The sequence below is a fragment of the Candidatus Allofournierella merdavium genome, from assembly GCF_944382735.1.
GTDB classification, from domain to species: domain Bacteria; phylum Bacillota; class Clostridia; order Oscillospirales; family Ruminococcaceae; genus Allofournierella_A; species Allofournierella_A merdavium.
This window is the reverse complement of sequence record NZ_CALWND010000008.1, coordinates 1-114154: the sequence shown is the minus strand read 5'-3', so window position 1 is coordinate 114154 and position 114154 is coordinate 1. Positions and strand designations below refer to the sequence as shown.

Annotated in this window: 106 protein-coding genes, 1 other RNA gene and 1 pseudogene (1 of these 108 cut by a window edge); 87 read left to right on the top strand and 21 right to left on the bottom strand. The window is 64.7% G+C overall.

The window, feature by feature from the left end; translation table 11 throughout:
- The 23 genes from ispF to ACH2A7_RS08240 all read left to right on the top strand — a co-directional run.
- Window positions 1-1108 carry the 3' portion of a 2-C-methyl-D-erythritol 2,4-cyclodiphosphate synthase gene (gene ispF, locus ACH2A7_RS08350; RefSeq protein ID WP_394961331.1) on the top strand. 8 nt of this gene lie to the left of the window's left edge, so only the last 1108 of its 1116 coding nucleotides appear in the window; its start codon lies off the left edge, out of view; it ends in the stop codon at window positions 1106-1108.
- Window positions 1109-1222: 114 nt separating this feature from the next.
- A complete protein-coding gene (gene cdaA / locus ACH2A7_RS08345) occupies window positions 1223-2110 on the top strand; it encodes a diadenylate cyclase CdaA (protein WP_394961329.1) in 888 nt (295 codons plus the stop codon).
- Window positions 2091-3371 carry a YbbR-like domain-containing protein gene (locus ACH2A7_RS08340; protein WP_394961328.1) on the top strand — a complete coding sequence of 427 codons (1281 nt, stop codon included), beginning with the start codon at window positions 2091-2093 and terminating at the stop codon, window positions 3369-3371. The genes cdaA and ACH2A7_RS08340 overlap by 20 nt, the downstream gene beginning before the upstream one ends.
- Complete coding sequence (locus tag ACH2A7_RS08335; protein WP_394961326.1) at window positions 3371-4963, top strand: NAD(P)/FAD-dependent oxidoreductase; 1593 nt, start codon at window positions 3371-3373, stop codon at window positions 4961-4963. Before ACH2A7_RS08340 ends, ACH2A7_RS08335 begins: the two co-directional genes overlap by 1 nt.
- Window positions 4964-5014: 51 nt before the next feature.
- Window positions 5015-6301 (top strand): hypothetical protein, encoded by a 1287-nt coding sequence (locus tag ACH2A7_RS08330; protein WP_394961325.1) that lies wholly within the window; start codon window positions 5015-5017, stop codon window positions 6299-6301.
- Window positions 6302-6314: 13 nt separating this feature from the next.
- Window positions 6315-8348, top strand: coding sequence for a single-stranded-DNA-specific exonuclease RecJ (gene recJ, locus ACH2A7_RS08325; protein ID WP_394961324.1), 2034 nt, complete (start codon window positions 6315-6317; stop codon window positions 8346-8348).
- A 3-nt stretch (window positions 8349-8351) separates the two neighbouring features.
- Window positions 8352-10517, top strand: a complete 2166-nt coding sequence (locus ACH2A7_RS08320; RefSeq protein ID WP_394961322.1) for a RelA/SpoT family protein — start codon at window positions 8352-8354, stop codon at window positions 10515-10517.
- 25 nt (window positions 10518-10542) lie between these two features.
- Window positions 10543-10992: a D-aminoacyl-tRNA deacylase gene (gene dtd, locus ACH2A7_RS08315; RefSeq protein ID WP_394961321.1), complete on the top strand. Its 450-nt coding sequence runs from the start codon at window positions 10543-10545 to the stop codon at window positions 10990-10992.
- Between the two features lie 160 nt (window positions 10993-11152).
- On the top strand, window positions 11153-11755 hold the full coding sequence (locus ACH2A7_RS08310; RefSeq protein WP_394961319.1) for an MBL fold metallo-hydrolase: 603 nt from the start codon (window positions 11153-11155) through the stop codon (window positions 11753-11755).
- A 1-nt stretch (window position 11756) separates the two neighbouring features.
- Complete coding sequence (gene hemZ / locus ACH2A7_RS08305) at window positions 11757-13202, top strand: coproporphyrinogen dehydrogenase HemZ (protein WP_394961317.1); 1446 nt, start codon at window positions 11757-11759, stop codon at window positions 13200-13202.
- Entirely contained in the window at window positions 13168-14094 is a 927-nt protein-coding gene (locus ACH2A7_RS08300) for a nucleoside kinase (RefSeq protein WP_394961315.1), read from the top strand. The genes hemZ and ACH2A7_RS08300 overlap by 35 nt, the downstream gene beginning before the upstream one ends.
- Window positions 14095-14199: 105 nt before the next feature.
- Complete coding sequence (locus tag ACH2A7_RS08295) at window positions 14200-14592, top strand: zinc ribbon domain-containing protein (RefSeq protein WP_394961314.1); 393 nt, start codon at window positions 14200-14202, stop codon at window positions 14590-14592.
- A 288-nt stretch (window positions 14593-14880) separates the two neighbouring features.
- Window positions 14881-15690, top strand: a complete 810-nt coding sequence (gene mazG, locus ACH2A7_RS08290; RefSeq protein WP_394961313.1) for a nucleoside triphosphate pyrophosphohydrolase — start codon at window positions 14881-14883, stop codon at window positions 15688-15690.
- A gap of 40 nt (window positions 15691-15730) precedes the next feature.
- Window positions 15731-16006: an HU family DNA-binding protein gene (locus tag ACH2A7_RS08285; RefSeq protein ID WP_177522596.1), complete on the top strand. Its 276-nt coding sequence runs from the start codon at window positions 15731-15733 to the stop codon at window positions 16004-16006.
- Window positions 16007-16103: 97 nt separating this feature from the next.
- Entirely contained in the window at window positions 16104-16349 is a 246-nt protein-coding gene (locus ACH2A7_RS08280; protein WP_394961311.1) for an RNA-binding S4 domain-containing protein, read from the top strand.
- Window positions 16350-16720: 371 nt separating this feature from the next.
- Window positions 16721-17029 carry a YabP/YqfC family sporulation protein gene (locus ACH2A7_RS08275; RefSeq protein ID WP_394961309.1) on the top strand — a complete coding sequence of 103 codons (309 nt, stop codon included), beginning with the start codon at window positions 16721-16723 and terminating at the stop codon, window positions 17027-17029.
- A 6-nt stretch (window positions 17030-17035) separates the two neighbouring features.
- A complete protein-coding gene (locus tag ACH2A7_RS08270) occupies window positions 17036-17533 on the top strand; it encodes a hypothetical protein (RefSeq protein ID WP_394961308.1) in 498 nt (165 codons plus the stop codon).
- 33 nt (window positions 17534-17566) lie between these two features.
- Complete coding sequence (locus tag ACH2A7_RS08265; RefSeq protein WP_394961306.1) at window positions 17567-17866, top strand: septum formation initiator family protein; 300 nt, start codon at window positions 17567-17569, stop codon at window positions 17864-17866.
- A gap of 73 nt (window positions 17867-17939) precedes the next feature.
- On the top strand, window positions 17940-18398 hold the full coding sequence (locus ACH2A7_RS08260; protein ID WP_394961305.1) for a S1 RNA-binding domain-containing protein: 459 nt from the start codon (window positions 17940-17942) through the stop codon (window positions 18396-18398).
- A gap of 113 nt (window positions 18399-18511) precedes the next feature.
- Complete coding sequence (locus tag ACH2A7_RS08255) at window positions 18512-20209, top strand: FAD-dependent oxidoreductase (RefSeq protein WP_394961304.1); 1698 nt, start codon at window positions 18512-18514, stop codon at window positions 20207-20209.
- A gap of 16 nt (window positions 20210-20225) precedes the next feature.
- A complete protein-coding gene (locus ACH2A7_RS08250) occupies window positions 20226-20585 on the top strand; it encodes a cupin domain-containing protein (protein WP_394961302.1) in 360 nt (119 codons plus the stop codon).
- Between the two features lie 224 nt (window positions 20586-20809).
- On the top strand, window positions 20810-21328 hold the full coding sequence (gene hpf, locus ACH2A7_RS08245) for a ribosome hibernation-promoting factor, HPF/YfiA family (protein WP_394961300.1): 519 nt from the start codon (window positions 20810-20812) through the stop codon (window positions 21326-21328).
- A gap of 249 nt (window positions 21329-21577) precedes the next feature.
- Entirely contained in the window at window positions 21578-22687 is a 1110-nt protein-coding gene (locus ACH2A7_RS08240; protein WP_394961298.1) for a class I SAM-dependent RNA methyltransferase, read from the top strand.
- A gap of 64 nt (window positions 22688-22751) precedes the next feature.
- On the opposite strand, the gene ACH2A7_RS08235 is transcribed toward ACH2A7_RS08240, so the two are convergent.
- Window positions 22752-23651: a pyridoxal-phosphate dependent enzyme gene (locus ACH2A7_RS08235; protein WP_394961413.1), complete on the bottom strand. Its 900-nt coding sequence runs from the start codon at window positions 23649-23651 to the stop codon at window positions 22752-22754.
- 226 nt (window positions 23652-23877) lie between these two features.
- Here ACH2A7_RS08235 and ylxM point away from each other — a divergent pair, with 226 nt between their 5' ends.
- The 20 genes from ylxM (at window position 23878) to ACH2A7_RS08135 (ending at window position 42422) form a co-directional block, all read left to right on the top strand.
- Window positions 23878-24243 carry a YlxM family DNA-binding protein gene (gene ylxM, locus ACH2A7_RS08230; protein WP_394961297.1) on the top strand — a complete coding sequence of 122 codons (366 nt, stop codon included), beginning with the start codon at window positions 23878-23880 and terminating at the stop codon, window positions 24241-24243.
- 20 nt (window positions 24244-24263) lie between these two features.
- Window positions 24264-25589: a signal recognition particle protein gene (gene ffh / locus ACH2A7_RS08225; RefSeq protein WP_394961296.1), complete on the top strand. Its 1326-nt coding sequence runs from the start codon at window positions 24264-24266 to the stop codon at window positions 25587-25589.
- A 119-nt stretch (window positions 25590-25708) separates the two neighbouring features.
- Window positions 25709-25951: a 30S ribosomal protein S16 gene (gene rpsP / locus ACH2A7_RS08220; RefSeq protein WP_394961294.1), complete on the top strand. Its 243-nt coding sequence runs from the start codon at window positions 25709-25711 to the stop codon at window positions 25949-25951.
- Between the two features lie 21 nt (window positions 25952-25972).
- Window positions 25973-26206 carry a KH domain-containing protein gene (locus ACH2A7_RS08215; RefSeq protein WP_394961293.1) on the top strand — a complete coding sequence of 78 codons (234 nt, stop codon included), beginning with the start codon at window positions 25973-25975 and terminating at the stop codon, window positions 26204-26206.
- A gap of 110 nt (window positions 26207-26316) precedes the next feature.
- Window positions 26317-26847: a ribosome maturation factor RimM gene (gene rimM, locus ACH2A7_RS08210; RefSeq protein ID WP_394961292.1), complete on the top strand. Its 531-nt coding sequence runs from the start codon at window positions 26317-26319 to the stop codon at window positions 26845-26847.
- The gene (trmD, locus tag ACH2A7_RS08205) at window positions 26844-27566 is read left to right on the top strand and encodes a tRNA (guanosine(37)-N1)-methyltransferase TrmD (RefSeq protein ID WP_394961291.1); all 723 of its coding nucleotides are present in this window, start codon (window positions 26844-26846) and stop codon (window positions 27564-27566) included. The genes rimM and trmD overlap by 4 nt, the downstream gene beginning before the upstream one ends.
- Before the next feature lie 215 nt (window positions 27567-27781).
- On the top strand, window positions 27782-28045 hold the full coding sequence (locus ACH2A7_RS08200; protein ID WP_394961290.1) for an HPr family phosphocarrier protein: 264 nt from the start codon (window positions 27782-27784) through the stop codon (window positions 28043-28045).
- A 136-nt stretch (window positions 28046-28181) separates the two neighbouring features.
- Window positions 28182-30047, top strand: coding sequence for an excinuclease ABC subunit UvrC (gene uvrC, locus ACH2A7_RS08195; protein WP_394961288.1), 1866 nt, complete (start codon window positions 28182-28184; stop codon window positions 30045-30047).
- A gap of 75 nt (window positions 30048-30122) precedes the next feature.
- Window positions 30123-30671 carry a 16S rRNA (guanine(966)-N(2))-methyltransferase RsmD gene (rsmD, locus tag ACH2A7_RS08190; RefSeq protein ID WP_394961286.1) on the top strand — a complete coding sequence of 183 codons (549 nt, stop codon included), beginning with the start codon at window positions 30123-30125 and terminating at the stop codon, window positions 30669-30671.
- Entirely contained in the window at window positions 30668-31126 is a 459-nt protein-coding gene (locus tag ACH2A7_RS08185) for an ATPase (RefSeq protein WP_394961285.1), read from the top strand. The genes rsmD and ACH2A7_RS08185 overlap by 4 nt, the downstream gene beginning before the upstream one ends.
- A 242-nt stretch (window positions 31127-31368) precedes the next feature.
- Complete coding sequence (gene mraZ, locus ACH2A7_RS08180) at window positions 31369-31788, top strand: division/cell wall cluster transcriptional repressor MraZ (RefSeq protein ID WP_394961284.1); 420 nt, start codon at window positions 31369-31371, stop codon at window positions 31786-31788.
- 33 nt (window positions 31789-31821) lie between these two features.
- The gene (gene rsmH / locus ACH2A7_RS08175; protein WP_394961282.1) at window positions 31822-32745 is read left to right on the top strand and encodes a 16S rRNA (cytosine(1402)-N(4))-methyltransferase RsmH; all 924 of its coding nucleotides are present in this window, start codon (window positions 31822-31824) and stop codon (window positions 32743-32745) included.
- A gap of 49 nt (window positions 32746-32794) precedes the next feature.
- The gene (locus ACH2A7_RS08170; RefSeq protein WP_394961281.1) at window positions 32795-33262 is read left to right on the top strand and encodes a hypothetical protein; all 468 of its coding nucleotides are present in this window, start codon (window positions 32795-32797) and stop codon (window positions 33260-33262) included.
- 88 nt (window positions 33263-33350) lie between these two features.
- Window positions 33351-35699, top strand: coding sequence for a penicillin-binding transpeptidase domain-containing protein (locus ACH2A7_RS08165; RefSeq protein WP_394961280.1), 2349 nt, complete (start codon window positions 33351-33353; stop codon window positions 35697-35699).
- Between the two features lie 90 nt (window positions 35700-35789).
- Window positions 35790-37178, top strand: coding sequence for a UDP-N-acetylmuramoyl-tripeptide--D-alanyl-D-alanine ligase (gene murF / locus ACH2A7_RS08160; protein ID WP_394961279.1), 1389 nt, complete (start codon window positions 35790-35792; stop codon window positions 37176-37178).
- An 85-nt stretch (window positions 37179-37263) separates the two neighbouring features.
- Window positions 37264-38274: a phospho-N-acetylmuramoyl-pentapeptide-transferase gene (gene mraY / locus ACH2A7_RS08155; RefSeq protein ID WP_394961277.1), complete on the top strand. Its 1011-nt coding sequence runs from the start codon at window positions 37264-37266 to the stop codon at window positions 38272-38274.
- A gap of 33 nt (window positions 38275-38307) precedes the next feature.
- Window positions 38308-39648, top strand: coding sequence for an FtsW/RodA/SpoVE family cell cycle protein (locus tag ACH2A7_RS08150; RefSeq protein ID WP_394961275.1), 1341 nt, complete (start codon window positions 38308-38310; stop codon window positions 39646-39648).
- 19 nt (window positions 39649-39667) lie between these two features.
- On the top strand, window positions 39668-40786 hold the full coding sequence (gene murG / locus ACH2A7_RS08145) for an undecaprenyldiphospho-muramoylpentapeptide beta-N-acetylglucosaminyltransferase (protein ID WP_394961273.1): 1119 nt from the start codon (window positions 39668-39670) through the stop codon (window positions 40784-40786).
- A gap of 34 nt (window positions 40787-40820) precedes the next feature.
- On the top strand, window positions 40821-42089 hold the full coding sequence (locus ACH2A7_RS08140) for a cell division protein FtsQ/DivIB (RefSeq protein ID WP_394961272.1): 1269 nt from the start codon (window positions 40821-40823) through the stop codon (window positions 42087-42089).
- Window positions 42090-42173: 84 nt separating this feature from the next.
- Window positions 42174-42422: a hypothetical protein gene (locus ACH2A7_RS08135; protein WP_394961270.1), complete on the top strand. Its 249-nt coding sequence runs from the start codon at window positions 42174-42176 to the stop codon at window positions 42420-42422.
- A 62-nt stretch (window positions 42423-42484) separates the two neighbouring features.
- On the opposite strand, the gene asnB (ACH2A7_RS08130) is transcribed toward ACH2A7_RS08135, so the two are convergent.
- Entirely contained in the window at window positions 42485-44335 is a 1851-nt protein-coding gene (gene asnB / locus ACH2A7_RS08130) for an asparagine synthase (glutamine-hydrolyzing) (RefSeq protein WP_394961268.1), read from the bottom strand.
- Between the two features lie 19 nt (window positions 44336-44354).
- Window positions 44355-45575: an ATP-grasp domain-containing protein gene (locus tag ACH2A7_RS08125; RefSeq protein ID WP_394961267.1), complete on the bottom strand. Its 1221-nt coding sequence runs from the start codon at window positions 45573-45575 to the stop codon at window positions 44355-44357.
- Window positions 45576-45770: 195 nt separating this feature from the next.
- On the opposite strand from ACH2A7_RS08125, the gene asnB (ACH2A7_RS08120) reads away from it, so the two are divergent.
- The 9 genes from asnB (ACH2A7_RS08120) (at window position 45771) to ACH2A7_RS08080 (ending at window position 59639) form a co-directional block, all read left to right on the top strand.
- Window positions 45771-47603, top strand: coding sequence for an asparagine synthase (glutamine-hydrolyzing) (gene asnB, locus ACH2A7_RS08120; RefSeq protein ID WP_394961266.1), 1833 nt, complete (start codon window positions 45771-45773; stop codon window positions 47601-47603).
- A 31-nt stretch (window positions 47604-47634) separates the two neighbouring features.
- The gene (locus ACH2A7_RS08115) at window positions 47635-49113 is read left to right on the top strand and encodes a UDP-N-acetylmuramoyl-L-alanyl-D-glutamate--2,6-diaminopimelate ligase (protein ID WP_394961265.1); all 1479 of its coding nucleotides are present in this window, start codon (window positions 47635-47637) and stop codon (window positions 49111-49113) included.
- Between the two features lie 42 nt (window positions 49114-49155).
- Window positions 49156-50898, top strand: a complete 1743-nt coding sequence (locus ACH2A7_RS08110; protein WP_394961264.1) for an Hsp70 family protein — start codon at window positions 49156-49158, stop codon at window positions 50896-50898.
- Complete coding sequence (locus tag ACH2A7_RS08105) at window positions 50895-52250, top strand: J domain-containing protein (protein WP_394961263.1); 1356 nt, start codon at window positions 50895-50897, stop codon at window positions 52248-52250. The genes ACH2A7_RS08110 and ACH2A7_RS08105 overlap by 4 nt, the downstream gene beginning before the upstream one ends.
- A 100-nt stretch (window positions 52251-52350) precedes the next feature.
- The gene (locus ACH2A7_RS08100) at window positions 52351-54594 is read left to right on the top strand and encodes a penicillin-binding transpeptidase domain-containing protein (RefSeq protein ID WP_394961262.1); all 2244 of its coding nucleotides are present in this window, start codon (window positions 52351-52353) and stop codon (window positions 54592-54594) included.
- Window positions 54595-54813: 219 nt separating this feature from the next.
- The gene (locus tag ACH2A7_RS08095) at window positions 54814-55887 is read left to right on the top strand and encodes an FtsW/RodA/SpoVE family cell cycle protein (RefSeq protein ID WP_394961260.1); all 1074 of its coding nucleotides are present in this window, start codon (window positions 54814-54816) and stop codon (window positions 55885-55887) included.
- Window positions 55888-56013: 126 nt separating this feature from the next.
- Window positions 56014-57279, top strand: coding sequence for a UDP-N-acetylglucosamine 1-carboxyvinyltransferase (locus tag ACH2A7_RS08090; protein ID WP_394961259.1), 1266 nt, complete (start codon window positions 56014-56016; stop codon window positions 57277-57279).
- 220 nt (window positions 57280-57499) lie between these two features.
- On the top strand, window positions 57500-58636 hold the full coding sequence (gene ftsZ / locus ACH2A7_RS08085; RefSeq protein WP_394961258.1) for a cell division protein FtsZ: 1137 nt from the start codon (window positions 57500-57502) through the stop codon (window positions 58634-58636).
- 34 nt (window positions 58637-58670) lie between these two features.
- A complete protein-coding gene (locus tag ACH2A7_RS08080; protein WP_394961257.1) occupies window positions 58671-59639 on the top strand; it encodes a hypothetical protein in 969 nt (322 codons plus the stop codon).
- A 93-nt stretch (window positions 59640-59732) separates the two neighbouring features.
- On the opposite strand, the gene ACH2A7_RS08075 is transcribed toward ACH2A7_RS08080, so the two are convergent.
- From ACH2A7_RS08075 to ACH2A7_RS08065, 3 genes are all read right to left on the bottom strand, one after another.
- Window positions 59733-60311 carry a hydrolase gene (locus ACH2A7_RS08075; RefSeq protein ID WP_394961256.1) on the bottom strand — a complete coding sequence of 193 codons (579 nt, stop codon included), beginning with the start codon at window positions 60309-60311 and terminating at the stop codon, window positions 59733-59735.
- A complete protein-coding gene (locus ACH2A7_RS08070) occupies window positions 60311-60532 on the bottom strand; it encodes a YdbC family protein (RefSeq protein WP_394961255.1) in 222 nt (73 codons plus the stop codon). Before ACH2A7_RS08070 ends, ACH2A7_RS08075 begins: the two co-directional genes overlap by 1 nt.
- A gap of 129 nt (window positions 60533-60661) precedes the next feature.
- Complete coding sequence (locus tag ACH2A7_RS08065; RefSeq protein WP_394961253.1) at window positions 60662-60949, bottom strand: hypothetical protein; 288 nt, start codon at window positions 60947-60949, stop codon at window positions 60662-60664.
- A 205-nt stretch (window positions 60950-61154) separates the two neighbouring features.
- Between ACH2A7_RS08065 and ACH2A7_RS08060 the strand changes: the two genes are divergently transcribed.
- From ACH2A7_RS08060 to coaD, 12 genes are all read left to right on the top strand, one after another.
- Window positions 61155-62036 carry a substrate-binding domain-containing protein gene (locus tag ACH2A7_RS08060; protein ID WP_394961252.1) on the top strand — a complete coding sequence of 294 codons (882 nt, stop codon included), beginning with the start codon at window positions 61155-61157 and terminating at the stop codon, window positions 62034-62036.
- A gap of 79 nt (window positions 62037-62115) precedes the next feature.
- A complete protein-coding gene (pstC, locus tag ACH2A7_RS08055) occupies window positions 62116-62982 on the top strand; it encodes a phosphate ABC transporter permease subunit PstC (protein WP_394961251.1) in 867 nt (288 codons plus the stop codon).
- Window positions 62979-63899: a phosphate ABC transporter permease PstA gene (gene pstA / locus ACH2A7_RS08050; RefSeq protein ID WP_394961249.1), complete on the top strand. Its 921-nt coding sequence runs from the start codon at window positions 62979-62981 to the stop codon at window positions 63897-63899. The genes pstC and pstA overlap by 4 nt, the downstream gene beginning before the upstream one ends.
- Complete coding sequence (gene pstB, locus ACH2A7_RS08045) at window positions 63896-64657, top strand: phosphate ABC transporter ATP-binding protein PstB (RefSeq protein WP_394961248.1); 762 nt, start codon at window positions 63896-63898, stop codon at window positions 64655-64657. The genes pstA and pstB overlap by 4 nt, the downstream gene beginning before the upstream one ends.
- A gap of 16 nt (window positions 64658-64673) precedes the next feature.
- A complete protein-coding gene (phoU, locus tag ACH2A7_RS08040; protein ID WP_394961247.1) occupies window positions 64674-65324 on the top strand; it encodes a phosphate signaling complex protein PhoU in 651 nt (216 codons plus the stop codon).
- A 155-nt stretch (window positions 65325-65479) separates the two neighbouring features.
- A complete protein-coding gene (locus tag ACH2A7_RS08035; protein ID WP_394961246.1) occupies window positions 65480-66751 on the top strand; it encodes a diaminopimelate decarboxylase in 1272 nt (423 codons plus the stop codon).
- A 147-nt stretch (window positions 66752-66898) separates the two neighbouring features.
- Complete coding sequence (locus tag ACH2A7_RS08030) at window positions 66899-67801, top strand: M15 family metallopeptidase (RefSeq protein WP_394961244.1); 903 nt, start codon at window positions 66899-66901, stop codon at window positions 67799-67801.
- 14 nt (window positions 67802-67815) lie between these two features.
- Window positions 67816-69093: a M16 family metallopeptidase gene (locus tag ACH2A7_RS08025; protein ID WP_394961243.1), complete on the top strand. Its 1278-nt coding sequence runs from the start codon at window positions 67816-67818 to the stop codon at window positions 69091-69093.
- Window positions 69086-70342 carry an EF-P 5-aminopentanol modification-associated protein YfmH gene (gene yfmH, locus ACH2A7_RS08020; RefSeq protein ID WP_394961242.1) on the top strand — a complete coding sequence of 419 codons (1257 nt, stop codon included), beginning with the start codon at window positions 69086-69088 and terminating at the stop codon, window positions 70340-70342. The genes ACH2A7_RS08025 and yfmH overlap by 8 nt, the downstream gene beginning before the upstream one ends.
- A gap of 24 nt (window positions 70343-70366) precedes the next feature.
- Window positions 70367-71518: a prolipoprotein diacylglyceryl transferase gene (gene lgt, locus ACH2A7_RS08015; RefSeq protein WP_394961241.1), complete on the top strand. Its 1152-nt coding sequence runs from the start codon at window positions 70367-70369 to the stop codon at window positions 71516-71518.
- A gap of 27 nt (window positions 71519-71545) precedes the next feature.
- Complete coding sequence (gene folD / locus ACH2A7_RS08010) at window positions 71546-72400, top strand: bifunctional methylenetetrahydrofolate dehydrogenase/methenyltetrahydrofolate cyclohydrolase FolD (protein WP_394961240.1); 855 nt, start codon at window positions 71546-71548, stop codon at window positions 72398-72400.
- A 50-nt stretch (window positions 72401-72450) separates the two neighbouring features.
- Window positions 72451-72963, top strand: coding sequence for a pantetheine-phosphate adenylyltransferase (gene coaD, locus ACH2A7_RS08005; protein ID WP_394961238.1), 513 nt, complete (start codon window positions 72451-72453; stop codon window positions 72961-72963).
- Between the two features lie 159 nt (window positions 72964-73122).
- On the opposite strand, the gene mnmA is transcribed toward coaD, so the two are convergent.
- Together mnmA and rnhA are read right to left on the bottom strand one after the other, a co-directional pair.
- Window positions 73123-74193: a tRNA 2-thiouridine(34) synthase MnmA gene (mnmA, locus tag ACH2A7_RS08000; RefSeq protein ID WP_394961237.1), complete on the bottom strand. Its 1071-nt coding sequence runs from the start codon at window positions 74191-74193 to the stop codon at window positions 73123-73125.
- A gap of 25 nt (window positions 74194-74218) precedes the next feature.
- Window positions 74219-74668 carry a ribonuclease HI gene (gene rnhA / locus ACH2A7_RS07995; RefSeq protein ID WP_394961235.1) on the bottom strand — a complete coding sequence of 150 codons (450 nt, stop codon included), beginning with the start codon at window positions 74666-74668 and terminating at the stop codon, window positions 74219-74221.
- 434 nt (window positions 74669-75102) lie between these two features.
- Here rnhA and ACH2A7_RS07990 point away from each other — a divergent pair, with 434 nt between their 5' ends.
- The 14 genes from ACH2A7_RS07990 to ACH2A7_RS07925 all read left to right on the top strand — a co-directional run bounded on the left by ACH2A7_RS07990 (window position 75103) and on the right by ACH2A7_RS07925 (window position 93609).
- A complete protein-coding gene (locus ACH2A7_RS07990) occupies window positions 75103-76989 on the top strand; it encodes a ribonuclease J (protein WP_394961233.1) in 1887 nt (628 codons plus the stop codon).
- 28 nt (window positions 76990-77017) lie between these two features.
- Window positions 77018-79006: a DHH family phosphoesterase gene (locus ACH2A7_RS07985; RefSeq protein ID WP_394961232.1), complete on the top strand. Its 1989-nt coding sequence runs from the start codon at window positions 77018-77020 to the stop codon at window positions 79004-79006.
- A 36-nt stretch (window positions 79007-79042) separates the two neighbouring features.
- Window positions 79043-79489, top strand: a complete 447-nt coding sequence (rplI, locus tag ACH2A7_RS07980) for a 50S ribosomal protein L9 (protein WP_394961231.1) — start codon at window positions 79043-79045, stop codon at window positions 79487-79489.
- Window positions 79490-79563: 74 nt separating this feature from the next.
- Complete coding sequence (gene dnaB / locus ACH2A7_RS07975) at window positions 79564-80967, top strand: replicative DNA helicase (RefSeq protein ID WP_394961230.1); 1404 nt, start codon at window positions 79564-79566, stop codon at window positions 80965-80967.
- Window positions 80954-82315, top strand: coding sequence for a tRNA lysidine(34) synthetase TilS (gene tilS / locus ACH2A7_RS07970; RefSeq protein WP_394961229.1), 1362 nt, complete (start codon window positions 80954-80956; stop codon window positions 82313-82315). Before dnaB ends, tilS begins: the two co-directional genes overlap by 14 nt.
- Window positions 82312-82857, top strand: coding sequence for a hypoxanthine phosphoribosyltransferase (gene hpt, locus ACH2A7_RS07965; RefSeq protein WP_394961228.1), 546 nt, complete (start codon window positions 82312-82314; stop codon window positions 82855-82857). Before tilS ends, hpt begins: the two co-directional genes overlap by 4 nt.
- A 159-nt stretch (window positions 82858-83016) precedes the next feature.
- Window positions 83017-85083: an ATP-dependent zinc metalloprotease FtsH gene (gene ftsH / locus ACH2A7_RS07960; RefSeq protein ID WP_394961411.1), complete on the top strand. Its 2067-nt coding sequence runs from the start codon at window positions 83017-83019 to the stop codon at window positions 85081-85083.
- 35 nt (window positions 85084-85118) lie between these two features.
- Complete coding sequence (locus tag ACH2A7_RS07955) at window positions 85119-86081, top strand: hypothetical protein (RefSeq protein ID WP_394961226.1); 963 nt, start codon at window positions 85119-85121, stop codon at window positions 86079-86081.
- A 168-nt stretch (window positions 86082-86249) separates the two neighbouring features.
- The gene (locus ACH2A7_RS07950; protein ID WP_394961225.1) at window positions 86250-88229 is read left to right on the top strand and encodes a type IIA DNA topoisomerase subunit B; all 1980 of its coding nucleotides are present in this window, start codon (window positions 86250-86252) and stop codon (window positions 88227-88229) included.
- Window positions 88230-88255: 26 nt separating this feature from the next.
- Window positions 88256-90505: a DNA gyrase subunit A gene (locus tag ACH2A7_RS07945; protein WP_394961224.1), complete on the top strand. Its 2250-nt coding sequence runs from the start codon at window positions 88256-88258 to the stop codon at window positions 90503-90505.
- 100 nt (window positions 90506-90605) lie between these two features.
- Window positions 90606-90851 (top strand): preprotein translocase subunit SecG, encoded by a 246-nt coding sequence (gene secG / locus ACH2A7_RS07940; RefSeq protein ID WP_394961223.1) that lies wholly within the window; start codon window positions 90606-90608, stop codon window positions 90849-90851.
- 77 nt (window positions 90852-90928) lie between these two features.
- Window positions 90929-93016 carry a ribonuclease R family protein gene (locus ACH2A7_RS07935; protein WP_394961221.1) on the top strand — a complete coding sequence of 696 codons (2088 nt, stop codon included), beginning with the start codon at window positions 90929-90931 and terminating at the stop codon, window positions 93014-93016.
- Window positions 93017-93082: 66 nt separating this feature from the next.
- Complete coding sequence (locus ACH2A7_RS07930; protein WP_394961409.1) at window positions 93083-93346, top strand: DUF2508 family protein; 264 nt, start codon at window positions 93083-93085, stop codon at window positions 93344-93346.
- Window positions 93343-93609 carry a pro-sigmaK processing inhibitor BofA family protein gene (locus ACH2A7_RS07925; RefSeq protein ID WP_394961220.1) on the top strand — a complete coding sequence of 89 codons (267 nt, stop codon included), beginning with the start codon at window positions 93343-93345 and terminating at the stop codon, window positions 93607-93609. The genes ACH2A7_RS07930 and ACH2A7_RS07925 overlap by 4 nt, the downstream gene beginning before the upstream one ends.
- A gap of 48 nt (window positions 93610-93657) precedes the next feature.
- On the opposite strand, the gene rnpB is transcribed toward ACH2A7_RS07925, so the two are convergent.
- An RNA gene (gene rnpB, locus ACH2A7_RS07920) (RNase P RNA component class A) lies at window positions 93658-93996 on the bottom strand.
- Window positions 93997-94151: 155 nt separating this feature from the next.
- On the opposite strand from rnpB, the gene gdhA reads away from it, so the two are divergent.
- The 7 genes from gdhA (at window position 94152) to ACH2A7_RS07885 (ending at window position 102504) form a co-directional block, all read left to right on the top strand.
- On the top strand, window positions 94152-95501 hold the full coding sequence (gene gdhA / locus ACH2A7_RS07915) for an NADP-specific glutamate dehydrogenase (RefSeq protein ID WP_394961218.1): 1350 nt from the start codon (window positions 94152-94154) through the stop codon (window positions 95499-95501).
- Window positions 95502-95678: 177 nt separating this feature from the next.
- The gene (locus ACH2A7_RS07910; RefSeq protein WP_394961217.1) at window positions 95679-96581 is read left to right on the top strand and encodes an RluA family pseudouridine synthase; all 903 of its coding nucleotides are present in this window, start codon (window positions 95679-95681) and stop codon (window positions 96579-96581) included.
- 105 nt (window positions 96582-96686) lie between these two features.
- Window positions 96687-98564 (top strand): peptidoglycan DD-metalloendopeptidase family protein, encoded by a 1878-nt coding sequence (locus ACH2A7_RS07905; RefSeq protein WP_394961216.1) that lies wholly within the window; start codon window positions 96687-96689, stop codon window positions 98562-98564.
- A 284-nt stretch (window positions 98565-98848) separates the two neighbouring features.
- Window positions 98849-100132, top strand: a complete 1284-nt coding sequence (locus ACH2A7_RS07900) for a UDP-N-acetylglucosamine 1-carboxyvinyltransferase (protein WP_394961215.1) — start codon at window positions 98849-98851, stop codon at window positions 100130-100132.
- A 75-nt stretch (window positions 100133-100207) separates the two neighbouring features.
- Entirely contained in the window at window positions 100208-100996 is a 789-nt protein-coding gene (locus ACH2A7_RS07895) for an MBL fold metallo-hydrolase (RefSeq protein WP_394961213.1), read from the top strand.
- Between the two features lie 2 nt (window positions 100997-100998).
- A complete protein-coding gene (locus ACH2A7_RS07890; RefSeq protein ID WP_394961211.1) occupies window positions 100999-101484 on the top strand; it encodes a 23S rRNA (pseudouridine(1915)-N(3))-methyltransferase RlmH in 486 nt (161 codons plus the stop codon).
- A 27-nt stretch (window positions 101485-101511) separates the two neighbouring features.
- Entirely contained in the window at window positions 101512-102504 is a 993-nt protein-coding gene (locus ACH2A7_RS07885) for a WG repeat-containing protein (protein ID WP_394961210.1), read from the top strand.
- A 51-nt stretch (window positions 102505-102555) separates the two neighbouring features.
- On the opposite strand, the gene ACH2A7_RS07880 is transcribed toward ACH2A7_RS07885, so the two are convergent.
- The 11 genes and pseudogenes from ACH2A7_RS07880 to ACH2A7_RS07830 all read right to left on the bottom strand — a co-directional run bounded on the left by ACH2A7_RS07880 (window position 102556) and on the right by ACH2A7_RS07830 (window position 111478).
- Window positions 102556-104073, bottom strand: coding sequence for a 4Fe-4S dicluster domain-containing protein (locus ACH2A7_RS07880; RefSeq protein ID WP_394961407.1), 1518 nt, complete (start codon window positions 104071-104073; stop codon window positions 102556-102558).
- A gap of 277 nt (window positions 104074-104350) precedes the next feature.
- Window positions 104351-105298: an NAD(P)-dependent oxidoreductase gene (locus ACH2A7_RS07875; RefSeq protein WP_394961208.1), complete on the bottom strand. Its 948-nt coding sequence runs from the start codon at window positions 105296-105298 to the stop codon at window positions 104351-104353.
- A gap of 292 nt (window positions 105299-105590) precedes the next feature.
- Window positions 105591-105995 carry a bacteriohemerythrin gene (locus ACH2A7_RS07870; RefSeq protein WP_394961207.1) on the bottom strand — a complete coding sequence of 135 codons (405 nt, stop codon included), beginning with the start codon at window positions 105993-105995 and terminating at the stop codon, window positions 105591-105593.
- Between the two features lie 378 nt (window positions 105996-106373).
- Window positions 106374-107978, bottom strand: a pseudogene (locus tag ACH2A7_RS07865) ([FeFe] hydrogenase, group A); the annotation flags it as partial.
- A 5-nt stretch (window positions 107979-107983) separates the two neighbouring features.
- Window positions 107984-108364: a Fur family transcriptional regulator gene (locus ACH2A7_RS07860; RefSeq protein WP_394961206.1), complete on the bottom strand. Its 381-nt coding sequence runs from the start codon at window positions 108362-108364 to the stop codon at window positions 107984-107986.
- A 282-nt stretch (window positions 108365-108646) separates the two neighbouring features.
- The gene (locus ACH2A7_RS07855; RefSeq protein WP_394961205.1) at window positions 108647-109072 is read right to left on the bottom strand and encodes a hypothetical protein; all 426 of its coding nucleotides are present in this window, start codon (window positions 109070-109072) and stop codon (window positions 108647-108649) included.
- A gap of 342 nt (window positions 109073-109414) precedes the next feature.
- Window positions 109415-110149 carry a hypothetical protein gene (locus ACH2A7_RS07850; RefSeq protein WP_256290761.1) on the bottom strand — a complete coding sequence of 245 codons (735 nt, stop codon included), beginning with the start codon at window positions 110147-110149 and terminating at the stop codon, window positions 109415-109417.
- Window positions 110146-110496 carry a hypothetical protein gene (locus tag ACH2A7_RS07845; RefSeq protein ID WP_394961204.1) on the bottom strand — a complete coding sequence of 117 codons (351 nt, stop codon included), beginning with the start codon at window positions 110494-110496 and terminating at the stop codon, window positions 110146-110148. Before ACH2A7_RS07845 ends, ACH2A7_RS07850 begins: the two co-directional genes overlap by 4 nt.
- Window positions 110497-110508: 12 nt before the next feature.
- On the bottom strand, window positions 110509-110805 hold the full coding sequence (locus ACH2A7_RS07840) for a hypothetical protein (protein ID WP_256290758.1): 297 nt from the start codon (window positions 110803-110805) through the stop codon (window positions 110509-110511).
- A 2-nt stretch (window positions 110806-110807) separates the two neighbouring features.
- A complete protein-coding gene (locus ACH2A7_RS07835) occupies window positions 110808-111140 on the bottom strand; it encodes a hypothetical protein (protein ID WP_256290756.1) in 333 nt (110 codons plus the stop codon).
- Window positions 111140-111478 carry a hypothetical protein gene (locus ACH2A7_RS07830; protein WP_394961202.1) on the bottom strand — a complete coding sequence of 113 codons (339 nt, stop codon included), beginning with the start codon at window positions 111476-111478 and terminating at the stop codon, window positions 111140-111142. Before ACH2A7_RS07830 ends, ACH2A7_RS07835 begins: the two co-directional genes overlap by 1 nt.
- Before the next feature lie 1048 nt (window positions 111479-112526).
- On the opposite strand from ACH2A7_RS07830, the gene ACH2A7_RS07825 reads away from it, so the two are divergent.
- Together ACH2A7_RS07825 and ACH2A7_RS07820 are read left to right on the top strand one after the other, a co-directional pair.
- Window positions 112527-113063 (top strand): PadR family transcriptional regulator, encoded by a 537-nt coding sequence (locus ACH2A7_RS07825; protein ID WP_394961201.1) that lies wholly within the window; start codon window positions 112527-112529, stop codon window positions 113061-113063.
- Complete coding sequence (locus ACH2A7_RS07820) at window positions 113063-113419, top strand: YjdF family protein (RefSeq protein WP_394961199.1); 357 nt, start codon at window positions 113063-113065, stop codon at window positions 113417-113419. Before ACH2A7_RS07825 ends, ACH2A7_RS07820 begins: the two co-directional genes overlap by 1 nt.
- A gap of 36 nt (window positions 113420-113455) precedes the next feature.
- Here the strand turns inward: ACH2A7_RS07820 and ACH2A7_RS07815 are convergent.
- The coding region (locus ACH2A7_RS07815; protein ID WP_394961197.1) for a recombinase zinc beta ribbon domain-containing protein at window positions 113456-114154 on the bottom strand (699 nt) is incomplete at its 5' end.

Genomic DNA, 114154 nt, shown 5'->3' with positions numbered 1-114154 from the left:
GACGGTCACGGCGGTGCTGGTGGCGGCGGGTTCGTCCCGCCGGATGGGGTTTGACAAGCTGGCGGCTCCGCTGGGCGGGGGCACGGTGCTCTCCGCCAGCGTGGCGGCCTTTGACCGCCACCCCCTTGTGACCGAGCTGGTGATCGTCACCGGGGCGGACGAGACCGCCGCCCGGGCGGCGGCGGCCCGCTGCCGAAAACCGGTGACGCTGGTGCGGGGCGGAGCCACCCGGGCCCTCAGCGCCCTGGCCGGCGTGCGGGCGGCGCAGGGGCAGCTGGTGGCCATCCATGACGCGGCCCGCCCCTTTGTGAGCGAAGGGGTGATCACCCGGGCGCTGGAGGCGGCGGCGGTGACGGGCGCGGCGGCCCCGGCGGTGCCGGTGAAGGACACCGTCAAGGCGGCGGACGCCGCCGGCTTTGTGGAGAGCACCCCGCCCCGGGAAAAACTCTTCGCCATGCAGACCCCCCAGTGCTTTGACCGGGCGGCCTATCTGGCGCTGGCCGGCGACGAGGCGGTCACCGACGACTGCCAGCTGTTCGAGCGGGCGGGCCGGCCGGTGCGGCTGGTGGCGGGCGAGTACGAAAACTACAAGATCACCACCCCCGATGACCTGAAAGGAGAGAAGGCCATGCGCATCGGCCACGGCTACGACGTACATAAACTGGTGGAGGGGCGGGACCTCATCCTGGGCGGGGTGAAGATCCCCTATGAAAAGGGCCTTCTGGGCCACTCGGACGCGGACGTGCTCACCCACGCGGTGATGGACGCCCTGCTGGGCGCGGCGGCCCTGGGGGACATCGGCAAACACTTCCCGGACACCGATCCCGCCTACAAGGGGGCGGACAGCCTGGCCCTGGCCCGCCGCGTGGCGGCGCTGCTGGCCCAAAAAGGCTGGAAGCCGGTGAACGTGGACGCCACCATCCTCTGCCAGGCGCCCAAGCTGGCGCCCCACATCCCCGCCATGGCCCAAAACCTCGCCGCCGCGCTGGGCATGGAGGCGGGGGCGGTGAGCGTGAAGGCCACCACCGAGGAGCACCTGGGGTTTACCGGCGAGGGCCTGGGCATCGCGGCGCACGCGGTGGCCCTGCTGGAAGGCGGGAATGTGTAAATTATGTAAAGATGCCCCAAAAATGTGTTTTCAAGAAAAGAGCGGTATGTTATACTGAAGGATGAGATTTTCGGCGCGCTGCCGCGCTGAAACGCCTGAAAGGGAGGGCTTGGCTTGCCAGACTGGTTTCAAAGCGGGACGCTGTCCATGGTGTTCCACAATTTCCGCGCCATCACCCAGGACCCGCGCAACATCCTGGACATCCTGATCGTCGCCTTCGTGGTCTACGAGGTGATCGCCCTGGTGCGCAAGACCCGGGCGGCCCAGGTGGCCAAGGGCGCTGTGGTGGTGCTGGTGGGCTATGCCTTTGCCTATGCGCTGGAGCTGCGCACCGTGACCTATCTGATGAACGCGGTGCTGCAGATCGGCTTTCTGGCCCTGATCGTGCTGTTCCAGCCGGAACTGCGCCGGGCGCTGGAGCAGGTGGGCCGCACGGATAAATGGGCGGCGGGGCTGTTCCACAGCCGCCGCACCGATCCCAGCCTGCGGGGCAAGTGGCAGAACGCCTGCCTTGCCATCTGCGACGCGGCGGAGCAGCTGAGCGACACCAACACCGGCGCGCTGATCGTGCTGGAGCGGGGTTCCAACCTCTCGGAGATCATCCGCACCGGCACCGCCATCAACGCCGACGTGAACCCGGAGATCTTGGGCACCATCTTCTACGAGGGCACCCCGCTGCACGACGGCGCGGTGGTGGTGCGGGACGGTACCCTCAAGGCGGCGGGGTGCGTCTTGCCTTTGTCGGACAACCTGGAGATCGGCAAGGACATGGGCACCCGCCACCGGGCGGCCCTGGGCATGAGCGAAAATTCCGACGCCGTGGTGGTGGTGGTCAGCGAGGAGACCGGCATCATCTCCATGGCCAAAAACGGGGTGCTCATCCGCCGGCTGGACCGGCAGAACCTGTTCAACCTTCTGCAGGAGGAACTGGTGCCTCCCGAGGAGAAGGAACCGAAAAAAGCCCTGTTCTGGAGAGGGAAACATGAAAAAAAGAAAGATTGACCGTTCCATTCTGAATAACCGGGGCCTGAACATCCTGCTCTCGCTGGTCATCGCGCTGATGATCTGGACCATCGTCACCGTCTTCATCGACCCCAACCAGGACACCAAACTCAAGGGCGTGCCGGTGAACTTTGACCAGGACAGCCAGATGTACACGGCGCTGGGGCTGGACATCATCAACGACCCCATGGCCCAGGTCACGGTGGACCTTGCCGGCAACGGCACCGACGTCTACGGCCTCACGGCGGACAACGTGCTGGTCTATCCCGACTACTCGGTGGTCAAGGGCGCGGGCACCTGGGAGCTGAACCTGCTGGTGCGGGTGCTGGGCAACAGCGCCTCCCGGGTGAGCGCCTCCACCACCGACACCGTCACTGTGGTGTTCGACACCATCGAGAGCAAGGAGTTCAACGTGCAGGTGGAGATGGACCAGCAGATCACCATCGCCGACGGCTATGTGCTCCACAGCACCACCGCCGCCCCCGCCATCGTCACGGTGCGCGGGCCGGAGAGCGAGGTGGAGAAGATCGGCAGCATCGTGGCCAAGGTGCCCGGCAGCACCGATCTGGAGAACCTCTCCACCAGCAAGATCGCCACCGTCACCCTGGAGGTGCGGGACGCCAACAACCAGCCCATGCAGCTGGAGTTCTCCAGCCTGGACAACTCCATCGTGGACGTGAACCTCACGGTCTACCAGAACGCCGAACTGCCGCTGAGCGTCAACTTCATCAACTATCCCCCCAACTTCGATCTCACGTCGCTGAACTACACCCTCAGCCAGCAGACCATGGTGGTCTCCGGCCGGCCGTCGGTGATCCAGAACCTCACCGAGATCACCGTCAGCGACTTTGATCTGTCCAGTTTCCAGCTGGACAAGGTCTATCAGCTGCAGGTGAACCTGCCCAAGGGGGTGGAGAGCCGCGACAACATCACCACGGTGAACCTCACCTTCAACGTCCAGGGATACACCACCAAGACCATCAACGTCAGCCAGATCCGGGTGATCAACCAGCCCGCCAACATGACGATCAAGGCGCTGGATTCCCGCATCAGCAATGTGACGCTGGTGGGCCCGGAGGAGGAACTGGAGTCCCTCAGCCCCAACAGCGTGGTGGCGGTGGTGGACGCCTCCGACATCCAGATCGCCGAGGGCCGGGAAAAGCTGGCCGCCAGCATCCAGATCCCGGCCTCCACCACGATCTTCGCCACCGGCAGCTACTCGGTGGAGTGCCAGGTGAGCGCCAGCGGGGCGCAGGGCTGATGCTGCTGGTGCGCGGGGTGCGCCTGCCCCTGGACACGCCCCGGCCGGAGGCCGAGGCGGCGGAGCGGGCGCGGAAGATCTTGAAAGTACGGCCCGGTGATGTGGCCGGCGCCGGCGTGGCCCGCCTCTCGGTGGACGCCCGCCGCGGCCGGCCCTCCCTGGTATACACCATCGGCGTGCGCCTCAAGGACGAAGGTGCGGAACTGGCCCTGGCCGGTTCCGCGCCTTGCGTTGCATTGGCCCGCCACGCCGAATACCGCCCGGTGCCCGGCGGCGCGCCGCTGGAAAGCCCGCCGGTGGTGGTGGGCCTGGGGCCCGCGGGCCTGTTCGCCGCGCTGGCGCTGGCCAGGGCGGGCTACCGCCCGCTGGTGCTGGAGCGGGGCCCGGCCCTGGAAAGAAGGGTGGCGGCGGTGGAGCGCTTTTTCGCCGGCGGCCCCCTGGACCCGGAGGCCAACATCCAGTTCGGCGAGGGGGGCGCGGGCACCTTTTCCGACGGCAAGCTCACCACCCGCATCGGGGATGAGCTGTGCGGCTTTGTCACCGATACCCTGCTGGCCCACGGCGCGCCGGAGGAGATCGCCTGGAAGCAGAAGCCCCATGTGGGCACCGACCTGCTGCGGGGGATCATCGCCTCCATCCGCGCCGAGATCGAGGCTTTGGGCGGGCGGGTGCTCTTTGACACCGCCCTCACCGGCCTTGTGGTGAAAAATAGGCGGCTGGCGGGCGCGGAGACCGCCGCCGGCCCCCTGGCCTGCCAGCGGCTGGTGCTGGCGGTGGGCCACTCCGCCCGGGACACCTTCGCCATGCTGGCCCAAAGGGGTCTGCCCCTTTCGGCCAAGCCCTTTTCGGTGGGCTTTCGGGCCGAGCACCTGCAGGCGGACATCGACCGGGGCCTCTACCATGCCGCCGCCGGCCACCCGGCGCTGCCGCCGGGGGAGTACCAGCTCAGTCACCATGTGGGCCGGCGGTGCGTCTATACGTTCTGCATGTGCCCCGGCGGGCAGGTGGTGGCCGCCGCCAGCGAGGAGGGCGGCGTGCTCACCAACGGCATGAGTTACCACGCCCGGGCGGGCAAAAACGCCAACGCGGCGGTGGTCATCAGCGTGGACGGCGCCGATTTCGGCGGCGACCCGATGAAGGCGGTGGCCTTCCAGCGGCAGCTGGAGCAGGCGGCCTTTAAGGCGGGCGGCGGCGACTACACCGCCCCGGCCGAAAACCTGCAAAGCTTTCTCAAGGGGGAGGGCCGGCTGGTCCCCGGCCCGGTGGTGCCCACCTACGACCGGGGAGTGCGCCCCTTTGATCTGGGCAGCCTGCTGCCCGCCGAACTGGCGGAGGGCCTGCGGCAGGGGCTTGCCGCCTTTGACCGCAAGCTGCCCGGCTACGCCGGCCCGTCGGCGGTGCTCACCGGCCTGGAGACCCGCACCTCCAGCCCGATTCGGCTGGAGCGGGGCGCCGACCTTCAGTGCCTCTCGCTGCCCGGGCTCTACCCCTGCGGCGAGGGCGCGGGCTACGCCGGCGGCATCATGAGCGCCGCGGTGGACGGCCTGCGGGCGGCCCGGGCCCTCATCGAGGGCAGTGCGCCCCCGCCGTGAAACCATGTGTCCCCGGGACGCAGAGATATCCCCGAAAGGAGGGTGGCCATCATGGCCGATCAGAAAAAGGATCCCTATCAGTATGAGCGGATGCTGCGGCAGCGGGCGCAGCAGGCCTTCAGCAATCAGTTCCCGGGCTTTGGCACAAAGCCTCCGGAGCCGGATCAGCCCAACCAGGGGCGGCCCGGCGGCGCGCCGTCTCCCGCCGACCCCACCCAGGAACTTGTGCAAAGCATTCACGAGATGGGCAAGGTCATCGCCAAAGAGGTGGGCAGCGCCCTGGGCAAGGCCACCCGGGAGGTGGGCGGCGCGCTGAGCGACGCGGCCCGGGAGGTGCGGAAAAACACCGCCCAAAGCGCGGCCCGGCCCCGCCCGGCCCCGCAGCCCGCCCGCCGGGCGGGGGACGCCCTGGCGTCCCGGGTGAACCAGGCGGGGTCGAACCTGGCAAGCGGCCTGCGGGACGGCCTGTGCATCTTCGGCGGCACGTTGGCCGTCTGCTGCGCGCTGTTCACCGGCCTGTCCGCGCTGGGCACCGTTATCTCCCTTGTCATCTTCTGGGACGCGATCAGCTTCGTGGGGATGCTGTTCCTCCTTGCCCTCACCGCGGCCTTCGGCTTCACCGCCCGGTGGGCCTTCGGCCAGCCGGCGCGGCGGGCGCGGCTGCGCCGCTACCTTGCCGCCATGGGCGCCGACCGCTCGGTGCCGCTGCAGCGCCTGGCCGAGGCGGTGCGCCGGCCGGTGAGCTTCGTCAAAAAAGACCTGGACCGGATGATCCGCCAGAACTGGCTGCCCGATTCCTTTGTGGACGACGAGGAGGGCGTGTTCTTCATCCATGCCGCGGACTACCGCGCCCTGCAGCGGCGGCAGGAGGCCGCCGCCCGGGCCGAGGCGGCGCCCGCCGGCACCAACGAACTGGCGGAACTGCTGCAGCAGTGCAGCGACTTTGACCTTTTGCTGGGCGAGCACATCCAGAACATGACCGACCAGCCCGAACTGCGGGACAGCCTTTTGCACATGCGCGTCACCGCCGCCGACATCCAGAACTGGGTGAAGGCCCACCCGGCCAGCGCCGGCAAGGTGCGCAAGTTCGCCCGCTACTACATGCCCACCACCCTCAAGCTGCTGCGCACCTACGCGGACGTGAAGGACCAGCAGGGCCAGGCGGCGGGCAACATCCGGCAGGAGATCGGCGGCATCCTCGCCACCCTGAACACCGCCTTTGACAACCTTCGCAACGACCTTCTCACCGACACCGCGCTGGACATCTCCAGCGAGATCAGCGCGATGCAGACCATGCTGGCCCAGGACGGGCTGGCGGAATACAAATCCCCTCGATAAGGAGCGCACATCTATGAATTTCCGCACCTGGCAGGTACCGAAGCCCGACGAGACGACCGTGGCCAAACTGGCCGCGGCCATCGGCGCGCCCGGCCTGCTGGCGCGCATCCTCGTGGCCCGGGGGCTGGACACGCCCCAGAAGGCCATGGCCTTCCTCACCGAGGACGCTCCCCTGAGCGATCCCTTTGCCCTGAAGGATATGGACCGGGCGGCGGCCCGCATCCTGAAAGCGGTGGACGGGGGCGAGGCCATCGTCATCTTCGGCGATTACGATGTGGACGGCGTCACCGCCACCGCGCTGCTCTTCGAGCATCTGCGGGGCATGGGCGCCAACGTGCGCTGCAAGCTGCCCAGCCGGGACGAGGAGGGCTATGGCCTGACGGTGCCCATCGTGGAGAGCCTGGCGGAAAAGGGGTTCAAACTCATCGTCACGGTGGACAACGGCGTGTCGGCCGTGCGGGAGATCGCCCGGGCGGCCGAACTGGGGGTGGATGTGGTGGTCACCGACCACCACCTGCCCGGCGAAACGCTGCCCGAAGCCGCCGCCGTGGTGGACCCCGCCCGCGCCGATGACGAAAGCCCCTTCAAGTGCCTGTCCGGCGCGGGGGTGGCCTTCAAACTGTGCGCCGCGCTGGACGGCTGCCCCCCCGAGGAGCTGCTGGAACAGTGCGGGGACCTGGCGGCCATCGGCACGGTGGCGGACGTGATGCCCCTCACCGGCGAGAACCGCACCATCGTGAAGCACGGCCTGGCCGCGCTGGAAAACTGCGAGCGCCCCGGCCTGGTGGCCCTGCTGGAGGGCTGCGGCCTGGGCGATAAACCCGTCACCTCCGAGAACATCAGCTTCGCGCTGGCCCCGCGGCTCAACGCCGCCGGCCGAATGGAGACCGCCTCCACCGCCCTGCAGCTGCTGCTGTGCGAGGACTTTGAAAAGGCCCAGGCCCTCACCGCCCGGCTGTGCCAGGCCAACGCCGACCGGCAGGCCGCCGAGCAGGCCATCCTCTCGGAGGCCGAGGCCCAGATCGCCGCCGACCCCTCCCGCCTGCGGGACCGGGTGCTGCTGGTGTGGGGCGAGGGGTTCCACCCCGGCGTCATCGGCATCGTGGCCAGCCGCCTGGTGGAAAAGTACGGCAAGCCCACGCTGGTCATCAGCATCCAGAACGGCGAGGGCAAGGGCTCGGGTCGCAGCGTGCCCGGCTTTCATCTCCACGGGGCCATCAGCGCCTGCGCGCCGCTGCTCATCCGCTTCGGCGGGCACGCCATGGCGGCGGGGCTGTCGGTGCGCCAGCAGGACATCCCGGCGCTGCGCCGGGCCATCAACGAATACGCCGCCAAAGAGTACCCGGTGCTCCAGGCGCCGCCCCTGCGGCTGGACGCCGCGGTGCGGCTGGACACGCTGACGGTGGCGGACGTGGAGAGCCTTGACTACCTGGCCCCCTGCGGCCACGACAACCCCGCCCCCGTCTTTTTCCTGGGGGACGCGGCGGTGGACGGGGTCTACCCGGTGAGCGACGGCAAGCACACCCGGCTGCGCCTGCGGCAGGGCGGCGGCAGCCTGTTCGCCGTCTGCTTCGGCACCGCCCCCGCCCAGCTGGCCTACCGGCCGGGCGACCGGGTGGACGCGGCGCTGAGCCTGTCGGTCTACGAGGGCAAAAACGGCCCCCAGATCTCCGCCCGGGTGCGCGCGCTGCGCCCGGCGGGCCTGTCCGACGAGGCGGTGCGGCAGGCAAACCTCTATGAGGCCTTCAACAACGGCGCATCCCTCTCCGGGGAGGAAAAGCGTCTCCTGCTGCCCGACCGGGCCCACATCGCGGCGCTCTACCGCCTCATCCAAAAGGGGGGCGTCTCGGTGGACGATCTCGCGCCCCTGCTGGCCCGCATGGGCGCGGAGCACACCGGCCGCACCCTGGTGGGCCTCAAGGCCCTGCGGCAGCTGGGCCTGGTGCAGGTGCGCCGGGAGAACGGCGCCAGGCACCTGGCCCCGGTGGCGGTGGAGGGGAAAAAAGACCTCTTTGCCGCGCCCATTCTGAAAGCGCTGGAGGAATGATCCATGGCAAACTATATCACCTACGACGATCTGAAAAAGGCGGTGGTGGACACCGGCCGCCCCTACGATCTCGCCATGCTGGATAAGGCCTTCGCCCTGGCGGACAAAGCCCACGCCGGGCAAAAGCGCCGCTCGGGCGAGCCGTATATCTGCCACCCGCTGAACGTGGCGCTGCTGCTGGTGGAGCTGGGCATGGACACCGAGAGCCTGGCCGCCGCGCTGATGCACGACGTGGTGGAGGACACCGCCACCGCCCTGGAGGACATCCAGGCGCAGTTCGGGCCGGACGTGGCCCGCCTGGTGGACGGCGTCACCAAGCTGACCAAGATCAAGTTCTCCAGCGTGGAGGAGCAGCAGGCGGAGAACCTGCGCAAGATGCTGCTGGCCATGAGCCAGGACGTGCGGGTGATGATCATCAAGCTGTGCGACCGGCTGCACAACATGCGCACCGGCGACGCCTGGCCCGAGCAGAAGCGGCGGGACAAAGCCCTGGAGACGATGGAGGTCTACGCCCCCATCGCCCACCGCCTTGGCATCAGCAACATCAAGGAGGAACTGGAGGACCGGAGCCTGTGGTATCTGGACCCGGTGGGCTACCAGGAGATCAAGGACCTGCTGGCGGGGGCAGGCGGCGAGGCCTTCGTGGCCGACACCAGCCGGCTCATCCAGCAGCGCCTGGCGGAGAACGGCATGGAGAACGCCACCATGAAGAGCCGGGTGAAGAGCGTCTACGGCATCTACCGCAAGATGTTCATCCAGGACCGGGACTTCGCCGAAATTTACGACGTCTACGCGGTGCGCATCATCCTGGACACGGTGGCCGAGTGCTACAACGCCCTGGGCATCATCCACGACATGTACCACCCCATCCCCAACCGCTTCAAGGACTACATCTCCACCCCCAAACCCAACGGCTACCAGTCGCTGCACACCACCGTCATCGGCCACGAGGGCATCCCCTTTGAGGTGCAGATCCGCACCCGGGAGATGGACCAGATGGCCGAGTACGGCGTGGCGGCCCACTGGAAGTACAAGGCGGGGGTGCAGGGCTCCGACCGGCTGGACGAGCGCCTGGCCTGGGTGCGGCAGCTGCTGGAGAGCCAGCGGGAGAGCGACGACGCGGGCAGCCTTTTGCAGGACATCAAGGGCGACCTTTTGCCCGAGGAGGTCTTTGCCTTCACCCCCAAGGGGGATGTGATCAACCTGCCCGCCGGCGCCACCGCCATCGACTTTGCCTACGCCATCCACTCGGCGGTGGGCAACCGGATGATCGGCGCCAAGGTGAACGGGCGCATCGTGCCCATCGATCACAAGGTGGCCACCGGCGAGATCATTGAGATCCTCACCGGCCCGGCGGACAAGGGCCCCAGCCGCGACTGGCTGAAGATCGTCACCACCAGCGAGGCCCGCAACAAGATCCGCAACTGGTTCAAGAAGGAGCGGCGGGAGGAGAACATCCAGGAGGGCCGGGAGGCCCTGGAAAAGGAGATGCGCCGCAACCTCATCAACGTGCCGGACGACCAGTGGGACAGCTTCATGGCCGAGATCGCCCGCCGCCAGCGGGTCAACTCGGTGGACGAGATGTACGCCGCCCTGGGCTACGGCGGGCTGCAGATCAGCCGGCTGATGGGCAAGATCAAGGACGAGTACGCCAAACTCAAGGCTGCCCAGCCGAAACCCGCCGTCCTGGCGGACATCCCCATCACGACCACCAAGAGCACCGACGGCGTGGTGGTGGAAGGCATCGACAACTGCCCCATCAAGTTCGCCAAGTGCTGCACCCCGCTGCCCGGCGACGAGATCGTGGGCTTTATCACCCGGGGCTTCGGCGTGTCCATCCACAAAAAAAGCTGCCAGAACGTGCAGGCCAGCCTGTCCAACCCCGAGAACCGGGGCCGCTGGGTGCCCGCCCACTGGGAGGCGTCCGAACAGGAGAATTACCAGGCCACCCTGGAACTGGTGGCCATGGACCGGGACGGCCTGGTGGGCGACGTGGCGGTGGCCCTGGGCGAGCTGCGGGTGCCCATCTACGCCATGACCGCCCGCGCGGTGGAAAACGGCCGCGCCTCCATGAGCATCACCCTGGGCATCTCCAACACCGAACATCTCAACAGCGTGCTGGCGAAACTGCGCAAGGTGCGGGACGTCATCCAGGTCATCCGCATCTGATACGCCGGCCAAAGGAGGAAATACCATGCGGGCAGTCATCCAGTGCGTGCGAAAAGCGGACGTGTCGGTGAACGGGGGAGAACCCCGGGCCATCGGCCCCGGCATCGTGGTGCTGCTGGGCGTCAAGGACACCGACACCCTGGACATCGTGCCAAAACTCGCCGAAAAATGCGCCCATCTGCGCATCTTCCCGGACGAGGAGAACAAGCTGAACAAGAGCGCCGTGGACCTGGGCTATTCCGCCCTGGTGGTGAGCAACTTCACCCTCTACGGCGACACCAAAAAGGGCAAGCGGCCCAGCTACATCACGGCGGCAAAGCCGCCGCTGTCCATCGACGCATATGAGCTGTTTGTGGCCGAGATGGAAAAGCAGGGCCTCAAGGAGGTCAAACACGGCGAGTTCGGGGCGGATATGCTGGTGAACATCGCCAACGACGGGCCGGTGACCATCGTCATCGACACCGACCAGTGGTGAGCGGCCCCCGCCTGCCCCACGGCAAAGAACGCGGGGAAGGGCAGAGGCGGCAGCCGCACTCTCCCGCCCCCGAAAAAACATCCCGCGCCCCGGCGCGGCATAACCGCCCCGGCACAGGGAAAAGCCACCCCCGCGCCGCCGCGGGCAAAAGGAGCGACGTATGAAAGCATTGCATCTCATCGGCCCCGCCCCCCTGGAGACCAACAGCTTTGTGCTGCTGGGCGAGGGGAACCGGGCCGTGGTCATCGACCCCGCCCCCTCCCTGGCCGCCTTTGACAAGGCGCTGGCGGGGGAGAAGGGGGCCGCGGTGGAGGCCATCCTGCTCACCCACGGCCACTACGACCACATGACCGGCCTTTCCGAACTGCAACAGCGGTGGAACTGCCCGGTGTATCTGGACCCGGCGGACGCGGCCGGCACCCGGCTGCTGCCCGCCGGCCCCGGCACCCTGGGCTACACCGACGGCGGCACGCTTACCCTGGCGGGCCTTTCCATCACCACCTGGCACACCCCGGGCCACAGCAAGGGCAGCTGGGTGCTCTACTGCCAGGGCCTGCTCTTCACCGGCGACACCCTCTTCGCCGGCGATGTGGGCCGCACCGACCTCGCCGGCGGCAGCTGGCCGGAACTGCAGAAAAGCCTGGCGAAGCTGCGCGCCCTGCCCCTGCCGGACGACACCCAGGTGCTGCCCGGCCACGGCCCCTTCTCCACCCTCGGGCAGGAGAAGGCCGCGAACCCCTATCTCAACGTCAAGGAGAACTGAAATGAACATCTGTGTCCGGGGCCTTTCCTCGGTCTATGAGCCGGAAAACGTGGCCCGGCTGTTCTTCGCAAACGCCCGGCTGGTGCGCCGGCTGCCCCGCAAAGAGGACGGGGTGCTGGCCCGGGCGGGCCGCCGCCTGGCCGCCGGGGTGCGCCTTGGGGGCAGATGCACGGTGCTGTACGCCCCCCGGCCCGCCGATGAAAAACAGGCGGAACTGGCCCTTGCCGGCCTTGTGTACGAGCTGCTCAAAAAGGTCACCGGCGTGCGCCCGCCCTGGGGCATGCTCACCGGCGTGCGCCCGGTGCGCATCATCCACGACCGCCGGGCCGCCGGCCTTTCCGAGGCGGAGATCCGCCGCCTCTTTGTGGAGACCTACGACTGCACCGAGAAGAAATTCCGGCTGGCAAAGTCCATCGCGGACCTGCAAAGACCCATCCTGGCGGCCCGGAAACCGCGGGATTACAGCCTCTACATCGGCATCCCCTTCTGCCCCTCCCGGTGCAGCTACTGCAGCTTTGTCTCCCTCTCCACCCAGCGGGAGGGCAGGCTGATGGAGCCCTATCTGGAGGCCCTGTGCCGGGAGATCGAGGCCATCCGCGACCGGGCGGAGGACTGCGGCCTTGACCTCAAGACCATCTACATCGGCGGCGGCACCCCCACCAGCCTTTCCGCCGACGGCCTGCGCAAGCTGATGGGCACGGTGGCGGAGTGCTTCGATCTCTCCAGGCTGGAGGAGTACACGGTGGAGGCGGGCCGGCCCGACTGCACCGACGCGGAAAAGCTGGCGGTGCTGAAAGAGTACGGCGCCAGCCGCATCTCCATCAACCCCCAGACCTTCAGCGACGCGGTGCTGGAGCGCATCGGCCGCAAACACTCGGCGGCGGACATCCTGCGCTGTTTTGAGGAGGCGCGGGCCGCGGGCCACGACAACATCAACATGGACCTCATCGCCGGCCTGCCCGGCGACACGGTGGATGGCTTTGCAAAGAGCCTTCGCACCGCCCTCTCCCTTTCCCCGGAAAATATCACCGTCCACACCCTCACTTTGAAGCGGGCCTCCAACCTGGTGATCGGCCACGCGGACAGCGACTACGGCGACGTGGCCGCCATGCTGGAGGAGTGCGGCGCCCTGGCCGACGCGGGCTATCAGCCTTACTACCTCTACCGCCAGAAGGGCACCCTGCAGAACCTGGAAAACACCGGCTGGTGCAAACCGGGCAAAGAGGGATACTATAATATCTACATCATGGAGGAGGTGCACTCCATCCTGTCGGCGGGGGCGGGCGGCTCCACCAAACTGGTGCAGCCCGGCGGCGCGAAGATCGAGCGCATCTTCAACTACAAGTATCCCGCCGAGTACATCAGCGGGTTTGACACCATCCTGCAACGCAAGGAAGGAGTGAGCGAATTTTATGCCCGCTATCTGGATCCCCAAACGGCTGGTTGAGATCAGCCTCATCAACACGGCGGCCGAGAGCGCCGAGAGCTTTGTGCGCCACTGCGAAATGGAGTACGAGGGCCGCGTCCACGCGGCGGCCAGCGAGGTGCTGGCCAGCGGCTGCCGCATCGTCATGCTCACCGGGCCGTCGGCCTCCGGCAAGACCACCACGGCAAACAAGCTGGCGGCGGCGCTGCGGCTGCGGGGCTGCCCCTCCCAGGTGGTCAGCCTGGACAATTTCTATAAAAATCTGGACGAATACCCCCGCCTGCCCGACGGCAGCAAGGACTACGAGAACATCACCGCCCTGGACATGGACGAGATCCACCGCTGCCTCAAGGAGATCGTGCGGACCGGCGAGACCGACCTGCCGGAGTTCGACTTTGTCACCGAGAGCCGCAAGGCCGAAACGGTGCACCTGTCGGTGCCCGGCGGGGTGTGCATCATCGAGGGCATCCACGCCCTCAACCCCGAGCTCACCGCCCCGCTGCCCGCGGGCAGCGTTTACAAGATCTACGCCGGCCTGCGGGAGGAATACAGCCACCGGGGCCAGCGGGTGCTGCCCACCCGGGACATCCGCCTGGCCCGCCGCATGATGCGGGACTGCAAGTTCCGCGGCCACAGCATCGAAAAAACGCTGGGGATGTGGGGCGGCGTGTGCGCCGGCGAGGACAAGTTCATCAAGGTGTTCAAGTCGGAGGCGGACCTGTTGATGGACACCTCCTTCAGCTACGAGATCTGCCTGCTGGCCCCCTTCATGGCGCCGCTGGCCGGCAGCCTGCCTCCCGAGCACCCGCTGTGCGAGCGGCTGAACAGCCTGGCCGGAAACTTCGCGCTGGTGGATCCGCTGGACGAGGCCCTTGTGCCGAAAACCTCCATGCTGCGGGAGTTTTTGGGCTGAATCGGTTGCGCGCCGGGGCCCGGCGCAGTATAATGAAAGAAAAACGGTACGCCGTTTTCTGCAAGTATGGTCCGGCATCCGCCGGCGGAAAGAGGTGCAGCTGCTATGAACGTGAACATTGATATCGATCGCATTCTGGAGGCCGGCGTCAAAGTCGTGGACAGCGCGAAAAAAACTGCCACCGACCTGGCCCGGGAGGGCAAACGCCAGACCGATCTGCTGGCGCTGCAGGGCAAGAAGTCCAAGGCCGAGCGCCAGCTGGGCGCCCTGGTGTACAGCCTGGCCAAAAACGGCGAGGAGAACCGCCCCCTGGTGGAGAAATACATCGCCGCCATCGGCGCGCTGGACGACAAGATCCGCGAGCTGAAGAGCCAGCCCGCCGCCGAGGGCGAGGCGCCCGTCGATGTGCCCGAGACCCCGGTGAAGAACTGCCCCCAGTGCGGCCGCGAGGTGGACGAGGACGCCTTGTTTTGTCCTGGGTGCGGGGCACAGCTGTAAGCTGGGGCAAAAGGGAGCCGGCGGCGCGGTGGTGCTGACGGCGGCCCACGGCCCACAACGGCCGCAACCATAACACGGCACTGGCGCCCGCGCCCCTGGCGGCCCGGGCGCCATTTTGCGCCCAAATGGCGTAAAATGGGGGATTGCACACATTCCGCCGTTCTACTTCCCTCGATTTTTGTTCAGAAGTATGAAAACCGCCCCGGCGGGGCAAAAATAGGGTCAAAGGGGCTTGAAAAGCCAACTTTCGTGGAGTAAAATTAATAAGCGATTAAGGTGGTGAGGCCTGTGGTGGAGTTCCGGCGAAAAGAGCGCTATACAGCGCAGGATCTGGTGCGCATCGTGGCGCTTCTGCGGGATCCCGCCGACGGCTGCCCCTGGGACAAGGAACAGACCCATCAGTCCATCCGCTCCAACTTCATCGAGGAGACCTATGAGGTGCTGGAGGCCATCGACCTCGCCGACGCGCACCTGCTGGAGGAGGAGCTGGGCGATGTGCTGCTGCAGGTGGCGCTCCACTGCCAGATGGAGGCCGAGAAGGGCGTTTTCGACTTTGACGCCGTCTGCGACGGCATCTGCAAAAAGCTGATCTACCGCCACCCCCATGTGTTCGGCAACACGGTGGCCGAGACCACCGACCAGGTGCTTTCCAACTGGGAGGCGCTGAAAAACGCCGAAAAGGCGCGCACCACCGCCAAAAGCCGGCTGGAGAGCGTGCCGGCGGCCTTCCCCGCGCTGATGCGGGCGGCCAAGGTGCAAAAGCGCGCCGGGGCCTACGGATTTGCCTATCCGGACGCCGCCGCCGCGCTGGCCGACCTGGAGAGCGAACTGGCCGAGTTGAAGGCGGCCATGGCCTCGGGCGAGGGCGTGGAGTGGGAACTGGGCGATGTGCTGTTCGCCGCCGTGAATCTGGGCCGGATGCTCGGGCAGGACAGCGAACAGGCCCTGAGCCGTGCCACCACCCGGTTCCAGAACCGGGTCATCGCCTGCGAGGCGCAGGCGCAGGCCGAGGGCAGGGCGCTGGAAGATGCTTCGCCCGCCGAACTTGACCGCTACTGGAAAGCGGCCAAGCAGACCGAACAGACATCAAAGGGCTGACCCCTTTGTGCTGGCATAAATATTTGGAGGTAAAAATAACATGACCAAAGTTGAACTGATCGCGGCTGTCGCTGAGGCTGCCGAGCTGACCAAGAAGGACGCGGAGAAGGCAGTCAACGCCACTGTGGAAGTCATCACCAAGGCCCTGGCCGACGGCGATAAGGTCTCTCTGGTTGGCTTCGGCACCTTCGAGACCCACAAGCGCGCCGCCCGCACCGGCATCAACCCCCGCACCAAGGAGACCATCCAGATCGCCGCTACCACCGCCCCCGCTTTCAAGGCCGGCAAGGCCCTGAAGGACGCGGTGTCCAAGTAAGCAACAGCGGACCCGATCTTCCACGGCTCTGCCGCCGCACCGCGGGGCAGGGCCGTTTTCTCTTTCGCCGGCGCCCGGCGGGAAAGGAGCCAAAGCCATGCGCATCGACAAATACCTGAAGGTCAGCCGCCTCATCAAGCGGCGCACCGTGGCCAACGAGGTGGCCGACGCGGGCCGCATCCTGGTGAACGGCAAGCCGGCCAAGGCCAGCTACGCCGTCAAGGAAGGGGACGTCATCGAGATCACCTTCGGCAACAACCCGGTGAAGGTGCGGGTGCTGTCCACCCTCGCACCCGCCGGCAAGGACGTGGCCCGGGAGATGTACGAGGTCATCGAAGGCTGACCTCGCCGCGGGCGGGGCCGCCCCAAAAGAAAGCGGCGGCAGCGCCGCCCCGGGTACTGAAAGAACACAGAAAAAGACCGGCCCCCGAAAGAAGCTTGCCGCTTTCTTCGGAGGCCGGTTTTTTGCGCGCTCGGCCGGGGCTGCTTTTTCACCGGCCGCCGGGCGTGCGGGGGGGGAGATATACATGGCGCTGTGCGCGGCGGCGCGGCACACCGCCCGGCGGGGCGCTGCCGCGTTCCGGGTGGGAAATCACGGCGGCTTTGACCGCAGGGCCGCCCGGGCGGTCCGCGGGCTGCCCTGCCGGGCCGCCCGCCGGCATAATCCCCCGCCTTTGGCGCATATGCTTGTGTCAAAAAGGCAGGTGCAAGACCATGCAGGAAAAAAAGACCTCCGCCGCCCGGCCCGGCGAGCCGGGAGAGGCGAAGCTGCCCCACCATCTGATCGTGGAGGACCGCCGCGCCCTCACCGCCACCGGTGTGACCCGGGTGGTGAGCTGTGACGAGACCGGCGCCACCCTGGAGACCCAGCAGGGCACCCTGCTGGTGGGGGGACAGGGCCTCTCGGTGAGCGAACTGTCCATCCAGACGGGCGAGGTGAAGATCTTCGGGCGCATCGAGTCCATGCAGTACACCGAACCCGCGCCGACGGCGGGCGGCCTGTGGCGCCGCCTGCTGCGCTGAAAGCCCATGGTGGCGCTGGCCGCCCCGCCCTATGTTTTGGCCGATACCCTGTGCTGTTTGGGGCTGGGCTTTTTTCTGGCGGCGTGTTACGATCTGGCCCGCTTCTTTCTGGGCGGCAGCCGCCCGGTCTGCTTTTTGCTGGACGTGGCCGCCGCCCTGGCCGCCGCCGTGCTGGCCTGCAGTTTTGCCGCCTCCCGCAGCTACAGCGGCGTGGTGCGCTGGTACATGGCGGTGGGCCTTGCGATGGGGCTGGCGGGCTATTTTTTTGTGCTGGCGCCGGGGTGCGCCGCGGTGCAGCGGCTGATCAAATGGACCGCGGCCCGGCCCTTTGTGCTCCTGTGGCTGCTGCTGCTGCGCCCCGCGGCGCGCCTGGGCGGGCGCGCGGGGTGCGCGGCGGGGCAAAAATTGCGGGCCGAAGCCAAAAAACGCCGCAAAAAACAGTTGAAAAACAAAGGGCGGGTGTTGTATAATTCAGATAACCCACCGGGCGCTCCCCGGGGGTAATGCGCTCATTTTTCGGCGAAGGAGGCCAGCTGCATGGAGAAACGGCAAAAGCGCGAGCCGCTGTTGCCCCGCTTTCTTGTGCGGGCGGGCCTGGTGCTGATCGGCGGTTATCTGGTGGCGGGCCTTGTGTTCAACCAGGTGGACATCGCCGCCAAGCAAAAGGAGCTGCAGGACCTGGAGACCCAGCTGGAGCAGCAGCGCCAGCAGAACGATGAACTCAACCGCGTGCTGGAATCGGGCAACGATCTGGAGATCATCGAGCGGGTCGCGCGGGACAAACTGGGCTATGCCAAGCCCAACGAGCGGGTGTTCATCGACGTCACCGGCCAGTAACAGGGTACAAAGGCCGCGGCTTTTCGCCGCGTTGCGGGCCTTTGCAGAATAAACATAAAGGGGTTATATCGCGTTGCAGTTAGAGGTAGGGGCCATTCTGGAAGGCAAGATCACCGGCGTCAAGAAATTCGGCGCCTTTGTTGCGCTGCCCGGCGGGAAGACCGGCATGGTGCACATCTCCGAGGTGTCCAACAGTTTTATCGAGGATCTTTCCACCGTGCTCAGCGAGGGGCAGGAGGTCAAGGTCAAGGTGCTCAGCATCGCGGAGGACGGCAAGATCGCCCTCTCCATCAAGCGCACCCTGCCTCCCGATCCGCGTCAGAACCGGGGCGGGGCCCACGGCCCCCGCGGCGGCCAGCGCGGCCGTTCCGACGCGCCCCGGGTGTGGCAGCCCAAGGCCGCCGCGCCCCAGGGCGAGATGAGTTTTGAGGATATGATGGCCAAATTCAAAAGCCAGAGCGAGGAGAAGATCAGTGACCTCAAGCGGGTCACCGAGAACCGCCGCGGCGGCGGCTATTCCCGCCGGCGCTGAGTTCCGGCTCCCCGAAACAGACGAAGGACGGACTGCCAGCAGCGGCAGTCCGCTTTTGCGTTACAGAAAAACAGCAGCGGCCGTCGCGCCGCAGAGGAAAGGATGTTGTACCGATGAAAGTGATCGTGGTGGGCGGCGTGGCCGCCGGCGCCAGCGCGGCGGCACGGCTGCGCCGGCTGGACGAAAAAGCCGAGATCATCGTGTTCGAACAGGGGGAGCACGTCTCCTTCTCCAACTGTGGGCTGCCCTACCATCTGGGAGGCACCATCCCCGACGCCGACGACCTGGTGATGATGACCCCCCGGGCCTTCAAGATGCGCCACAACATCGAGGTGCGGGTGAACAGCCGGGTGACCTCCATCGACCGAGCGGCAAAGACCGTGACGGTGGAGCCGAAGGAGGGCCCCGCCTACACCGAGAGTTACGACAAACTCATCCTCGCCCCCGGGGCCGCGCCCATCGTGCCCGGCTCCATCCCCGGCGTGAGGAGCCCCCATGTGTTCACCCTGCGCAACGTCACCGACGTGAAGGCCATCAAGGCCTACATCGACGAGCAGGGCATTACCCGCGCGGCGGTGGTGGGCGGCGGTTTCATCGGCGTGGAGGTGGCGGAGAACCTTGCCAGCGCCGGCCTGCTGGTGACCCTGGTGGAGGGCGCCGACCAGATCCTCGCCCCCTTTGATTACGACATGGCCCAGATCCTGCACAAGGAGATGGTGGACAACGGCGTGCGGCTGGAACTGAACAGTATGCTGGCCGCCGTCCACCCGGACCACATCACCGTCAACTGCCAGGGCGAAGCGCGGGACATCCCCGCGCAGATGGTGGTGCTGGCCATCGGCGTTTCGCCGGAGACCGCCCTCGCCCGGGACGCGGGCCTTGCCATCGGCGAGACCCGGGGCATCAAGGTGGACGCCGACTGGCGCACCAGCGACGAGGACATCTATGCCGTGGGCGACGCGGTGGAGGGCTTTGACCGGCTGGCCCGGCGTCCCGGCCGGCTGGCGCTGGCGGGCCCGGCCCAGCGGCAGGCCCGCGCCGCGGCGGACCACATCCACGGCATCCCGGCGGACAACCGGGGCTTCATCGGTTCCTCCTGCGTGCGGGTGTTCGACCAGAACGCCGCCGCCACCGGCCTTTCCGAGAAGGCGGCCCACAAGGCGGGCATCCCCTGCGAGGCGGTGTATCTGCTGCCCACCGACAAGGTGAGCCTGATGCCCGACGCGGCTTACATGGCCTTCAAGCTGGTGTTTGAGACGCCCACCGGCCGCATCCTGGGCGCCCAGGCCATCGGCCGGGGCGACGCGGTGCGCCGCATCGACGTGATCGCCACCCTCATCTCCATGAACGGCACCCTGGCCGACCTCAAGGAGCTGGAACTGTGCTACTCGCCGGTGTACGGCACCGCCAAGGACGTGGTGAATCTGGCGGCGCTGGTGGGGCTGAACGTGCTGAGCGGCCGGGTGAAGCAGGTGCCGGTGACTGCCGTGCGCCGTCTGGTGGAGCAGGGCGCCTGCATCATCGACGTGCGGGAGCAGCGGGAGTACAACGCCGGCCACCTGAAGGGCGCGGTGAACATCCCCCTGTCCCAGTTCCGCGAGCGGATGGCCGAGGTGCCCCGGGACGTGCCGGTCTACCTGCACTGCCGCACCGGCCAGCGCAGCTACTACGCCCTGTGCGAACTGCTGGGCAACGGCTACACCAACGCCTTCAACGTCAGCGGTTCCTTCCTGGGCATCTGCCTGTACGAGTACTTCAACGACCGCGCCATGGGCCGGGAGCCCATCGTGACCGCCTATAACTTCAACTGAAAAGAGAGAAAAGACAATGAAGATCCTGAAAAAAGACCAGATGGAAGAAGTTCGTCCTCACATGGTGGGAGGCGAGGGAGAGTGCACCGTGCGCCAGTTCCTCCCCGTCGACTGCGCCTACGGCGCCGGGCGGCTGTTTGCCGTCAACACCCTCGAGCCCGGCTGTTCCGTCGGCTACCACAAGCACCAGGGGGAATACGAGGTCTACTATATCCTGGAGGGCGTGGGTCATGTGGTGGATGACGGCGAGGAGTACGACCTGGCCGCCGGCGACATGATGCAGTGCCGGGACGGCTCCTCCCATTCCATCGAGAACCGCTCGGACAAACCCCTGCGTTTCCTGGCGCTGATCCTCAACGTGCGCGATCCCGCCTGACCGCCTTTTCACCGGCCTGTCCCGCCCGCCGGCCCCCCACAGAGGGCCGGCGGGTTTTGTGCATTTTCACACAGCTTTGCCACAAAAACTTTACAGACTGTACACCCATTTCCTCTGGCGTTTTTTGTGCAATATTGCTATAATAATAGTATCAAAGCGGCGGCGCCTGCACAAAGGGGCAACGGCCCCTGCGGCAAACACCGCCAAAAGGAGGCATAGGTTTTATGAAGGTCACTTGCAGCGGTCGCAGAGTTTCCCTGAAGCCCTCGTTCGTGGAGAAGGCGGAGAAGCGTCTGGCAAAACTGGACAAATTCTTCCCGGAGGAGACCCAGGCACAGGTCACGGTCACGGTGGAAAAGAGCCATCAGACGGTGGAGATCACCGTTTTTGACAACGGTCTCACCGTGCGCGCCGAAAAGACTGCCGACCAGATGGAAGCCGCACTGGACGAGGCGGCGGATCTTCTGACCCGACGCCTGGTGAAAAACCGCAAGCGGTTGAGCACCCAGCTCACCCGGGCCGCGGCGGCGGAGTGGGCCGCCGAGCCGGAACCGGAGGAGACCTTCGAGGTCATCCGGGAAAAGCGCTTTGCCGTCAAGCCCTGCACCACCGACGAGGCCATCCTGCAGATGAACCTGCTGGGGCACAGCTTCTTTTTGTACCGCAGCGTGGAGAACGACCAGATCCAGGTGGTCTACCGCCGCGCCGACGGCGGCTACGGCGTGCTGATCCCCCTCAACTGAATTTCCAAAGCGGGCCGCCCCGGCAAACGCCGGGGCGGCCCGCTGCGTGTGGGGGCGCCGCGAAGAAACCGCCGTCCGCCGGCGGAAAAATGCCCGCGGGCCCTTGCGCGCCGGGGCGGGGGATGCTATGATAGTATCCCGGCCGAACGCACCGAACCACCGGCCTGCCGACAGGGCCGGGCGTCGCGGGGGAGAGAGACCCCCCGGGCCCGGCGGAAGGGGCAGGCTGCATACAAAGGAGTTGCCTTTATGAAATTTGAACTGATCGCGCCCTGCTATTTCGGCACCGAGAGCACCGCCGCCTTTGAGGTGCGGCGGCTGGGTGCGGAGGACGTGCAGGTCACCGACGGGCGCATCGCCTTTTCGGGGGACGAGAACATGATCGCGGCGGCGAACCTGAACCTGCGCTGCGCCGAGCGGGTGCTGATCCTGCTGAAGCGCTTTCCCGCCCGCACCTTCGACGAACTGTTCGACGGGGTCTACGCCGTTCCCTGGGAGGAACTGCTGCCCGCCGACGCCGCCTTCCCGGTGAAGGGGTCCAGCCTGTCCAGCACCCTGTCCAGCGTGCCCGCCTGCCAGAGCATCGTGAAGAAAGCGGTGGTGGAGCGGCTGAAAAAAGGCCACAAGACCCTCTTTTTACCCGAGACCGGCGTGCAGTACAAGATCCGGGTTTCCATCCGCAAGGACCAGGCGGAACTGATGCTGGACACCAGCGGCGACGGCCTGCACAAGCGGGGCTACCGGCGCAACGCCACCGGCGCGCCCATCAAGGAGACGCTGGCCGCCGCCATCGCCGACCTGGGCCGCGTGCGGCGGGACAGCCAGGTGGCCGACCCCTTCTGCGGCAGCGGCACCCTGGTGATCGAGGCCGCCCAGAAGGCGATGAACATCGCCCCCGGTCTGCGCCGGCGCTTCGCCGCCGAGCAGTACAGCTTCTGCCCGCCCGCCGTCTGGGCCGCCCAGCGGGAGAAGGCCCTGGCGGAGATCCGCAAGGACGCGGCCTTCGAGGGCTGTGGCTTTGACATTGACCCCGCCGCCGTGGAGCTGGCGGCCCACAACGCGAAGCTGGCCGGGGTGGGCGAGCGCTGCCGGTTTGCCGTGGCGGACGTGGCCGATTTTGCCCCCCTGCCGGAGCAGACGGTGCTCACCAATCCCCCCTACGGCGAGCGGCTGGGGGACCTGGCCGAGGCCGCCCGGCTGGCGGGGGTGCTGGGGGCGCGCCTTTCGCAGCACCCGGTGAAGGGGGCCTACGTCATCACCGCCGACGCCGACTTTGAAAAGCACTTCGGCAAAAAGGCGGCCCGCCGCCGCAAACTCTACAACGGCATGATCCCCTGCCAGGTGTACATGTATTATTGAGCCCGCCGGCCCGCGAAATCGCGCAAAAGGGCCGCCGCCCCAAACGGGGCGGCGGCCCTTTTCTTCATTCATACAGCTGCCGGCCGCTGAACACACACAGCGCGCTTTTGGATTTTCCCTGCTCCAGCAGCAGGCGGGCGGCATAGAGCGCCGCCCCCGCGCTGGGCGCGGCGGGGATGGCGTCGGTGCGCAGCACGTCCCGGGCGGCCCGCTGGGCCTCGCCGCTGGCCACCGCCATCACCCGGTCCACGATGTAGGGGTTGTAGTTCTGGGGCACAAAACCGGCCCCCAGCCCCGGGATGCCGTGCCGCCCGATGAACCCGCCCCCGATGGCCTGGCTCTCGTAGGGCTCCACCGCCACCATCCGGATGTGGTTGGTCCAGGCCTTCACATGCTCGCCCACGCCGGTCACCGTGCCGCCGCTGCCCACCCCCGCCACGATGGCGTCGATGTCGTCGCCGCCGTGGGTGGCCTTCAGGATGGCCGGCCCGGTGATGCGCCGGTGGTATTCGGGGTTGTCGTCGTTGTTGAAGTAGTCCAGATAGTAGCCGCCCTTCTCCTCGGCGGTCTTTTGCGCCATCTCCCAGGCGGCCTTCCGGCGGGACATCCCCTCGGCGCAGAACACCAGCTGCGCCCCCAGCCGCTGCAGCAGCTTCTGCCGGTCGCCCGCCAGGGTGGGGGACACCACCAGATACACCGGGTGGCCGCTGCGCTTTGCCGCGATGCACAGCGCCGCCGCGAAGGTGCCGCCGCTGGCCTCCACCACCGGCTGCCCCTTTTTCAGATCCCCCCGCTGGGCCGCCAGCGCCAGCATCCCCTCGGCCAGCCCGTCCTTGGCGCTGCCGGTGGGGCCGGCAAAGTCCAGATAGGCAAACAGCCGCCCCGGCAGTTCGAAGCGGGCGGCGTAGCCGGCCAGCTCCACCACCGGGCAGGCGTAGAGGTACTGGTAATAGTTCTTGTACACCGCCAAAGCCCCGCCGCCCCCTTTTGCCGTAAATTACTTTTATTATATCAAATGCGACCCGCCCGTCAATCCGCCGACCGGCTTCGCGGGCCGCCTTTCTGCACTTTTTCACAAAATCCGGCCCCGCTTTTTGGGCAACCCCTCTTGACATCCGGCCTCTGTTTTGCTATAATGTGCAATGTAAAGCAAATCACTTTACAAACCTCGCGAAAGGATGGGCTGCCCCGTGGCGAAAAACCTGGAGATCTCGTTTCTGCTGGATTTTTACGGCGATGTGCTCACCGAGCGCCAGCGCGAGGTGATGGAACAGTACTACAACGACGATCTGTCGCTGGCGGAGATCGCCGACAACTTCGGCATCACCCGCCAGGGCGTGCGGGATTCCATCAAGCGGGGCGAGGGCATCATCCTCGACCTGGAGCAGAAGGTGGGCTTCGCGGCCCGCTACCGGGCGGTGCAGCAGGGCGTGGCCCAGCTGGAGAGCCTGGCCCGCTCCATCCGATTTGCCAATTCCAACTCCTACTCGCCCAGCGCGGAGATCGAGCGGGATGTGGACGCGATGCTGGAGGAGATCCGGCGCATCACCGACTGAGAAGGGGGTCTTGAAGCACAATGGCGTTTGAATCCCTTTCTCAGCGCCTGGGCAGCGTGTTCAAACGGCTGCGGGGCAAGGGCAAACTCACCGAGGCGGACATCAAGGCCGCCATGCGCGAGGTGCGCATGGCCCTTCTGGAGGCCGACGTCAACTACACGGTGGCCAAGCAGTTCATCGCCCAGGTCACCGAGCGGGCCATGGGACAGGAGGTCATGGAGAGCCTGACCCCCGCCCAGCAGGTCATCAAGATCGTGAGCGACGAACTCACCGCCCTCATGGGCGGCGAAGAGGCCGCCCACATCCACATCAAGTCAAAGCCCCCCACGGTCATCATGCTCTGTGGCTTGCAGGGCAACGGCAAGACCACCCACGCCGCCAAGCTGGGCAAGTGGTTTTTGAAGGCGGGGCACCGGCCGCTGCTGGTGGCCTGTGACGTCTACCGCCCGGCGGCCATCGAGCAGCTGCAGGTGGTGGGCAAGCAGGCCGGGGTGCCGGTGTTCACGATGGGTACCGAAAAGCCGGAGGTCATCGCCAAAGCGGCGGTGGCCCACGCCAAGGACCACGGCAACGACATCGTCATCCTGGACACCGCCGGCCGCCTGCATGTGGACGAAGCCCTGATGGCGGAACTTGGCCGCATCCGCGAGGCGGTGACGGTGGACGACGTGCTGCTGGTGGTGGACGCCATGGCCGGCCAGGACGCGGTGAACGTGGCCAAGGCCTTCAACGAGGCGGTGGCGGTGGACGGCATCATCCTCACCAAGACCGACGGCGACACCCGCGGCGGCGCGGCCCTCAGCGTGAAGGCGGTCACCGGCAAGCCCATCATGTTCCAGGGCACCGGCGAAAAGCTGGACGATCTGGAGGTCTTCCACCCCGCCCGCATGGCCAGCCGCATCCTGGGCATGGGCGATGTGCTCACCCTCATCGAGAAGGCCCAGGAGACCCAGGACCAGAAAAAGGCCGCCGAGACCGCAAAGCGGATGATGGAGAACAAGTTCGACATGAACGACATGCTGGACCAGCTGTCCCAGATGAAGAAGATGGGCGGCGTGTCGGCGATGCTCTCCATGCTGCCGGGCGGCGCCAAGGTGAACCCCGACGAGGTGGACGAAAAGGCCTTTGTGCGGGTGGAGGCCATCATCCTCAGCATGACTCCCGCCGAGCGGGCCAAGCCCGCCATCATCAACCCCAAGCGCAAGCGGCGCATCGCCGCCGGCAGCGGCACCTCCGTGGAGGAGGTCAACCGCCTTCTGCGCCAGTTCGAGACCATGCAGAAGCTGATGAAGCAGGTCAAAAAGAACCCCAAGGCCTTCGGCCGGCGCATGAGCATGGGCTTTTGAAAAAGCCCCTTTCCATCTTGATAAAACCTCTGGGGCCCAGCGGGCTTTGGCTCGGGGCCGGGGTTTTATAGAATAAACGCCCAGCCAATGGGCCCCAATTTTAACAGGAGGTGACAGGAATGGCTGTCAAAATCAGACTGCGCCGCATGGGCGCCAAGAAGGCTCCGTTCTATCGTGTTGTGGTGGCGGATAGCCGCTTCCCCCGCGATGGCCGCTTTATCGAGGAGATCGGTTACTACGATCCCACCAAGGAGCCCTCGGTGATCAACATCGACGGCGAGAAGGCTAAGAAGTGGATCGCCAACGGCGCGCAGCCCACCGACACGGTGCGTGCTCTGCTGAAGAAGTCCGAGATTCTGTAACAGGCAATGGAGGGCGTCAAAATGCAGGAGTTGCTGCTTGCTGTGGCCCGGGGACTGGTGGATGAGCCCGACGCGGTGACCGTCACCGTGGACGATCCCCGTGAGGACGGCACCGTCGTCTACCACCTGAGCGTGGCCGAAGGCGACATGGGCCGTGTGATCGGCAAACAGGGGCGCATTGCAAAGGCGATCCGCGTTGTAATGCGCGCCGCCGCCGTCCGCAAGGGGCAGAAGGTGCTGGTCGAGATCGACTGACCTTCCGCCGCAAGGCACAAAAACCGACAGGGCCCTTTTTCAAAGGGCCCTGTTGCCGTTTCATGGGGCCGTGCCGGCCCCGCCAACACCCACAAGGGGGGAGAAACCTCATGCAAGAATATCTGGAAGCCTGCAAGGCCGTCACCACCCACGGCATCGCCGGGGAGGTGAAGGTGGAACTGTGGTGCGACAGCGCCGCCTTCCTGGCCGGTTTTCACCGGCTGTACCGCGGGCCGGCGGGGCAGGACCCCATCGGCCTTGTGAAGGTGCGGCCCCACAAGAACATGGCCCTGCTCACCCTGGAGGGGGTGCACGACCCCGAGACCGCCCGCGAACTGGTGGGCACCGTGTTCTACATCGCCCGCGCCGAGGCCAAACTGCCCAAAGGCCACTACTTCCAGGCCGACCTCATCGGCCTGCCGGTGGTGGACGCGGACAGCGGCCGCGTCTACGGCACCGTGGTCAGCGTCACCCATCCCGCCGCCCAGGACATCTACACCGTGCGGGACGAGACCGGCGCCGAGACCCTCTTCCCCGCGGTGAAGCCCTTTTTGAAACAGGTGGACCTGGAGAACGGCCGGGTGCTGGTGCAGCCCATCCCCGGCATGTTCACCGAGGCCGAGAACGGAGACCGCCCATGAGCATGCGCATCGATATCGCCACCCTCTTTCCGGACATGTGCCAGCAGGTGCTGGACGAGAGCATCCTGGGCCGGGCCGCCCGCAAGGGCCTCATCGAGACCCACTGCCACCAGATCCGGGACTACACCCTCAACCGCCAGAAGCAGGTGGACGACTACCCCTACGGCGGCGGCTGCGGCATGGTGATGAACGCTCAGCCCATCTACGACTGCTGCCAGGCCATTCTGAAGGAGTTCGAGGAACAGGGCCGCCCCCGGCCTCAGATCGTCTTTATGACGGCGGCGGGCCAGCCCTACACCGAGCAGGTGGCCCGGGAGCTGGCGGCCCAGGACGGCCTGGTGCTGGTGTGCGGTCACTACGAGGGCATGGACGAGCGGGTGATCGAGGAGCTGGCCGACCGGGAGATCTCCATCGGCGACTATGTGCTCACCGGCGGCGAGCTGGCCGCCCTGGTGGTGGCGGACAGTGTGCTGCGCCTGCAGCCCGGCGTGCTGGCCGAGCCCCAGGGCTACCAGGAGGAGAGCCACTGGAACGGCCTGCTGGAGTATCCCCAGTACACCCGCCCCGAGGAGTGGCGGGGGCGCAGGGTGCCCGAGGTGCTGCTCAGCGGCCACCACGGAAACATCGACGCCTGGCGGGCGAAGATGAGCCTGGAGCGCACGAAGCAGCGCCGCCCGGACCTGTATGAAAAGCTGCCGGATTCCATGAAAAAAGGCTGATACTGGGAGCACTTACCAATTAAGTTGAAAACTTTTGGAACAAACCATGAGAATGTTGAAAACTTAATGGATGAAATGCACAAAGAAACGTTTCCGCCATTTTCGCCTTTTGCCAAACTGACAAAAATTTCAACACGGTATCGACAAGGCGGTGGGAATGGGATATTATAATATCAAACCCGTTCAAATTCTTTTTGAGTAGGAGTGTATGAACCATGTTTGTGAAAGAAGTTACCGTTGAGAATCAGGTTGGCCTGCACGCCCGTCCGGCCACGTTCTTTATTCAAAAGGCCAACGAGTATAAGTCTTCCATCTGGGTGGAGAAGGAAGAGCGCCGGGTCAACGCCAAGAGCCTGCTGGGCGTTTTGAGCCTGGGCATCGTGGGCGGCACCGTCATCCGCATCATTGCCGACGGCACCGACGAGCAGGAGGCCGTGGAGGGCCTGGTCGCCCTGGTGGAGTCCGGTTTCGCCGAGTAATTTCTTTTTCGATCATGAACAGGGCAAGGGCGGAGCGATCCGCCCTTTTTCCTTGTGCAGAGGAACCGCCGCCGGGCCTTGTAAAGGGCCCGGCGGCGGGATATAATAAGGCCGGAATGAAAGGGGGCGCAATGCCGTGACCAAGGCGGAACTGTACGAAAAGGCGAAGATGCTGCCGCTGCTGCCGGGGGTGTATATCATCCGGGACAAGCGGGATGTGATCATCTACATCGGCAAGGCCAAGCGGCTGCGCACCCGGGTGAGTCAGTATTTCCGGGAGGGGGTGCCCCACGACGCCAAGGTCACCCAGATGATCGAGCACGCCTTCACCTTCGACGTGATCGTCTGCCAGAGCGAGTTCGAGGCGCTGGTGCTGGAGGCCAGCCAGATCAAGGCCCACACCCCCAAATACAACATTCTCCTGAAGGACGACAAGGGCTACAGCTACGTCAAGGTGACCAAAGGGGAGTACCCCCGCCTCTCGGCGGCGCTGCAGAAGGAGGAGGACGGGGCCGATTACATCGGTCCCTTTACCAGCAGCTTTGCGGTGCGGCAGATGGTGGAGACCGCCCAGGACGCCTTCCTGCTGCCCCGCTGCAACCGCCGCTTCCCCGAGGACATCGGCAAGGGCCGCCCCTGCCTCAACGCCCACATCGGCAAGTGCATGGCGCTGTGCAGCGGCAAGATCAGCAAAGAGGTCTATAACGAGGCGGTGAAGGGGGCCATCCAGCTCATCCGCCACGGCAAAAAGGACATCCTCACCACCATGCGCCGCCGGATGGAGGAGGCCGCCGAGCGGCTGGACTTCGAGCAGGCGGCCCTGCTGCGGGACCAGATCGCCGCGGTGGAGAAGGTGTCCGCCGGGCAGAAGGTGGTGGTGGACGAGACGGTGGAGATGGACGTGATCGCCTTCGCCGCCTCCGGCGCCAACAGCTGCGCCGCCATCCTGCGCTACCGCAAAGGGCGCCTGGCGGACAAGCGGGAATTTGTGTTCAAGGGCAGCACCGACCTGGAGGCGCTGCGGGAGGAATTTCTGCCCCGCTATTACCTCTACGGCGGCGAGATCCCCCGGCGCATCGCGGTGGACGCGCTGCCCGAGGCCGCCGAGGCCCTGGAGCAGCTGCTGGGCGAGACGAGGGGCGCGAAGGTGCAGCTGTATGTGCCCCAGCGGGGGGATGTGGCCCGGCTGATGACCATGGCCTACACCAACGCGGTGGAGCGTCTGGCCCGGGAGAGCGGCCGCACTGACCGGGGCCAGCGCCTGCTGGACGAGACCGCCGCCCTGCTGGGCCTGGCAAAGCCGCCCCACGTCATCGAGAGTTACGACATCTCCAACTGGGGCGAGGGCACCAGCGTCTGCGGCATGGTGGTGTTCCAGGACGGCCGGCCCCTGAAAAGCGGCTACCGGCGCTTTAAAATGCGCACGGTGCAGGGCACCGACGACTTTGCCAGCATGGCCGAGGCCCTCTCCCGGCGGGCCGGCGAGTACGAAAAGGGGGCGGCGGGCCAGTTCGGCGTGCTGCCCGACCTCATCCTGCTGGACGGCGGCAAGGGCCAGGTGAGCGCGGTGCGGGCGGCGCTGGCGGGCACGGCCCTGGCGGCGGTGCCCCTCTTCGGCATGGTCAAGGACGACCACCACCGCACCCGGGCCATCGTCACCGCCGACGGCGGCGAGATCGCCATCAGCATGCACCGGGGGGTGTTCACCTTCCTCTCCAGCATCCAGGAGGAGGTGCACCGCTTCTCCATCGAGTACCAGCGGGCCAGCCAGAAGAAAAAATCCTACGCCTCCAGCCTCACCGCCATACCCGGCGTGGGGCCCGCCACCGCCAAGGCGCTGCTGGCCCATTTCAAAACGGTGGGCGCGGTGCGCGAGGCCGGCGCGGAGGAACTGGCCCAGGCCAAGGGGGTGGGCGCCGCCGCGGCCCGGCGCGTTTTCGACTGGTTCCACCCCGGCCCGGGCCTTGACAAAGCCCCCGGAACGGGGGATAATGAACCATAAACTCAGCGCGGCGCTGAGCCGGGGCGCGGTTTTCGCCCGCCCCGCCCGCCGCACCGTGAAAGGCAGGGGAACAACATGCGCGTGATCGCCGGAAGCGCCCGGGGCACAAAACTGGAAACGCTGCCGGGGGAGGAAGTCACCCGGCCCACCATCGACCGGGTGAAGGAGGCCATGTTCAGCTCCCTGCAGTTCAGCCTGCCCGGCGCCCGGGTGCTGGACCTGTTCGCCGGCAGCGGCCAGCTGGGCATCGAGGCCCTCAGCCGGGGCGCGGCGGGCTGCGTCTTTCTGGACCGGGACCGGGGCGCGGTGGACGTGGTGACCAAAAACTGCCGGGCGGCGGGCGTGTTTGACCGGGCCCGGGTGGCCCAGGGGGAGGCGGCGGCTTTCCTCGCCGCCACAAAGGACGTTTTCCACATCGTGCTGCTGGACCCGCCCTACCATCATGGCACGCTGGCGGCCATCCTGCCGGGGGTGGCAAAGGTGACCGCCCCCGGCGGCACCGTCCTCTGCGAGAGCGAACTGGCCGCCGACCTGCCGGACACCTGCGGCGGCCTGCACAAGAAAAAGCAATACCGGTACGGCAAGGTGCTGGTGACCCGTTATGAAAAGGAGCGAGCGGAATGAACATCGACGAGCTGTTGAACATGATGGAAGAGATGCTGGAAGAGGCCACCGGCCTGCCCTTCGCGGGCGGCAAACGGGTGGTGGACGTGGACAAGCTGCAGGACATCATCGACGAGGTGCGCCTCAACCTGCCCACCGAGGTGCGCCAGGCCAAGGCCATCGTGAACGACCGGGCCGAGATCGTGGCCGACGCCAAGCGGGAGGCCGAGTCCATCATCAAAAAGGCCGAGGACCGGGCTCGGGTGCTGGTGAGCGAGCAGGAGGTGGTCAAGGCCGCCCAGCAGCGCGCCGCCGAGATCGTCTCCTCCGCCCAGACCCAGGCCCGCACCATGCGCACCACCGTCACCGATTACTGCGAGAACATGCTGCGCACCACCGAGGAGCAGCTGGCCCGCAGCGCGGCGGAGGTCAAGACCGTGCGCGCCAACCTGCGCCAGAGCGCCAAAAACGGCTGATTTTTCAGGCGCTTTTCCAAAATATCCCTCATCGGGCCGTGAACGTTCGTTCACGGCTCTTTTTTTGTGTCTTTCGCCAAAACCGCGCCAAAAAATCCGGCGGCGACGCCCCGGATTTCTACGTCCCGTATCTTGAATTTCACAGGTCCATCCCGTATAATTGAATAAAAGTGGGTAGAAGTGGGTTAAAGTGGGAAAACTCAACCGCTTTTAACAAGTTTTCAACAAAGGGGGCGGCCGGGATGTTGATGGGGGAATACAACTACACCATCGACGACAAGGGCCGCCTGAACTTCCCGGCCAAATTCCGGGAGAAGATGGGCGCGGCCTTCGTGGTCACCCGCTGGCTGGACGACTGCCTCGTGGCCTTTCCCGAGGAGGAGTGGCAGCGCATCACCGACATCCTGCGGAGCAAGAGCATGGTGAAAACGCGGGACATCCAGCGCTTTCTCTACGCGGCGGCCCAGGAGGTCACGCCGGACAAGCAGGGCCGCATCCTGCTGGAGCCGGCGCTGCGCGCCCACGCGGGGCTGCAAAAGGAGGTCACGGTGATCGGGGTGGGCGGCTACGCCGAGATCTGGGACACCGCGGCCTGGCAGAAAAAACAGCAGAGCCTCTCCGGCGCCGACATCGAGGCGGCCATGGAGGAACTGGACTTTTAAGCGGGAACGCCCGGCGAAAGGAGGGATGGCAGGGTGGAATTCAGTCATGTGCCGGTGCTTTTGAACGAGTGCCTGGAGGGCCTTGCCATCGACCCCGCGGGCACCTATCTTGACGGCACGGCCGGCGGCGGCGGGCATTCCAGTGAGATCGCCCGGCGGCTTACCACCGGGCGCCTCATCAGCCTGGACCAGGACCCGGATGCGGTGGCAGCCGCCACCGAGAGACTTAAGGGCCTGCCCGCCACGGTGGTGAGGAGCAACTTCCGGGATGCCCGCCGCGCGCTGGCCGACCTGGGGGTGCACGCCCTCAACGGCGCGCTGCTGGATCTGGGCGTTTCCTCGCACCAGCTGGACGACGGCGAGCGGGGCTTCTCCTATCGCCAGGACGCGCCGCTGGACATGCGCATGAGCCAGGCCGGCCCCACCGCCGCCGACCTGGTGAACAGCGCCAGCCGGGAGGAACTGGCCCGCATCCTGCGGGAGTACGGCGAGGAGCCCTTCGCCTGGGCCATCGCCGGCCGCATCGTGCGCGACCGGGAGAAAACGCCCTTTTCCACCACCCTGCAGCTGGCGGAGGCCATCGCCTCGGCGCTGCCGCCGGCGGTGCGCCGCAAGGACAAAAACCCCGCCCGCCGCAGCTTCCAGGCCATCCGCATCGCCGTCAACGGCGAGTTGGACGCCCTCAGCGAGGGGCTGGACGAGATCTTCGACCTGCTGGCCCCGGGCGGCCGTTTCGCCGTCATCACCTTTCACTCGCTGGAGGACAGGCTGGTGAAAAACCGCTTCCGCCAGTGGGCCACCGCCTGCACCTGCCCGCCGGAATTACCGGTGTGCGTGTGCGGCGGCAAGGCAAAAGCAAAACTCATCACCCGCAAGCCGGTGGAGGCGGCCCCCGAGGAACTGGAGGCCAACCGCCGCAGCCGCTCGGCAAAGCTGCGGGTGATCGAAAAACTCTGATCCCGCAGCCTGGGCGCCGCCCCGGCCGCACGCAAAGGAGGTGGCCGCCGTGGCGCAGCCCGCATACGATCTCGAGATGTTTGAAAACCGCGCCGCCCGGCCCCGCGCAAAGGTGAAGGCCGTGCGCGGCAAAAAGAAGGCCCCGCGCCTCAACCTGCGGGCCGTCAAGACGGTGGCGGCGGCGGTGGTGATGGTCGCCCTGGTGGTGGGCTTCCTCTACAGCCAGGCCGTCATCACCGAACTCACGGTGGACATCCAGGACGTCCAGAGCCAGCTGGTGAGCGAACAGAGCACCTACAACTACCTGTCCGGCGTGCTGGACTCCAAGACCAGCCTGCGCAACGTGGAGCAGATCGCCGCCGGCCAGCTGGGGCTGGTCAAGGCGGACCGCAGCCAGGTGACCTACTTCTCGCTGGAGGGCGAGAGCGTCATCAACCGGCCCCAGACCGCCGCCCAGCGGCTGACCGAATTTTTGAGCACCGGCCTGCTCAGCCTGATGGATTACCTGAACCCGTGAGCCAGCCCCATCGCATCGCCCCCCGCGGGCGGCGGGGGAGGGCTCACGCGTTTGCATTTATACGCGCACAAAGAAGGATGCACCGATGATGAACAAAGACAACAACGAGCCCCGCAGCGGGGTGGACCGGTCGATCAAGCTTCGCAGCTGGACGCTGCTGGGGCTGTTCCTGGTGGCGGGGTGCGGCCTGCTCATCTGGCGGCTGTACACCTGGCAGATCCTGCGCCACGACGCGATGCTGGAAGCCGCCGCCAGCCAGCAGATGAAGGATATGACCATCACCCCCCAGCGGGGCCAGATCTATGACGCCACCGGCAAGGTGCTGGCCAAGAGCAGCATCGTGTGGACCATCACCGCCGACCCCAGCCAGATCAAGGCCCCCAGCCTTTCCAAAGAGGAACTGGAGGCGATGGGCGGCACGGAATCCGACGAGTCCAAGGCCCAGCGCCGGGCCACCCGCGTCCAGACCATCGCCAATGACCTGGCCGCCATGCTGGAGATGGACGCCCAGGAGCTCTATGACAAGCTGATCGACGGCTCCAAGCAGTACGTCCTGCTGGCAAAGCAGGTGGACAAGCCGGTGGCGGATGAGATCTCCCAGTACGCCAGCGACAACAAACTCACCATCATCGTCTCCCAGGACACCAAGCGGGAGTACCCCTTCGGGGCCTTCGCCGCCAGCGTGCTGGGCTTCATGCACGCCGACGGATACGGCTTCTACGGGCTGGAACAATACTATGAGGAGGTGCTGGCCGGCACGCCGGGGCGGCTGGTGAGCCAGCGCACCCCCACCGGCGGCGAGGTGGCCAACGACGACCGGGTGCTCTACGAGGCCCAGGACGGCGACAGCCTCATCCTCACCCTGGACGCCGAGATCCAGGCCATCGCGGAGAAGTATCTGGAGAACTCGGTCAAGGTGAACAACGTCACCGAGCGGGGCGTGGTGATCGTGATGGACGTGAACACCGGCGCCATCCTGGCCATGGCCACCAAGCCGGACTTTGACCCCAACGACCCCATGACCATCTACGACCCCGAGCGGGCGGCCCTGCTGGAGGGGCTGGACGGCGAGGAGTACACCAAGGTGCAGGGCGAGGAGCGCCAGCGCCAGTGGAAGAACAAGACCATCACCGACCTGTACACCCCCGGCTCGGTGTTCAAGCTCATCACCACCAGCGCTCTGCTGGACTCCGGCACCGCCACCGTGAACAGCACCTTCAACTGCACCGGCAGCTACACCGTGCTGCCCGGCACAAAACCCTATTCCTGCGCGGACAACGGCTTCGGCGTCAAGGGCGTGCACGGCTGGCAGGACCTGGGCACCGTGCTGGCCAACAGCTGCAACATCGCCACCATTCAGGAAGCCCTGCTCATGGGCAAGGACACCTTTTTTGATTATTACACCGCCTTTGGCTTTACCGAGCCCACCGACATCGACCTGCCCGCCGAGCAATATCCCCGGGAGGGCGTCTCCTATCACGGGGTGGACACCATGTCGGTGATCGACCTGGCCTCCACCAGCTTTGGCCAGGCCCAGAAGGTCACCCCTATCCAGATGGCCACCGCCGTCTGCGCGGTGGTGAACGGCGGGTATCTGGTGCAGCCCCACATCGTGAGCAAGATCGTGGATCCCGAGGGCAACGTGGTGGAGGAGATCGAGCCCAGCGCCAAGCGCCAGGTCATCAGCGAGGAGACCAGCGCCGCCCTGCGTGTGATGATGGAGGGCGTGGTGGACAACGGCGCCGACGGCGCCTCCGGCCGCAACGCCTATGTGGCGGGCTACCACATCGGCGGCAAGTCCGGCACCAGTGAAAAGCTGGACCAGGGCCCCAAGGAGGGCACCACCGACGAGTACGAGAAGGTCTCCAGCTTTGTGGGCGTGGTGCCCATCGACGACCCGCAGATCCTGGTGCTGGCCTTTGTGGACGAGCCCCACGCCGAGACCGAGTTCGGCTCCATGCTGAGCGCCCCGCTGGTGGGCAACATCATCAGCGAGGTGGCGCCTTACCTGGGCATCGAGACCGACCCCGCCCTGCTGCCCACCGGCAATGTGACCGTGCCCAACCTGGTGAACCCCACGAATCCCAGCTACCAGCAGTGGGATATGGCCCAGGTGGAACTGAACAAAAAGGGCTTCGCCCACCGGCGGGTGGGCACCGGCGACCTGGTGCTGGCCCAGAGCCCCGCGGCGGGCGAAAAGGTCCCGGCGGGCTCCACCGTCTACCTCTTCACCGACAGCGCCGACATCCCCAACGTGCCCGTGCCCAATGTGGTGGGCAAGAGCGCGGCGCTGGCAAAACAGATCCTCACCGCGGCGGGGCTGAACGCATCGCTCAGCGCCGAGGAGGGCACCGTCACCGCCCAGAGCACAGCGGAGAACACCGAGGTGAAGATGGGCACGGTGATCACCCTCACCGTCACCGGCGCCGAGGGATGAGGCCTGTACACATACGACGGCCCTCGGCCACATACAGTTAAGAAAAGGACAACAAGGGCGCCGCGGCGCCCGCAAGGGAGGTTTTGCACCATGTATCCCATCCCACTCAATCAGCTTCTGGCGGGCCTTGCCCCGGCGGGCAGCCTGGGGAACGACCCCGTCACCGCCGTGGTCACCGACAGCCGCCAGGTGCAGCCGGGCTGCGTGTTCGTCTGCTTTCCCGGGCAGCGGGTGGACGGCCACGACTTTGCCGCCGCCGCCATCGCGGGGGGAGCCCTCTGTGTGGTGGCAAATCACCCGGTGGCGGGCGTGCCGGCAAGCAAACTGGTGCTCACCCCCAGCAGCCACAAGGCCATGGTGCGCATGGGGGCCAACTACCGGATGCTCTTTTCCCCCAAAATGATCGGCGTCACCGGCAGCGTGGGCAAGACCACCACCAAGGAATTCTGCTACGCGGTGCTTTCCGCCTTCGGCGAGACCATCAAGACCGAGGGCAACCAGAACAACGAGATCGGTATGCCCAACACCCTCTTCCGCCTCGGGCCCACCACCCAATACGCCGTGGTGGAGATGGGCATGAGCGCCCTGGGGGAGATCGAGCGCCTCAGCCGGGCGGCGCGGCCCTCGGCGGGGCTCATCACCTGCATCGGCGTCTCCCACATGGAGAGCCTGGGCAGCCGGGAGAACATCCTGAAGGCAAAGCTGGAGATCTGCGCCGGCCTGCCGGACGGCGCGCCGCTGGCGCTGAACGCCGACGACGAGTACCTGTGCAAAGCCAAAGACCAGGGCCTCATCCCCGGCCGGCTCGCGCCGGTGTGGTACGGCATCGACGCCCCCTGGGCCGACGTGCGGGCCGAGGCCGTCGAGAGCGGCCCCGAGGGCGAGCGGTTCACCCTGACGGACGGCGGCGAGCGCTTTGATGTGCGCATCCCCGCCCTGGGGCGCCACAACGTCTACAACGCGCTGGCGGCCTACACTGCCGCCAGCCGCCTGGGGCTGGACAAGGCAAAATGCGCCGCGGCGCTGGAGAATTACCAGGCCACCGGCATGCGGCAGCATGTGGTGAAGAAGGCGGGCCTCACCGTGGTGGAAGACTGCTACAACGCCAGCCCCGACAGCATGAAGGCAAGTCTGTCCATGTTCAAGGCCTTCGACGCAGGTTCCGGCAAAAAATACGCCCTGCTGGGGGATATGCTGGAACTCGGCGCCATCTCCCGGGAGGCGCACCGGCAGGCGGGCCGCTGGGCCGCCGAGGCGGGTCTGGCGGGGCTGGTAGCCATCGGCCCCGAGAGCGCGGCCATGGCCGGGGAGGCCAGGAAGGCGGGCCTCGCCGCGGTGCACTGCGACACGCCGGCGGCGGCGCTGGAGGCCCTCAAGGGCCTTTTGAAGCCCGGCGACGCCCTGCTGGCCAAGGCCAGCCGGGGCATGAAGCTGGAAAATATCCTGAAAGCCCTTTACGGCGAGGAAACTTTGCAATAAAATAAGAGGCGGATTTTCCGGCGCCCTTTGGGGGGCGTCATCACGCCGGCCGGCGGCCGGCACGGTGAGAGGGAGTTTTTGAAGTATGGCACGCTACGCGCTGATCCTTGCGGCATTCGCCGGGTTCGTCCTTTCGGCGGCCTCGGGCATTGTGATCGTCCCCTTCCTGCACAAGCTGCACTTCGGGCAGACCATCAAGGAGATCGGCCCCACCTGGCACAACAAAAAGCAGGGCACGCCCACCATGGGCGGGCTGTGCTTCATCTTCGCGGGCACCGTGGCGGTGGCCCTGGCCACCCTGAGCCTGCTTCACAGCGCGCCCGACATGCTGGGCGGGCCCACCGCCCGCAGCCTTTACATCGCCATGTTCTCCGCCTTTGCCTTCGGCATGGTGGGCTTTCTGGACGATTTCGTCAAGGTGGTGAAAAAGCGCAACCTGGGCCTGCGGCCGATGCAGAAGATCGTGGCCCAGCTGCTCATCACCACCGCGTTGCTGGTGGCGCTGCACATGAACGGCACCCTCACCACCTGGGTCACCCTGCCGCTGGTGGGCTATGTGGACCTGGGGCTGCTCTACTACCCGCTGTCCTACGGCCTCATCATCGGCATCGTCAACGCGGTGAACCTCACCGACGGCATCGACGGCCTGTGCAGCTGCGTCACCTTTGTGGCCATGCTGGGCTTCCTCACCCTGACAAGCCTTTTGGGCGAGTTCAACCTCAGCCTCTTCGCCGCGGCCATGGCCGGCGCGCTCACCGGCTTCCTCTACTGGAACTTCTACCCCGCCAAGACCTTCATGGGCGACACCGGCAGCATGTTCCTGGGGGGCGCGGTGGCGGGCATCGCCTACGCCATGGGCCGGCCGGAACTGATCTTCTTCTTCGGCGCGGTGTACATCTGGGAGGCCACCACCGTGGTCATCCAGGTCACCTACTTCAAACTCACCCACGGCAAGCGGCTGTTCCGCATGACCCCCATCCACCACGCCTTTGAGATGCGCGGCTGGAGCGAGGTGAAGATCGACGGCGTATTCAGCTTCATCGCCTTCACCGCGGTGGCGCTGGGCATCCTGTTCGCTTACGTTTACTATCTTTGATCTTTATGCTTTGAGAAGGGGGGCGGTGCGGCCGTGTCCACAAGAGATATTTCCGGGCGGCCGCTGCGCCGCCCGGCGCCGCGGCAGGCGCACCCCGGGGCGGCCAGAGCGGCCGCCGCGCCCGCGGCCGCCCGGCCCCGGGCGGGCCGGCTGCGCCCGGTGGGAGCCTCCCGGCGCAAGATGCCCTGGCCCGCCATGTTTTACAAGGAGCCCGGCCCCATCAGCGGCGGCCTGCTGGCAAACCTGCTGGTGCTGCTGGCCTTCGGGCTGATCGTGCTGTTCAGCGCCAGCTATGCCATCGCCTACTATAAATTCGGCGACAGCTACCACTACATCCGCAGCCAGGCCCTCTACGCGGTGATGGGCGTCTGCGCCATGTGGCTGATCAGCCGGGTGAACTACCGCTGGATGCTGCGCTTTGCCTGGCCCCTCTATTGGGTCACGCTGGTGCTGCTGGTGGCGGTGCTGTTCATGCCGCCCATCAACGACGTGCACCGGTGGATCAACATCAAGGGCCTGCCCACCGTGCAGGTGGGCGAGATCGCCAAATTCTCCATCGTGCTGCTACTGGCCATGCTCTTTGAGCAAAACCGCAGCCGGATGCACAATTTCCGCCAGGGCATCCTGCTGCCGGGCGTGCTGCTGCTGCCCATTCTGGTGCTGCTGCGGCTGGAACCCCACAACAGCGCCATGATCCTGATGTGCTGCATCACCGCCACCATGATGTTCGTGGGCGGGGCGAACCTGATGTGGTTCGGCCTGGGCGGCGCGGGGGCTGCGGGGGGCATCGCCCTGCTGCTGATCACCAGCAAGGGCTATGTGCAGGAGCGCCTTTCCGGCTGGCTGGACCCCTTCTCCGACGTGCTGGACTCCACCATGCAGACCGCCCAGGGCCTGTACACCATCGGCTCGGGCGGCTGGTTCGGGGTGGGCCTGGGCAACTCCACCCAGAAGCATCTGTGGCTCTCGGAGGCCCAGAACGACTTCATCTTTGCCATCCTGGGCGAGGAGCTGGGCTTTGTGGGGGCGCTTTTGTGCATCGCCCTCTTTGCGCTGCTGGTGGCCCAGGGCATCCACATCGCGGTGAACGCCCCAGACCGGGCGGGCAGCCTGCTGGTGGTGGGCATCATGGCCCAGATCGGCTTCCAGTTCTTCTTCAACATCGCGGTGGTCACCAACACCATCCCCAACACCGGCATCAGCCTGCCCTTCTTCTCCTCCGGCGGCACCAGCCTTTTGCTGCTGCTGGGCGAGATGGGGGTGGTCTTCAGCGTGAGCCGGCAGGCCAACAAGGCCAGGGACGAGCGCAGGGCCCGGCAGGCGGAGGAGAAGGCCCGGCGGGAGACCCACGTCTTCCGGGCAGACAAAACCTGATCCCAAAGGAGAATGCTGTATGCGCGTGCTCATCGCCGCCGGCGGCACCGCCGGCCACATCAATCCGGCGCTGGCCATCGCGGGGGCCATCAAAGCCCACCGGCCGGACGCCGACATCCACTTTGCCGGCCGCAAAGAGGGCATGGAGTACCGCCTGGTGACAAAGGCGGGCTACCCCTTCCACCACATCGAGGTGAACGGCATCCAGCGCCGGCTCACCCCCAAAAACATCGCCCGCAACCTGCAGGCGGTGTATCATCTGGCGCTGGCCGGCCCCCGGGCCAAAAAGATGCTGCGCACCCTCAAGCCCGATCTGGTCATCGGCTGCGGCGGCTATGTCAGCGGGCCGGTGGTGCGCTGCGCCGCCAAGATGGGCATCCGCACCGCCATCCACGAGCAGAACGCCTTTCCCGGCGTGACCAACAAGCTGCTGGCGAAGGACGTGGACCTGGTCTTCGCCGCGGTGCCCGCCGCGGTGGAAAAGCTGGGCGCGCCGGAAAAGACCAGCGTGGTGGGCAACCCCGTGCGGCCGGAAATTTTTATGCAGAACCGGGACCTGGCCCGGGCCAAGCTGGGCGCGGGGCAGCGCACCGTCATCCTCAGCTTCGGCGGCAGCCTGGGCGCGCGGCGCATCAACGAGGTGGTGGCCGACCTGGCCGCCTGGGAAAAGACCTGCCCCTGGAACATCCTGCACATCCACGCCACCGGCAGCCGGGGGGGGGAACTGTTCCAAAAGCTGCTGGCGGAAAAGGGCGTGGAGCCGGGCAGCCGGCTGCAGGTGCAGGAGTACATTGAGAATATGCCGGAGCTGCTGGCGGCGGCGGATCTGGTCATCAGCCGCGCCGGGGCGCTGACCCTGGCGGAACTGGAGGCGGTGGGCCGGGCGTCCATCCTGATCCCCAGTCCCAACGTGGCGGAAAACCACCAGTATTACAACGCCCTGGAACTGCAGAAGGCCGGGGCGGCGGTGGTCATCGAGGAGAAAGACCTCACCGGCGCCGCGCTGGTGCAGACGGTGCAGCAGCTGCTGCAGGAAAACGGCAAACTGTCGGTGATGGGCAAGATGGCCCGGGCGCTGGCGGAGCCGGAAAGTCTTGAAAAGATCTGGGCGAAACTGGAGGACCTGATGGAACGGTGACCGTGCGCTCTTTGGGGAAGGAGGCGGCGCTGCTGTGAAAGAGAAAAGAAGGAAAAACGTGCGCCGCCCTGCCGACACGCGGCAGCGGGGCGGAAAAGGTGAGACCCAGGCCCCCCTCTTCGACCAGCAGACCGCGCCCATCCCCCCGCAGCCCCACCGCAGGCCGGGGGAGATGCAGCAGATGGTGCTGCCCCTGGGCGCGGTGGGCATGGAACCGCTGGATGCGCAGGAGAACGCCCCGAACCGGCGAAGGAAAAAGCGGCCCGACGAGAGCGCCCGCCGCCGGCAGGTGTCCCGGGGGGAGATGCGCCGCCGTCGCCGCCGGCGGCGGTGGCTGGCCTTTTTCTTTGTGCTGTTTTTGATGGCGGTGGGCTTTATCCTGTCGGTGACAGTGCTGTTCAAGGTCAAGCACATCGCGGTGGAAAACCTGGACAAGACCACCCCCGCCAACACCGGCATCTACACCGAGGACGCCATCCTGGGCGCGCTGGCCGTGCCCATGGAGGAGAACCTGTTCGGCTTTTCCGCCGCCCAGAAGCAGGCGGAGATGGAACTGCAGCTGCCCTATCTGGAGACCATCAAGGTGCGTCGCCGCCTGCCGGACACCGTGGTGGTGCAGGTGGCCCCCGCCACCGAGAGCTGGTGCGCCAAGACCAGCGCCGGCTGGGTGATCCTCAGCGACGGGCTCAAGGTGCTGAAGGTGCAGCCCGACCAGCCCGACAGCCTGCCGGTGATCACCGGCCTCGGGGTGAATGCCCCCACGCCCGGGCGGTATCTCTCCATGACCACGCAGGACCAGGCCGAGCAGATCGCCGACCTGATGGATCAGCTCTACGGCGAGGGCATCGCCGAGCAGTGCACCCGCATCGACATGGGCCTTGGCACCGAGGCCTACTTCGTCTACGAGGGACGGGTCAAGGTGCTGCTGGGCACCTTCAACAATCTGGATTACAAGGTGAGCGTGGCGGCGCTGCTGCTCAAAAACGAGAGCGGCGAATATCTCGGCTCCACCGACCGGGGCACGCTGGACGTCTCCAGCCAGCTGGACGAGGCGGTGCATCGCTTCGCCTTCTCCCCCGGCAGCTTTGAACAGGAGGAGAGCGAGCCTCCGCCGCCGGACGCCGCGGCCTCCGGCGCCGACAGCGCGGCTTCCGGCTCCGCGTCCCAGTCCGCTTCCGCGCCGGCCTCCGCCGCGGAGCCTTCTTCCGGTTCCGCGCCCGCCTCGGGCAGCGAGGCCCCGGCCTCCTCCGCGCCGGCCTCCGGCCCCGACAGCACGTCCCAGAGCACTTCCCAGGCACAATAAAAACAGGGCCGCCGCACGCAAAAGCGGCGGCCTTTTCCGCGGCTGGAAGCTGTGCTATACTGAAAAACAAAGGGGGCGAGGGGGATGGCGTTTATCAGCATCGTGCTGCTGGATCTTGCGTTTGTGGCGTTTGAACTGATGGTGGTGTTCGGCATGGTGGCCCTGGGTGTGCTGGGGTTCGTGCTGTGCGTGGTGTGCCTCATCCTGTGGAACAAAAAGAGAAAAGGGAACGGCAAGCGGCGGATCCTGTTTCTTGTGGCGGCCATCGCGGGCGCCATGCTGGCCTTGCTGGGCGCGGCCATACTGGCGGCTTTCGTTCTCCAGTTTTTTTGAAACACACACAAAGCGCGGCGGCGCGGGCATTCTGCCCGCGCCGCCGCGCTTTCTTGCCGCGTTCACCGCTGCACGAAGAACAGCTCGTACCAAAGGATGAAGCTGTAAAAACTCCAGATTTTCGTCATGCCGCCGTTCCTGCCCGCCTTGTGAGCGTCCAGCAGCTTCAAAAGCTGAGGCACGTTGAAGAACTGTTCGGCCACCGGGCCCTGGAACTTCTCCCGCACCATGTTGTAATATTTGTCCTGGCGCAGCCAGTCGTTCAGCGGCACCGGGAAGCCCAGTTTGCGCCGCTTGGCCACGCTCTCGGGCAGCTGGTCCAGCGCCGCGGCCCGCAGGGCGATCTTGGTCTCGGTCTTGGAGGAGCGGTATTCCACCGGCAGCGAGAGCGCCAGTTCCAGCATCTCCCGGTCCAAAAAGGGCACCCGCAGTTCCAGGCTGTTGGCCATGCTCATCCGGTCGGCCTTCAGAAGGATGTCGTAGAGCATCCAGGTGTGGATGTCCACCCATTGCAGCTGGGTGGGCTCATCCAGGTCTTTCACATGGTCGAAATAGGGCTTGAAATACTCCTCGGGGGCCTTGTCCCGGTAGTCCTTTTTGAGATATTTGTCCCGCTCGGCGGGGCTTTCGAACACATAGTTCGCCCGCATGCACCGCTGCCAGGGCTCCTGCGCCCCCCGCACCAGGAAGTGCCGGCCCTTGAATTCCGGCAGCGCCTTCGCCACCGCCCCGGCGGCCTTGCGCAGGGGCCGGGGGATCTTGCCGTACTCCTCAAAGTGGTGGGCCGCGCAGTACAGCGGATAGCCGCCGAACAACTCGTCCGCCCCCTCGCCGCTCAAGACCACCTTCACATACCGGGCGGCGTTTTGGGTGAGGAAATAGAGGGGCACCTCGCTGGGGTTGGGCATCGGCTCGTCCAGGTACCATTGGATCGTCCGGTTGGCCTCGAAGAACTCGTCGGCGCCCACCTTGTTGGCGATGCTGGGCACGCCGATTTCCTTGCTGAAAGCCTGGGCGTAGGGCAGTTCGGAATACTTCTCCTCCTCGTAGCCCACGCTGAAACTCTTCACATGGGGGGTGCCCTTGGCCACCTCGTTCACCACAAAGCTGGAGTCCACCCCGGAGGAGAGGAAGCACCCCACCTCCACGTCGGCAATCTGGTGCACCCGCACGCTCTCGGCAAAGGTGTCGGCGATGGCCTTTTTCCACTCCTCCAGCGTCTTGGTGTGGTCCACATGGTAGGCGATGCCGTAATAGCGGCTCACCGTCAGCTTGCCGTCCTTGAAGGTGAAGCGGTGGGCCCCCGGCAGCTTGTAGACGTTTTTGAACATGGTCTCGGCGTTCGGGATGTACTCGATGGAGAGATACTCCGGCAGCCGTTCCTCATTCAGTTCCTTCACAAAGCCGGGGTGGGGCAGGAAACTTTTAATTTCGCTGCCGAACAGCAGCAGGTCGTGGTTCTGGTAATAGTAAAAGGGCTTGATGCCGAAGATGTCCCGGGCGCCGAAGAGGGTGCGGTTCGCCTTGTCCCAGATGACGAAGGAGAACATTCCCCGCAGCTTCTCCGGCAGCGCCTCGCCCCACTCCTCATACCCGTGCAGCAGCACCTCGGTGTCCGAGTGGGTGGCGAACACATGGCCCGCCGCCTCCAGCTGGCCGCGCAGTTCCATGAAATTGTAGATCTCCCCGTTGAACACCGTCACCAGGGTTTTGTCCTCGTTGAACATGGGCTGGCTGCCGCCCTCCAGGTCGATGATGGACAGCCGCCGGTGCCCCAGCGCCGCCTGCTCATCCAGATAAAAGCCCTCGCCGTCCGGCCCGCGGTGGGCGATGAGGTCGGCCATGGCCTTCAGCGTCTTTTTTGCCTCTTCCAGATCATGCTTTGCGCTCACAAAGCCGGTAATTCCACACATGGGCGTCTCCTTTTGCCTGTCAGTCCACCAGGCCCTTGTTGCCGAAATAGCGCTTGTACTTGCGGTAGTTGTTCAGCTGGTTCTTGATGTACCAGACGCGGCGTTTGAGGCCCGCGTCCTCCTTGCAGAACAGCTGGTGGCTCACCTTGCCCTGGCGCATCAGTTCCCTGGCCTCGGCCAGCAGCGCCTCGTCCTTCAGGTACTTCTTCAAAATGCCCGCCGGGGCGATCATCCACAGATGGCGGGCGTCGGCGATGGTCAGGCCCTGCTCCTTGTGCTCCACCACGTCCTCCACCAGCCATTTGGCCAGGTTGTAGCCGCTGGCGGTGACAAAAAAGCTGCTGCGCCCCTGGCGGGGGTTCATCTCAAACAGCTTGTACTGGCCGTCCCGGGCGTCGTACTTCATGTCGAAGTTGGAAAAGCCCTCCCAGCCCACGTCCTCCAGAAAGGCCCGCATCTTCTCCAGCAGGGCGTCGTCCCGCGTGTTGATGATGGCCGCGTAGTTGCCGATGCCCTCGGGGGTCTGCTCCTCCAGCAGGGGCCGGCCCAGAGCCATCAGCTTCACCTTGTGGTCCAGCCCGGAATAGCAGTTCAGCACCCGCATGCAGTTGTCGTCGCCGGGGATGTACTCCTGCAGCACCAGATTGTCCTGGTAGCTGGAGGAGTAGATGGCGGCGGTGATGGCGTCGAACTCCTCTTTGTTGTAGGCCACGAACACCTTCTTCTTGTGGGGGAACTTGCAGTTCCAGTAGGCCACGCTGTTGCTGGCCTTGATGATGCAGGGGAAGGGGAAGGGCAGTTCCACCGTCTTGTAGTTCTCGCTGGTGCAGCCAAAGGTGCGGGGGTAGGCAAGGCCGTGCCGCTGGCAGGCCTTGTAAAAAAATTCCTTGGTGTCCAGTTCCGCCACCAGTTCAGGGGTGGGGCAGGCGAATTTGTAAAAGGGTTCCAGCGCCGCCCGGTTGCGGGCCATCAGGCCGGTGTAGTTGTCGCCGCAGCTCACCAGCACCAGCGTCTTGCCGCCGTGGGCCCTGGCAAAGCCGGTGAGGGTGCGCACGAACACGGCGTCGTCCTCCAGGTCCGGCTCGATCACCGCCACCTTCACCAGCTTCGAGTTGGCGGTGGCGGCCAGCGCCCCCTTGCCGATGGCAAGGCTGGTCACGCCGTATTCCATGTAAAAGCTGCGGGCCATGCCGTATACATTGGCGTCGCTGCCCAGCAGAACGGGCAGAAGATCGGTCATATCCATCACCTTGTTCTTTTTGTGCCGCGGGCGGGTGCGCCCGCGCTTTCGTATCTTGTCTATTTTACTTCTTTTGGCCCGCCCTTGTCAATTTCCCGCCCGCCGCCGCGCCCTCTTTTAAACCGCCGCTGTTTGTAGTATAATAAACTCTATATCGGGTCGTTTACACCCCGGTGGGAAAGGAACAAAAACAGTATGTGCGGAATCGTGGGATTTTGCGGCCGGCGGGCCGACCGGGAGGAAATACTGCACCGGATGATGGAGGCCATCGCCCACCGCGGGCCGGACGGCGAGGGCAGCTATTTCGGCGACGGGGCGGCGCTGGGGCACCGGCGGCTGTCCATCATCGACATCGAGGGCGGGCGCCAGCCCATGTTCAACGAGACGGGGCGCCTGGTGGTGGTGTTCAACGGGGAGATCTACAACTTTATGGAACTCCGGGAACAGCTTGCCGCCGCCGGCCACACCTTTGCCAGCGACCACTCGGACACCGAGGTCTTGCTCCACGGCTACGAGGAGTGGGGCGAGGGGATGCTGGAAAAGCTGCGGGGGATGTTCTCCTTCGCCCTCTGGAACGAGGACGACCAGAGCCTCTTCTGCGCCCGGGACCCCTTCGGCATCAAGCCTTTTTATTATTACACCAACGACGAGGGAGAGCTGCTCTTCGGCAGCGAGATCAAGAGCTTTCTGCCCCATCCCGGCTTCCGAAAGGAGCTGAACGAGGAGCGGCTGGAGCTCTACCTCACCTACCAGTATTCCCCGGGGGAGGACACCTTTTTCAAGGGCGTGAAAAAACTGCTGCCCGCCCACTGGCTGCGCTGGAAGGCGGGCGAGGTGACCACCGGCCGCTACTGGCAGCCGGAATTCGAGGCGGACGACGGCCCCGACCTGGCCGGCTGGGAGGACAAAATTGAAAGCGCCATGAAGGAGAGCGTGGCCGCCCACAAGATCGCCGACGTGGAGGTGGGCTCCTTCCTCTCCTCCGGGGTGGACTCCAGCTACATGGCCTGCCTGGCCAAGGTGGACAAGACCTTCACCGTTGGCTTCGCGGACAAGCAGTACGACGAGACGGAGTATGCCGCCGCGTTCAGCAAATTTCTGGGGGTGAAGAATTTCGCCTACCGCATCGAGCCGGAGGAGTACTGGGCCAACCTCGGCCGCATCCAGTACCACATGGACGAGCCCCTGGCGGACGCCGCCAGCGTCGCCCTTTATTTTGTGAACCGGGAGGCGGCCAGACAGGTGAAGGTGTGTCTTTCCGGCGAGGGCGCGGACGAATTCTTCGGCGGCTACAACATCTACAAGGAGCCCTTCACCGTCAGCTGGTACGACCGGCTGCCCCTGCCCCTGCGCCGGGCGGTGGGCGCTGTGGCCGGGCTGCTGCCCCCGGTGCACGGGGTGAATTTCCTGGTGCGGCGCGCAAAGCCCCTGGAAGAGCGCTACATCGGCAACACCAACCTGATGGGCGAGCGGCAGAAGAAAAAGCTGCTCCGGCATTACACCGGGAGGGTCAAGCCCACCGACCTCTCCCGCCCCCTCTTTGAAAAGACCAAAGGGCAGGACCCGGTCACCCGGATGCAGTACACCGATCTGCACCTGTGGCTGGCGGGGGACATCCTGCTGAAAGCGGACAAGATGAGCATGGCCAACAGCCTGGAACTGCGGGTGCCTTTCCTGGACAAAGAGGTGTTCGAGGTGGCGCGGCACATCCCGGTGAAGTACCGGGCCAACGCCGAAGGCACGAAACTGGCCATGCGGGGGGCGGCCGCCCGCAGCATCCCCGAGCGCACCGCCGACAAGAAGAAGCTGGGCTTCCCGGTGCCGGTGCGCGCCTGGCTGCGGCAGGAACAATACGCCGCCGTGGTGCGAAAGGCCTTTGAAAGCGAGGCCGCGGCCCGGTTCTTCAAGCTGCGGGAGCTGCAAAAACTGCTGGACGACCATGTGGCCGGCAGGCGGGACAACTGGCGCCAGATCTGGTGCGTGTTCATGTTCCTTGTCTGGTACGACGAATATTTTGTCAAGCGCTGAGCATAAAGCAACAAAAAAGGAGGGCTGATCTATGAGACTTTCCGAGTTGATGGAAGGGCTGGACTACCTGGTGCTGCAGGGCAGCGCCGAGGCGGAGGTGGCCGACGTGGCCTACGACTCCCGAAAGGTGCGGCCGGGCTTTGCCTTTGTGTGCGTGGTGGGCACCAGCCGCGACAGCCACGACTACGCCGGGGACGTGGCCGCCGCCGGGGCCAGCGTGCTGGTGATCCAGCACAAGCTGGACGAGATGCCCGCCGGGGTCACGGTGGTGCAGGTGGAGAACAGCCGGCACGCCCTGGCCATCATGAGCTGCAACCTCTTCGGCAACCCGTCCCGCAAGATGACCATGATCGGCGTCACCGGCACCAAGGGCAAGACCACCACCGCCCACATGATCCGGGCGGCGATGCTGGCGGCGGGCAAAAAGTGCGGCATCATCGGCACCAACGGCACCGCCTTCGCCGGCGAGCAGCACGCCCTTGTCAACACCACCCCCGAGAGTTACGAACTGCAAAAGCTTTTCTCCGAGATGCTCGCCGCCGGGTGCGACAGCGTGGTGATGGAGGTGTCCAGCCAGGGGCTGATGATGGGCCGGGTGGACGGCATCCACTTCGACGTGGGCGTCTTCACCAACCTCTACTCCGACCACATCGGCGGCCCCGGCGAGCACCAGAGTTTTGAGGAGTACCGCGCCTGGAAGGGCCAGCTGTTCCGCCGCTGCGACGTGGGCGTGGTGAACGCCGACGACAAGAACTGCAACACCCTGCTGGCGGGCCACACCTGCCGGCTGGTGCGCTACGCCATGCACAAGGACGCCGACTTCATGGGCCGCGACCTGCGGCTGGAGCGGGGCGAAAACTTTCTGGGCATCTCCTACCAGCTGACCGGCGTGTGGAACGCCCGGGTCAAGGTGAACATGCCGGGCGAGTTCAGCGTCTACAACTCCCTGGCCGCCCTGGCGGTGGGGCATGTGCTGGGCCTTCCGCTGGAGGCGGTGTGCCGTGGCCTCGAGCAGGTGAGCGTCAAGGGCCGGGTGGAGTTGGTGCCGGTGAGCAAGCGGTTCACCGTGCTCATCGACTTTGCCCACAACGAGGCGGGCACCGAGAACCTGCTCACCACCCTGCGGGCCTACGGCCCCAAGCGGCTGGTGGTGCTCTTCGGCTGCGGCGGCGACCGCAGCCGCCTGCGCCGCTACGGCATGGGCGAGGTGGCCAGCCGCCTGGCGGATTTCCTCATCCTCACCGAGGACAACAACCGCTTTGAAGAGGTGGAGGCCATCCTGGCGGACATCAAGATCGGCATCTCCCAGGGCCGCCCCGACGTGCCCTATGTGGAGATCCCCGACCGGCTGGACGCCCTGCACTACGCGCTGGACCACGCCCAGGACGGCGACATGATCGCCGTCATCGGCAAGGGCCACGAGACCTACCGGGACCGCAAGGGCAAGAAGACCCCCTTCCTGGAGCGGGAACTGCTGCTGGAATACGCCCACGAGATCGGGCTGGAGTAAAGCCCGGAGAATACAACGAAACACAAGGAAGCGAAGGAACCCATGTCCATCATCGGTATTGATCTTGGAACCACTAACAGCCTGGCCGCGGTGTATCAGAACGGCGCCAGCCGCCTGATCCCCAACGCCTTCGGCGAATATCTCACCCCCAGCGTCGTCAGCCTGGACGAGGACGGCACCGTGCTGGTGGGCAAGGCCGCCAAAGAGCGGCTCATCACCCATCCGGGGCGCACCGCGGCCGCTTTCAAGCGGGCCATGGGCACCGCGAAGACCTTCTCCCTGGGCGACAAAGAGTTTCTGCCGGAGGAACTGTCGGCCCTGGTGCTGCGCCGCCTGAAGGAGGACGCCGAGGCCTTTCTCGGTCAGCCGGTGGAGGAGGCGGTGGTCAGCGTGCCCGCCTATTTCACCGACGCCCAGCGGGCCGCCACCAAGCGGGCGGGCAAGCTGGCGGGCCTCAAGGTGGACCGGCTCATCAACGAGCCCAGCGCCGCCGCCCTGGCCTGCTACGACCCCGACCAGGGGGACGCGGCCTTTCTGGTCTACGATTTCGGCGGCGGCACGCTGGACGTCTCGGTGGTGGACTGCTTTGAGAATGTGGTGAACATCCTGGCCGTCAGCGGCGACAACCAGCTGGGCGGCAACGACCTGGACGCCGCCATCGCCCTGCTGTACTGCCAGGAGAACGCCATTGATTACAACGGGCTGGACCCCAGCGCCCGGGCCATCCTGCTGTCCCAGGCCGAGCAGTGCAAACAGACCCTCACCACCGCCCCCATGGCGGTGATGGTGCTGGACCTGCCGGGCCTCAAGGGCTCCATGAGCCTCACCGGCCAGAAACTCATCGAGAACGCCGCCACCCTCTTCGGGCGGATGCGCACCCCGCTGCAGAAGGCCCTGCGGGACAGCGGCCTCGCCCCCCGGGAACTGGCGGGCGTGGTGCCGGTGGGCGGCAGCTGCAAGATGCCGGTGGTGCGCCAGTATCTCGCGCACCTGCTGGGCCGCCCGCTGCTGGATTCCGGCCACCCGGACACGGTGGTGGCCCAGGGCGCGGGCCTCTACGCCGCCATGAAGGAGCGGAAAAGCGAACTGCGCCAGATGGTGCTCACCGACCTGTGCCCCTTCACCCTGGGGGTGGGGGTACATAACCCCGCGGACGAGGACAATCCCATCATGAGCCCCATCATCGAGCGCAACAGCGCCCTGCCCACCAGCAAGGTGGAAAAGTATTACACCGTCAGCGCCGGGCAGACCCGGCTGCGCATCCAGGTGTACCAGGGCGAAGCGATGTACTGCGCCGACAACCGCAAGCTGGGCGAGTTGAACCTGTCGGTCCCCGCCGGCCCCGCCGGCCAGGAGGGCGCGGCGGTGCGCTTCACCTACGACATCAACGGCATCCTGGAGGTGGAGGCCCAGAGCCTGACCACCGGCGAGGCTATCCGCGCGGTGCTGGTGGGCCAGGGCAGCGGCCTCACCGAGGCCCAGGCGAAGGAGCGGCTGGAGCAGCTGCAGAGCCTGAAGATCCACCCCCGCGACCGGGAGGAGAACCGCCTGCTCATCGCCCGGGGCGAGCGGCTGTGGAAGGAGACCCTGGGCGAGGTGCGCGAGCAGGTGGGCCGGGTGATGGAGGCATTCCAGGAGGAACTGGCCAGCCAGGAGCCCGCCCGCATCCTGCGTGCCAGCCGCCGCTGCAAGGAGATGCTGGACCGGCTGGAGGCCGGCAGCGGGCTGGACGACCAGAGCTGGGACGACTATTTTGACGACGAGGGCGACGAGGACGACGAATGAACTTCTGGCAGATTCTGGGCATTGAGCCCACCGCCGACACGGCGGCCATCCGGCACGCCTACGCGGAAAAGACGAGGGCGTGCCACCCCGAGGAGGACCCGGAGGGGTTTGACCGGTTGCACACCGCCTTCAGCGAGGCGATGCAGTATGCCCGGCGCGCCCGCCGCCCCGGCGCGGCGGCGCCCCGGCCGGAAAAGGCCCCCGGCGGTCCGGCCCCGGCGGCCCCCGCTGTGACCGGCAGCCGGGAGAGCTGCCTTGCCGCCGAGCAGGCGGCCTATCTGGAATGGATGAAGAAAAACGGCTCCGCCGCCCGGCAGGCGGGTGGAAGCGGCGAGTTCGACTTCACCGCCGCCGACGCCGGCGGCCGCCGCGCCCCCGCGCGGGAGAAAGAGCCGAAGGACGGCGAAGAAGAACCCCAACCTTCCAGGGCGGCGCGGCCGGCCGCCCCGCCGGAGCAGCAGTTCGACTTTGACCACCTGCCCGAGCAGGTCAGCCGGCAGCGGCGCCAGCGGGCGCAGGCGCTGGTGGAGCAACTGTGTTCGGCCCGCGGCGCCGGCGCCTGGCGGACCGCAGACCTGCTGGAGGGCGAGGAGTTCCGCGCCCTTCAGCACACCCCGGAATTTTTGGAGCAGCTGGTCCAGATGCTGCAAAAAGAACCCGCCTGCCTGGACAAGCTGGCGATGGACCTGATCTATGCCTACGACCTGCCCGGGCTGGAAAAGGCGCAGCGCCCCGCGCCGGACGCGGCCCACGAGGCCCTCTTTGCCCTGCTGCGCCCCCGCTGGCAGGCCCACTGCCAGGCGCAGCAGGAGCGGGAAAAAAGGCGCAGCGCCGGCGCGACGCTGGCCTTCGTGCTGGGCCTGTGGGCATGCGTTTCCGTGTCGATGCTGGGCGTGTTCAACACGCTGCCCCCCTACGGCCGGTGGCAGGCTGCCACGGCGTGCGGCGCGCTGGCGGCCTTTGCCGCGTGGCGGGTGCGCGCCAGCGGAAAAAAACTCAGCACCGCCACCATCACACGGCGCTGCTTCCAGCTGTTGCTGCTGGGGCTGCTCTCCCGCAGCGCGGGCCTGGCCAGTGCCGGCGGCCTGCTGTCCTGCTTCGTGGCCGCCGCCCTGCCCGGGCTGGGATGGTTCCGCCGCCGCAGCCGCCGCATCCGCCTGCGCATCGCCGCGCTCTGCGCGCTGCTGGTGCTCCTGTGGCCGCCGGTGTCGCTGCTGGCGCTGCCCGCCCCCGATTTCGACGCGCTGCTGGGGCGGGGCCTCAGCTGGTTCGCGATGCCCTGCGCCCTCATAAGCTGCGTGCTGGTCAACTATCGGGTCACAAAGCAGGAGGAAAGCCAGAGCGCGGCCTGACCCCAAGGCGTCGGTCCCCCTGTGGGCCGCCCCGTCGAAAAAGCCCACATACAAGCCCCCTCTCCCCGCATAGATATGGCAGGGGAGAGGGGGCTCTTTTATGGCTTTGGAACCGATGCTCAAGGCCGCCCAGGACCGGGGCATGAAGCTGCGGGCGCGGCTGGTGGCGGGCTTTTTCGCGCTGGTGTGCTTCGGCGGGCTGGCCGCGCGGCTGTGGTACCTTCAGATCACCGACCACGACTTCTACGCCGGGCGGGCCAGCGGCCAGCAGCTGCGGGACACCGTGGTCCCCGCGCCCCGGGGCGACATTCTGGACGCAAACGGCGTGCCGCTGGCGGTAAACGCCACCTGCTGGACCATCCGCGCCTCCCCCCGGGAGATGGCGGACGAGGACGTGGAACCGGCCAGCCGCGCCCTGGCGCCGCTGGTGGGCATGGAGTACGAGGAGCTGTTTGAGATCTTGTCCAAGCGCACCAGCAACGACGCGCTGCTGCTGCGCCGGGCCGACCGCGAGACCGCCGACGCGGTGCGCAAGGCCTGCGCCGACAACGGCTGGGAGGGCATCCTGCTGCTGGAGGACACAAAGCGCTGGTACCCCGAGGGGGATTTTGCCGCCAGCCTGCTGGGCTTCACCAACGTGGACAACGCGGGCATGGCGGGGCTGGAACTGGAGTACAATGAACAGCTCACCGGCACCAGCGGCCGGGTGCTCAGCGCCAAGAACGCCTGGGGCTACGATATGCCCACCGGCTACGACACCTACATACCGCCGGTACAGGGCAACACGCTGCAGCTCACCATCGACGTGAACGTGCAGCACTATCTGGAAAACTATCTGAACTATGCCGTGGAGGCCTACAACGTGAGCCAGCGGGCGGTGGGCATCGTGATGGAGGTGGACACCGGCCGGGTGCTGGCCATCGCCACGAAACCCGATTACGACCCCAACGAGCCCCGGGTGCTCACCGACCCGGACGCCCGCGCCCTGGTGGAGGGCCTTTCCGGGGAGGAGCGGTCCGCCGCGTTGCAGCTGGCCCAGCAGACCCAGTGGCGCAACAAGGCGGTGAGCGACCTCTACGAGCCGGGCTCGGTGTTCAAACTCATCACCTGCGCCGCCGCGCTGGACACCGGCGCGGTCACCCCCTCCAGCACCTTTGTCTGCGGCGAGGCCTACAAGGTGGCGGGCATCCCCTTCCACTGCGCCAACCACAAGAGCCACGGGGTGCAGACGGTGGCGCAGGCCCTGGCCAACAGCTGCAACCAGAGCTTCATCCAGATCGGGCAGCGGCTGGGGGTGCAGGACTTCTGCGACTATTTTGAGGCCTTCGGCCTGCGGGGCGCCACCGGCATCGACCTGCCCGCCGAGCCGAAAAAGTCGGAGTTCTACACCGCCGACCGCATGGGCCCGGTGGAACTGGCCAGCTGCGCCTTCGGCCAGTCCAGCAAGATCACCCCCATCCAGATGATCACCGCCGTCTGCGCGGTGGTGAACGGGGGCAAACTGATGCAGCCCTATGTGGTGGAAAAGATCACCGACGCGGCGGGCAACGTGGTCAGTACCACCGAGCCCACGGTGCGCCGGCAGGTCATCCGCCCCGAGACCAGCGCCCTGATGTGTCAGATGATGGAGGGCGTGGTGAACGGGGGCAGCGGCAAAAACGCCTATGTGGCGGGCTACCGGGTGGGCGGCAAGACCGGCACCAGCCAGAAGCTGGACTCGGAGGACGAGGAGGCCCGCATCGCCAGCTTTGTGGGCATCGCCCCGGCGGACGATCCCAAGATCGCGGTGCTCATCGCCCTGGACGAACCCCACACCTTCGCCACCGGCGGCGGCGCGCTGGCGGCCCCGGTGGCGGCGCAGATCATCGAGGAGACCCTGCGCTACTACGGCGTACAGCCCCAGTACACCCCCGAGGAGCAGCAGCGGCTGGAAAACCAGCTGCCCGACGTGACCGGACTGCCGGCGGAGGCCGCGGCGGCAAAACTGCAGGAGGCGGGTTTTGCCGCCAAGACCGTGGGCGGGGGCGACACGGTCAAAAGCCAGTACCCCGCGGCGGGCGAAACGCTGCCCCGGGGCTCCACCGTGCTGCTCTACACCGAAGAGGACGCCGCCCGCCAGGTCACCACCGTGCCCAGCGCGGCGGGGCAGACCCTGGCCCAGGCCACCGAGACGCTGCACGCCGCCGGGCTGAACATCAAGGCGGCGGGGGCCGCCGGTGTGGAGGGCGCGGTGGCGGTGAGCCAGAGCAGCCCCGAGGGGGAACAGCTGCCCCAGGGCAGCCTTGTCACCGTGACCTTCTACGACTACACCGTGCCTGCCGACGAGGACGTGAAGATGGACTAAACCGGGCAAAGCCTGCGCACACTGTTAGGGCAATGCTCTCGCAAGGAGGCGGTCAGCCTGTTCGCACCCGATCATCCGTCCCGCGCCCCGGCCCCGAAGGCCGCGCCCGCCGGGGCAAAGTCCCGCCCCGCCCGGCCAAGGCGGGAAAAGCGGCCGCCGCCCCCCTGGCTGGCAAAGCTGCTGGGCGCGGGCCAGCCTTCCCTGGACCTGCCCTTTCTGTTGCTGGTGCTGGCGCTGGTGGCCTTCGGGCTGGTGATGCTCTTCAGTGCCAGCTACGCGGTGGCCATGTACCGCCGGGGCACCCCCTACGCCTACATCCGGCCCCAGCTGCTCTACGCGGCGGTGGGCCTGGCGGCCATGTACGCCGCCAGCCGGGTGGACTATCACCTCTATCACAAGCTGGCCTGGCCGGTGCTGGGCCTCTCGGTGGTGCTGCTGGTGGTGGTGCTCTTCATGCCGGAATACAACGGCTGCAAGCGGTGGATCGTGCTGCCGGTGGGCACGCTGCAGCCCAGCGAGATCGCCAAGTTCGCCGTCATCCTGGTGTTCAGCCACATCATCTCCCTCAACCACACCCGGATGAAGCGGTTCTCGGTGGGGGTGCTGCCCTTCGCCCTTATCCTGGGGGTGCTGGCGGTGCTCATGCTGCTGGAGCCGCACCTGTCCGGCACGCTGCTGCTCTTCGGCATCGGGGCGGTGCTCATGTTCGTGGGGGGCACGGGGATGCGCTGGTTCGCCCTGGCGGCGGGCGGCGGCGGCGCGGCGGTGGCGGCGGCGCTGGTGCTGCTGCCGGACCTGGTGCCCTACGCCGCCGACCGGCTGAACAGCTGGCTGGACCCCTTCGCCGACCCGTTGGGCGACGGCCACCAGACCATCCAGAGCCTCTACGCCATCGGCTCCGGCGGGGCCACCGGGTTGGGCCTCGGAAACAGCCGCCAGAAGTACCTCTATGTGCCCGAGCCCCAGAACGACTTCATCTTCTCCATCGTCTGCGAGGAGCTGGGCTTCATCGGGGCCTGCCTGGTGATCCTGCTCTTCGTGCTGCTGCTTTTGCGGGGCATCACCATCGCGGTGAACGCGCCGGACAAATTCGGCGCGCTGCTCACCGTGGGCTTCACGGTGCAGGTGGTGATGCAGGCGGTGCTGAACATGGCGGTGGTCACCAACACCATCCCCAACACCGGCATCAGCCTGCCCTTCTTCTCCTCCGGCGGCACCAGCCTGATGATGCTGCTGGGCGAGATGGGCATCGTGCTGTCGGTGAGCCGGCAGGCCGGCCAGCAGAAATATTAGCAAAGGCCCGCCGGGGCGCCGCGGAAGGATTTTCCGCCGCCCCGGCGGGCTTTTTTTCACCAAAACCGTCCCCAAAACATACAGTGGGCCATGGCACAATGTACGTTTTGAGGGGGGCGAAGGATCGTGGCGGAATATATGGTGATCCGGGGCGGGCGGCCTTTGGAGGGAACGGCGCGGCTGCCGGCGGCGAAGAACAGCGTGCTGCCGCTGCTGGCGGCGGCGCTGCTGTGCAAGGGGGAGAGCGTTCTCACACAGGTGCCCCGGCTGTCGGATGTGGAGCAGAGCGTGGCGATCCTCACCGCGCTGGGCTGCCGCTGCCAGTGGCGGGGGCGGGGCCTGGCGGTGGACGGGGCAGAGGCGGGCGGCGACGGCGCGCTGCCCGAGGGGCCGGTGCGGGCCATGCGCAGTTCGGTGTTCTATCTCGCGCCGGCGCTGCACCGGTGCGGGCGGGTGCAGATGCCCATGCCCGGCGGGTGCAAGCTGGGGCCGCGGCCCATCGACATCCATCTGGACGGTCTTGTAAAGATGGGCGCCCGGGTGCAGTGGCAGGGGGAGAGCCTCACCGTCACCGCGCCGGGCGGCCTTCACGGGGTGGACTACAGCCTGCGGCTGCCCAGCGTGGGCGCCACCGAGACGCTGCTGATGGCGGCGGTGCTGGCCCCGGGGCAGACGGTGCTGCGGGGCGCGGCGGCGGAGCCGGAGATCGCCGACCTGGCGGCCTTTCTCACCGCCTGCGGCGCCCGCATCCGGGGCGCGGGCACGCCGCTGGTGCAGGTGGAGGGGGTGGAGGCGCTCACCGGCGCGACCCACACCCCCATCCCCGACCGGATCGTGGCCGCCACCCTGGCCGCCGCGGTGGCCAGCGCCGGGGGCCGGGTGAAGCTGCTGGGCTGCCCCTTCGAGCCGCTGGCCCCCACCCTGGAGATCCTCTGCCGGGCGGGCTGCACCGCCGAGCACGGCGGAAACACGGTGACGGTGAGCCGTGAGGGGCCCCTCAAGGGGGTGGGCCGGGTCTACACCGGGGTGTACCCCGCCTTCTCCACCGACGCGGCCCCGGTGGTGGCGGCGGCGCTGCTCACCGCCGCCGGACACAGCGCGGTGGAGGACACGGTGTTTGAAAACCGCTTCGCCTGCGCCGAGGGCTTTTCCGCCCTGGGGGGCAGGGCGGTGCGCTGCGGCCGCGCGCTGGAGATCGAGGGGGTGGCGCGCCTTTCGGGGGCCGACCTCCGAGCCCAGGACCTGCGGGGCGGGGCGGCGCTGGCGGTGGCGGCCCTGGCCGCGGAAGGGGAGAGCCGGCTGTTCGGCCTTGCCCACATCCGCCGGGGCTACGGCGATCTGGCCGGCACCCTGCGCGCGCTGGGAGCGGACGCGGCCTGCCGCAGGGAGTAAAAAGCGGACGGGGGGCGGCTTGCGCAGCCGCCCCCCGTCCGGCCCTGCGGCGCGGGAAAAAACGGCAAACAGCGGGCAAAAAACCGCAAATTCACCAGCCCCGCCCACTTGAATTTCTGCCGCCTGTCTGCTATGCTATTATTAGTTTTACATTCTACGGTGGCACAGTCTGCCCCGCAGCTGGATGTGGGCACTAAAACACTTAGGGGGACGTTGTAAGATGGCTTTCATTCTCGACGAAGAGATGCTGAATATTACGAATATCAAGGTGATCGGCGTGGGCGGCGGCGGCGGCAACGCCGTGAACCGGATGGTCACCGGCGGGCTGCAGGGCGTGGAGTTCATCGCCATGAACACCGACCAGCAGGCGCTGCTGAACAGCAAGGCCACCCAGAAGGTGCAGATCGGCTCCAAGCTCACCAAGGGCCGGGGCGCCGGCGCCGACCCCGAGATCGGCCAGCGGGCCGCCGAGGAGAGCAAGGACGAGATCGCCAACGCCCTGAAGGGGGCGCAGATGGCCTTCATCACCGCCGGCATGGGCGGCGGCACCGGCACCGGCGCGGCCCCCGTGGTGGCCGAGGTGGCTCATGACCTGGGCATCCTCACCGTGGGCATCGTCACCAAGCCCTTCGCCTTCGAGGGCCGGCGCAAGATGAGCCTGGCCGAGCAGGGCATTGCCGCGCTGCTGATGCATGTGGACAGCCTCATCGTCATCCCCAACGAGCGGCTCAAACTCATCAGCCAGGAAAAGATCACCCTGATGAACGCCTTCGAGGCCGCCGACAACGTGCTGCGGCAGGGCGTGGAGAGCATCTCCAGCCTCATCAACATCCCCGCTTTCATCAACCTGGACTTCGCCGACGTGCGCAGCATCATGAAGGACGCCGGCTACGCCCACATGGGCGTGGGCAGCGCCAAGGGCGCGGGCAAGGCGGAGAACGCCGCCAAGGCCGCCATCTCCAGCCCCCTGCTGGAGACCTCCATCTCCGGCGCCCGGGGCGTCATCATCAACATCACCTCCTCGCCGGACATCGGCCTGGAGGAGGTGGAGCAGGCCTCCAGCCTCATCACCCAGTCCGCCCACCCCGACGCGAACATCATCTGGGGCACCACCTTCGACGAGAACCTGTCGGACGAGCTGCGGGTCACCGTGGTGGCCACCGGCTTTGAGAACGTGCCCGCCGCCCCCGCCGCGCCCCGCAGCGAGGCGGCTCCGGTGCACACCGTGCCCCAGCCCGTCTTCAGCGGCGACAGCACCGCCTCCTCGGCTGCTGCCCCCGCCGCCGAGCAGAAGAGCGATGACGACGACGAGGATTACTTCAATCAGATCATGGGCCTGCTGAACAACCGCAAGTGAGCGGCCCCAACATCCACCGAAAGGAGGCGGCACCATGGCGGACAAGCCCACTCCCGGCGAATTCAAAACGTCCCTGATGGGCTTTCGCAAGGCGCAGGTGCTGGCCTACATCGACGAGATGAGCGCCAAGGCGCTGGAGACCCAAAAGCAGCAGGAGGAGGCCGCCGAGGCCCTGCGCAAAGAGTTGGAGTCCGCCAAGGCGGACAACGACCTGCTGCTGGAAAAGACCAAGGAGGTCTGCGACAAACTCACCAGCGAGGAAAAGCGCGCCGGCGAGGCCGAGAGCCGCGCCCGGGCGGTGAGCGAGCAGCTGCTGCACATGGAGGAGACGGCCAACGGCTACAAGAGCCGCCTGTTCACCAAGGAGCAGGAGACGGTGGTCCTCCGGGCGGACAACGCCCGCCTCACCGAGGAATTGGAGCAGCAGCACCGGCAGCTGGAGCAGGCGAGGGCGGAACTGGACGCCGCCCGGGCCGAGGCGGAGGAAAAGGCCCGCCTGGGCCGGGAGGAACTGGAGCGCCAGCGCAGTGCCTTTGAGGCGGAAAAACAGGCGGACCGGCAGCAGATGGACCAGCAGCGGGAGGCCGCCCAGCGCGAGATGGATCAGCAGCGGGAGGCCGCCCAGCGGCAGCTGGAGCTGGAAAAGGCCCGCCTGGACCAGAGCCGGCGCACCCAGCAGGAGACCGCCCGTGCCAGCGCGCAGCAGATGGCCGACACGGTGTTGCTGCTGCGCAGCCAGCTGGAACAGGTGGACCGGCAGATCGCCGACGCCGCCGACCGGCTGCAAAAGGCCACCGGCGCCATCTACACCGCCCTGGGCGAGACCGAGCAGAACCTGGTGACCCTGGGCGCCCAGGCGGAGAGCTTCCCCAAGCCCCTGCCCGAGCAGCCCAAAGCCCGGCCCCGCCCCGAGCGGGACAAGCGCCCGCCCCGCCGCCCGGCGCGCCGGCGCACGGTGAGCGAGAGCCTTCTGGACCTGCTGGAGCGGGCCCTGAAAGAGTGATACATAAAACGCCCCGGCTTTGCTGGCCGGGGCGTTTTTGGGTGCGATCGGCAAAAAAACCGCGAAAGCCATTGGCTTTCGCGGTTTTTTGCGTTACCGGTGGGCGCCGGTGCCCTTTTCCATCAGGTAGGTGGCGGTCAGATCCGCCAGGTGCAGCTTCACCGCCAGCGGGTAGGCGTCGTAGGCCTCGCTGATGGCGCGGCAGCCGCCCCGGGCGGCGTCGTCAAAGCCGCCCATGTGCCAGCGGATCGCCACCGCCTCGGCGGGCTTCAGCCGGATGAAGCGCTCGATCAGATAGACGCTCTTCTCGCCGTGGCCGTAGGGGAACTGGTCCTCCACCAGAAAGACGGGCACCTTCTCCCACTGGCCGGTCGCCTCGTTCTTCACGTTGCGGCTGCCGGTCTTGTAGTAGTTGGCCTTGCACAGGTCGTGCAGAAGGCCGCACACCGCCATGCTCTCGGGGTTGTCCCCTTCCTCAAAATAGCGGTCCATCAGGGCGTGGTAGACGTTCAGGCTGTGCATCACCAGCCCCTCCTCGCAGGCGCCGTGAAAGCGGGTGGAGGCGGGCGCCTTGAAAAAGTCGGTGGTGGAAAGCCAGTCCAGCAGTTTGTCCGCGCCGGGGCGGGAGACCTCCCGCCGCCAGATGTCGCAAAATTCTTCCCGGTACCCCATCACAGTTCCATCTCGTCCAGAATGCCCTTCAGGATGGCGATCTCGTCGTGGCTCAGGCTGATGCCCTTGCCCATCTTGCTGCCGTCGGGCGACCAGTCCCGGATGTCATACTTGGGTTCCCGGTCGTTCCAGCTCACCATGTTCAGCTGCCGCTCCCAGCCGTTGGCGCTCTGGGAGAGCACGGCGATGCGCTGGGTGATCTCGTACTTGAATTCTGCCATAACCTGATCCTCGCTTTTGATGGTTTTCCGTTCCGCCCCTTCGGGCGCACGTTCGCCTCTATTCTAATGTATCAAAGGCGAGAATGCAAGTGGGATTTGGCAAAAGGCCCCGCGAAGGGCCGCCCGGCGTCACCCCTGGGGAAATTCCTCCTTGCTGTACAGCTTGTGCTCCACCGTCTCGTCGCTCTCCACCCAGCCCTTCACGGATGGGCGCGCCTGGGCCTGGGTATAGAAAAGGTCGCCCTTCAGATCACCCTCGGCCCGGGCCCGGGCCGCTTTGGCGCTGGAGTCCACCGCGCCCGACTGCTTTGCCCCGCCCGGGCCGGGGGCGGCAGAGGCGGAAGGCGCCGGCGGCTCGGGGGCGGGGCCGGGCTTCGCGCCCAGTTTGTGATGAATGAAATCCTGCAACGTGCTCATAAAAGCACCTCCCTTTCTGTCAGTGTGCGCGAAAAAAAGGGAGTTATGCGCGGGAATGTAAAATCACACGGCGAAAACGGCGGGCGGATTTTACCCGCTTTTTACCGGAATGGGATAGCGGATTTTCGAAACCGGGCGGTATACTGGAACCGTTCCCGAGAGGGAGAACATCAAGCAACGCATGATCGTAAGGAGAGAAAAGAAAATGAAAAAGTTTGTTGCTTTCGCGGCCGCGCTGTGCATGGCCGTGAGCCTGGCAGCCTGTGGCAGCACCCCTTCTTCCAGCGCCCCCGCCGCCAACACCACCAGCACCCCCGCCAGCGCTTCCGCCGGCACCCCCGCCTCCGAGGCCGGCGTGCTGGAGGGCGCCGTCACCACCGGCGGCTCCACCAGCGTGGAGAAGGTCATCCTGGCCATGCAGGAGTCCTTCATGATGGCCAACCCCGGCGTTGACGTTACTTACGATCCCACCGGCAGCGGCGCGGGCATCACCGGCGCTTCCGAGGGCACTCTGGACATCGGTCTCTCCAGCCGCGCGCTGAAAGAGGACGAGACCGGCCTGGTGGGCACCACCTTCGCCCTGGACGGCATCGCCATCATCGTGAACAATGAGAACACCGTCACCGACCTGTCTCTGGAGCAGATCAAGGGCCTGGCCGACGGCACCATCACCAATTGGAGCGAGGTGGGCGGCCCTGACGCCCCCGTGGTTCTGATCGGCCGTGAGGCCGGCAGCGGCACCCGCGACGGCTTCGAAAGCATCGTTGGCGTGGAGGATGTCTGCGTCTACGATCAGGAACTCACCAGCACCGGCGCCGTGATCGCCGCCGTGGCCGCCAACCCCAACGCCTTCGGCTATGCCTCTCTGTCCGCGGTGGACGAGAAGGTCAAGGCTGTGACCGTGGACGGCGTGGCCGCCACCGAAGCCACTGTGCAGGACGGCAGCTACAAGGTGCAGCGTCCCTTCGTCTTCGTCACCAAGGAGGGCGCTGAGCTGAGCGACGCTGCTAAAGCCTTCATCGACTTCGCCCTGAGCGCTGACGCTCACCAGCTGATCATCGACGCCGGCGCGGTGCCCCTGGCGTAACGAGCGTACACGGTTCCCCGTAAAAAGCCGCACGGAACGGTCCGTGCGGCTTTTGCCGGGCTGTGAAAGGAGAACGCCCATGAAAACCAAACACATCACCGAGGCGGTCATGCACGCCGTGTTCTTCATCTGCGGCATGCTGGCCATCGCCTTTGTGGCCCTCATCAGCCTTTACATCATCACCGCCGGCCTGCCTGCCATCAAGGAGATCGGTCTTGGCGAGTTTTTGCTGGGCACCGTGTGGAAATCCACCGCCGCCGAGCCCAGCTTCGGTATCCTGCCCTTCATCCTCACCAGCATCTGGGGCACTCTGGGCGCCATCCTCATCGGTGTGCCGGTGGGCGTGCTCACGGCGGTGTTCCTCTCCAAGGTCGCCAGTCCCCGGGTGGCGGGCATCGTCCGCCCCGCGGTGGACCTGCTGGCGGGCATCCCCAGCGTGGTCTACGGTCTTGTGGGCATGATGGTGCTGGTGCCGCTGATGATGCAGGTGTTCCATCTGGACAACGGTACCTGCCTGCTGGCCGCCATGCTGGTGTTGGCCATTATGATCCTGCCCGGTATCGTGTCGGTGAGCGAGACGGCGTTGAACGCCGTGCCGCCTGAATACGAGCACGCCAGCCTGGCTCTGGGCGCCACCTGGATGGAGACCATCTTCAAGGTGAGCCTGCCCGCCGCGAAAAGCGGCATCGGCGCGGGCGTGGTGCTGGGCGTAGGCCGTGCCATCGGCGAGGCCATGGCTGTGATGATGGTGGCCGGCAACGTGCCCAACATGCCCGGTCTGTTCAAGAGCGTCACCTTCCTGACCACCGCGGTGGCCAAGGAGATGAGCTACGCCAGCGGCCTGCAGAAGCAGGCGCTGTTCAGCATCGCTCTGGTGCTGTTCGTCTTTATCATGCTGGTCAACGGCTTGCTGGGCCGTGTGCTGAAACGGGGGGAGAAGGAATGAGCACCATGCAGGCGACACTGAACGCATCCGGCGTGCGTGCCGAAAAGGCCGCCGCCCCGTCGAAACTCGCCTTGCGAAAGGCAAAAAGCAATCTGCTGCTGGCCCTTGTCTATGCCGCGGCGGCCATCACCTGCGCGCTGCTGGTGGGCCTCATCGGCTACATCTTCGTCAAGGGCGTGCCCCACATCACCTGGCAGCTGCTCTCCACCGCGCCCAGCGCTCTGAAGGGCACCATCGGCATCCTGCCCAACATCCTGAACACCCTCTACATCGTGGCCTTCAGCCTGCTGCTGGCGCTGCCCATCGGCGTGGGCGCGGCGGTGTACCTCACCGAGTACGCCACCAGCCGCCGGCTCATCGGTCTGGTGGAGTTCGCCACCGAGGCGCTGGCGGGCATCCCCTCCATCCTCTACGGTCTTGTGGGCATGCTGTTCTTCTGCCAGATGCTGGGCTTCAAAACCAGCCTGCTCGCCGGCGGCTGCACCCTGGTCATCATGATTTTGCCCACCATCATCCGCACCACCCAGGAGAGCCTCAAGACGGTGCCCGCAAGCTACCGTGAGGGCGCGCTGGGCCTCGGGGCCACCAGGTGGTACATGATCCGCACCATCGTGCTGCCCTCCTCGCTGGAGGGCATCATCACCGGCTGCATTCTGGCTGTGGGCCGTATCGTGGGCGAAAGCGCCGCGCTGCTGTTCACCGCCGGTGTGGGCACCATCATTGCCAAAAACGTGTTCGCGGCCTTCAGCCGCAGCGGCGGCACCCTGTCTGTGGCGCTGTATATGTATGTGAGCGAGCGGGGCGAGTTTGACGTGGGCTACGCCATCGCCGCCATCCTGATGCTGCTGGTGCTGGGGCTGAACGCCGCCACCCGGCTGGTACGCAACCGAATGAAAAAGAAGGAGGGCGCACAATGAGCGAGACCCCCATTTTGCAAGCGAAGGACCTTCACCTGTACTACGGCGAGACCGAGGCGCTGAAGGGCATCAACATAGACATCCAAAAGAACGAGATCACCGCCCTGATCGGCCCGTCCGGCTGCGGCAAGTCCACCTTCCTCAAGACCCTGGACCGCATGAACGATCTGGTTCCCGGTGTACGCATCACCGGCGAGGTGCTGCTGAACGGTCAGGACATCTACGCCAAAGAGGTGGACGTGAACGAGCTGCGCCGCCGGGTGGGCATGGTGTTCCAGAAGCCCAATCCCTTCCCCATGAGCATCTACGACAACGTAGCCTACGGCCCCCGGCTCCACGGCAACCACTCCCGCGCGGAACTGGACGAACTGGTGGAAAAAAGTCTGCGGGGCGCGGCGCTGTGGGACGAGGTGAAGGACCGGCTGAAAAAGAGCGCCATGGGCCTTTCGGGCGGCCAGCAGCAGCGGCTGTGCATCGCCCGGGCGCTGGCGGTGGAGCCGGACGTGCTGCTGATGGACGAACCCACCAGCGCCCTGGACCCCGGCAGCACCCTGCGCATCGAGGACCTGATGGCCGACCTCAAGCAGAACTACACGGTGGTCATCGTCACCCACAACATGCAGCAGGCCAGCCGCATCTCCGACAAGACCGCTTTCTTTTTGCTGGGCGAACTGGTGGAGTACGGTGTCACCACCCAGATCTTCCAGAACCCCCAGGACAAGCGCACCGAGGATTACATCACCGGCCGGTTCGGCTGACGTAAGGAGGCAATGTATGCAGACCCGAAACAATTACACCGAGGCCCTGGGCCAGCTGCGGGTGCATGTGATGGAGATGGGCGGCGGCATCGTGCAGGCCATCGGCCGCACCCAGCGCGCCCTGGAGCAGCTGGACGCCGCCCTCGCCCGGTCGGTCATCGCGGGCGACGACGAATTTGACCAGATGGAGCGGGACATCGAGCAGGAGTGCCTGACCCTGGTGGCCACCCAGAGCCCCGTGGCGGGCGACTGGCGGCGCATCGCCTCGGTGATGCGGATGATCGCCGATCTGGAGCGCATCGCCGACCACTGCGCCGACATCTGCGAGTATGTGGTGAAACTTTCCGGCAAGGAGCGGGTGGAGCGCATCCCCTACTTCTCCGAGATGTTCGCCCTGATGCAGCAGATGGTGCAGGACACCGTGCAGGCCTATGTGGACCTGGACGTGGAGAAGGCGCGCCGGGTGGACGCCCAGGACGACGTGCAGGACGATTATTTTGAAGAGGTGTGCGAGGAGCTGTGTCAGCTGATGGCGGCCAACACCGGCGCTATCTCGCAGTATGTGGACTATCTGATGATCGCCAAATACCTGGAGCGGATGAGCGACCACGCCACCAATCTGGCCCAGTGGATCGAGTACATCGTGAAGGGCGAACTTCGCATCTGACCGCGGCTTTTCTCTCCCGCCGCCCCCGGCAGTCTGCCGGGGGCGGCGCTTTGCGTTTGCCGCGGGGAGTTGCCAAGGACGCTTTATCGTGCTATAATAATAAAACTTCGGGCCGGGCAGAGCGCCCGCGCGCCGCCAAGAGGGGAGAGCGCATCATGCAGAAAGTACCGTTCATCACGCTGGAACAGGCGAAGGCGATCATTGCCGACGTGCCCACGCCGTTCCACATTTACGACGAGAAGGGCATCCGGGAGAACGCCCGCCGCCTGTACAAGGCCTTCAGCTGGAACAAGGGCTTCAAGGAGTATTTCGCCGTCAAGGCCACCCCCAACCCCTATCTGATGCAGATCCTGAAGGAGGAGGGCTGCGGCATGGACTGCTCCTCCTACACCGAACTGGTGCTGAGCGAGGCCTGCGGCATCACCGGCCACGAGGTGATGTTCTCCTCCAACGTGACGCCGGTGAAGGACATGCAGAAGGCCGCCGCCATGGGCGCCTACATCAACCTGGACGACTACACCCATGTGGAATTCCTGGAGCGGGTGGCGGGCATCCCCGAGACCATCTGCTGCCGCTACAATCCCGGCGGCGTGTTCAGCCTGGGCAACGACATCATGGACAACCCCGGCGAAGCCAAGTACGGCATGACCGAGGTGCAGATGGTCAGCGCCTTCAAAAAGCTGATGGCCAAGGGCGCCAAGCGCTTCGGCATCCACGCCTTCCTGGCCAGCAACACCACCTACAACGAATATTACCCCACCCTGGCGGGCATCCTGTTTGAGCTGGCGGTGCGCCTGCACGAGGCCACCGGCGCCAAGATCGCCTTTGTGAACCTGTCCGGCGGCGTGGGGGTGGACTACGCCCCCTACCAGCCGAAAAGCGACATCGAGGCCATCGGCGAGGGGGTGCGCAAGAAGTTCGAGGAGATCCTGGTGCCCGCGGGCATGGGCGATGTGGCCATCTTCACCGAACTGGGCCGTTTCATGCTGGCGCCCTACGGGCACCTGGTGGCCACCGTGCTCCACGAAAAGCACATCCAGAAGGACTATGTGGGCCTGGACGCCTGCGCCGCCAACCTCATGCGGCCGGCCATGTACGGGGCCTACCACCACATCACCGTGCTGGGCAAGGAGGACGAGCCCTGCGACCGCATCTACGACGTCACCGGCGGCCTGTGCGAGAACAACGACAAGTTCGCGGTGGACCGCCCCCTGCCCAAGATCGAGATCGGCGACATCATCGTCATCCACGACACCGGCGCCCACGGCTTTTCCATGGGTTACAACTACAACGGCAAGCTGCGCAGCGCCGAGGTGCTGCTGAAGGAGGACGGTTCCCACCAGCTCATCCGCCGCGCCGAGACCCCGGCGGACTACTTCGCCACCTTCGATTTCACCCCCTACTGGGACCAGCTGAAAAACAGTTGACCGCGCAGGCCGCCGCCCGAAGGAGGGCGGCGGCCTGTTACAGTTTGTTTGCAATTCTTCGATTTACAGCCGCCGCCGCCGGGTGTATAATAAATAATTGAATTTACGGAAGAACGCCGCTTCCGGCGGCGTAAAGGAGTGTACTTCATGCCCAGCTATCCCCCCCGTGATATGAGCGAAAGCGAGCGCCGCCGCCGCGCCGCCGCCCGCGCCCGCCGCAAACGGCAGGTGCTGCGCAACCGGGTGATCTTCTGCGTGGTCTGCCTGGCGCTCATCGCCCTGATCGGCTTTGGCGTGTTCCGGCTGGTGGGCGTGCTCACCGGCGGCGATACGGAGAGCGGAACTTCCGGCCAGAGCACCAGCCAGCCGGCCAGCGGTTCGGCGGGCACCTCCGCCGGGCAGAGCGCCAGCGCGCCCGCCAGCACACCCGCCAGCGAGCCCGCCACCTCCGGCGGGACGGTCACCCCCACCGTGGCGGGCGACTGGCTGCTGACCCTGGTGAACAACAACGTGGCGCTGCCGGAAGGCTGGCAGATCAGCACCAAGGTGGCGGAGGCCTCCACCCAGAAGGAACTGGCGGACGAGGCGGCCGACGCCTATATGCTGATGAAGCAGGCTGCCGCGGTGGACGGGGTGGACCTGCTGCTCTGCTCGGGCTACCGCACGGTGGAGTACCAGCAGAACCTCTTTGACCAGGAGAAACAGAAGTGGCTGGACGATGGCCTCTCCGACCAGGAGGCCTACGACAAGGCCAAGACGGTGGTGGCGGTGCCCGGCTACTCCGAGCACAACTCTGGTCTCGCGGCGGACATCGTCACCCCCGACCATCAGACCCTGGACTCCGCCTTCGCGAATACCGACGCGGCCAAGTGGCTGTTCGAGCACGCGCCGGACTACGGCTTTATTTTGCGCTATCCCGAGGACAAGCAGGCCATCACCGGCATCATCTACGAGCCCTGGCACTACCGCTATGTGGGGGTGGACAACGCCAAAGCCATCACCGCCAGCGGCAAGTGCCTGGAGGAATACCTGGACGGGCTTTCCGCCTGACCGAGAGGAGACCTATGAGTTTACACACCGAATCCATCGCCCCGGGCGTGCGGCTGCACACCCTGCCGGCGGACAAGTTCAACCGCTGCCGCGTTTCCATCCATTTCCGCATCCCCGCCAGCCGGGCCGCGGCCACCGACCACGCCCTGCTGCCCCTGGTGCTGGAGCGGGGCTATGCCGCCTGTCCGGACATGACCGCCCTCTCCCGCAAGCTGGCAAAGCTCTACGGGGCGGATCTCACCGTGACTACCTCCATGCAGGGGGCCTGCCGGGTGCTGAGCGTCAGCGTCAGCGGCATCAAGGACGAGTTCGCCCTGGAGGGGGAGCGCCTTTCCGCCGAGTACGCCGCCCTGGCCTTCGGGGTGGCCTTTGAACCCTATTTTGAGAACGGTGAGTTTTCCGCCGAGGCGGTGAGGATCGAAAAAGCCACCCTCGCCCGCCAGCTGGAGAGCGAGATCAACGACAAGCGGCTGTACTGCGTGCGGCAGGCCCAGCGCCGCTTCTTTGGCGACAGCCCGGCGGGCGTCGCCCGGGACGGCTATCTGGAAGACCTGCCCGCCGTCACCCCCGCCAGCCTCACGGCGGCCTATCAAAACATCCTTGAGACCGCGTCCATCGACGTGATGGCCCTGGGGCTGGACGTGGCCGCGGTGCGCGCGCGGCTGGCGGCGGCGCTGGAGGGGCTGCGCCGCGCCCCCGCGCCCCTGCCCGGCTTTGTGGCCATGCCCGCCGTGCCGGCGGAACATTTCGAGGAAAAACTGGACCTGGTGCAGGCCAAGCTGTGCATGCTGTTCACCATGGGCGGCGCCGCCGACCCCGACCGGCTGGACGTCTACCGCATGGCCATGTGCGTGTTCGGCGGGCTGCCCACCAGCCGTCTGTTTGTGAACGTGCGGGAAAAGCAGAGCCTTTGCTACTACTGCGCCAGCCGCCTCACCGCCGCCTCCGCCTGCATGATGGTGGACAGCGGCGTGGAGCCCGCCAACGCCCAAAAGGCCGAGGCGGCCATCCTGGCGGAGCTGAAAAACCTGCTGGAAGGCCCCATCGCCCCCGAGGAACTGGAGAACGCCCGCCTGGCGCTGCGCAGCGGGATGGACAGCGTGGGCGACAGCCTCGCCAGCCTGGAGAACTGGTATTTCGGCGAGATCATGCGGGGCGGCCGCGTCAGCAGCCCCCAGGAGGCCGCCGCCCGGCTGGAGGACATCGGCGCCGACCAGGTGCGGGAGGTCCTCAAACAGTTCACCCTGTCGGTGAGCTATCTTGTGACCCGGAAGGAGGAGACCCATGGCTGACACCTTTGACGCTGTGCGCCGCGCCGTCGGCTGCCAGAGCGCCGTGCTGGACAGCGGCCTCACCGTGCTGGTGCGCCCCATGCCGGGCTACAGCAGCACCTACGCCCTCTACGGCACCCGCTTCGGCTCGGTGGACCTGGACTTTGAGGTGGACGGCAAGACCGTCCATCTGCCCGCCGGCACCGCCCACTTCCTCGAGCACAAGATGTTCGAGAGCGAGGAGGGCGACGCCTTCGCCCGCTTCGCCAAGACCGGCGCCTCCGCCAACGCCTACACCAGCTTCGACAAGACCTGCTACCTCTTTTCCGCCACCGACAAGGTGGACGAGAACCTGGACATCCTTTTGAGCATGGTGGACGAGCCCTACTTCACCCCGGCCACCATCCAGAAGGAGCAGGGAATCATCGGGCAGGAGATCAAAATGTACGACGACAGCCCCGACTGGCGGGTGATGACCGCCCTGTTCGGCTGTTTGTACGAAAAGCACCCCATCCGCCACGACATCGCCGGCACGGTGGAGAGCATCGCGCAGATCACCCCGGAGATGCTCTACGACTGCTGCCGCGCCTTCTACAACCCCGGCAACATGGTGCTGGCGGTGGCGGGCAACGTGACCTTTGAGCAGGTGCTGGCCGCCTGCGAGCGGGCGAAACTGCCCGCCCGCCCCGGCAGCGTGCGGCGCATCCCCGCGGAGGAGCCCGCGTCGATCGCCGCGCCCGGCGCCCGCTTTTCCATGCAGGTGGCCAAGCCCTGCCTGGGGGTGGGCTTCAAGGAGGCCCCGGTGCGCGGGGTGAAGTTCGAGGTCATCTGCGATATGCTCACCGAGGTCATCTGCGGCGGCATGACCCCCCTCTACCGCACCCTCTACGATCAGAACCTGGTGAACCCCGGCTTCGACGGGGAGTTTCTGGCCATGGACGGCCTGTGCTGCTTCCTGTTCACCGGCGAGACCGACCAGCCGGAAAAAGTGCGGGAGATGCTGCTGGCGGAGATCGAGCGGCTGCGCACCGAGGGTGTGGACGAGGAACTGTTCACCCTGTGCAAGAACCAGATGTACGGCGAGATGGTGCAGGACCTGGAAAGCACCGAGAGCGCGGCGTCGCTGCTGGCGGGCAGTTTCCTGCGGGGCTGCGAGCCGGGCGAAGAGTTGGCGGCGCTGGCCAGCGTGACCAAACAGGACCTGGACGACGCGTTGCAGACCATGCTGCGCCCCGAGCGCAGCGCCACCGTGGTGGTGGACCCCGCTTGAGGGCAGAAAAAGGAGAAACAGCTTATGATGACAAATCTGGTCCAGTTCCCCCGCCTGGGGCTGGAGTTTGAGATCGACCGGGTGGCCTTTTCCATCGGGAACATCCACATCTACTGGTACGGCCTCATCATCGCCGCGGGCCTGCTGCTGGCGCTGGCGTTCGCCTTCCACTACGCGCCGGACTTCGGCGTGGACGCCGACCGCCTGGTGGACGTGGTGCTGGTGGGCACGGTGTGCGCCATCGTCTGCGCCCGGGCCTACTATGTGGCCTTCGCCCCCTTCAAGTACGACTCCCTCTGGGACATGATCAACCTGCGGGACGGCGGCATCGCCATCTACGGCGCGGTGATCGGCGCGGCGGTGTTCGGGGGCCTGGCCTGCAAATGGCGGGGCGTGCCCATCCTGCCCACCTTCGACCTGGTGGCCATGGGCTTCCTCATCGGCCAGGGCCTCGGCCGCTGGGGCAACTTCTTCAACCAGGAGGCCTTCGGCAGCAACACCAACTCCCTCTTTGGCATGTACAGCCAGGGCACTCACAACTACCTGGCCAGCTGGCAGGCCCAGCTGGCGGCGGAAGGGGTCACGGTGGATCCCTCCATGCCGGTGCACCCCACCTTTTTGTACGAGAGTGTGTGGTGCTTTGTGGGCTTCTTCGCCCTGTGGGCCTTCATGAAAAAGCGCCGCTACAACGGCCAGATCGCCCTGCTCTACGCCGTGTGGTACGGCGCGGGCCGCTTTTGGATCGAGGGTCTGCGCACCGACTCGCTGCTCATCCCCGGCGTGGGGCTGCGGGTGAGTCAGGTGGTGGCCTTGGTGTGCGTGGTGGCGGGTCTGGCGCTGCTGGCGGTGCTGGGCAAAAAGCACAAGGGCGTGCCCTTTGAGGTGCAGCTGCCGGTGAGCGGCGACGCGCTGAAGCAGGCGAAGGCCGCCGGCCTGGACCGCGGGCAGATCGACCGCATCGCCGGCAAACTGCCGGCGGGCGCGTCCCACCGGGCCTTTGTGGATCAGACGGCCCAGATCGCCCAGGTGAACTGGGCCGCCCGGGCCGCCGCGCTGGCCGATGAGGCCGCCCCGGCCGGGCCCGCTCCGGCGGAAGCGGCAGAGGCCGCGGCGTTCGGCGAGCCGGAGACCGACGCCCCCGCGCAGCCGGACAAGCCGGCGGAGAGCGGGGAATAAACAGACAGGAGGAAGGGGAGGAAAGCCATGGCGGCACAGATCATCAGCGGCAAACTGCTGGCGGCCGAAGTGAAAAAACGGGTGGCCGGCGAGGTGGAACAGCTCAAGGCCCAGGGGATAAACCCCTGCCTGGCGGTGATGCTGGTGGGCAGCGACCCGGCCAGCCAGGTGTATGTGCGGGGCAAGCAGAACGACTGCGCCGAGTGCGGCATCGAGAGCCGCCTGGTGCGCATGGACGAGAACGCCACCCAGGCCGAGGTGCTGGAGCAGCTGGGCCGCCTGGCCGCCGACGAGTCGGTGCACGGGGTGCTGGTGCAGCTGCCCCTGCCCGCCCAGATCGACGAGCAGGCGGTGATCGCCGCCATCCCCCCGGAGAAGGACGTGGACGGCTTCACCCCGGTGAATGTGGGGCGCATGACCATCGGGCAGCAGTGCTTCCTGCCCTGCACCCCCGCCGGCTGCATCGAGATGCTCAAATACGCCGGTGTGGCCATCGAGGGCAAGCGGGCGGTGGTGGTGGGCCGCAGCAACATCGTGGGCAAGCCCGCCGCGCTGCTGCTTTTGCGGGAGAACGCCACCGTCACCGTCTGTCACTCCCGCACCCGGGATCTGGCGAACATCTGCGCCGAGGCGGACATTTTGGTGGCCGCCATCGGCAAAGCGAAGTTCATCACCGGCGACATGATCAAACCCGGCGCGGCGGTGATCGACGTGGGCATCAACCGGGGCGAGGACGGCAAACTCTGCGGCGACGTGGACTTTGCCGCCGCCAGCGAGAAGGCCGCCTTCATCACCCCGGTGCCCGGCGGCGTGGGCCTGATGACCCGGGCCATGCTGCTGTGCAACACGGTGCAGGCCGCCCGCATGGCCGCCGGGCGCTGAAAAAGCGCCCCACCCCGCCGGGCCCGGCGCCCGGGAAAGGAAGGTATCCCATGGAAAAACGCATCGCCATCTGCCCCGGCAGCTTCGATCCCATCACCAAGGGCCATCTGGACATCATCCGCCGGGCGGCCGCCCTCTTCGACGAGGTGATCGTGCTCATCATGGTGAACTACACCAAGGCAAAGACCGCCTTCACCCCCGAGGAGCGGGTGGAGATGGCCCGCCGGGTCACGGCGGACATCCCCAATGTGCGGGTGGACTACTACGCCGGCCTGCTGGCGGATTACGCCGGCAAGCAGGGGGCCTGCACGCTGGTGAAGGGCCTGCGGGCGGTGACGGACTTTGAGTATGAGTTCCAGATGGCTCTCACCAACAAAAAACTCTGCCCCAATCTGGAGACCCTCTTCCTCACCACCGACATCCAGTATATGTACCTGTCCAGTTCGGTGGTGCGGCAGGTGGCCAGCTTCGGCGGCGACATCTCGGAATTCGTCTGCCCCGAGGTGCTGGAGGACATCCAAAAGCGCCTGGCCCCCGCGCCCGGCACGCTGTCCGACGGCTGAACCTACAAAACAGCGCACAAAACAATGAAAAAACCGGCGCTTTCCTCTGCCCGCCGGGGCAGGGAAAACGCCGGTTTTTGCTTTGTTTCACCCCTGTCGCCGCCCGGAGAGGCGCGGCCGGCTTTGCGCGGCACACCCGCCCGGGCGCGCCGCCGGGGCTCAGGCCAGCGCCTCGGCGATGAAGCCGCCGCCCACCACCGCGTCGCCGTCGTAGAACACGGCGCTCTGGCCCGGGGCGGGGGCGCGGGCGGGCGCGTCGAAGCGCACCAGGCCCTCGCCGTCAAAGACACAGCCCACCGGCGCGGCGGCGCTGCGCACCTTCACCTCGTAGTGCCCGGCGGGCAGGGGCGCGCCGTCGGGGGTGCACACATCCGCCAGGCGCATGCCGCCGAAGAACTCCTCCCCGGCCCAGCCCAGCACCACGTCGCCGTTCTCCCGGATGGCCTTCACAAAGGCGGGCCTGCCCAGGGCAAGGCCCAGCCCCTTGCGCTGGCCCAGGGTGTAGCGCAGCACCCCCTTGTGGGGGCCGAGGTCCGCGCCGTCCGGCCCGATGAACCGCCCCGCCTTGCCCGCCAGGCCCCGGCCCTCGATGAAAGCCGCGTAGTCGCCGTCGGGGATAAAGCAGATCTCCATGCTGTCCGGCGAGTCGGCGCAGGGGAGGGAGGCCTCCCGGGCCATCGCCCGCACGTCCTCCTTTTCAAACTCGCCCAGGGGCAGGCACAGCCGGCTCAGGATGTCCTGCCCCAGCCGGTAGAGCATATAACTCTGGTCCCGGGCGGTGCTCACCGCCCGGCAGACGGTGTAAATGCCGTCCCCCCGGTCTTCCACCCGGGCGTAGTGGCCGGTGGCGATGAAGCGGCAGCCCAGCTTGTCCGCCTCGGCGGCCAGCAGCCGGAACTTCACCGCCGGGTTGCACAGCACGCAGGGGTTGGGGGTGCGCCCGGCGCAGTAGGCCGCGCAGAAGGGCTGCACCACCTCTTTTTCAAAGGCCGCGCCCGCGTCGATCACCGTCAGCGGCACGCCCAGCGCCGCGGCGGCCTTTTTGGCCTCCTCCACCGCTTTGTCGTGGGCGGGGGAGAAGCGGATCACCGCCCCCCGCACCTCAAAGCCCTGCTGGCGCAGCACGTTCACGCAGACGGCGCTGTCCACCCCGCCGGAAAGCCCCACCAGCACCCGGTGGGTCGCCTCGAAGGTGGAAAAGCCGCCCGCGGGCAAAAATACATCGTTCATCGCACAATACTCCTTTTGTTTCTCATCAGGCCTGCCGCCCGCCGTACCGCTTGCTTTGGGCCACCGCCAGCCGGTCGCACCGCTCGTTTTCCGGGTGGCCGGCGTGCCCCTTGATCCATTTGTAATGGATGACATGGCCCTCGGCCAGGCCCAGCAGCTTCTCCCACAGGTCGGCGTTCAGGGCGGGGGATTTGTCCGCCTTTTTCCAGCCCCGGGCGCGCCAGCCCTTCGCCCAGCCCTTCTGCAGGCCGTCGATCACATATTTGGAATCGCTGCACAGGGTGATCTCGCAGGGCTCCTTCAGCTGTTCCAGGGCGGCGATCAGGGCCGTCAGCTCCATGCGGTTGTTGGTGGTCTGGGCCTCGCCGCCGCTCAGCTCCTTTTCATGCTGTTTGTAGCGCAGCACCGCGCCCCAGCCCCCCGGGCCGGGGTTGCCGCTGCACGCGCCGTCGGTAAAGATCTCGATCTGTTTCATCTGTGCCTCCCCCAGTGGGCGCCGGCAGGGCCGGGCCGGATGTTCCTATTATATCCGCTTTGCCCGCCCGCGGCAAGGGCACCGGAGCCCCGCGTTCTGTTCGCCGCCGCGCCCCGCCGCGGGCCGGCGGTGAGGCGCAGGGCAAAGATTTTTGTCTATACTGCCGTGTGGCAGCCCACTCTTTTTGTTGACAATCACCGATATCCGGCTGTATAATAAACGTAACTTTAAGCATCTGCTTAAACCACGAGTGCGTTAAAAAAGTAGGGCCCGGTCGCATTGAACAAATGGACTTTTCGTGCCCGGCGGCGCTGCCGCGAGACCCACCCGATCACCTGAGCGGGCTACATACGCCCATCCACCCCGCGCATCGCCCCGGCCGCCCTTCGCGCCGGCCCGGGCCTGTTTTGCGCACCATTTTACGGAGGAACTTTATGAATCAACCCAATCCCGAAAAGACCGCCCGCAAGCCCAAAGCGACCCAAAAGGCAAAGAACGCCCCGGCGAAGGCCGGCGGCAGGCAGGAGGCGAAGACCGGCCGTGCAAAGCCGGCCCCGAAGGCGCAGGCCCCGGCCGCCGAGGCGCGCGGGGCGGACAACGCCCGCCGCAAGCCCTTTTACAGCCGCACCCGCCGCCCCCAGCAAAAGCAGAAGAACGGCTCCGCCGCCATCCCCATGCACATCATCCCCCTGGGGGGCCTGGGCGAGGTGGGCAAGAACATCACCCTCTACGAGTGCCAGGGCGACATGATGATCGTGGACTGCGGCCTCGTCTTCCCGGACAGCGACATGTTCGGCGTGGACCTGGTCATCCCCGACTTCACCTATGTGGTGCAGAACAAGGACAAGATCAAGGGCGTCATCATCACCCACGGCCACGAGGACCACATCGGCGCGCTGCCCTACCTGCTCAAGCAGGTGAACCTGCCGGTCTACGCCACCCGGCTCACCATCGGCCTCATCAAGAACAAGCTGGAGGAGCACGGCCTGCTGGGCCGCACCAAGCTGGTGGAGATCACCCCCCGGCGCAAGTTCAAGCTGGGCTGCTTTTCCATCGAGCCCATCCATGTGAACCACTCCATCCCCGACGCGGTGGCCTTTGCCATCGAGTGTCCGGCGGGCATCGTGCTCCAGACCGGCGACTTCAAGGTGGACTACACCCCCCTCTCGGGCGGGCCCACCGACCTGGCCGCCTTTGCCGAGTACGGCAAAAAGGGCGTGCTGGCGCTGCTGAGCGATTCCACCAACGCCGAGCGCCCCGGCTTCACCGCCACCGAGAAAAAGGTGGCCCAGAGCTTTGCAAACCTCTTCCGCCGCGCGGACAAACAGCGCATCATCATCGCCACCTTCGCCTCCAACATCTACCGCATCCAGCAGATCATCGATCTGGCGGTGGAGAACGGCCGCAAGGTGGCTGTCAGCGGCCGCAGCATGGCCAACAACACCCAGATGGCCCTGGAACTGGGCTACCTGCACGCCCCCGAAGGGGTGCTCATCGACATCGAGCAGCTGAACAAATACCCGCCGGAGAAGATCGTGCTCATCACCACCGGCAGCCAGGGCGAGCCGCTGAGCGCGCTGTCCCGCATGGCGGCCTCCAGCCACCGCAGCGTGCATGTGGGGCCGGGCGACTTCATCATCATCTCCGCCACCCCCATCCCCGGCAATGAGAAGATGGTCACCAAGGTGGTCAACGGCCTGCTGCTGCTGGGCGCCGAGGTCATCTATGAATCCATGTACGACGTGCACGTCTCCGGCCACGCCTGCCAGGAGGAGCAAAAACTCATCCTCACCCTCACCGCGCCCCGGTTCTTTTTGCCGGTGCACGGCGAGTACAAGCAGCTGAAAAAGCACGCCATGACCGCCGAGAGCCTGGGCATCCCGGCCGGCAACATCCACATCGCCGAGATCGGGCAGGACATCCGCCTGTCCGCCGACGGGCTGGAGACGGGCGACCCGGTGCCCGCGGGCGCGGTCATGGTGGACGGCCTGGGCGTGGGCGACGTGGGCAATGTGGTGCTGCGGGACCGCCGCCACCTCTCCCAGGACGGTCTGGTCATCGTGGTGGCCACCGTCTCCGCCGACGGCCGTCTGCTGGCCGGGCCGGACCTGGTCAGCCGGGGCTTTGTCTATGTGCGGGAGAGCGAGGAACTGATGGAGGAGGCCCGCAAGCTGGTGATCCAGTGCTTCGAGCGCTGCCACTCCGAGCACGCCCACGACTGGAACAGCCTCAAGACCCGTGTGCGGGAGACCCTCTCCGCCTATATCTACCGGCGCACCAAGCGCAGCCCCATGATCCTTCCCATCCTGATGGAAGTCTGATGCTTTGCCCAAAGGAGGCGAACGACCCATGCGCAACCGACCGCGTCTTACCCTGGAACTGATCTGTGCCGCCCTGCTGGCGCTGTGCTGCGTGCTCGGCGCCGTGCTGGCCCTGCTGCGCCCGGTGGCCCTGCTGGCTCTGGTGCCGGCGCTGGCGATCATCGCGGCGGCCCTTATCCTGGGCGGGCGGCGGCTGCGCCGGTCGGTCTGCCGCGCGGTGACCTGCGCCCGGTTCGAGGGCAGCGAGCTGCAGCTGGACCTGGGCGCGCTGCGCCTGCCGGCGGCGCTGCTGTGCGGCAAAACGCTGGTGTGGTACAACGAGGCGTTCAAGACCCGGCTGCTGGCCGGCGAGGACGCGTTCCTCCAGCCGGTGAGCCGGGTGCTGCCCGGCCTGGACCTGCGCCAGTGCGCGGAGGAGAAGGGGCAGAACCTGGAGCGGGCGGGCCGGCGCTACACCGCCTTTTCCGCCCCCGGCCCCGGCGCGGAGGGCTACGCCGTCCTCTATCTGGTGGACAACACCGAACTCAAGACCACCGCCGCCGAGTACGCCGCCAGCCGCCCGTCCTACCTTGTGATCGAGGTGGACGGCTATCAGGAACTGGTGGCCGACCTGCGGGACTCCGAGCGCAGTCATGTGATGGAGGCCATCAACCGCACGCTGGAGCAGTACTTCGCCCGCACCAACGGCTTTTTGCGGCGGGTGGCCGTCTCCCGGTATATCGCCGTGGTGGAGGAGCGCCACATGAAGGAGATGGTGGCCGCCCGCTTCGACCTGCTGGACAAGGTGCGCGCCCTGAACGAGGGGGTGCAGCTGACCCTGTCCATCGGCGTGGGCCGGGGCGGCAGCTGCCTGAAAGAGTGTCAGCAGATGGCCGAGCAGTCGCTGGACATGGCCCTGGGCCGGGGCGGCGACCAGGCGGCGGTGAAGACCCCCGACGGCTTTGAGTTTTACGGCGGCGTCACCCGCAGCGTGGAGAAGCGCAGCCGGGTGAAGAGCCGCATCCTGGCCAACGCCCTGGTGGACCTGGTGCGCCAGGCGGACAGCGTGGTCATCATGGGCCACCGCATGAGCGACCTGGACGCCCTGGGCGCCGCGGTGGGCGTGCTGCGCATCTGCAAGGGGCTGGACGTGCCCGCCGTCATCGCGGTGCGCCGCAAGGCCACCCTGGCCACCAGCCTCATCGACAGCTTTGAACAGGCGGGCCTGGCCGAGGATTTCATCGAGCCGGAGAAGGCCGCCGAACTGGTCACCCAGAACACCCTGCTGGTGGTGGTGGACACCCACATCGTGAACCTGCTGGAGAGCCGGGAACTCTACGAAAAATGCGGCCATGTGGCGGTGATCGACCACCATCGCAAGGCGGTGGGCCACATCGAGAACCCGGTGCTCTTCTGCCACGAGCCCTACGCCTCCTCCACCTGCGAACTGGTGTGCGAACTGCTGCAGTATGTGCCCGGCAAGGAGACCGACCCCACCCCCCTGGAGGCCCAGGCCCTGCTGGCGGGCATCATGCTGGACACCCGCAGCTTTGCGCTGCACACCGGCGTGCGCACCTTTGAGGCCGCGGCCTACCTGCGGCGGATGGGCGCGGCCACCGAGGAGGTGCGCTCCCTCTTCAACTCCTCGCTGGAGGAGTACACCGTCAAGTCCAACCTGGTGGAGAGCGCCCGCCTGTACATGGGCTGCGCCGTTTCGGTGTCGGGGGAACTGCCCCCCGGCATGGCGGTGGCGGTGCCCCAGGCCGCCAACGACCTGCTCACCATCAACGGTGTGGGCGCCAGCTTCGTGGCGGTGCAGAAGGGGGACGGGGTGAACATCTCCGCCCGCAGCATGGGCAAGGTGAACGTGCAGGTGATCCTGGAAAAGCTGGGCGGCGGCGGTCACATGACCATGGCCGGCGCGCAGCTGAAGAACATCAGCCTGGACCACGCCGAGCAGATGCTCTGCGACGCCATCGCCGACTATCGCCGCCAGCAGCAGGCGAGCCTCAAAAATCAGCAGCCTGCGCAGCCGTGAGGCCGCGCGGTACACCTACATAAAGGAGAAACAACCATGAAGGTCATTCTGAAGCAGGACGTGAAAACCATCGGCAAAAAGGACGAGATCCACGAGGTGTCGGACGGCTACGCCCGCAACTTTTTGTTCCCCCGGGGCCTGGCCGCCCCGGCGGACGCGGCGGCGGTGAACATGGCCCGCACCAAGAGCGAGGCCAAAGAGCACCACGCCGCCGAGGCCCTGGCCGCCGCCCGGGCGCTGGCCGACACCGTGAAGGACAAGACCGTCACCCTCAAGGCCAAGGGCGGCGCCTCCGGGCGGCTGTTCGGAAAGATCACCGCCAAGGACGTGGCCGAGGCCCTGAGCAAGGTGGCCGGCACCGAGATCGACAAGCGCAAGGTGGAACTGGAGCGGGACATCAAGGACTTCGGCACCTACTCCGCCACCGTCAAGCTGCACCCGGGCGTGAGCGCGCCCTTCAAGGTGAAGGTGGAGGAACAGTGAGAGAGCGTGCCGCGCGGCCCGCTCGCAACCAGCAACGGCCGCCCCGCGCAGGGCGGGGCAGGGGATGAGGTTTCATGCAGGATTTTACTTCCGTTGATCTTGAATCGCTGGGCGTGGCCAAGCCCTACAGCATGGAGGCCGAGCAGTCGGTGCTGGGCGCCGCGCTGCTGGAGAGCGAGTCCGTGCTGCCGGAACTGGTGGAGACCCTGCGCCCGGAGATGTTCTATGCCCGCCAGAACGGCGAGATCTTCTCCGAGATGGTGCGGCTGTTCACCGCCGGCGAGCGGGTGGACCTGGTCACCCTGCTGGACGCGGTGGTGGCCGCCGGCGTGTTCGAGAGCCCCGACGCCGCCAAGGTGTACCTGGCGCGGCTGGGCGAGACGGTGCCCAGCATCAGCAATGTGAGCGCCTACGCCCGCATCGTGCAGGAGAAGTTCGTGGCCCGTCAGGTGCTGGAGGTGGCCCAGAGCATCCTGCAGCAGAGCGGCGAGGCCCCCAGTGCCGAGCTGCTTTTGGAGAGCGCCGAGCAGAAGCTCTACGAGATCCGCTCCGGCCGCGAGCAGAACAGCCTGACCAAACTCTCCGCCGCCCTGGTGGAGACCCTGGGCACCCTGCAGAAGATCACCGGCCCGGATAAATCCAAATACGCCGGCATCCCCACCGGCTTCACCTATCTGGACACCATCCTCACCGGCCTGGGCCGCTCGGACCTCATCATCCTGGCGGCCCGCCCCGGCATGGGCAAGACCAGCTTTGCTTTGAACATCGCCACCAATGTGGCCAAAAAGCAGCGGGTGCCGGTGGCCATCTTCAGCCTGGAGATGAGCAAGGAGCAGCTGACCAACCGCATCCTCTCCGCCGAGGCCGGGGTGGACAGCCACGCCTTCCGCTCGGGCGCCCTGGGCGACGCCGAGTGGGACGACCTGGCCCACGCCTCGGAAATTTTGCACGACGTGCCCATCTACATGGACGACACCTCCGGCATCACCATCCCCGAGGTGAAGGCCAAGATCCGCCGGGTCAACCAGGACCCCTCCCGCCCGCCCATCGGGCTGGTGGTGATCGACTACCTCCAGCTGATGACCAGCGGCAAGCGCACCGAGAACCGGGTGCAGGAGATCAGCGATATCACCCGGAACCTGAAGATCATGGCCAAGGAACTGAACGTGCCGGTCATCGCCCTGAGCCAGCTGTCCCGCGCGGCGGAAAAGTCCAGCGGCCGGTCGGACCACCGGCCCCAGCTGTCCGACCTGCGGGATTCCGGCTCCATCGAGCAGGACGCCGACATCGTGCTGTTCCTGTACCGGGAGGGCTACTATACCTCCATGACCGGGCAGAGCCTGGAGGACTCCGACGCCTCCACCGCTGAATGCATCATCGCCAAGAACCGCCACGGCGAGACCGGCAAGGTGGACCTTGCCTGGGACGGCGCCCACACCCGGTTCATGAATGTGGATTACAACCATGGAACGATTTGAAGAAACGGTGCTGGCGGCCTGCAGATCGCTGCTGGCGCCGGGAGACAGGGTCATTGCGGCGGTCTCGGGCGGGGCCGACTCCATGGCCCTGTTGCAGTTTTTGCTGGAATACCAAGAGGCGCTGGGCGTCACGGTGGAAGCCGTGCATGTGGACCACCGCCTGCGGCACGAATCCGCCCGGGACGCCGCCTTTGTGGCGGCGTTCTGCAACGAGAAGGGGGTGCCCCTCCACGCCTTTGCCGCCGACGCGCCGGTGGGGCACCGCAGCGAGGAGTGGAGCCGTCAGCTTCGCTACGGCTTTTTTGAGACGCTGGCGGGCCCCGGCGTGAAGATCGCCACCGCCCACACCCTCTCCGACCAGGCGGAGACGCTGCTGCTGCGGCTGGCCCGGGGAGCCGGCGTGCGGGGGGCGGCGGGCATCCCCGCGGCGCGGGGGTGCTTTGTGCGGCCCATGCTGGGCGTCACCAAGGCCCAGGCCCAGGCGTTTTGCCGCAGCCGGGGCCTTTCCTGGGTCACCGACGAGGACAACCTCTCCGACGTTTACGCCCGCAACAAGCTGCGCCATTACGCCATGCCCGCCATCGAGGCCGCCTGCCCCGGGGCGGAGGCCGCCTTCGGGACGTTTTGCGCCCGGATGGGGGAACTGACGCAATATTTGCGCGGCAGGGGGGAACACTTGCTGGTGAGCGCGGCCTGCGCCCCGGATGCCTGGCGGCTGGACACGCTGGCCGCCGCGCCCGCCGTGGAGCGGGCGGAGGCCCTTCGCATCCTGGTGGAGGCCGAGCGGCCGCTGCGAAAGGGGGACATCCAGCGCCTTGAGGCCCTGCTGGCCCGCCGCGCGGGGGCGGTGCAGCTGACGCCGGCCGTGCGGCTGGCGGCGCGCGGCAGCCGCCTGGAGCGCCGGCGCACGGCCGAACCGGCCTTTTTCGCGCCGGTGGAGGCGCGACCCGGCGAATACCGGCTGCCCGGCGGGTTTTGCCTGCGTTTGCGCCTTGTGGAGGGGGCGGAATGTGAAGAATCTATAAAATTTGCCCAAACTGCAAAAAAACCATTCGACAATTGCGCAGATTATGATAAAATAAGCAGTAGCCTGTGTCTGCGCACCCGTCAGGCGGGGGATGTGTTCCGTCCCGCCGGCCGGAACGTAGATAAGACGCTGAAAAAACTGTTCAACGAGCAGAAGGTGCCCGCGCCCCGGCGGGATTCGTTGCCGCTGCTGGCGGCGGGCAGCCGGGTGGTGTGGCTCTGGGGCGAGGGGTTCGCCCACGGCCTGCGGCCGGACGAAAACACCCGGCGGCTGCTGGTGGTGGAGCCCCGGCATTGTGAACATAGGGAGGAAGAGGAATGAGCCAGAGGGACGACATCCTCAAGGTGCTGCTCAGCGAGGAGCAGCTGAAGGACAAATGCGCCGAGATGGGCGCGCAGATCACCCGGGACTATGCCGGCAAGAACCTGCTGCTGGTGACGGTGCTCAAAGGGGCCGTGGTCTACATGGCCGACCTGATGCGCTCCATCGACCTGCCCTGCGCCATCGACTTCATGGTGGTGTCCAGCTACGGCAGCGGCACCAAGACCAGCGGCGTGGTGAAGATCGTCAAGGACCTGGACCAGGACCTCTCCGGCAAGGACATCCTCATCGTGGAGGACATCCTGGACTCCGGCATGACCCTCTCCTACCTCACCGGCCTGCTGCGCGGGCGCAACCCGGCCAGCATCCGCATCGCCACCCTGCTGGATAAGCCCAGCCGCCGCAAGGTGGACCTCGTGGCGGACTATGTGGGCTTTGAGGTGCCGGACGAGTTCGTGGTGGGCTACGGCCTGGACTACGACGAGCAGTACCGCAACCTGCCCTTTGTGGGGGTGCTCAAGCCCCACGTCTACGGGGGCTGACCAAAATCAAACGCGCGGGGATGCGCCCCGCGGATGGGAGATGAGTTTTTGCAGCACAGACCGAAATTCAACGGCGTGTACATCGCCGTGCTGCTGGCGCTGGCCCTGCTGGCGTTCAATCTGTGGACCACCTTCTCCACCGCCTCCAGCGGTGTGACCATGCCCTACTCCAAGGTGGTGGACTACTTTGAGGCCAATCAGGTGGTTGGCTTTGAGATGGACCTGAACACCGGCAACCTGCGCCTGGCCCTCAAGGAGGGCGAGGTGGCCCTGCCGGAGGGGGTAAAGGAGTCCGCGACCGCCGAGGCCCAGGTGCAGCAGACCACCCAGGGCCTGCTCAGCGCCATGATGGGCAGCCAGCAGACCGTTCAGGACATCCTGCCCTCGGGGGAGGGCATCTATCACATCACCTACCGGCTGCCCTATCCGGGGCTGTTCGTCACCTATGTGCAGGATTACATCGACCAGTACAACGCGGCGAATCCCGATTCGCCCATGGTCTACGACTACATCGCGGCCCGGGCGGAGGTGCCCTGGTTCGACATCCTGCTGATGGTCATGCTGGTGGGCAGCATGGTGTTCGTGTTCTACACCATGTACCGGGGCAGCCAGGGCGGCGGCATCATGAACGTGGGCCGCGCCAAGGTCAAGGACCAGACCGAGGACAAGCGCAAGACCACCTTTGCCGACGTGGCCGGCGCCGACGAAGAAAAGAACGAGCTGGAGGAGATCGTCGCCTTTTTGAAGAACCCCAGCCAGTTCAACAGCCTGGGCGCCCGCATCCCCCACGGCGTGCTGCTGGTGGGCCCTCCGGGCACCGGCAAAACCCTGCTGGCCCGGGCCTGCGCCGGCGAGGCCGGCGTGCCCTTCTACTCCATCTCCGGTTCCGACTTTGTGGAGATGTATGTGGGCGTGGGCGCCTCCCGCGTGCGCGACCTCTTTGACAAGGCCAAAAAGACCGCCCCCAGCATCATCTTCATCGATGAGATCGACGCCGTGGGCCGCCAGCGGGGCACCGGCCTCGGCGGCGGGCACGACGAGCGGGAGCAGACCCTCAACCAGATGCTGGTGGAGATGGACGGCTTCGGCGCCAACGAGGGCGTCATCGTCATCGCCGCCACCAACCGGGCGGACATCCTGGACCACGCCCTGCTGCGCCCCGGCCGGTTCGACCGGCAGGTGTATGTGGGCCTGCCGGACATCAAGGGCCGGGAGGAGATCCTGAAGGTGCACACCCGCCACAAGCCCCTCGCCCCCGACGTGAACCTCAAGACCATCGCCCGCACCACCGTGGGCTTCTCCGGCGCGGACCTGGAAAACCTGGTGAACGAGGCGGCCCTGCTGGCCGCCCGCCGGGGCAAGAAGGCCATCACCGAGCAGGAGATCGAGGAGGCCAGCATCAAGGTGGTGGCCGGCCCCGAGAAGAAGAGCCGGGTGGTCACCGAGAAGGAAAAGCGCCTCACCGCCTACCACGAGGCGGGACACGCCATCACCCACTACTACTGCAAGACCGCCGACCCGGTGCATGAGATCTCCATCATCCCCCGGGGCATGGCCGGCGGCTATACCATGAGCCTGCCCGAGAAGGACCAGACCTACGTCACCAAGACCCAGATGCAGGAGCAGATCGTCACCCTGCTGGGCGGCCGGGTGGCCGAGCTGCTGGTGCTGGACGACATCTCCACCGGCGCCTCCAACGACCTGGAGCGGGCCACCAAGACCGCCCGCGCCATGGTCACCCGCTACGGCTTCTCCGAGCGGATGGGCCCGGTGGTCTACGGCTCCGACCCCGGCGAGACCTTCCTGGGCCGTGACTTCACCCAGGGCCGGGGCTATTCCGAGACCATCGCCGCCGAGATCGACAGCGAGATCCGCGACATCGTGGACGAGGCATTCGAGACCGCCCGCCGCATGCTCACCGAGCACCGGGACCAGCTGGAAGTGGTGGCCCAGGCCCTGATCCGGCGGGAGAAACTCAGTGGCGAGGAGTTCAAGACCCTGATGGAGGGCGGCCAGCTGCCCGAGGACGAGGCAAAGCCCGCGGCTCCCGAGGCACCCCAGGCGCCCGAAGCGCCCGCCGCCCCCGAGGCGCCCGCCCAGACGACCGAGCCCGCGCAGGCGGCGGAGCCCGCCCAGACCGCGGAGTCTGCCGAGACCGCGGAGCCGGCCGCACCCGCGGAGGGCGCGGAGCAGTCCCCGGAGCCGGACGGCGAGCCCCGGCCGTGAACGACCGTTCGTGAAAGGGAAAGGAGCGATCCTGCATGGAAGAAAATTTTGACCTGTTGGCCCAGTCCCGCGCAAATTACTTCACCAAGGGCAGCCCGGTGCAGTTTGTCAAGGTGGAACTGCTGAAGGGCGATGTGAGCGGCGACATCGCCGTCTGCCTGTCCTTCAAGAACATCACCGCCAACCCCCTCACCCAGCTGCAGATCACCTTCAAATGCAAGGACCGCAGCGGCGCGGTGGTCTGCCAGGATCAGTTCGTCTACGAGGGGCTGAACGCCTCCCACGGCGAGGTGTTCGGCGCGGATGACGCGGTGTATATCAGTTCGTCGCCCATCGGCAGCGTGGAGGTGGAGCTGGGCACGGCCCGCTTCGCCGACGGCAGCGCCGTGGACCTGACCGGCTATCCCCGGGTGCGGCTGACCCCGCCCAAGAAACTGCCCCCCGAACTGGCGGAAAAACTCTGCGAGCGCACCCGCAAAGAGGGCCTCACCGTGGTGCCTCAGGTGCTGGACGAGGGCTGGTATTGCGCCTGCGGCGCCTTCCATCCCCGGGAGGAGGACGGCGTGTGGTGCAGCGAGTGCGGCTCCGACCGCATCCTGCTGCAGAACACCCTGTCCAGCCTGCTGCAGAGCAATACCAGCGCGCCTGCCACCGACGACGAGCCCACCCGCATGGTGCCGCCCGTCCGCCAGGAGGAGCCCACCCGCGCGGTGCCGCCCCTCTCGGGGCGCCCCGCCCCCGCGGCGCCGGTGGAGGAGGACGACGATGTGATCGTCGCCCCGCCCCGCCGGGCCGCCCGGCCCGCCCCGCAGCCTGCCGCCCAGCCTTACGCTTCCCGCGGCCAGTACCAGGCGCAGGATCAGTACGAGGAGGAGTATGATGAGCCGGAGGAGGATCCCCGGGATGTGATCGCCGGGCGGATCATCCGCTGGGCGCCCCCCATCACCGCGGTGCTCTGCGCCATCATCGCCGCCGTGGGCTTCATCCTCACCCTGTAACGATCTCACAAAAGCGGCCCTGCCGGAAAAGCCGGCGGGGCCGTTTTTTCGGCCCCATCCGCGGGCGCGGCATCCCTTGACATTTTGTGGCCGGGCGTGGTTAAATAAATTTGTATGCGCAAAATATAGTAGAACAAGCCCCCGGTGGGGGACGAAGGAGAGAGCGGTTTGGCAAAAAAACAGGAATACTCAAACGAGAGCATCGTCAGCCTCAAGGGTGCGGACCGGGTGCGCAAGCGCCCGGCGGTCATCTTCGGCTCCGACGGGGTGGAGGGGTGCGCCCACGCCATCTTCGAGATCCTCTCCAACTCCATCGACGAGGCCCGGGAGGGCTACGGCGACCGCATCGTGCTCACCCGCTTTAAGGACGGCAGCATCCAGGTGGAGGATGCCGGCCGGGGCATCCCGGTGGACTACAACCCCAAGGAGGAGCGGTATAACTGGGAACTGGTCTTCTGCGAGATGTACGCCGGCGGCAAGTACACCGCCGGCGAGGACAACTATGAGTACTCCCTGGGCCTGAATGGTCTGGGCCTGTGCGCCACCCAGTACGCAAGCGAGTGGATGACCGCCGAAGTCTGGCGGGACGGTTTCCACTACCACATCGACTTCAAAAAGGGCGAGCCGGTGGGCGGCCTGCAAAAAGAGCCTGCCGCCCGCCACAAGACCGGCACCACCATCCGCTGGAAGCCGGACGCCGAGGTGTTCACCGACGTGAACGTGCCCGCCCAGTATTTCCTGGACACCATGAAGCGGCAGGCGGTGGTGAACGCCGGCCTTACCCTGGTGCTGGTGGACGAGACCGGCCCGGAAAAGACCACCACCACCTTCTTCTATGAAAAGGGCATCGAGGACTATGTGAATGAGATCGCCGGGCTGGACGCCATGACCCCGGTGGTGTACTGCGAGTCCACCGCCATGGCCCGGGACCGGGAGGACCAGCCGGAATACAAGGTCAAGATGAGCGCCGCCTTCTGCTTCTCCAACAAAACGCAGCTGCTGGAGTACTACCACAACTCCAGCTGGCTGGAGCACGGCGGCAGCCCCGACCGGGCGGTGCGCACCGCCTTTGTCGGCCAGATCGACGCGTTCCTCAAGAACAAGGGAATGTACAAAAAGGGCGAGAGCAAGATCACCTTCGCCGACGTGCAGGACTGCCTCATCTACGTCTCCAGCAGCTTTTCCACCCGCACCAGCTACGAGAACCAGACCAAAAAGGCCATCACCAACAAGGGCGTGGCCCAGGTGATGACCGAGTTTCTGAAGCACAACCTGGAGGTCTATTTCCTGGAAAAGCCGGACGAGGCCCAGAAGCTGTGCCAGCAGGTGCTCATCAACAAACAGAGCCGCGAGCACGCCGAAAAGACCCGCCAGTCCATCAAAAAGACCATGGTCAGCCAGATGGACATCGCCAACCGGGTGCAGAAATTCGTGGACTGCCGCACCAAGGACCCCGCCCGCCGCGAACTCTACATCGTGGAGGGCGACTCCGCCATGGGCGCGGTCAAGACCAGCCGCGACTCGGAGTATCAGGCCATCATGCCGGTGCGGGGCAAGATTTTGAACTGCCTCAAGGCGGACTATGACCGCATCTTCAAAAGCGAGGTCATCACCGACCTCATCAAGGTGCTGGGCTGCGGCGTGGAGCTGGGCGGCAAGAGCAAAAAAGACCTGGCCACCTTCAATCTGGACAACCTGCGCTTCAACAAGGTGGTCATCTGCACCGACGCCGACGTGGACGGCTACCAGATCCGCACCCTCATCCTCACCATGATCTACCGGCTGGTGCCCACCCTCATCCAGGAGGGCTACGTCTACATCGCCGAGAGCCCGCTGTACGAGATCAACACCAAGGCCCGCACCTTCTTCGCCTACACCGAGCCGGAAAAGGCCAGCATCCTTTCCCGCATCGGGGAAAAGGAGAAGTACACCATCCAGCGCTCCAAGGGCCTGGGCGAGAACGACCCCGAGATGATGTGGCTCACCACCATGAACCCGGAGAGCCGCCGTCTCATCAAGGTGGAGCCGGAGGAGGCCGAGCGCACCGCCGCGATGTTCGATCTGCTGCTGGGCGACAACCTGGCCGGCCGCAAGGAGCACATCGCCGAGCACGGCGCCGAGTATCTGGACGAGCTGGACCTCTCCTGACGGCAGATTTGTGAGGTAGAACGAGAATGGCAAAAAAACAGACGAAAAAAACTGCGCCCGTCCGGCCCCAGCTGGGCGACAACGTGGAGATCCCCGGCGCCGGCGTGGTGGTGCATTCGCCCATCACCGAAACGCTGGAACAGAACTATATGCCCTACGCCATGAGCGTCATCGTCAGCCGCGCGCTGCCGGAGATCGACGGCTTCAAGCCCGCTCACCGCAAGCTGCTCTACACCATGTACGAGATGGGTCTGCTCAAGGGCGCGCGCACCAAGAGCGCCAACATCGTGGGCAGCACCATGCACCTGAACCCCCACGGCGACGCCGCCATCTACGACACCATGGTGCGCATGGGCCGGGGCAACGAGAGTCTGCTGGTGCCCTTTGTGGATTCCAAGGGCAACTTCGGCAAGGCATACAGCCGGGACATGGCCTGCGCCGCCAGCCGCTACACCGAGGCGAAACTGGAGCCGGTGTGCGAGGAGCTCTTCCGGGACATCGACAAGGACACGGTGGAGTTCGTGCCGAACTACGACGGCACCACCACCGAGCCCACCCTGCTGCCGGTGACCTTTCCCACCATCCTGGCCAACAACACCCTGGGCATCGCCGTGGGCATGGCCTCCAACATCTGCTCCTTCAATCTGGCCGAGCTGTGCGAGACCACCGTGGCCCTGATGAAGGACGAGGGCCACGACCTGCTCTCCACCCTGCCCGCCCCGGACTTTGTGGGCGGCGGCGAAATTCTGTACAACGAGGCCGAACTGCGCAAAATTTACGACACCGGCCGGGGCAGCGTGCGGGTGCGGGCCGTCTGGAACTACGAAAAGGACGGCAACATGATCGAGATCACCCGCATCCCGCCCACCACCACCGTGGAGGCGGTGATGGACAAGATCGCCGAACTGGTGAAGGGCGGCAAGGTGAAAGAGATCAGCGACATGCGCGACGAGACCGACCTGAACGGCCTCAAGCTGACCATCGACTTAAAGCGCGGCCAGGACCCGGAAAAACTCATGCAGAAGCTTTTCCGCCTCACCCCCCTGGAGGACAGCTTCGCCTGCAACTTCAACGTGCTGGTGGGCGGCCAGCCCCGGGTGATGGGCGTGGGGGAGATCCTCACCGAGTGGGTGGCCTTCCGGGCCGAGTGCGTGCGCCGGCGCACTTACTTTGACCTCAAAGGCAAGGAAAAACGGATGCACCTGCTGAAGGGCCTGGAGGCCATCCTGCTGGACATCGACAAGGCCATCTCCATCGTCCGGGAGACGGAGGAGGAGGAAGAGGTGGTGCCCAACCTGATGATCGGCTTCGGCATCGACCAGGTGCAGGCGGAGTATGTGGCCGAGATAAAACTGCGCCACCTCAACCGGGAGTACATCCTCAAGCGCACCAAAGAGATCGAGGAGCTGGCGGGGGAGATCGAGCGCCTCAATGAGATTTTGAAGAGCCCGGCGAAGATCCGCCGCATCATCATGGACGAACTCTCGGCGGTGGCAAAAAAATACGGCCAGCCCCGCCGCTGCCCCATCCTCTACGACGCCCCCGAGCCCGAGGAGGCCGCCGAGGAGGACACCATGCCCGATTATCCCGTCACGGTGTTCTTCACCCGGGAGGGCTACTTCAAGAAGATCACCCCCCAGTCGCTGCGCATGAGCAGCGAGCAGAAGCTGAAAGAGGGGGACGAGGTGCGCTGGCAGTGCGAGACCCACAACACCGCCTGGCTGCTCTTCTTCACCAACCGGCACCAGGTCTACAAGTGCCGCGCCGGCGATTTCGCCGACACCAAGGCCAGCGTGCTGGGCGACTTTGTGGCCGTGAAGCTGGGCATGGAGGAGGGGGAAACGCCGGTGTTCCTGGCGGTCACCGACGACTACAAGGGCCATATGCTATTCTTCTTCCAGAACGGCAAGTGCGCCCGCATCCCCCTTGCCAGCTACGCCACCAAGCAGAACCGCAAAAAGCTGCTCAACGCCTACAGCGACAAATCGCCCCTGGCGGCCATGCTGCAGCTGCCGGAGAGCGAGGAGCTGGCGGTGCGCACCAGCGCGGGCAGGCTGTTGCTGGTGCACTCCACCCAGATCAGCGAAAAGGCCACCCGTGACTCAGCGGGCGTGGCGGTCATCACCCTGAAGAAAAACCAGACCATCGAGAGCGTTAAGCCCGCCTCTTCGATGGAACTGGCCAACCCCCACCGCTACCGGGTGCGCACCCTGCCCGCCGCCGGCGCGCTGCTGCGCCAGGAGGACCAGGCCGAACAGCTGCAGCTGAGCCTGTGAAGCCGCCTCGGGCCAAGATTTTCCTTGCATTTTACAGGGCCTTGTGCTATGATGTTTTTTGCATAAAAGTGTGTATTAAAAGCTAAGGAGCGTTTATACTATGAGTGTTATCGAGATCGTTTGCGGCGTCGTGCTGATGCTGGTGGCCGTGGCCATCATCTTCCTCACCCTGGCGCAGGAGTCCAAGGGCAGGGGCCTGTCCGGCGCGATCATGGGCGAGGGCGGCATGATGGAGGCGGGCCGCACCCGCCGCAAGGACGTGAAGCTGGCCAGAGCCACCCGCATTCTGGGGGCTGTGTTCCTGGTGGTCATCGTGCTGGTGAGCATCGTCAGCGTCATGGAGTAAATCCGCATCTTCCAGGGGGTTCGCAGCGGCGGGCCCCCTTTTTGTGAATCGCCCCACGGGGGCACGAGGTAGTGTATATGTCCATTCGATCCAAGATCCTGCGGGAACTGGAAAAAAAGCCCCGTCGGCTGGGGGAACTGAAAAGCGTGCTGGGCAACGACAAAAAGGTCCAGCGGGCGGTGGAGGAACTGGTGGAGAGCGGCCGCGTCCAGTACAAAAACGGCGCCTGCTTCCTCACCAGGGGCGGCCTTGCGGACGCCGCCCTGCCCTGCCGGCTGGTCAAGCTGGGGGAGAACTTCGCCTTTGCCTCCCAGGCCGACGGGCCGGACATCTTCATCCCCGGCCGGGGCCTCAATGGCGCCATGCCCGGCGACGGGGTGCTGGTGAAACTGTTTGACAAGCCCAAGGTGGCCGGCAGCCTGGAAGGGGAGGTGCTGGCGGTCACGGAGCCCCGCGACACCTTCGTGGGCGTGGTGGTGGCCGAGAAGGGCAAACTGTTCCTCTCGCCGGACGACTGCCCCTTTTTGCGCCTGCAGATCAAGAAGAGCGCCGCCGGCGGGGTGCGCCCCGGCGACAAGGCGGCGGTGGAACTGCTGGAGCGGGGAAGCGACTACGCCGACCACCGGGCGGGGGTGGCCATGCGCTTCGGCAGCGCCGAAAAGGCCCGCCAGTGCGTGCGGGCGCTGCTCTACGCCGCCGGCCGCAGCCGCCAGTTCCCCGACAAGGTGAAGGCGGAGGCCCGGACGATCGCCGAGCCCGGCCCGGCGGACTTCAAAAAGCGGCTGGATCTGCGGGCCGAGCCCATCTTCACCATCGATTCCGCCGAGACCAAGGACATCGACGACGCCATCAGCATCTCCGCCAGCGCCGACGGCTGGCAGCTGGGGGTGCACATCGCGGACGTGAGCCACTATGTGCGCGCCGGCAGCGCGCTGGACAAGGAGGCGTTGGAGCGGGGCACCTCGGTGTATTTTGCCGACAGCGTCATCCCCATGCTGCCCCGGCAGCTGTCCAACGGGGTGTGCAGCCTCAACGAAGGGGTGGACCGGCTGGCTTTCTCCTGCATCATCCAGCTGGACAAGACCGGCGCCATCCAGAACTTCCGCTTTGAAAAGACCGTCATCCGCAGCCGGGTGAAGGGCGTGTATTCCGAGATCAACGCCCTGCTGGCGGGCGCGGCCGACGAGGCGCTGGTGGAGAAATACGCCCCGGTGGCCTCGCAGCTGCCGGTGATGGCCCAGCTCTATCAGCGGCTGGCCGCGGCCCGCAAGGCCCGGGGCTGCATCGACATCGAGACCGACGAGGCAAAGCTGGTGCTGGACGAGGAGGGCCGCTGCGTGGAGCTGGAAAAGCGGCAGCGGGGCCTGTCCGAGCGGATGATCGAGGAGTTCATGCTGCTGGCCAACCAGTGCGCGGCTAAACTTGCCCGCATCCACAAGCTGCCCTTTGTCTACCGGGTGCACGAGAGCCCCAACGCCGAAAAGACCGAGCGCCTGCGGGACCTTTTGCACCTGGCGGGTCTCAACGCCAGTTTCAAGGGCGACGCGCCCACCGTGGCGGAACTGGCCGCCCTGCTGGACGCCACCCGGGGCAAGCCGCTGGAGCGGGCGGTGCACATGGGGGTGCTGCGCAGCATGGCCAAGGCCTGCTACGAGCCGGTGCCCAAGGGCCACTTCGGCCTGGCCCTGCGGGACTACGCCCATTTCACCAGCCCCATCCGGCGCTATCCGGACCTGGCCATCCACCGCATCCTCAGCGATTACTGCGCCGGGGTGAGCGCCCGGGAACTGGAAAGCCGCTACATCGCCTTCGCCGCCGAAGCCAGCGAGCGCTCCAGCGCCGCCGAGGTGGCCGCCATGCAGCTGGAGCGCAGCGCCGACAGCTGCTACAAGGCGGAGTATATGGCAACCCATCTGAACGAGACCTTTGCGGGGCGGGTGTCCGGCGTCAGCCGGCACGGCTTTTTCGTGGAACTGGACAACACCGCCGAGGGCTTTGTCAGCGCCGACACCCTGGGCGGCGAGCCGGAGCTGGTGGAGGGCTTCAGCCTGCGGGCGGGCCGCCGCCGCTGGCAGCTGGGCGACCAGGTGTTCGTAAAGGCCGTGGCGGCCAACGTGGCCCTGGGCCGGGTGGATTTCGAACTGGCGGATGCGGCAGCGGAATAAATAAGGGAATATTTGCCTAAACTGGTGGCATAAACCTTTTTTGAGGAAGAAAGGGGAGTGCACACCATGGGCCTTGCGCTGTTGTTTGCAAAGTCCGCCTCCGCCCAGTCCGATCTCGCCGCCCTCCGGCCGACCTGCCGCGGCCCGGAGCAGCTGGAGCAGGACCTGCGGGACTGCATGGCGGACATGCGTCAGAACCAGATGCTGTTCGATCTGGAGACCGAGCCGGAGCTCATCGACCAGCGCATTTACGAATACCAGGCGATCCAAAGCCGCTATCGCTATCTGCAGCGGCAGGCCCGGGCCGCGGGGCTGCGGGCCATTTTGTGAGCGGGGCGGCCTGGCCGGTGTGGGCCGCCGCCGCGGCGGTCCTGCTGGCGGTGGGCCTTGCCGCGGCAAAGCACCGGCGCCCGCTGGCGGCCGCCTTTGGCAACGCGGTGGCGGGCGTGGCGGCCCTGGGGGCGGTAAACGTGCTGGCCCCCTTCACCGGCGTGGGGCTTGCCCTCAACTGGTTCACCTCCTTCATCGCGGTGGTGCTGGGGGCGCCGGGGGTCATCTGCCTGCTGGCCCTGCGGCTGCTGCTGCGGACATAACACAACAAAAAGGGCGTTCCCTTTGGCGGGGAACGCCCTTTTTGGCGGAAAACGACCGGACCGTAAGCCGGGTTCTGTATTAAACGACAATCTATCTTGGCCTTGCGTCGCCGCAAGGCTCACGCCACCTCCGGGGCGCGCGGGGCGCGCTGTATGCCCCATACGGGTGTTGCTTCTGGTAGGGTTTACATAGCCGCAAAGTCGCCAGTGCGCTGGTGAGCTCTTACCTCGCCTTTCCATCCTTACCGCGAAAACGCGGCGGTTTCTTTCTGTTGCACTATCCCTGGGGTCGCCCCCGGCTGCCGTTAGCAGTTACCATTCCCCTGTGAAGCCCGGACTTTCCTCAGAGCGGACGTGATGCCGCCCCGCTGCCGTATGTTCCACTCGTTTTCCTGCATTGTATTGTAACACAAACGTCCATCCGCCGCAAGGCCGCGCGCCACCAAATTTTTCTTGCAATACAGCTGCTGGCCCTTTATAATTAACACTGTGGGCCGCTAAAGCGGCAGAGTGGAAAGTACAAATGAAAGGGGTCTATGTTCATGATCAAAAACGAATATCTGGCCCGGGTGTATGCCCAGGTGGAGCAGCGCAATCCCGGCGAGAAGGAATTTTTGCAGGCGGTGCGCGAGGTGCTGGAGAGCCTGCAGGTCATCTGCGAGAAACACCCGGAGTACGAGGCCAACGGCGTGCTGGAGCGCATCGTGGAGCCCGAGCGCTTCATCCAGTTCCGTGTGGCCTGGGTGGACGACGCCGGCAAGGTGCAGGTGAACCGTGGCTTCCGCGTGCAGTTCAACAGCGCCATCGGCCCCTACAAGGGCGGCCTGCGGCTGCATCCCAGCGTGAACGCCTCGGTCATCAAGTTCCTGGGCTTCGAGCAGATCTTCAAAAACAGCCTCACCGGCCTGCCCATGGGCGGCGGCAAGGGCGGCAGCGACTTTGACCCCAAGGGCAAGAGCGACGCCGAGATCATGCGCTTCTGCCAGAGCTTCATGACCGAACTTTCCAAGCACATCGGCCAGTTCACCGACGTGCCCGCCGGCGACATCGGCGTGGGCGCCCGGGAGATCGGCTATCTCTTCGGCCAGTACAAGCGCCTGCGCAACGAGTTCACCGGCGTGCTCACCGGCAAGGGCCTGAAGTGGGGCGGCAGCCTGGTGCGCACCGAGGCCACCGGCTACGGCCTGTGCTACTTCACCCAGGAGGCCCTGGCCTGCATGAAGAACGACAGCTTCGCCGGAAAGACCGTGGTGGTCTCCGGCAGCGGCAATGTGGCCATCTACGCCTGCGAGAAGGCCACCCAGCTGGGCGCCAAGGTGGTGGCCATGAGCGATTCCTCCGGCTACGTCTACGACCCCGCCGGCATCGACCTGGACCTGATGAAGCAGATCAAGGAGGTGCGCCGCGCCCGCATCGTGGAGTATGCCAACGCCCGGCCCGGCGCCACCTTCACCGCCGGCTGCTCCGGCATCTGGACCATCCCCTGTGACATCGCCCTGCCCTGCGCCACCCAGAACGAGCTGGACGCCGAGGGCGCCAAGGCGCTGATCGCGAACGGCTGCAAGGTGGTGTGCGAGGGCGCCAACATGCCCAGCACCCCCGAGGCCATCGAGGTCTTCCTGGCGGCGGGCGTGCTGTACGGCCCCGCCAAGGCGGCCAACGCGGGCGGCGTGGCCACCAGCGGCCTGGAGATGAGCCAGAACAGCCTGCGCCTTTCCTGGACCTTCGACGAGGTGGACGAGCGCCTCAAGGACATCATGAAGGGCATCTTCCACGCCGCCTACGACGCCTCCAAGGAGTGCGGCGTGGAGGGCAACCTGATGGTGGGCGCCAATGTGGCCGGCTTCTTGAAGGTGGCCGACGCCATGGTGGCCCAGGGCATCGCCTACTGACCGTTCAAAACATACCGCAAACTGCGCCGCCTGCCGGAACACCGGCGGGCGGCGCTTTTTTCCATCCTCTGACAAAGGCGGTTGGAACTGGGCGGCCCCCGGCGGTTGCGCGGCGATGGCTTTTGTGTTAAAATGTAAAAGTACGTCACATAAAACAAACGGCGGGGAGGTGGGCGCGTGCCGCATGAGCAGACGCCCGCCGAACTCACCTTTCCGGTGGAGGAGCGCTTTGACGGCTGCACCCTGCGGGACTTTATCGGCAGGATGGGGGTGTCGGCGGGCCTTGTGCGTCAGGTCAAGCGCGCCGGCGGCTTTTTTGCTGACGGCCGGCCCCTGCGCACCTGCGACCGGGTGGCCGCGGGCATGACCGTGCGCTTTGCCCTGCCGCCCGAACCGCCCACCACCGTGGCGCCTCAGGACCTTCCCCTCACCGTGGCCTATGAGGACGAGCACGCCATCCTGCTGGACAAGCCCGCGGGCACGGCGGTGCACCCCACCCTGAACTACGCCGACGGCACGCTGGCCAACGCCTACATGGGCCTGCTGGCCCGGCGGGGCAAGGCGGGGGTGTTCCGCCCGGTGAACCGCCTCGACCGCAACACCTCCGGCCTTGTGCTCTGCGCCAAAAACGCCTTCGCCGCGCCGCTGCTGGCCGAAAGCGCCGAAAAGTGGTACCTGGCGCTGCTGGAAGGCACGCCCCCGGCGGAAAAGGGCCTCATCGACGCGCCCATCGGCCGGGCGCCGGGCAGCATCATCCTGCGCTGCGTGTGCTCCGGGGGCAAACCCAGCCGCACCGAGTACCAGGTGGTGCGCCGCTGCGGGCGCTACACGCTGGTGTGGGCCCGCACCCTCACCGGGCGCACCCACCAGCTGCGGGTGCACTTTGCCCACATCGGCTGCCCTCTGGCGGGGGATGACCTCTACGGCGGCGGCAGGGGGGCGATCGCCCGCCATGCGCTGCACTGCGGGTGCATCGAGTTCAAACGGCCGGCGGACGGCCAGACCGTGCGGGTGGAAAGCCCGCTGCCGCCGGACATGGCCGCTTTGGCAAAATGTGACGGGGATTTGAAAATCCTGTGAAAAACCGTGCCTTCGGCTTGTCCGGCGGGGGGCGGGAAGTGTACAATAAAACACGGACATGCGCCCTGAGAGGGCATTTCTTCAGGAAAGGAGGACACAGCGCCCATGGCGATCAAGGAAAAAATGCCGCAGGAACAGGGGGAGCAGGCGCTGCCTGAGAACGGGCAGGCGGCCGCGCCCGCCGACGCGCCCGCCGCTGCCGACAGCCCGGAAAAGGCCGAAGCGGCCCCGGCAAAGAAGAAAAAACGGCGGCCCGTTCCGCCCCAGAAGGTGAAAAAGGCGCTGGATCCCCTGGTGACCAAGGCCAAGCAGAAACCGCAGACCGCGGTGCTGGGCCAGTTTTTGTACGATGTGGGCTTCTGGGCCGAGTACACTGTGCTGCGGGCCGGCCGGCATCTGCGCCGCTTTGGGGAGTTGCTGCGCGCGAGGGCGTGCGCGGTGGGCCGGTTCTTTAAAAACACAGCGGGCAAGAGCCTGCTCAACGCCTGGAAAGAAGTTTCCGCTCCGTTTGTGCGCCTGTGGAACGGCAGCAAAAACATTGCCGCGCTGGTGCGCCAGGAGAAAAAGAACGTGGGCACAGCAAAGGCAGTGGGGGAGGGCCTGGCCTACTTCGGCCGGGGCGTGCGCCGTTACGCGCCGCTGATCCGCCCCTCCTTTGCCTATGTGCTGCCGCTGCTGGCGCTGGGCCTTTTCGTCTATGTGGTGAACACCGTGCTCAGCTACAACTATGTGCTGGCGGTGGAGATCAACGGCAAGGTCGTGGGCCATGTGCAGAGCGAACAGGTGTTCGACGCCGCCACCGCCGAGCTCACCCAGCGCATCGACGCGCTGGGCGACGAAAGCCGGGAATTCACCATCACCCCCACCTACTCGCTGGACGTCTCCGATACGCTGATGGATGAGGCGCAGATGGCCAACGTCCTGCTACAGGAGTCCAGCGACGAGATCCAGGAGGCCACCGCCATCTATGTGAACGGCAGCCTGCTGGCGGTCACCACCGAGGGCGAGGCGCTCCACGCGTTCATCGACGGTCTGAAGGCGCCCTATGAGGATCCGGACAATCCCAACCTGCGGGTGGAATTCACCAAGGATGTGGAGTTGCAGGACGGCAACCTCTACTTCACCGACTCCCTCACCGACCTGCAGGGCATTATCGACATCCTCACCGGCGAGGAGCAGGGCGAGGTGACCTATACCGTGCAAAAGGGCGACGTGCCCAGTTCGGTGGCCAGCAAGTTCGGCCTGTCGGTGAGCCAGCTGCAGGCGGAAAACCCCCAGCAGGACATCCTGGAGGATTTCTTTGTGGGCGATGTGCTCACCATCAGCCAGGCGATGCCCTATCTGGAGGTCAAGCGGATCGTCACCCGCACGGTGCAGGAGTCGATCGACTACGACACCATCACCCAGGACTCCGCCGACCTTCCCTTTGACACCTACAAGATCGAGCAGGAGGGCGAGGAAGGCCTGGACGAAGTGGTCTACGAAGATACTTACTACGGCGACTCCAACACCCCCGAGACGGTGGAGATCAGCCGCACCACCCTGAAAGAGCCGGTCACCCGGGTGCGCCTGCGGGGCACCAAGCTGGCCAACGGCATGGTGGTCTCCGGCACCAACGGCACCTGGGTCTGGCCGGTGCCCTCCTACAAGGGCATCAGCCGCTGGATGAGTTCCAGCCACAAGGGCGTGGACATCCGCGCCAACTACGGCGCCTCCATCATCGCCTCCGACGGCGGCGTGGTCACCACCGCCGGCTGGCATTACAGCTACGGCAACTACATCATCATCAACCACGGCGGCGGCCGGCAGACGCTCTACGCCCACTGCAGCAGCCTGGCGGTCCACGCGGGGCAGGCGGTGAGCCAGGGCCAGGTGATCGGCTATGTGGGTTCTACCGGCAACTCCACCGGCAACCACTGCCATTTCGAGATGTTCGAAAACGGCGTGCGCATCAGTGCCTACAAGTACTTCGCCGGCATGTGACCGATCGTTGCAAAAGCGCCCTTCCTCCGTGAGGAGGAAGGGCGCTTTTTGCGGTCACAGCCGGGTTTTGCGCGAAACAGAGGGGAAAATGGCTGTCGCTGCGGGGCGATACAGGGCGAAAACCGGAGGGAAAGGATGGAACTTTTGAGCATAGAAGTTACAAATTCGGCAAATACTACCCCTAAGGGTTCCCTTTTTGCGCCGTTCGGTGTATAATATAGCAGTTACAGTGCCCGGCACGGCCCTTTCGGGCCTGCAAGAGTGCCTATGCGGAGGTCGTCCAATTGGAGAAATTTGTGATCAACGGGGGCAAACCCCTTACCGGCGAAGTGTCCATCAGCGGCGCGAAGAATGCGGCGGTGGCCATCCTGCCGGCCACCATCCTCGCGGCGGACAGGTGCGTCATCGAGAATCTGCCCGCCATCAGCGACGTTACGGTGTCGCTGCAGATCCTCAGCGCCCTGGGTGCGAAGATCCGCATGCTCACCAAGAACAGCTATGAGATCGACACCACCCACATCGTTGCCACCCAGGTGCCGGACGAGCTGAGCCGCCAGATGCGGGCCAGCTATTATTTCCTGGGCGCGCTGCTGGGGCGGTTCGGCTCCGGCAAGGTGGCCATGCCCGGCGGGTGCAACCTGGGCCCGCGCCCCATCGACCAGCACTTGAAGGCCTTCTGTGCCCTGGGCGCGCAGGACTCGGTGGAGTACGGCATGATCGAGGTGTCCGGCCAGCCGCTGGTGGGCGCCCATGTCTTCTTTGACACCGTCTCGGTGGGCGCCACCATGAACGCCATGCTCAGCGCTGTGCTGGCCGAGGGCCAGACTGTGCTGGAGAACGTGGCCAAGGAGCCGCACATCGTGGACCTGGCCAACTTCCTGAACATGATGGGGGCGGACGTGCGCGGCGCCGGCACCGACGTCATCAAGATCCGGGGCCGCAAGGCGCTGCACGGCTGCACCTACTCCATCATCCCCGACCAGATCGAGGCGGGCAGCTATATGGTGGCTGCCGCCATCACCGGCGGCAACGTGCTCATCAAAAATGTCATCCCCAAGCATCTGGAGCCCATCACCGCCAAGATGGAACTGGCGGGGGGCATCATCGAGGAGTACGACGACGCGGTGCGGGTGGTGCGCACCGGCGACCTTCTGCCGCTGAAGATCAAGACCATGCCCCATCCGGGCTTCCCCACCGACATGCAGCCCCTGATGACGGTGCTGCTCACCCTGGCCCGGGGCACCTCCATCATCACCGAGGGCATCTGGGAGAACCGATTCCGCTATGTGGACGAGCTGGTGCGCATGGGCGCCAACATCCAGGTGGACGGCCAGGTGGCGGTGATCGAGGGCGTGCCGGAATTGCAGCCCGCGCCGCTGCGCGCCTCCGACCTGCGGGCCGGCGCCGCCCTGGTGATGGCCGCGCTGGCCGCCAAGGGCACCAGCGAGATCGACGAGATCAATCACATCGAGCGCGGCTATGAGGACCTGGTGGAAAAGCTGCGGGGCCTCGGCGCCGACATCCGCCGGGTGGAAAAACCCGTGTCGGTGCTGCCCCAGGCGCTTTAAAACAGAACATCGGGGCTGTGCCGCCGCAAAGCGCGCACAGCCCTTTTCTGATACTTAACAGAACGAGAGGTTTCCATGGCTTTCTTCACATCTCTGTATTCCGGTTCCTCGGGCAACTGCTCGGTGGTGCGCTGCGGCGACGAGTATCTGCTCATCGACATGGGCAAGAGCTGCCGCATCACCCTGAACGCCCTAAAGGCGCTGGGCCTTTCGGTGGGCGGGATGCGGGGCATCCTCGTCACCCACGAACACAGCGACCACATCGCCGGGCTCAACGTGTTCCTGCGGCATTACAGCGTGCCGGTCTACGGCAGCGCCGCCACTCTGGACCATCTGGACGGGCTGGGCGTGACCCCGCCGGGCGCGGAACTCATCGCCATCGAGGGCCGTTCGGAGCCGGTGGGCGGCTTTACCGTCGCCGCCTTTCCCACCAGCCACGACGTGCCCTGCTGTGGCTTTCGCATCACCGCGCCGGACGGCTCGGTGATGGCCATCGCCACCGACCTGGGCTGCCTGACCGGGGAGGTGCACACCGCCCTGGCGGGGGCCGATCTGGTGGCGCTGGAGGCAAACTATGACCTGCACAGCCTGCGCTACGGCAGCTATCCCTATTACTTAAAGCGGCGCATCGAGTCGCCCCGGGGCCACCTGGACAACAACGAGTGTGCCGCCAAGATCCTGGAGCTGGTGCAGCAGGGCTGCAAAAAATTTGCGCTGTGCCATCTGAGCAAGGAGAACAACACCCCCGACCTGGCCCTGGGGGCGGTGCGCAGCGCCCTTGTGGCGGCGGGCGTGACCCCCGGCCCTGGGGTGTGGGTGCAGGCCCAGAAGCGGTCGGAACCCAGCGACTGGATGGAGTTTTGAGGATGCAGAGGATCGATTTGATCTGTGTGGGAAAGCTGAACGCCGCCTATTGCGCGGCGGGTGTGGCGGAGTACCAGAAGCGGCTGCGGGGCCTGTGCGAATTTCGCGTCATCGAACTGCCCGAGGTGACCGTCAGCGAAAAGAACGCCGGGCCCGCCGTCATCGAAAAGGCGCTGGAAAAGGAGGGCAAGGCCATCCTTGCCAGCGTGCGCAAAGGCGCGGCGATCGTCGCCCTCTGCGTGGAGGGCAAGCTGGTCAGCAGCGAGGAGCTGGCCGACCTCATCGCCCGGCAGGCGGTGGGCGGCACAGGGGACATGGCCTTTGTCATCGGCTCGTCCCACGGCCTTGCGCCCGCGGTGAAACAGGCCGCCGCCTGCCGCATCAGCCTGGGGCGCATCACCCTGCCCCACCAGCTGGCGCGGCTGGTGCTGGCCGAACAGCTTTACCGCGCCTTTTCCATCAACAACCACGGCAAATATCACAAGTAAGACCCGCGAAAAAGGAGGTTCGCCCACATGAAAAAGATCCTTTCCCTGTGCCTTGCCGCCGCCCTGGCCCTGAGCCTTGCGGCCTGCGGCAAGGCGACGTCCGAGAGTTATCCGGTGGAGGTGGTGGGTCCTGAGCGCACCAGCGCCCCCATGCCCACTGCGGCCCCGCAGACCAGCGCTGCGCCCCAGCCGGGCTGGGCGGTGGCGCCCCGCACAGACATCGAGATCACCGGCAGCCTGGCGGACTATGAGAAGCCCCAGACCACTCAGCTTGCCCAGCAGGACCAGCTGGCCTTCTTTGTGCAGAACGGCAAGACCGGCGTGATCGACCTGGAGGGAACGGTGCGCATCCCCGCCGAGAAGGACGTGCACTGGTGCGGCGTGTGCGGCATCACCAACGCCGACGAGAGCGAGGTCTACGAGCAGGACGGCACCGTTGTGGGGGCGGGCGGCCACGGCACCGGCTCCAGCAATGTCTATTATGACGTGAACAGCGGCACCGTCTATGTGGAGGACGTTGACTGGCTGATCAGCTGGGACAATATACAGGTCAGCACCAACCAGCCCTTCATCGCCAAGGCGGTGAGCATCACCCCGAAAGAGGGGGCCGGCGGCCCGGAGGATACTTATATTGACGGCACCGACACCGCGGTCACCATCGGGGAAAAGCAGGGGGACATCATCATTCTGCCCAGCGGCAAACCGCTGGACAACGTGATCTACGAGCAGGTGAACAGCGCCTCCGAGGGCTTGTTCGCCGCCAAGATGGCAGGCCTGTGGGGCTTTGTAAACGCCGCCACCGGCCAGCAGGCGGTGCCCTTCATCTACAGCGAGGTGCGCCCCTTCAACGAGGGCCTGGCCGCGGTCAATACCGGCAGCGGCTGGGGCTATGTGAACACCGCCGGCAGCGAAAAGACGGTGATGACCTTTGAGAACGCCCAGACCGCCTCGGGCGGCAAGGCGTGGGTCAAGACCGCCGACGGCTGGGGCGTCATCCTCCTCAGCGACTGGGCCGCATGAACCGAATAGAAAAGAGCCGTCCGCCGGAACAACCGGCGGGCGGCTTGTTTGTTATTTCAGGAAAGCGAGGTCGATCTCATAGGGGCTTTCGGTGGAGTATTTCATGGGGGCTTCCGCGGTGTACTTTGCCAGCGCGGCCGCTGCCTTGACCGGGTCGGCCAGGGTGCCGGCGCCGCCCACGCAGCCGCCGGGGCAGCCCATGCCCTCCAGCAGGTAGCCGTTGTACTTGCCCGCCCGGGCCATCATCAAAAGGCGTTTGCAGTCCGCAAGGCCCTGGGCGCTGGCCACCTTGACCTCCCGGTCCGGGTCTATCTGATGAATGGCGTCCACCACGGCTTTGGCCACGCCGCCGCTGGCGGCAAAACCGCGGCCGTCGGCGCTGGCGCGGTCGAAATCGTCGCCGGGTTCCGCCTCCAGTTCCTCAAAGTTGACGCCCCTGGCCTCGAACATCCCCATCAGTTCCTCAAAGGTGAGCACAAAGTCCACGTCGCTACGGATGGTGCGGCGGCTGGCCTCCAGCTTCTTGGCGGAGCAGGGCCCCACAAAGGTGACCTTGATGTCCCGGCCCAGCTTGCTCTTGGCAAGGCGGGCGGTCAGCACCATGGGGGTCATGGCCATGCTGATGTGCTGGGCCAGTTCCGGGAACAGTTTTTTGGCCATCACGCTCCAGCTGGGGCAGCAGCTGGTGGCCATGAAGGGCTGGTACTCCGGCACCTCGCGCATGAAGTCCTTGGCCTCCTCGATGGTGCACAGGTCGGCGCCGATGGCCACCTCCAGCGTGTCCACAAAGCCCAGCTGGCGCATGGCCGCCTTCAGCTTGCCGGGGGTCAGGCCCGGGAACTGGCTCACAAAGGCCGGCGCCACGATGGCGTAGTTCTTGTCACCCTGGCGGATGCTCTGGATCAGCTGGAAGATCTGGCCCTTGTCCACAATGGCGCCGAAGGGGCAGTTCACAAGGCACATCCCGCAGGAGACGCACTTGTCCTGATCGATCTTCGCGCGGCCCAGCTCGTCGGAGCCGATGGCGTTCATGCCGCAGGCGGCGGCGCAGGGGCGCTCCATCTTCACGATGGCGTGGTAGGGGCACACATCCGCGCACTTGCCGCACTTGATGCACTTGTCCTGGTCGATCACCGACCGGCCGCCGGGGGTGAACTGGATGGCGTCCTTGGGGCACACCTCCTTGCAGGGGTGGGCCAGGCAGCTGCGGCACATCTCGGTCACCTCCACCTTTTTGGGCGGGCAGGCCGAGCAGGCGAACTTGATGATGTTGATGAGGGGCGGATCGTAGTATTTGCTGGCGATCACGCTGTTCTCGATGCCCGCGTTGGTGGGCGCCTGCTCGTCCAGCGGGCGCAGGGGCAGCCCCATGGCCAGGCGGATGCGCTCGGAAACGATGGCCCGTTCCAGAAAGATGCTGTTTCGATGGGTGCCCACCTCGCCGGGGATGATCTTGTAGGGCAGCTTTACCATCTCGGCGGCGTAGTCCTGCCCTTCATAGGACAGACGGGCTACCTCGGTAAATACCTTGCGGCGGATGTCGGTCACGGTGGTGTAGATACCGCGCATTGTGCTCATAGAGGGAACTCCTTTCCGGAATTTGCGATCGCAAACAGCTTTGGTCGCGATGATTCACAGTAAAACTATACCATAAAGATGCCCCGCCGCCAAGGGCGGAATGCACTTTTCCATGATAAATGCCAAAAATTTAACGATTACACAAAAAAAGCGCACACACGCCCGGGCGCTTTGTGGAAGGGGCGGAGGACCCGACCGGCGGGAACGGGCCCGGAGGCGGAAAAAGGCCCGCCCCGGCGGCGCGGGGCGGGCGATGGGTGCAAAAAAATCAGAGGATCTTGTTGATCTGCTCGCCGGAAAGCCAGCAGTCCAGACTGTGAAAGACAATGGCCGCCCGCTTTTCCATGGACTGCGCGGTGGCAAAGGCCACATGGGGGGTGACGATGGTGTTGGGGGTGTGCAGCAGGGGATGGTCGGCGGGCAGGGGAGGCTCGGCCTCAAACACGTCGATGCCGGCCCCGCCCAGATGACCCGCATGCAGCGCAGCGGCCAGGGCTGCGGTGTCCACCACCGGGCCGCGGGCGGCGTTGAGCAGCAGCGCGCCCGGCTTCATGCGGGCGATGGCGTCGGCCCCGATGAGGCCGCGGGTGGAGTCGTTCAGCGGGCAGTGCAGGCTGAGGATGTCCGCCTGGGCCAGCACCTCGGTGAGGGGCAGATAGGTGATGAGTTCGGTGTCCGGCTTGTGGCTGAAATCACTGGAGGCGATCACGCGGCAGCCGAAGGCGTCAAACAGCTGGGCCACCCGGGAGCCGATGGCGCCGGTGCCCACCAGGCCCACGGTCTTGCCCCGCAGTTCCTGCCCCACCAGTCCGTCCTTGGTGCCGCCGGTGCGGCAGCGCTCTTCCACCTGGGGCAGGTTGCGCAGCAGCGCCAGCGCCATGCACACCGTCAGCTCCGCCACCGAGTCGTTGGAGTAGCCGGAGGCGTTGCTCACCGCCGCACCCATCTGGCGCGCGGCGGCAAGGTCCACATGGTCCACGCCGGTAAAGGCCACATCGATGAACTTCAGGTGCTTGCAGGCGCGGATGACCTCGCCCGGCAGCGGCATATTGGCCAGCATCAGCACGTCCGCATCCTGCGCCTCCTCGATCAGGCGCTCCACATCGGAGGTGCGGGCGTGCGCGGCGAAGGTGTGGCCGGCGGCGACAAGGTCGGCCGTGTAGCGCGCCAGCAGGCTGTCGGGGATGCCCAGCGATTCCAGTAAAACAATGTTCATATAAAAGCTTCCTTTCGCCACGGGCCGGCGGGGCCCGTCTCACTGCGTTGTTGCTTTGCCCCGCGTCGGGCGGGGCACGTCCGGGTCTTATTGTAGCACCGAATAAAAAAGTTGTCCACACCGACGACCGCTTTTTCCCGGCGGGGAAGGAAGAAGGATACCCGGCGGATGGCTGCAAACGGCGCAGGCCCGGCCTGCCGGCCAGGGAAGGAAAAAACACGTCGGCGGGGCAGACGTTACCTGCCCCGCCGACGGATGTGCGCCGTGTCCCGGCCCAATGGCTTTGCGCTTTTTACGCGATGCTCTTGAGATAGGCCGCCAGCTTTTTGTCCTCTCCCTTGATGTGGTTCAGCAACCATCCGGCCAGAAGGGTGTTGATCTGGCCTACGTTCGCCACGGTGGGCCCCTCGGCCTCGGTCTTTTTCACCAGGCCGGCCGCCGTCTTTTTGAAATCGTCGTGGATCTTCTTGTGGCGCAGGTAATCCGGATAATGGTTTTTGGACTGGATCGCTTCTTCGTCCGCAAAGTGCTTCTCGGTGTAGTTCAAAAGAAAGTTCGCGGTGCTGGACGGCTGGGTGCGCCCCTGCCCTTTCGAGCAGGCGTCCAGCAGCGAGTTCACAGCGGCGATCAACTGGCGATGCTCCGAGTCGATGACGCTGTTTCCGGTTTCCAGGTCCTTGGTGAATTGATAAGCCATTCGTCTCTCCTCCTTATAACTCGATCAAACAATGCGACCATTGGCGGCCGGCCTGTTGCCGCCACGTCTTTGCTCCCCGCCGGGCAGGAACGTTCAGAAAACGCTTGACCCCCTGCGAGCCCGGCCATTGGGTGTGTCCCTAAGTACTGGCTAAAACAACATTAATTATATATGATACCACGCCATCGCGAATTTATCCGGTGATCCTGAAAAAATATTCATAGAGACATTTACGCCCAACCTCAAAGCGCCGCTGTGTTCGCCCGCCAGGGCGCGCGGCACACGCATCCATCCTTCTGCGGGGAGCAGGAAAAAGCGGACACGGAGTGCGCTGCCCGCTTTTTCCGGACGCAACAGAGACCGCCGTAAATCTCAAAGAAGTTTCTCAAATGCGGAGGCGGGCTGCTTGCAGAGGGGGCAGGTAAAACCGTCGGGCAGGGTCTCGCCCTCGTAGATGTACCCGCAGATTTTGCATTTCCATTGGATCATGGGCCGTTCCTCTTCTTCCGGTGCGGCCGCGCTGCCGGAAATACGATCCGGCAAGGGGCGTGCCGTCGGCGCAGAAAAACCGGGAGCGGGCGGCTCATCCGCGGCCTGCAGCCGCTCTTTTTGAGGCTCGCCCAGCAGGTCGCTGCGGTCCTGATAGGCGGTGTGGAGCATCCGTTCGGCCAGGGGACTGAGCGGCTGGCCGTAAAATGCCGCGTAGACCTCCCTGATCTCGGGGTTTTCGTGGCTGGTGCGCAGGGCCATGGAGCCGTCCCGCCGATACAGGGCGGCGATGCGTCGCCTGCGGGTGTCGTCGGCGTCTTTTGTCATGTCCTTGGGCTTCCCGCCGCCGCCGATGCAGCCACCGGGACAGGCCATGACCTCCACAAAATGATATTGCTTGCCGGTCTGTTTCATGCCTTTCAGAAAGTGCCGGGCATTGCGGGTGCCGTATACCACAGCCACCTGCAGTGTAAGTTCCCCGATCTTTACCTGGGCCTCCCGCACTCCTTCATAGCCGCGGACAGGCTCGAGCTGAAGCAGCGCCGGAGGCGCAGCCTGGCCGGTGAGGTATTCGCAGGCGGTGCGCAGAGCGGCCTCCATCACGCCGCCGGTGTTGCCGAAGATGACCCCGGCCCCGGAAGCCCTGCCCATCAGGGAGTCATAGGGGGAGTCCTCCAAGGCGTTCCAGTCGATCCCGGCGGCCTTGGCCCACCGGGCCAGTTCCCGGGTGGTGATCACCTGGTCGGTGTCCCGCAATCCTTCGATGCCGTGATAGTCGGCGGCGGCGCGCATCTCCCTGCGCCGGATCTCGAACTTTTTGGCGGTGCAGGGGGTCAGGGCAACGTGCACGATCCGCCCGGGGTCCAGCCCCATCTTTTCGGCAAAGTAGGTCTTCACCGTGGGCCCCTGCATTCCGATGGGGCTTTTGGCGGTGGACAGGTGAGGCAGCAGTTCCGGCGCATAGATCTCGGCAAAGTGTACCCAGCCGGGGCAGCAGCTGGTGAACTGGGGCAGGGGACGGTCCTTCTCCGTGATCCGGCGGATCAGTTCACTGGCCTCTTCCACAATCGTCAGGTCGGCGGCAAAATTGGTGTCCAGCACATAGTCGGCGCCCAACGCCCGCAGAAGCGCCACCATTTTTCCCTCAACAAAGGCGCCGGGCTCCATGCCGAACTCCTCGCCCAAAGAGGCGCGGACGGCAGGCGAGGTGCTGATCACCACCACCTTTTCGGGGTCGGCGATGGCCTTTTGTACCGGGACGATCTCGTCCCGCTCAGTGATGCTGTCCACCGGGCAGGCGTTGGCGCACTGGCCGCAGTAGATGCAGACGGCTTTCCCGCCGGTTTGTTCCAATGTGTAGGTGCCGTGCACCCCCATCAGATCGGCACAGGCGTTTTTGCACATGCCGCAGCGGATACACTTTTCTTCCCAGCGCACAATGCTGGGGTTGTCCGCCTCAATGGGGACGCGGACGGATAAGGGCAGATGGTTCAGTTTCTTCACATTCCTTTCTTTGACAGTTTTTTTCTGCAATCTTCACACAAATACATCAGCTTCAAATCATAGGACAGGATGGAGATCCCTGCCTTTTGCTCCAGCTGCGCGGTCAGGTCGCCGAGATCGATGTCCAGCAATCTGCCGCACTGCTTGCACACCAGGTGATCGTGACGCAGCGTGCGGTCGTACCGGTCAGGCATGCCCTCCACCGATACCTTCCGGATCAGATCCTCCTGGCACAGGCGGTTGAGGTTGTTGTACACGGTGGCCAGCACCACGGCGGGATAGGTTTGCCGCAGGGCGTCAAAAATCTCCTCAGCCGTCATATGGCCGGAGGAGGCGGTCACGATCTCTAAAATTTTCTTTCCGTACTTAGTCAGCATATTCCAACACCCTGATTTTAGAATTATTTTAATTCTATTATATGGATATTTTGTGCCCCGTCAAGAGGCCCAAAACGGCCAAACTATCGAGAACACGGGAAAACCCCAAAAGCGGCGCGGCACCGTGCCATGTGTGAAAAGGCCGGCGGCGCGAATCGTATGAAACAACAAAAAAGCCACCAGCTGAATGGCTGGTGGCTTTGGCCCGAGTGTCATGAAAGGATCTGTGGAAATCCGGTAATATCAATGTGATGTACCCGTCTTGTTTTTATCATGATGCACTCAATGCTTTAGAGTGTTTCGTAGTTCTGACATCCTAACATACCCATTTTCATCCTCGACATCCGATGAAAGAATACTCATGATTTCAATGATTTCTGAAATATAAGATTGGCTAATTTCCGGGCTCAACACCAAACACCCGTATACGTCATTGCAGAAAGTGTAGTTGACGGCTTTATTTGTTCCTTCCGTCAATGAATGATATGCTTGCTGAAAAGAGCGAAAGGACGCAACCCCGTACCAATAGCTGCTTTCGCAACCATCAGTCTGATATTCGGCAAACTGGATACAAGCATCAGCGGCACTGGCCTGCGCCAATGCCCTAATATCATCCTTGTTGTTTTTTTGAATTTGCCAGAGCAGTGCAAAGATTAAAGTGGAAATGGAAAGACAAACGATTAAAAAAGCTTCAAATCGTTTTTTCATATTGTGAACCCCTTCCCCTATATACCGAACAGTGATGACGAACACTAATAGAATTATGGCATAAGTTATACTAAAAACAAGGACAAGAATGCGCTCTTCCTTACACACTGCCCACTCGGATGAAGATGCTAAGGCTCCCCCTGTGGCGGAAAAGATAGAGGGGGCACCCTCAAAGAGAGCGGCTCAATAACAAAAATACCGCAGAGGAAAACCTCTGCGGTATTTGGTCGGAGTGTCATTTAAGGGTTTCAGGAAATTATAAACACAAAATGGTATTCGGGTGTGGGCAATCAGTATTTTACAAGGGCTTATTAATCAACTTGTAGAAATAGAATTAATTACTTATTTTGTGGAAGTGGCCTTTTTAGATTCTTTATATATATTTGAGGGGGGGATGGCGTTCATTTTTACAAAAAAGATGTGTATTTTCTTTCCTTGGTATGCTATATCAAAGATCTCGCCATTTTCTCGAATAACTTCATTGGGATTTTTGTTATAGTCAAAGATTATATAGTACCCCTCAGAATAATTATAGCTCACAAGATAGCTGTATAATTCTGGTATTCCAGATTTGTAGTATTCTTTACCTTTCCACAGTTTTGTTTCAATAATAGTTTTTTCGGAAGGAATAGTGATATCATTATTGCCGGCACCAGAGCGTGGTTCGCAAAAAGTTTCTTGCCGAATAAATAATACAAGTGCTCCACGCAAGGTGTCTTCATCGATTTTATCTTTAGGAAATCCTTTGAAAACGCCATTTTCCATTTTTCTCTTGAATTCATTTATTGCTGCCGCAAAAGACATATCACTGAGAAAAGAAAACTCGTAATTTAATTTTTCAAACAATCCTTTGCAAAATGATCTAACGTTTAAATCATTTGCTTGAAAGAAATCTTTGCGCTTCGCGACTTTTTTTGTGAACTCGCTAACGGAAAGACTTTTATGCTCGATTGCATCTGAGATTGAGCTTGACACAAATAGCGAAAATTCATTGCTTAGTATAGGGGCAGAATTATTAAAACAGTAATCTTGAACTATCCTAATAACGGTTTTTGATGTATCAATACCCATATTCAAATTTTAGACAGCTTAAATGCTTTTTCTGCAACGGAATATTTATGTATTTTCTTTCCGTTCTTTCCGACTTCTTTAATTTCAATCAATCCGTGTTCCTCTAATATTATTATTTTTCGCGAAATTGCCATCTCGTTAGTCCCTAATTCTGTGGCAATTTCTTTTTGTGACTTAGACCCATCTATTGTTTTATAGACACGTAAAAGAAGTTCATCTGCTTGCAAAAGAGCAACGTATTCTTCTTGAAGAGCCTTGTTAGAACGAAGATTCAAAAATTCAATTTTTTCGATTGCATCAACTTTATGCTTGATGTAATTTACAGAAGCATATAGTTCTTGGCTTTCACTCATTCAAAATTCCCCCTAAAATAACCGCTTAGGACATTTTGATTTTGCATTAACGACATATTCCAAAAGCCCTGCTTTTTCTAAAGAAACTGCAAATAGCCGTACTGCTTCGGATGAAGTGCCAACCTCCACGCTGATTTCTTTTAGTGTCTTTGTGCCGTCGAAGAGATCATACATTTTTTGACGCTGCTCAGTAGTGAGGTACTTAGTCCTAAGTTGTTCGTTAAAATCCGAAAGTTTGTCCTGCGACAAAATTGTTAGCATTTTTCTTATAGCTACAAGCTCTTCTAAAATACGTTCATTTATATCCATGGTTACTTCTCCTCTGTTTCTTCAATGACACCAGAAACTCCGTATTCATCCAAATTAAATGCTGCCTTATAGCGCCCTTTTTGCTTGGCGGGAACAACTAACCCAAGTAAAGCCCATTTGTTCCATATGCGGGCTATCGTAGAATGGGAACACTTGTTCTTTAATGCGGCAGACACTTCTCTGGTAGATCTCTCACCATTCGAATATTGGTAAATTTCTATTAACTGTTCTGTGTTCAGTTCAGACCTCAAAACATCAATGATATTTTTACGATTTACCACTTTATAAATAAGAAGAAACTCTTCAAACAATGCTTCCAATTTGCTATCTTCCATTATGACTCTCCTAACTCCTTGTTGGCATAATACAATGCAATTTTTGATAATGATTTTTTAATGATTCTGGCATTTCCTTTAAAGGTATAGTCGACTAAGTTCTTATCGACTAATTGTTGTGCAAATATTTGAAGCGTATTGATTTTACATCCAATATCATCGCTGATTTCCGGAAGAGTTCTCTCGCCATCAAATGCGTCATACATATTCCGTCTTAAGTCGGAGGTGAGAAAATCATTTTTAAATTTCTGCAAAGCATCAACTTTTGTCTGTACGGTAAGAAGCTGAACTTCTTCTAACAATTCTCTTAGTAAGTTTTCCGTAATAGTATTTTCCATAATTTGCACCTCCATATTTTAGTATATAGATGTGGGTGATATCTGTCAATATATTCAATGTAATATAACTTGTAATACCTCCATTTTTCTCCCGTGTTAATTCCATAAAACCACATTATATAGTGGTTTTTAAAGTTCCGTTCTATATATAAACAAGTTAAACAAGATTATATAAGATACAAACTCCTATTTTCTCGTTAAAATTAATCAAATTGTAACGTCAATATTGTTTATGAAGTTTGACAAATAGACAGTACGACGCAAACATACAATGAAATGGTGCTTTGGGGGATAGGGTTGAACATTACTGAGGTTATACTTATAAATTTTACCAACAACCCCTATGAGTGCATAATGAAAGAAGTTCTTCGTTATGAGAAGCCCGCCCCGCAGAAGGCCCCGGAAGGATCGCCTTGTGCGGGGTGTCCTTATTGGCGGGAGATCTCCTGTGTTTTCTGCTACTGGAAGTACTTCAAAGAGCAGAGCTAATATGTTAGCATTTGGCCCTAAACGACGCCCAGTTTGCAAGGGGTTCCGACCACATTCTTGACGGGAGCAATATGATTTTCTTATCCATTCTCGATTATCTCAAATACTGCTAACATTTTGTTCCGGAGCAGCGGAGGCGCTGCGTGGAAAACTAAGCTGTAAAAACACCCCATCTGCAAGGGCCTGCGAGCATAGTTTTAGAGAGGCTAATGCAATTTCCTTACTTGCTTATTTTGGACGAAACACTTTCCACATCTGACGAACTGGGGACGGTTAAGCCCATCCACCAGCATTTCTCTTTGGGACAATTTGTCCCAAGGTTAAGGCCCTTGGGCCGCAGACAGTGCGCTGTGCGCCGGGTTTGGGGAGGCTCCCCAACAAGCGTTTTTGCGGCCCTCTCGGGCTGCAAAAATAGCAAGTGTGGCCACACTTGCCCTGCTTGCCGTTAGTGTACTCCCGTATAACTCCTATGGATTTGACGGGACTTGTCCGCCTTTTCTTCGTTGACTTTTACTATAATTTATAGTATTATATTTTATAGTAAAGGAGGATGATATGTATGTCATCCATTGATTTAGTGATTCTGGGGATTGTGCTGGAAAAGCCCCAAAGTGCCTATGACATTCAAAAAGATATTGAGTACCACAATTTCTCCCGCTGGACAAAAATCAGCATCCCATCTGTCTACAAAAAAGTGCTCCAACTAAAAGAAAAAGGCTATCTTACGAGCGATGTGGTAAAGGGAGAGCGGTTTGCTGAAAAGGCAATTTACTCGATTACCGATGCCGGGAGAGCCTACTTTGAAACGCTGATGGACACTATCGCTGAACAGAATGTGCCGCTTACCTTTGACTTCAATGTGGTGATTACGAACCTCAACAAAATGGATCGTCCCCTTGCCCAAGCTCTTGTCAGCAAGCTGCGGAAAAGTATTCTTGCATCTGCGGAAAAAAACGAGGGGTATGCACAGCAATATGCAGACATTCCCTTGGTAGGCCGGACAATCTTTGATCAGCAGCGCCTTTTGTATCAAGCGCTGTTAGCATGGTTGGATTCCTTTTCGGCCCAGTTTTCCGAAGAGGGGAACGCCCCGTAATGGCACGAAGTACCTTAACGGTATTCTTTGAAAATCCATTTTGGGTCGGGATCTACGAGCGTATTGATGGTGATCGGTATGAGGTTTGCAAAATTACTTTTGGTGCGGAGCCAAAGGACTATGAGGTATGGGATTTCCTGCTCAAAAATTGGAGCAAGCTGAAATTCAGTCCGCCCATCAAAGCAAAACAAGTTGAGGAGCGGAAAATAAATCCCAAACGGATGCAGCGGGAAATCCACAGTAAGTTGCAGGAACCCGGGATTGGTACAAAGGCACAGCAGGCATTAAAATTGCAGCATGAACAAAACAAGCATCGGTGTACAAGGGGTACAAACAAGATTAAAAAGAAATTTTAGATTTGAAAGTAAGTAGAGTGGCAAAATCAAGAGTGTTCAGATTTTCCACTCTACTTGAACGTGGTCGCTGGTTGCGCTGATTGAAATAATCAGGCCGTCAGCGGCTTTCCTTTTGTCATCAAATTCAATGCTGTCCCAGTGGTCAAGATAATAGGAAAGCTCCTGTTCCTTCTGGGGTGACATTGTTTCAACGGACAATTCTGCAATCGCCTTTGAAATGGTCTGGCGGCGAGTGTCCAGTTCTTCAATTTTTTTGTTGGCATAGGCAAGCAGTGTCGCATTGGCTCCGGTCAGTGTATCAAGCAGTTTTTCAATTTCGGCCTCGACCTGTGCAAGCTCGATCTGATAGGCGGTCAGTTTCGGATTTGCTTTTTCCTCTTTGTCGTGCCGGACTTGAAAATTCTTAAATCTTGCCCGCATGGCATTGAAGATAAATTCCTCAAATTCAGGCTTGCGGATTTTCCCACAGCCCGGACAACCTTTTGTTTGAATACGTTTCGTGCAACGGAAATATTCAACGCTTTTAGGATTGTGCGTGGCCTTTAGCGCATATCCGCAATGTCCGCATTTGACTTTTCCGGCAAGCCATGTGTTTTTCGGTTTGCGGCCTTGCTGGAAGGACTTATTCGCCATTAGCTTCTTCCGGCATTTCAGCCATACGTCAGACGGTATGAGTGCTTCGTGTGGGGCAATCACAAGTATCTGGTCTTTCAGGCACCTGTCCTTATCCTCCTT

Bases quoted from the DNA above. Each gene is read 5' to 3' on its own strand.
- ACH2A7_RS08340 (WP_394961328.1), top strand. From the start codon at position 2,091: ATGAAAAAAAGAAAGATTGACCGTTCCATTCTGAATAACCGGGGCCTG.
- ACH2A7_RS08335 (WP_394961326.1), top strand. From the start codon at position 3,371: ATGCTGCTGGTGCGCGGGGTGCGCCTGCCCCTGGACACGCCCCGGCCG.
- ACH2A7_RS08330 (WP_394961325.1), top strand. From the start codon at position 5,015: ATGGCCGATCAGAAAAAGGATCCCTATCAGTATGAGCGGATGCTGCGG.
- recJ (WP_394961324.1), top strand. From the start codon at position 6,315: ATGAATTTCCGCACCTGGCAGGTACCGAAGCCCGACGAGACGACCGTG.
- ACH2A7_RS08320 (WP_394961322.1), top strand. From the start codon at position 8,352: ATGGCAAACTATATCACCTACGACGATCTGAAAAAGGCGGTGGTGGAC.
- dtd (WP_394961321.1), top strand. From the start codon at position 10,543: ATGCGGGCAGTCATCCAGTGCGTGCGAAAAGCGGACGTGTCGGTGAAC.
- ACH2A7_RS08310 (WP_394961319.1), top strand. From the start codon at position 11,153: ATGAAAGCATTGCATCTCATCGGCCCCGCCCCCCTGGAGACCAACAGC.
- hemZ (WP_394961317.1), top strand. From the start codon at position 11,757: ATGAACATCTGTGTCCGGGGCCTTTCCTCGGTCTATGAGCCGGAAAAC.
- ACH2A7_RS08300 (WP_394961315.1), top strand. From the start codon at position 13,168: ATGCCCGCTATCTGGATCCCCAAACGGCTGGTTGAGATCAGCCTCATC.
- ACH2A7_RS08295 (WP_394961314.1), top strand. From the start codon at position 14,200: ATGAACGTGAACATTGATATCGATCGCATTCTGGAGGCCGGCGTCAAA.
- ACH2A7_RS08285 (WP_177522596.1), top strand. From the start codon at position 15,731: ATGACCAAAGTTGAACTGATCGCGGCTGTCGCTGAGGCTGCCGAGCTG.
- ACH2A7_RS08280 (WP_394961311.1), top strand. From the start codon at position 16,104: ATGCGCATCGACAAATACCTGAAGGTCAGCCGCCTCATCAAGCGGCGC.
- ACH2A7_RS08275 (WP_394961309.1), top strand. From the start codon at position 16,721: ATGCAGGAAAAAAAGACCTCCGCCGCCCGGCCCGGCGAGCCGGGAGAG.
- ACH2A7_RS08270 (WP_394961308.1), top strand. From the start codon at position 17,036: ATGGTGGCGCTGGCCGCCCCGCCCTATGTTTTGGCCGATACCCTGTGC.
- ACH2A7_RS08265 (WP_394961306.1), top strand. From the start codon at position 17,567: ATGGAGAAACGGCAAAAGCGCGAGCCGCTGTTGCCCCGCTTTCTTGTG.
- ACH2A7_RS08255 (WP_394961304.1), top strand. From the start codon at position 18,512: ATGAAAGTGATCGTGGTGGGCGGCGTGGCCGCCGGCGCCAGCGCGGCG.
- ACH2A7_RS08250 (WP_394961302.1), top strand. From the start codon at position 20,226: ATGAAGATCCTGAAAAAAGACCAGATGGAAGAAGTTCGTCCTCACATG.
- hpf (WP_394961300.1), top strand. From the start codon at position 20,810: ATGAAGGTCACTTGCAGCGGTCGCAGAGTTTCCCTGAAGCCCTCGTTC.
- ACH2A7_RS08240 (WP_394961298.1), top strand. From the start codon at position 21,578: ATGAAATTTGAACTGATCGCGCCCTGCTATTTCGGCACCGAGAGCACC.
- ffh (WP_394961296.1), top strand. From the start codon at position 24,264: ATGGCGTTTGAATCCCTTTCTCAGCGCCTGGGCAGCGTGTTCAAACGG.
- rpsP (WP_394961294.1), top strand. From the start codon at position 25,709: ATGGCTGTCAAAATCAGACTGCGCCGCATGGGCGCCAAGAAGGCTCCG.
- ACH2A7_RS08215 (WP_394961293.1), top strand. From the start codon at position 25,973: ATGCAGGAGTTGCTGCTTGCTGTGGCCCGGGGACTGGTGGATGAGCCC.
- rimM (WP_394961292.1), top strand. From the start codon at position 26,317: ATGCAAGAATATCTGGAAGCCTGCAAGGCCGTCACCACCCACGGCATC.
- trmD (WP_394961291.1), top strand. From the start codon at position 26,844: ATGAGCATGCGCATCGATATCGCCACCCTCTTTCCGGACATGTGCCAG.
- ACH2A7_RS08200 (WP_394961290.1), top strand. From the start codon at position 27,782: ATGTTTGTGAAAGAAGTTACCGTTGAGAATCAGGTTGGCCTGCACGCC.
- rsmD (WP_394961286.1), top strand. From the start codon at position 30,123: ATGCGCGTGATCGCCGGAAGCGCCCGGGGCACAAAACTGGAAACGCTG.
- ACH2A7_RS08185 (WP_394961285.1), top strand. From the start codon at position 30,668: ATGAACATCGACGAGCTGTTGAACATGATGGAAGAGATGCTGGAAGAG.
- mraZ (WP_394961284.1), top strand. From the start codon at position 31,369: ATGTTGATGGGGGAATACAACTACACCATCGACGACAAGGGCCGCCTG.
- ACH2A7_RS08165 (WP_394961280.1), top strand. From the start codon at position 33,351: ATGAACAAAGACAACAACGAGCCCCGCAGCGGGGTGGACCGGTCGATC.
- murF (WP_394961279.1), top strand. From the start codon at position 35,790: ATGTATCCCATCCCACTCAATCAGCTTCTGGCGGGCCTTGCCCCGGCG.
- mraY (WP_394961277.1), top strand. From the start codon at position 37,264: ATGGCACGCTACGCGCTGATCCTTGCGGCATTCGCCGGGTTCGTCCTT.
- murG (WP_394961273.1), top strand. From the start codon at position 39,668: ATGCGCGTGCTCATCGCCGCCGGCGGCACCGCCGGCCACATCAATCCG.
- ACH2A7_RS08135 (WP_394961270.1), top strand. From the start codon at position 42,174: ATGGCGTTTATCAGCATCGTGCTGCTGGATCTTGCGTTTGTGGCGTTT.
- asnB (WP_394961268.1), bottom strand. From the start codon at position 44,335: ATGTGTGGAATTACCGGCTTTGTGAGCGCAAAGCATGATCTGGAAGAG.
- ACH2A7_RS08125 (WP_394961267.1), bottom strand. From the start codon at position 45,575: ATGACCGATCTTCTGCCCGTTCTGCTGGGCAGCGACGCCAATGTATAC.
- asnB (WP_394961266.1), top strand. From the start codon at position 45,771: ATGTGCGGAATCGTGGGATTTTGCGGCCGGCGGGCCGACCGGGAGGAA.
- ACH2A7_RS08115 (WP_394961265.1), top strand. From the start codon at position 47,635: ATGAGACTTTCCGAGTTGATGGAAGGGCTGGACTACCTGGTGCTGCAG.
- ACH2A7_RS08110 (WP_394961264.1), top strand. From the start codon at position 49,156: ATGTCCATCATCGGTATTGATCTTGGAACCACTAACAGCCTGGCCGCG.
- ACH2A7_RS08105 (WP_394961263.1), top strand. From the start codon at position 50,895: ATGAACTTCTGGCAGATTCTGGGCATTGAGCCCACCGCCGACACGGCG.
- ACH2A7_RS08100 (WP_394961262.1), top strand. From the start codon at position 52,351: ATGGCTTTGGAACCGATGCTCAAGGCCGCCCAGGACCGGGGCATGAAG.
- ftsZ (WP_394961258.1), top strand. From the start codon at position 57,500: ATGGCTTTCATTCTCGACGAAGAGATGCTGAATATTACGAATATCAAG.
- ACH2A7_RS08080 (WP_394961257.1), top strand. From the start codon at position 58,671: ATGGCGGACAAGCCCACTCCCGGCGAATTCAAAACGTCCCTGATGGGC.
- ACH2A7_RS08075 (WP_394961256.1), bottom strand. From the start codon at position 60,311: ATGGGGTACCGGGAAGAATTTTGCGACATCTGGCGGCGGGAGGTCTCC.
- ACH2A7_RS08070 (WP_394961255.1), bottom strand. From the start codon at position 60,532: ATGGCAGAATTCAAGTACGAGATCACCCAGCGCATCGCCGTGCTCTCC.
- ACH2A7_RS08065 (WP_394961253.1), bottom strand. From the start codon at position 60,949: ATGAGCACGTTGCAGGATTTCATTCATCACAAACTGGGCGCGAAGCCC.
- ACH2A7_RS08060 (WP_394961252.1), top strand. From the start codon at position 61,155: ATGAAAAAGTTTGTTGCTTTCGCGGCCGCGCTGTGCATGGCCGTGAGC.
- pstC (WP_394961251.1), top strand. From the start codon at position 62,116: ATGAAAACCAAACACATCACCGAGGCGGTCATGCACGCCGTGTTCTTC.
- pstA (WP_394961249.1), top strand. From the start codon at position 62,979: ATGAGCACCATGCAGGCGACACTGAACGCATCCGGCGTGCGTGCCGAA.
- pstB (WP_394961248.1), top strand. From the start codon at position 63,896: ATGAGCGAGACCCCCATTTTGCAAGCGAAGGACCTTCACCTGTACTAC.
- phoU (WP_394961247.1), top strand. From the start codon at position 64,674: ATGCAGACCCGAAACAATTACACCGAGGCCCTGGGCCAGCTGCGGGTG.
- ACH2A7_RS08035 (WP_394961246.1), top strand. From the start codon at position 65,480: ATGCAGAAAGTACCGTTCATCACGCTGGAACAGGCGAAGGCGATCATT.
- ACH2A7_RS08030 (WP_394961244.1), top strand. From the start codon at position 66,899: ATGCCCAGCTATCCCCCCCGTGATATGAGCGAAAGCGAGCGCCGCCGC.
- ACH2A7_RS08025 (WP_394961243.1), top strand. From the start codon at position 67,816: ATGAGTTTACACACCGAATCCATCGCCCCGGGCGTGCGGCTGCACACC.
- yfmH (WP_394961242.1), top strand. From the start codon at position 69,086: ATGGCTGACACCTTTGACGCTGTGCGCCGCGCCGTCGGCTGCCAGAGC.
- lgt (WP_394961241.1), top strand. From the start codon at position 70,367: ATGATGACAAATCTGGTCCAGTTCCCCCGCCTGGGGCTGGAGTTTGAG.
- folD (WP_394961240.1), top strand. From the start codon at position 71,546: ATGGCGGCACAGATCATCAGCGGCAAACTGCTGGCGGCCGAAGTGAAA.
- coaD (WP_394961238.1), top strand. From the start codon at position 72,451: ATGGAAAAACGCATCGCCATCTGCCCCGGCAGCTTCGATCCCATCACC.
- mnmA (WP_394961237.1), bottom strand. From the start codon at position 74,193: ATGAACGATGTATTTTTGCCCGCGGGCGGCTTTTCCACCTTCGAGGCG.
- rnhA (WP_394961235.1), bottom strand. From the start codon at position 74,668: ATGAAACAGATCGAGATCTTTACCGACGGCGCGTGCAGCGGCAACCCC.
- ACH2A7_RS07990 (WP_394961233.1), top strand. From the start codon at position 75,103: ATGAATCAACCCAATCCCGAAAAGACCGCCCGCAAGCCCAAAGCGACC.
- ACH2A7_RS07985 (WP_394961232.1), top strand. From the start codon at position 77,018: ATGCGCAACCGACCGCGTCTTACCCTGGAACTGATCTGTGCCGCCCTG.
- rplI (WP_394961231.1), top strand. From the start codon at position 79,043: ATGAAGGTCATTCTGAAGCAGGACGTGAAAACCATCGGCAAAAAGGAC.
- dnaB (WP_394961230.1), top strand. From the start codon at position 79,564: ATGCAGGATTTTACTTCCGTTGATCTTGAATCGCTGGGCGTGGCCAAG.
- tilS (WP_394961229.1), top strand. From the start codon at position 80,954: ATGGAACGATTTGAAGAAACGGTGCTGGCGGCCTGCAGATCGCTGCTG.
- hpt (WP_394961228.1), top strand. From the start codon at position 82,312: ATGAGCCAGAGGGACGACATCCTCAAGGTGCTGCTCAGCGAGGAGCAG.
- ftsH (WP_394961411.1), top strand. From the start codon at position 83,017: ATGCCCTACTCCAAGGTGGTGGACTACTTTGAGGCCAATCAGGTGGTT.
- ACH2A7_RS07955 (WP_394961226.1), top strand. From the start codon at position 85,119: ATGGAAGAAAATTTTGACCTGTTGGCCCAGTCCCGCGCAAATTACTTC.
- ACH2A7_RS07945 (WP_394961224.1), top strand. From the start codon at position 88,256: ATGGCAAAAAAACAGACGAAAAAAACTGCGCCCGTCCGGCCCCAGCTG.
- secG (WP_394961223.1), top strand. From the start codon at position 90,606: ATGAGTGTTATCGAGATCGTTTGCGGCGTCGTGCTGATGCTGGTGGCC.
- ACH2A7_RS07935 (WP_394961221.1), top strand. From the start codon at position 90,929: ATGTCCATTCGATCCAAGATCCTGCGGGAACTGGAAAAAAAGCCCCGT.
- ACH2A7_RS07930 (WP_394961409.1), top strand. From the start codon at position 93,083: ATGGGCCTTGCGCTGTTGTTTGCAAAGTCCGCCTCCGCCCAGTCCGAT.
- gdhA (WP_394961218.1), top strand. From the start codon at position 94,152: ATGATCAAAAACGAATATCTGGCCCGGGTGTATGCCCAGGTGGAGCAG.
- ACH2A7_RS07905 (WP_394961216.1), top strand. From the start codon at position 96,687: ATGGCGATCAAGGAAAAAATGCCGCAGGAACAGGGGGAGCAGGCGCTG.
- ACH2A7_RS07895 (WP_394961213.1), top strand. From the start codon at position 100,208: ATGGCTTTCTTCACATCTCTGTATTCCGGTTCCTCGGGCAACTGCTCG.
- ACH2A7_RS07890 (WP_394961211.1), top strand. From the start codon at position 100,999: ATGCAGAGGATCGATTTGATCTGTGTGGGAAAGCTGAACGCCGCCTAT.
- ACH2A7_RS07885 (WP_394961210.1), top strand. From the start codon at position 101,512: ATGAAAAAGATCCTTTCCCTGTGCCTTGCCGCCGCCCTGGCCCTGAGC.
- ACH2A7_RS07880 (WP_394961407.1), bottom strand. From the start codon at position 104,073: ATGCGCGGTATCTACACCACCGTGACCGACATCCGCCGCAAGGTATTT.
- ACH2A7_RS07875 (WP_394961208.1), bottom strand. From the start codon at position 105,298: ATGAACATTGTTTTACTGGAATCGCTGGGCATCCCCGACAGCCTGCTG.
- ACH2A7_RS07870 (WP_394961207.1), bottom strand. From the start codon at position 105,995: ATGGCTTATCAATTCACCAAGGACCTGGAAACCGGAAACAGCGTCATC.
- ACH2A7_RS07860 (WP_394961206.1), bottom strand. From the start codon at position 108,364: ATGCTGACTAAGTACGGAAAGAAAATTTTAGAGATCGTGACCGCCTCC.
- ACH2A7_RS07855 (WP_394961205.1), bottom strand. From the start codon at position 109,072: ATGAAAAAACGATTTGAAGCTTTTTTAATCGTTTGTCTTTCCATTTCC.
- ACH2A7_RS07845 (WP_394961204.1), bottom strand. From the start codon at position 110,496: ATGAGTGAAAGCCAAGAACTATATGCTTCTGTAAATTACATCAAGCAT.
- ACH2A7_RS07840 (WP_256290758.1), bottom strand. From the start codon at position 110,805: ATGGATATAAATGAACGTATTTTAGAAGAGCTTGTAGCTATAAGAAAA.
- ACH2A7_RS07835 (WP_256290756.1), bottom strand. From the start codon at position 111,140: ATGGAAGATAGCAAATTGGAAGCATTGTTTGAAGAGTTTCTTCTTATT.
- ACH2A7_RS07830 (WP_394961202.1), bottom strand. From the start codon at position 111,478: ATGGAAAATACTATTACGGAAAACTTACTAAGAGAATTGTTAGAAGAA.
- ACH2A7_RS07825 (WP_394961201.1), top strand. From the start codon at position 112,527: ATGTCATCCATTGATTTAGTGATTCTGGGGATTGTGCTGGAAAAGCCC.
- ACH2A7_RS07820 (WP_394961199.1), top strand. From the start codon at position 113,063: ATGGCACGAAGTACCTTAACGGTATTCTTTGAAAATCCATTTTGGGTC.